The following is a 115,343-nucleotide window of genomic DNA, read 5'->3' on the forward strand; positions in this document are numbered from 1 at the left end:
GGGTCAGGCATGGCGTGCTCCCAAAAGTAATATAAAACGTTTGTGCCAATAATAAATGTTTTTGATACGCATGTATTGACTGATTTGTACTGAATACCCTATCGTTGGCAAAACATATGTTTCTTTTTTTTAAAAAAATAGAACATATGTTTCTTTTTTTGATGCTCAGTTCTTAGAGGTTTTAAAAATACGATGTCCTCCGCTGACCGTACATTGCCCTGCTACGAAACGCTGCTGGTCTCTCAGCATAACCGTGTGTTGGAAGTGCGCTTTAACCGACCGAAGCGGCTGAACGCGGTGATCGAAGCGCTCTACCGTGAGCTATTAGATGTGCTGCAGTACGCTGCCCAAACGCCCGATGTAAGAGCGGTAGTACTTACCGGTGAGGGGCGGGCATTCTGCGTAGGGGCGGACATGAAGGCCCACGGCGGTGCAGCACGCACGCTTTTCCAGCGCCGTGCGTATTTAGAGCTAGGCAACGACGTGTGCGAGGCAATCATTAAGCTTAACAAGCCCGTGGTCGCTGCAGTGAATGGTTATGCCTTAGGCGCCGGGGCAGAAATGGCGGTGTCCTGCGATTTTATCGTGATGGCAGATGATGCCCAGCTTGGCTTCCCTGAAACCAGTATTGGCACCTGTGTAGGGGGCGGGGTCTCTAAACTTTTACCTCAACTGGTAGGGCTAACCCAGGCTCGGCGGCTGCTCTACTTGGGCGAAAAGATTGCCGGGGTTGAGGCTGCCGCCATTGGCCTGGCGCTAGCCAGCCACGCCCAGGAAAATTTGCGCGAAAAAGCGTTGGCGTTAGCGGAAAAGCTTGCCAACCAGGCACCGATTTCCATGGCCATGTTAAAGCCTTTGGTCAACCGTGGTGGCCACACCAGCCTAGAGAGCCAGCTACAGCAGGAATTAGACGCGGTGTTTACCTGTTCTACCACCGAGGATTGGCAAGAGGGTGTCGATGCGTTTGCTGAGCGGCGCGCACCGAATTTCCAAGGCAAATAGTTCGTCCTCTTACTCTTTTTAGACAAGTGACACCATGAACACCATTGAAGGCAATCTCCCGCTACGCAGCCCGTTACACGCTATTTTGGCACCCACCGGCATTGCCGTCGTCGGCGCCTCTGCTGACCCTACCAAGCGTGGTTATAAAGCCATGGTGGGGCTGGTAAAAGGTGGCTATCGCGGCACTATTTACCCCGTTAACCCTAAAGCTGACACGATTTTAGGCGTGAAAGCATGGCCCTCTATCAGTGAGGTGCCAGGCACTCCTGAGCTGGCGCTGCTGTGTACCCCTGCCGCGACGGTGCCGGCGCTAATCGCCGAGTGTGGCCGCCGAGGCGTAAAAGGGGCGGTCATTCTCGCCAGCGGCTTTGGTGAAACTGGCGAGGCGGGCGCGGCGCTGGAAGCAGAAATGATGGAGGCAGCCCGCGCCCACGGTGTGCGGATTATCGGACCCAACACCTCAGGCATGTTTAACCTTCACCACCACATTAATTTGCTGGCGCTGGATAACGTCACCCCTGGCGATATCGGGATTGTGTCCCAATCGGGCAATATGCTGCTTTCGCTCGCGCTTGAAGCGCAGCACAACGGCCAGGTGGGGTTTAGCACCTATATTGGCCCTGGCAATCAAAGCGATATAGGGTTTAACGATTACCTGCGCTACCTGGGGGAAGATGAGCATACCCGGGTGGCCACGCTTTACGTGGAAGGCTTTCGTGATGGCCGCAAGTTTTTAGATGTTGCCCGGGATGTGACCGCCATGAAACCCGTGGTGGTGTACAAGTCTGGCGCCACCGAACAAGGCCAGAAAGCGGCCAGTTCGCACACTGGGGCACTCGCGGGCAGCTACCAGATGACCGTTGATCTACTGCGCCAAGCGGGTGTTAGCGTTGTGCAGTACTCGGATGAAATTTTGCCCGTAGCGGAAGGCTTAGGGCGGCTGCAAAAAGCCCCCGGTAAGCGCGTTGCGGTGATTTCTGATGGCGGCGGCCAAGCCACCATTGCTGCCGATCGCCTGGCAGAGGCTGGATTACAGCTAGCAGAGCTCTCCGACAATACTCGTACTGCGTTACGGGGCGTGCTACTGCCCCAGGCATCTACCGTCAACCCCGTCGATGTTGCTGGCTCTTCTGATGCCAATCCGTCACTGCTGGCGCGCTGTATTGAAATCGTTATGGCGGATGAGGGCGTTGATAGCGTGTTTTTGGTGGGTATGTTTGGTGGTTATAGCATGCGTTTTGCGGAGTCCTTACTCGGGGATGAAATGCGCGGCGCCGAAGCCATGGTAGAACTCGCCAACGCCAATGAAAAACCGCTTGTCATTTACAGCCTCTATGCGCCGATTAAGCCACCCGCGCTTCGGCGTCTGCATGAAGCAGGCTTGCCAGTGTATGCCTCCATTGAACATGCAGTGCGTGTGCTTTCTGCCTTAGGTGAGCGCGGCGAGTATCTTGCTGGCCGAGCGGTTCATGTCGCAGCCGATCCCGTACAGCCTTCAGTAGCCGGGCAAACTATGTTTAAAACAGCCCGAGCCGAAGGGCGGGACTTGCTAGAGTTTGAAGCTAAGGCACTGCTGGCCGAGCACGGTATGGCAGTGCCTGATGAGCCGCTAGCAAAAAGCATTGACGAGCTTAACGACATTGCCCGCCACTTTGGCGATAAACCGCTTGCTATGAAGGTGGTGTCGAAAGATATCCTTCATAAATCGGATGCGGGTGGGGTAAAGCTAAACCTTGTGGGTGAGGCAGCGCTTCGCGAGGCTTACCAGGCGATTCTTGAAAGTGCCTACGCCTACGACCCTAGTGCCGATATTGAAGGGGTATTGGTAACCCCTATGGCCGAGAAGGGCGTGGAGGTGATTGTTGGCATGCTTCGAGACCCGATCTTTGGCCCGGTCATGATGTTTGGTCTGGGCGGTATTTTTGTCGAAGTGCTTGAAGATGTAGCGTTTCGTGCGTTGCCACTTAGCCGCGCTGATGCAGAATCTATGGTTAACCAGATTAAAGCGCAAAAAGTATTGGCTGGGGTGCGCGGTGCCGCAGGTGTCGACAAGCAGGCCTTAGTCTCGCTGCTGGTACAAATTTCCCGTTTGGTGGAGGCCTACCCTAGTATCCACGAGCTAGACTTGAACCCGATAATTGCCTACCCGGAAAGTCATGAGACCGGCTATGCGATTGTTGATGCCCGAATTATTGTGGAGCGTGACCAATGAGCCAAGCGGTACCTGAACTAGTTGATGCTACGTTAACGCTGGAAAATCGTGTAGCAACGCTTACCTTAAATCGCCATGACGTGCGTAATGCGCTAACGGGCACCCAGCTTGTGGATGATATTGTAGCGACCGCGGAGTGGGTAAACCATTGCCAAGAGGTTTCCGTACTGGTGGTGACTGGCGCGGGCTCTGCCTTCTGCGCAGGTGGTAACGTTAAAGATATGGCAGAGCGGGGCGGCGACTTTGCAGGTGACGTTGCCGAAGTTGCCGAGCGCTATCGACGGGGCATACAGCGCATGCCGCTGGCGCTTGATCGGGTGGAAGTGCCGATTATTGCCGCGGTTAACGGAGCTGCTATTGGCGCAGGGTTTGATTTGGCCAATATGGCCGATATTCGTGTTGCTTCAAACCGCGCTAAATTTGGTGAAACCTTCCTTAACCTGGGGATCATCCCGGGCGACGGCGGTGCATGGTTTATGCAGCGCCAGATAGGTTACCAACGCGCCTTTGAGCTGACGCTTTCTGGGCGAATAATTACCGCAGAGGAGGCGCTTGCCTACGGCGTGGTGCTAGAGGTAGTTGAACCAGACAACTTGATGGCGACCGCTATGGCGCATGCCAACCGAATAGCCGCCCAGCCTCCTAAGGCCACTCGTTTAACCAAGCGGCTGATGAAAATGGCGCCCACGATGGAGCTAAAAGGCTTTTTAGATGTCTGCGCAGTTTTCCAGGGTATGTGTCACAACGAGCCGGAGCATCTTGAGGCTGTTGAGCGGCTGCTGGCCAGTATGAAAAAATAAAGAAGGTTCACGTATATGCCTATCAAAGCCTGGCCACGCCAGGCTTTTTGTTATTTGTTTGGCGGATGTCACTGTTTTCAGGAGCTTTACGGTCGTATAGTCATTGCACCTGACTCAAGGGCTTACGCGTCGCCCACTGTGTGGCGTGCTAAATGGATGTCCGCAACATAGGGAGGTGGCATACATATGACATTGGAAAGTTTGGGGCTAGCGCCTAGTACCTTGGTATTTGTTGTTCTGGGCATAACGTTGGCTGCCTTTATGTGGGGGCGCTTTCGCTATGATTTAGTCGCGTTGGCGGCCCTGCTTGGCTCGGTCATGCTTGGACTAGGTTTTGTACGAAAAGTTGGCTCGCAAGCAACGGTCGATGCACGCCACGCATACCATCGCCTTAAAGCTACTTGCCAGCTTTTCATAGCGTGTGGCGATCCGGCGACATTCTTTAAGCCAGCTAAAGCAGCGTTCTATCACATTCCGTTGCCGATATTTCGGTTTATCGAACCGTCTAGGTAGCCCAGGCCGGGTTCTTCGGTGCATATTGCGCTGAGCAATCACGGGTTTCATGCCGTGCCTGTCGCAATAATGACGCAGCTCATCGCTGTCGTATCCTTTGTCAGCCACCACATAGCGACTACGTTTGCGAGGACGCCCGACGCCACCTGGTAGATGAATGCTCTCTAATGTCGCAACGAAGTGACGAGAATCTGCCTCTTGACCAGGAGACAGTGTGAACGCCAGTGGCCAGCCATGACGATCACAAACCAAATGAATTTTGGTTGTTAAACCGCCGCGGCTACGGCCGAGCGCGTGGTCTAGCGGTTCTGTTGAACCCCCTTTTTACCGCCTCCAGCGGCAGCGCGTGTGGCTCGCACGGAAGTGGCATCGATCATCCACGTGTCTAGATCCATAAGCCCATCTTCACGTAACTTAAGCTGCAAGCGAGAAAGTACCGCTTCAAAGGTGCCGTCATCACGCCACTTGCGGAACCGGTCATAAACCGTCGACCAAGGACCATATCGCTCGGGTAAATCACGCCATTTAGCACCAGAGCACAGTACCCAGAAGACACCATTGAGCATTTTCCGGTCATCCCGCCTGGGTCTGCCCATGGTTTGAGGAGGAGCCACGATATCTTCGATCTGTGCCCAGCCGTCATCAGAAATCTCGTAACGTCCGACCATTGTTTTCCCCTATGCTGCTTTTGCATAGGTAAAGTTAGCAGATAAGGCTTTTCGTACAAAACCTAGTACCCGCCGAAGCTGCCTTTATGGGCTTTGGTCACCCAGCCGTTATCACGGTAGCCGCTGTGTTGGTGCTTAGCCGTGGTTTTGAGCGCTCAGGCGTGGTGGATATTATTGCCAACCAAGTATTAAAAGTCGGCGAACGGTTGCTACTGCAGCTGCTTGTGCTAGTTGGCACCGTTGTGGTGCTTTCTGGCGTGATGAATAACGTGGGCGCCTTAGCACTGCTATTGCCGGTAGCTATGCGTCTTGCCCGTGAACACAATACCTCCCCTTCACTGCTATTAATGCCCCTGGCGTTTGGCTCGCTTCTGGGTGGGTTAACTACGCTGATTGGAACGCCGCCGAATATTATCATCGCCACGTATCGCGGCAGTGTGACCGGTGAGAGCTTTGGTATGTTTAGCTTTTCTCCGGTGGGGATTGCGGTTGCGTTAGTGGGCCTGGTTTTTATTGTGGTGGTGGGCTGGCGCTTAACCCCGAAACGCAGTGGCCAAGCCTCAACGGAAGAAATGTTTGATACCGCTAATTATTTGGTGGAATTAAACGTAACGGAAGCCTCCAAAGCCAATGGACTGACTCTGCAGCAGTTGCGTGATGAGTTAGAAGAGACGATCCCGGTGCTCGCGGTCGTTCGGGACGACGACCGTAGGGCGGGCTATAATTTTCACGGGGTGCTTAAAGAGGGCGATATTCTCCTGCTTGAAGCAGGCCCCGATGAACTGAAGCTGCTTGAAGACAAGGTAGGTTTAAGCGCCATTGCGGAACCCGAAGACGCCGACGATGGTCATGAGAACGCTGAGAGTGCAGACGATAGCCCTCAAGATAAAGACGCTGACCAACGTCAGCCGGTGAATACTGAAGGCCTGCAGCTAATTGAAGCAGTGGTGCGCAACGATTCGATAATGGTGAACCGAAGCGTGCGCCAGCTGCGCTTAAATCAGCAGTTTGGCCTGCATTTAGTGGCCGTAGCGCGGGATGGTGGGCGTTTGAAACAGCGCCTGCGGGATATTCGCTTTCAAACTGGCGATGTATTGCTGCTTCAGGGTAGTGAAAATGAAATGTCTGAAAGCCTCTCCACCTTAGGTTGTCTCCCTTTGGCTAACCGCGAGCTGCACTTAGGTCAGCCGCGCAAATTGGCGATGTCGATAGGTATCTTCGCATTAGCCATTATGGCCATGATGTTTGATTTGCTGCCTGCAGCGGTTGCGATGAGTACGGCGGCATTAATCTCGCTACTCATCGGTGTACTGCCGCTGCGAGAGGGTTACCAGGCCATTGATGGCCCGGTGATTGTGCTGCTAGCGGCAATGCTGCCCGTGGGTGAGGCACTGGAGACCAGCGGTGGGGCTGAAATTATTGCCGATGCACTGCTTAGGTTTGGCGTCGAATGGCCCATTATTGTCTCATTGGTGGGTCTGTTTATTATCTCCATGCTGCTTTCCAATGTGGTCAACAACGCTGCCGCCGCGCTATTAATGGCACCCATAGCGGCAAGCTTAGCGAGCGGCTTTGATGTCTCCATGGATCCTTTTTTGATGGTTGTCGCAGTGAGTGCTTCCTGTGCGTTTTTGACCCCGATTGGCCACCAGTCGAACACCCTCGTGCTTGGCCCCGGCGGGTATCGATTTGGTGACTACTGGAAATTGGGGTTGCCTCTTTCTTTAGTGGTGCTGGCGGTTGCGATACCTATGATCCTTTGGGTGTGGCCGCTTTGATGTAGCTTCTATGGGGCAGTTATAAGTGACGAAAATTTTGCTAATCTACTATGCGCAAAGATAAACAAATAATTAACAGGCCGGGCCTATGAACCAACAGTTTCGCCAGGATGCCATTGTCGAGCTCGTTCGACAGCACGGCTATATGAGCATAGAACAGCTCACCGACCACTTTTCAGTCACCCCGCAGACCATTCGCCGAGATTTGAATACTCTTGCCGACGAAGGCCGAGTGCGGCGGGTACATGGTGGAGTGGGAATTGAGTCAAGCACTGTCAATACGGCCTATAGCACGCGTAAAACCTTGCACCTGGAAGAGAAAGAGCGCATTGCCCTCTGTTTAGCAGAACATATCCCTAACCACTCCTCGCTGTTTATCAATATCGGCACCAGCAATGAAATGATTGCCCAAGCGTTGCTGGAGCACCAGGGCTTAGAAATTATCACCAACAACCTCAACGTGGCGGCGATTCTTCAGCATAAAGAAGACTTCACGGTGATTATTGCCGGTGGTCAGGTGCGCTCACGGGATGGCGGTATTATTGGCGAGGCAACCATCGACTTTATTAACCAGTTTAAGGTGGATTACGGCATTATCGGGATCAGTGGTATTGATGAAGATGGTTCACTGCTGGAGTTTGACTACCAGGAAGTACGCGTTGCCCAGGCTATTATTGCTAATTCGCGGCGCATTTACTTAGCGGCTGACTACTCGAAGTTCCGTCGTAACCCTGTTGTTCGCCAGGGTAATATTTCTCAGTTAGATGCTCTGTTTACCGACCGGGCCCCTCCTGAAACGATTATGCAACTGCTTAAACAACATGGCGTAGCGCTGCATATTGCATAGCACTGATATTGAATAGTGCGAAATATTGCATCGTTGCTATGCAAACCTTCTGGTTGTGTGGAAAGTTCGCACTTGACCTTTTTGGAGGCTAGGGTAGCCTTGAATGATAATAAAGCGAAAGTAAAAACATAAATGCGAAAGAAACCTACAACAAAGCGAATGTTATATGACCTCTTTTATTCTCGCCATCGACCAAGGTACGACCAGCTCCCGCGCTATTCTGTTTGATCGGCAGGGGCAAATTGCCGCTGTCGCCCAGCAGGAGTTCCCTCAACATTTTCCTGAAGATGGCTGGATCGAACATGACCCGGAAGACATCTGGGAGACCGTTCTCGCCACTTGTAAAGAGGTGCTAGTCAAGGCAAATATTACCGCTTCGCAAGTTGACGGCGTTGGTATTACCAACCAGCGTGAAACGACGATTGTTTGGGATCGTAAAACAGGAAAGCCCCTCTACAACGCTATTGTATGGCAAGATCGGCGTACTTCTGAGCTGTGTCAGGCGCTTCGCGACCAAGGCCACACTGAGGAAGTTCAGGCTAAGACGGGCTTGTTAATTGACCCCTATTTCTCAGCCACTAAGCTTGCTTGGATTCTGGATAATGTAGAGGGCGCTCGTGAGCGGGCTGAGCGTGGTGAATTGGCGTTTGGTACGGTAGACAGCTTTCTTATATGGCGGTTAACCGGTGGTAAACACGTGACCGATGCGACTAACGCTTCGCGGACAGCGCTGTTTAACATCCATACCCAGCAGTGGGATGAGTCGCTTTTAAAGCTGTATAACGTTCCCGCCAATATGCTGCCGGAAGTGAAGGACTCAAGCGACGATTTTGGCAACCTGGAGGCCTCTTGGTTAGGCAAAGCGCTGCCTATTGCTGGCGTTGCCGGTGATCAGCAAGCCGCCTTGGTTGGCCAAGCCTGTTTTCAACCGGGGATGGGGAAGAGCACCTACGGTACCGGCTGTTTCATGATTGTTAATACGGGGGCTACTGCCTCGTTATCGCAGAATAGGCTGCTGACAACCATAGGGTATCGGATAAACGGCAAGCCGACTTACGCCATGGAGGGCAGCATTTTTGTCGCAGGCGCTACGGTACAGTGGCTGCGTGACGGCTTAAATCTTTTTGCAGACGCCTCGGAAACAGAAGCCCTGGCGCGGGAAACCCGAAGTGGCCACAGTGTATACCTAGTGCCTGCTTTTACGGGGCTAGGCGCTCCCCACTGGGACCCAAAAGCCCGAGGGGCAATATTTGGACTTACCCGAGACACTGGCATCGCTGAGATTGTCGCCGCCGGTCTCCAGGCTGTCTGCTATCAAACCCGCGACCTACAGCACTGCATGAATGACGACATGGAAGCGGCACCGAAAAACCTTCGTGTCGACGGTGGCATGGTCAAAAATAGCTGGGTGATGCAGTTTTTAGCTGACATGCTCAATGTCCAAGTAGACAGGCCCACTATCCTTGAAACCACTGCGCTAGGCGCTGCTTATTTGGCTGGACTGCGCTTAGGGTGGTATGACTCTTTAGAAGAGATAGAGCAGCTGTGGCGTTGCGAAAAAAGTTTTACACCTATGATGGATGAGACGACGCGCGAGCACCTTTATCAAGGGTGGCAGGATGCGGTATCGCGTGTGCGATCATTCTAGGGCGCACATCACCAGTGCTTTGATAACGCCGCTTTTGCAATAGCGGCGTTTTTATTGTCACCGTTTTGCGCGTTATCACCCTTGGTCGTATGGTGAAATTAGCTGCTCGGTGTAAAATGCACTCGTTTTTAAATTGTCGACAAACTTTGTTTTAAGCAATTAATATTTTAATAGGTAATTAAAGGCGAATTTCTCCGCTTATCAAAATAGCCTGTTTGTTTTAAAACAGTCGTTTAGCAACGTTCTTGAAAGTATCAATCAACAAACCTCCTTTCATCGCCATGATGTAGTCAAGCTACAACCGCTCCTGCTGCCAATGACGCATTGTGAGTATCGCTTGCGTGAACCATAGTGAAGTCATGGATCAGGGAGGGGTATCGTTATCCCGGTATGACTCAACTGATCCCTTGCTACAACCGAGGCACTATGTTGTACCCAGGTGCCAAAGGCGAAGGTCTTGCAAAGCTTGTGACCGTATCGCAGTTACCGAACTGAGCACTTATCCGGCTCAGCATGCGTAGCAACGTCACCAATCGTCGTTAATTAAGATGGCTGCTTTGTTTTCTTCAGTAAACGAGTTTTACGACCTACAAGCAGCGGCTGACCATACCATGAGGGATTGACCATGAACTGCACCGAATTGAGCCAACAAGCCGACCGTATCGCTAGTACATTCAGCAAGCAGGACTTAGCTAAGCTAGTTCTCGCGCTGAAGGGCAATCGCGAGTCGCTCCAACACGCTGTTGAAGTTATCGATACCATCGATAGCCGTCTAGGTTACACCTTAGAAGAAGCGTGGGATGAAGTGTTAGCGGGCGACTCTCAACTGCTCGTAGAAAACGAGGAGTAGTGCTGCCATTAGCTTGCATCACTATTATCTCGCAATGATTATTGCCCCCTCACACGTGAGGGGGCATTTTTTTAGAAAACCAAGAAAAGCGAAGAGAAACAAGCGAGCGCTAATTGTTTAGCCACTTGATTTAATCTATAAAAGCGTTGGTTAGTAATAAAGACTGCCCATGGGGCATTAAAATAATTTCGCGCCTGGGGTTTTCAATAATTCTTTCCTTTGTTCTTTATTTATTGCCTGCAGTCTTATTTTGAACCGTTTTTACTCAAAGTTATTGACCTTCGATAGTTGTCTGAGGCGGTTGAGATGTATCTCTATTCTGTTCAAAATACGTGTTAAAACGCTCCTCTGCCTCTTCGCCAAACAGTACTTTGCAAGCTTCTTTCAGCCCTTTTGATTGGCGTAGTTGCTCGTGTTGAACGACCAAAGAGACTTTTGCTCTCCGACGTAAGAAGTCTTCGAGCTGGGTAATCATTTCGTGATCCCTTGCATGCGCTAGCTCACAGCGTATGTACTCCGTACCTTCGATAAGAATATCGGCTTCAGAGGGGTCTTGACGGATTTCCTCAAGCATTCCCATGGCCTTTTCAGCATAGCGTCGCCACAAGCGAGAAGAGAGTGGCTCAGAGGAGCTGTCAGCGGTCATGGCATCAAGATTCATGCGTGCCGCTTGATCCATAAACTGTTGCTTGACGGGGAGGGGGGGCTCACCATACCACTGAAAGTTCGGGTCGCTGAGCGTAACGCCTAGCCTCGCTACGTCGTCGGCAATCTCATCGCCGACGTTGAGGCAGTCGGTAAGCTTGCCGCCAAAAATACTGATATGCGCGCTCTCGGTGTTGGTATCGATAACATGCTTACGAGAGAGTTGTAAAAAATCACGATCACTACCCTGGTCAGCTTTAATGGCCAGCGGACGCACGCCGCACCGGGTAGAAATAATATCATCGGCCGTAAGAGGGTTTTTGAGGGTTAAGCGCGTATTGATGTTTTCAAGCACAAAAGCAATGTCGTCTGCGGTTACATCGACTTCTGGATGCTCCATGTGAGTGTCAGTGGTGCCAATACACGTTCGATTACCCATGGGGATGACAAAAAATAACCGCCCATCACTGGCAAAAAATGCCAAAACTCGCTTGATACGGGTTAGTTGCGGAACAATTAAGTGGATACCTTTGGAGTACATGTGCTGGTGGGTTGTTTTTTGACCGGTTAATGCATTGTGCTGGTCTACCCACGGGCCAGCAGCGTTAATAAGCACTTTGGCGCGGATGGTAAAGGTGCTGCCATCCATTACATTACGCGCCTTAGTCAGCCACCAATCACCTTCGCGTTCGGCTCCCAGTGACTCCACATAGTTCGCGGCTGTAGCACCATAATCAAGAGCATGACGAACAAAGTTAAAAACAAAGCGGGCATCATTGTCGTGGAGGTATGCGTCTGAGTACTCGAACCCGCCAATTGAGCCTTCAACATTAATGATGGGCTCTTCCTGTTTGATTTTATTTGGCGACAGTAAGCGCGGTATTTTTGTAAACCCATTGCCCATTAGCCAGTAAAGCCACGTGCCCGCCCACAAATAGCGTGGGGAGTGACGAAAACCTTTAGTAATGGTGGTAAGAAAACGTATCTCCTGCACGGTCGAAGGGTAGCTTTTAATCAGATGGTTTCTGCTCTTACATAGCTTGCGTACCAGTGCAAAGTCTTTGCTTTCCATGTATTTAATCCCCCCCCACACTAAGTTGGAGGAGTGCATGCTGGTACTGCCTGCAAAATCACCACGATCAATAAGGGCAACTTTAGCGCCTTTGCCTGCTAGGGCAGCAGCAGTGGCAGCGCCGTTGATGCCACCGCCAATAATGAGCGCGTCGAATTCTTCAGTGTGCAATTTCTCAATATTGCGATTACGCAGTTTCATAGCGGTTCCAGTTAACAAAGAAAAAGCCCTGGGTTTACGGTCTCAATATGTGAGTAGGCAAAACGCCTGCTTGCCACTGATGAAACGCTGGAATAGGCGGGCCGTAGCCCGCCTGGGAAGGATTAACGTGTACCTGCTTCCATCCACGCTTCCATCATTTCATCATAAGGAACGGTGGTGCCTTGAGGCATCTCATTGTCGAGCTTAGGTTTCGGAGAACCCTCCTGGTCAAGCCAGTATTGAGGGTCGCGTTCTTCATTTAGTACCGGCGCGTAGCTGTCGAAGACGTTGGCACGGGCAAGACGGTGCATGGTGTTATCCATATCAGCCGCGAGCTTATCCAAGCCTTCCTGGGGCGTAACCTCACCACTCATGACCGGTGCCAGATTTTGCCACCACAGCGGCGCCATGCGTGGGTAGTCCGGTACGTTGGTGCCGGTTGGCGTCCAGTTGGATTCGTTCGGGCTGCGGTAGAATTCCACCAAACCACCCAGCTTGGGAGCCATTTCGGTCATCTGCTCGGAGAAGATGTCAGACTCGCGAATCGGCGTTAGGCCAGCCATCAGTTTCTCAAGCGACGTTGTTTTCGCTACGGTGAACTGGGCAAACAGCCATGCTGCGCTGCGGCGGTCTTCGGGGGTTGAGTCAAAGAAGGTCCAAGACCCTACGTCCTGGTAGCCCACTTTCATGCCTTCTTCCCAGTAGGGGCCGGTGGGGGAAGGGGCCATGCGCCACAGCGGGTTGCCTTCATCGTCGGTGACGGCAACCGATGGGTCGGTCATATCCGCAGTGAAGGCTGTGTACCAAAAGATCTGCTGAGCGATATGACCCTGTGCCGGTACCGGGCCAGCTTCACCAAAGGTCATGCCTTGTGCTTCTGGTGGCGCAAAGTCACGTAGCCAATCCACGGCTTTTTGCATTGCGAAAACCGACGCTGGTGAGTTCGTGGCACCACCACGGCTTACGCTGGCGCCGACCGGCTGGCTCTCTTCGTTAACTCGGATGCCCCAATCATCGACGGGGTTACCGAAAGGCACGCCGGGACTTCCCATACCTGCCATGGAGAGCCACGAATCATGGAATCGCCAGCCCAGCGAGGGGTCGCGGCGGCCATAGTCCATGTGCCCATAAACTCGGGTTCCATCAATCTCGCCTACATGCACGGTAAAGAACTCGGCGATATCTTCATACGCGGTCCAGTTGGTGGGTACGCCTAAGTCGTAGCCGTAAATCTCCCGAAACTGCTCTTGCAGGTCTTCACGCTGGAACCAGTCATAGCGGAACCAGTAGAGGTTGGCGAACTGCTGAGCAGGCAGCTGATAGATACTGCCATCGGGGCCTGTGGTGTATTGCAGGCCGATGAAGTCATCTAGGTCTAGCGTGGGAAGCGTAAGGTCAGCCCACTCATTCTGCATTGCTTCAGACAAGTTGATGGTGGTGCCATAGCGAATATGGGTGCCGATAGAATCAGAGTCGTTAATATAGCCATCGTAGATACTGTTACCGGACTGCATCTGGTTCTGCATCGTATCGACCAAGTCACCTTCGCCGATGATGTTATGGGTGAGGTTAATACCGGTCAGCTCGCTAAAAGCTTCCGCCAATACTTCACTTTCATAGACGTGGGTGGTTAAGCCTTCGGCTACCGTTTGAATGTTCATACCCCGAAAGGGTTCGGCCGCTTGAGCAAACCAGAGAAGCTCTTCAATTTGCTCTTCACGACTTAGCGTGGAGTTTTGAAAATGCTCGTCTACCAGACGCTCAGCAATTGCCCGTGCGTCATGGTTGTCGGCTAACAGCGTCCCCGATGCAAGCATAAAGCCAGCGGCGAGGGTGGTGAGTTGGAAAGGTATGTTACGCATGTGGACCTCGTTTTGTTGTGTTCTTCCTTGGTGTTGAGACCATCCTTGATACTTCCGTAACGCTGGAGGCGCTTTGTTGCATTAGCCCCAGCGCATTAACACCAGCAGCCATACCGCTGATAGTGCTAGTGCAATCCAGATAGAGAGCGTTGTAAAACCGATAACTCCTAGGTGAATAAAGGCAGCCGATAGCAAGCCAATAAATAGCCGGTCACCACGGGTAGTGCTAATGGGTAAAAAACCTTTTCGCTCAATCGTGGGCGATAAAATTTCCCATAGCGTCATACCGGCTAGCATGGCGGCAATTGATGAAAAGAACAGAGCTGTTGGAGTTGTCCATACCATCCACGTCATAGCAACGCCTCCTTAGGTACGGCCGAGGGCAAAGCCCTTAGCAATATGGTTACGAACGAAATAGACCACCAAAATACCCGGCACAATGGTGAGCACTCCAGCGGCTGCCAGCGTTCCCCAATCAATGCCTGATGCGGTTGAGGTGCGGGTCATAATCATGCCAATTGGCTGAGCGCTAGTAGCGGTCAATGTTCTCGCCAGCAGTAGCTCTACCCAAGAGAACATAAACAGGAAGAACAGTGTGACGCCGATGCCAGAGCGGATCATGGGTATAAAAATTTTGATAAAGAAGCGCGGAAAGCTGTAACCGTCTATATAGGCCGTTTCGTCAATCTCTTTCGGCACGCTGCTCATAAAGCCCTCTAAAATCCAAATAGCCAGCGGGATATTAAACAGGCAGTGGGCTAGCGCTACGGCAATGTGGGTATCAAACAGGCCCACCGAATAGTAGAGCTGGAAGTAGGGCAGCAGAAACACCGCAGGTGGCGCCATCAGGTTAGTGAGTAGCCAGAAAAATAGATGCTTGTCGCCGATAAAACGGTAACGACTAAACGCATAAGCCGCCGGGAGTGCGACACAAATAGTGATCAGCATATTCATGGCAACGTACAGCATCGAATTGACGTAGCCCATGTACCAGCTTGAGTTAGTGAAAATGCCAATATAGTTATCAAACGTCAGGTTTTGGGGCCACAGTGTCATGGAACCCAAAATTTCGCTATTCGTCTGGAGCGACATATTGATTAGCCAATAAATTGGCAGAATCATCAGGAAAAGATACAGGCCTAACAGCACCCGCGAACGCCACCGGCTGCGTGCATTCCGACGACGGCGCTGAGCGGGGGTCGTCTTGCTGAAAATGGTGTTGTACTTTTCACCTTGCTGAGAATTTTCGAGATGGTACATATCATGCTCCCCCGTGCGGGTTCTTATCTTTTTGCATGTGCATGATGGTGGTGTAGAACACCCAGCTCACCAGCAAAATGACCAAGAAATAGATAATGGAGAATGCCGCAGAAGGGCCTAAGTCTTGTTGGCCGATGGCCATTGTGGCCAGCGATTGGCTTAAGAAAGTGGTTGAACTACCCGGGCCACCGCCGGTAAGTACGAAGGGCTCGGCGTAAATCATGAACGAGTGCATAAAACGTAACAGCACCGCAATGACCAGCACGTTGGTAAGCTTGGGGAGCTGGATATAACGGAATACCGCCCATTTTGAAGCGCGATCGATGCGCGCGGCTTGGTAGTAAGCTTCAGGGATTGAGCGCAGGCCGCTATAGCAAAGCATGGCGACGAGCGGCGTCCAGTGCCAAACATCCATCAAGATAATCGTGGCCCAAGCATCACCTGCATTGCGGGTAATGTTGTAATTGATGCCAATCTCCCTCAGGCCCCATCCCATTAGGCCAATGTCGCCCCTTGTGAAAATTTGCCAAATGCTGCCTACAACGTTCCAGGGTATTAGCAGCGGCAGGGTGATTAAGATCAGTACTGCTGATGCTTGCCAGCCGCGCTTGGGCATAATGAGGGCAATGCCGATACCCAAGGGAACCTGAATAGCCAAAATGGTCAGCGAAAAAAGGATTTGACGAAGAAAGGCCGCACGAAGCGCTGAGTCGTTTAAAATGCTTTCAAACCACTCCGTGCCGGTAAAGAAGCGTGCATTGGGGCCTAGTACGTCTTGCACCGAGTAATTAACGACCGTCATTAGCGGAATAAGGGCGGAGAATGCTACGAGAACCAGCATGGGAAGAACCAAAAGCCATGCACGGTTATTTTGCACTTTGTTATTCATGGCCGATCTCCACTAGATATTCGTCGATATAGAGAGCGATGTGTTGATCAGAAAACACGGCATAGGCAGCATCACCTATTATTGGGGCGTGCCCTTCAGGTAGACGTGCCTTGAAGAGTTGATCGTTCAGGGTGAAGCTCAACAGCGAATAGGTGCCTAAATCTTGTAGATTGACGACCTCGATAGGTACGCTGCCAGTCTCTGGGGAGTTGCTGACCGTAATAAACTCCGGGCGAATGCCGAGCTTGATATTGCTGGAGCTAGCGGTCGCGACGCTACGGTGTATGGCTTCGCTCACAGGTAACGCCCGCTCGCCAAACATCACTTTGCCCTCTTGGTGGGCGACGCTCATGAAATTCATACCCGGGCTACCAATAAAGTAGCCTACAAAGGTATGTGCCGGTTTTTCAAAGAGTTCCCGGGGCGTCCCGAACTGCACCACCTGGCCATCGTACATGACCGCAATTTTGTCGGCGAAGGTGGACGCCTCCAGCTGGTCGTGGGTGACATAGATCATGGTGATATTGAAGCGCTCGTGAATCTCTTTGAGCTTGCGGCGTAGCTTCCATTTGAGCTGCGGGTCGATCACCGTCAGCGGTTCGTCAAACAGGATGGCCGAGACGTCGTCGCGCACCAGCCCGCGGCCCATGGAGACTTTTTGCTTCTCATCGGCAGTGAGGTTTTTGGCTTTCCGCGAGAGCAGTGGCGTGAGGTCTAGGATATCGGCCACTTCGCGTACTTTGGGATCGAGCCGATATTCAGGGATATTCATGTTGCGAAGCGGAAACGCCAGGTTGTCATACACCGTCATGGTGTCGTAGATAACAGGGAACTGAAATACCTGAGCAATATTGCGCTCTTCGGGAGGAAGTTCGTTAACCCGCTGCCCATCGAATAGCACATCACCTTCTGAAGGCTCTAACAGCCCAGAGATAATATTTAGTAGCGTTGACTTGCCGCAGCCAGAGGGGCCAAGCAATGCATAAGCACCGCCTTGATGCCAGACGTGATCCATTTGGCGGATCGCATAATCGTCACTTCCCGTCGGGGTTTTACTGTAACTATGGGCAAGTCCCTTAAGCGTAATTTCAGCCATTGACAGTGCCTCCTTGGCCTGCGGGCACGTGCACTGTGCTGCCCTGTTTATCGAAGGCGTAAAGCTGACGACTGGAGAAGTAAACCTTGATAGGTGTGTTGACGTGAAATTCGTGAATGCCAGTTAGATGAAGCACGAGCGGAAAACGCTCATGGCTGACATGTAAAAAGGTTTCAGATCCACTTATTTCAGCGACGTCAACATTCACCGGCAGCTCTATATCGCTAGGCGATGTGGGTGACAGGGTGATATGCGAGGCGCGTATCCCAAAATCATAGGTGCCATTCGATAGGCTTTGTAAGCCATCGTCACAGGGAAAGCTTAAAGAGGGGTCAAAGGAGATAGCCGCAGTGCTTAGGGTTCCAGGTACAATATTAATAGGCGGTTCTGAGAACATTTCAGCGCTATAACGGCTGTTAGGCTGGCGATAAACCTGGTCGGTAGGGCCGTACTGGAGAAGCTTACCTTCATGAAGCACTGCGGTATTGCCCCCCAATGCTAGCGCTTCGTTAGGCTCTGTGGTGGCATAAACCGCAATACAGTTGCGCTCTTTAAACAGTTCACGCAGCTCGTCGCGAAGCTCTTCTCTAAGCTTATAGTCAAGGTTGACAAGCGGTTCATCGAATAAGATGAGGTCAGCTTCTTTTACCAGGGCGCGGCCCATTGCAGTACGTTGCTGCTGCCCGCCGGATAGCTCCTGTGGGTACCTATCCAGCAGGTGCGCTATGCGAAGCATTTCAGCAATCTTACCGACGCGATGCTCAATCTCTTTTTTAGGGGTGTGGGCAAGCTTCAGGGGAGAGGCTATGTTGTCGCGCACGGTCAGGCTGGGGTAGTTGATGAACTGCTGGTAAACCATAGAGACGTTGCGCTTTCGTACGGAAACGCCAGTAACGTCCTTGCCAGCCATGAAGATTTTTCCTTGGGAGGGCTGTTCCAAACCTGCCATTAGGCGCATTAGCGTGGTTTTGCCCGCCAGAGTTCGCCCGAGTAGCACGTTAAACGACCCCGGCTCTAACTCAAGTTCCATCCTGCTGATATGGGTAACCCCGCCAACGACGTGGTCAATATGCTGCAAATATAAGGACATGCCGATCTCGCTAGCGTCATTGTTATTGGAAAAATGCTACTGAAAATCGTTATTGCTTGATGAGCGTGATGGTGGCTATGGTGTTGGAATCTGCACTAGATTGCTCAGTTTCCGCACAGGGATTTTCAATAACGAAAGGCTAGCTGATCATTTTCGAACTTGCAACGCATTTTATACCCGTATTTGGGCCTTTGAACTTATGTCTAAGGCCATGCTAACGTTAGAAAAGAAGAGGGAGCGGTTGCTGCGAGAGTTTGGCGAAGGAGATGAGCGAGAAGTTTTCGCTTTAGAAAGCGTCAAGAAAAGCAGGGCACAAAAAAACCGGCCCCAATGGAGGGCCGGTTAGAGGGCAGGCGAATGGATTATTTAACGCTCATTTCCTCGCCTGTAGCCTTGGCTGCCGGCGTTGCGTTGTGGTCAATCAGGGTTGATTTATCCGTAGCAAACGCATCGTAGGCGAAGTCGTCTACCGTTAACATTTCAAGTACTTCTGCTTCAAAGGTGCGCATAAACTGGGCATCTTCTTCGCTGATTAGCCCTTTCTCTAGGCCCGCTTCCACTCGCGCTTCTGGGTGAAGTGCCGTCTGCGGCAGCTCGCCTTTGGCGTACGCTTTGTTAACAGTGCGGTAGATTTTCTCTGCGCGCTCGTACTCAGCCAGTAGGGCATTGTAACGGGCAAGCGGATTGCGCTCTGTACCGTCATCCTGATCCCATGTATTGGCAAGTAGCTTGGTGCGCAGGGCGCTATGGCTTGAGACGCGCTGGGCTATGTCCCGTGCAAGGTCGTCACTAGGTTTATCCCAACGACGGCCAGTGGGCATTGTGACAGCGTTAAGCACTTTACCTAGCGCTCGATTGGGCAAGTTGTCAAAAATTTCAACAAAGGCCTGCTCGGCGCGGTGTAGCAAGAAGCGGCAGCTGTAATGCAGAAGGGCTTCTTCGCCTTCTACTTTATCGCCTGCTTGCCACTGCTTAAGCACCATGGATGCCAGGTAAAGGTTAGAGAGCACGTCACCTAGGCGAGCAGAGAGCATTTCGCGCTTTTTAAGCTCAGAGCCGAGGCTAGCCATGGCCGCGTCGGCACATAGGCCAAAACCAGCAGATAGGCGTGCAATATCCTGGGCATAAATAGCCGCAGGGCCATCAAAAGGCACACTGGATTTGCCTAGGCCAAGCCCTAAGGTAAAGGCGCGCGCCGCATTACCAAAGATTAGACCCGCATGGCCAAAGAAGGCTTTATCAAACGCCTTGATATCGTTGGCATCTTTCGCCGCTAGCTCGTCAAGGACGTAAGGGTGGCAGCGAATGGCGCCCTGACCAAAGATCATCAGGTTGCGGGTCATAATGTTGGCGCCTTCAACGGTAATCGCTACCGGGTTAGCGCTGTAGCCAATGCCCAGGTAGTTGCGCGGGCCAAGGGTTACCGCTTTGCCACCATGGACATCCATCGCATCGCTTAGCAGCACGCGTTGGAATTCAGTCAGCTGGCTTTTCAAAATCGCTGACGGCACGGCAGGCTTCTCGCCATGGTCAATCAGGTTAGCGGTTTGGTAAACCGTCGCCGCAGAGATATAAGCCAAGGATGCCATACGTGCTAAGGGCTCCTGAACGCCTTCCATCTCTGCCACCGGAACGTTGAACTGACGGCGAACGCGGGTGAAACCACCGCTCCAGCCAAGTGCATAGCGGGCAGTACCGGTAGCGCCGGAGGGCAGGGTAATGCAGCGGCCAATGGAGAGGCACTCAACCAGCATCCGCCAGCCTTGGCCAATCATGTCTGGGCCGCCGATAATGGTGTCCAGCGGCACAAAGACGTCGTTACCCTTGATCGGGCCGTTCATAAACGGACTGCCGATAGGATGGTGACGACGACCAATGTCCATGCCGTCGGTATCACGAGGAATCAGCGCTAGGGTAATGCCACGGTCTTCTTCGTCGCCCAGCAGCTTTTCCGGGTCGAAAAGGCGGAAAGCAAGTCCAACGACAGTGGCGATAGGCGCCAGGGTAATCCAGCGTTTTTCAAAGTTGAGGCGAACGCCGACGACTTCTTCGCCGTTAACCATCTGTTTGCAGACCACACCGGTATCCGGTAGCGAGGTAGCATCAGAACCAGCACGCGGGCCTGTTAAACCAAAGCAAGGGATTTCGCGGCCATCGGCCAGGCGAGGCAGGTAGTGGTCTTTCTGTTCTTGAGTGCCGTACTTCAGCAGCAACTCACCTGGGCCGAGCGAGTTGGGCACGCCCACGGTGACCATTAGGGTCTCGTTGGCGGAAAGCTTCTGTAGCACCGTGGACTGCGCTTTAGCAGAAAAGCCTAAGCCGCCGTACTCTTTCGGAATAATCATTCCGAAGAAGCCCTCTTTCTTCAGGAAATCCCAAAGTTCTTGGGGCAGGTCGGCGCGCTCTTTCGCGATATCCCAGGCGTTACACATGCCAGCGGCTTTTGCACACTGATTGTCGATAAACGCTTGCTCGTCTTCACGCAGGCCCTCATCTTTAAAGTCAAGCAGCTTGTTCCACTGGGGTTTGCCCGAGAAGAGCTCACCGTCCCAGGAGACACTGCCCGCTTCCAGCGCGGTGCGTTCGGTAGCGGACACTTTGGGCGCTACCTTTTTAAAGACGGCAAAAAGGCGTGGCGTTAGCCATTTGCTGCGCAGGGCAGGTAGGCCTGCAGCCGCAACTACGGCTGCGCCGATCAGCAATAACACACCGATAATGGGGGCGCCGAATAACACGCCGACAAGCCCGAGAACACCGAGGACCGCGAGCGCAGGGGTAGCACCCGCCTCCCGACGCATTACAATGAGCAAGCCGACAATGGCGAGCACAATAAGCAGTAGGGTTAGCATATAACCTCTCCGTGGGTTGTTAATTCGTGTTTTGTTAGCGGGTAGTGCATTTAAACGAATGTTTGAATTTTGGCAGACTCTCGCTATTCAGTGCAAGCCTTTCGCTTGCTATAGGCTGTCTTTCGCTAGTTGATTGAACTATTCCTGTGACGGTTTTTGGCGCCTACCAATCCTTCTTCCCAATCGCGGGGCTTCACCCTGCGTGTAATCACTACTGTAGCGTATTGGTGAGGGGGATGTTCTCTGCGCTGAGTACAAGGCATAAAAAAACGCCACAGGGTTACGCTGTGGCGTTTGAGTCATAATTGCAAAGTGAAGTTCAGTGGTGTTTTGCGGGCGCTCCGTTAGCAACATAGTAATCTACGTTAGCGCGAGGCAGGGGGGCGCGACCTCGAATGCGGTCGGCAATTTTTTCTGCCAGCATAATCGTCGGCGCGTTTAGATTGCCGGTAGGGATTACCGGGAAAAGCGATGCATCGACCACCCGCAATCCCTCAAGACCATGTACGCGGCCTTGGCTATCTGTGACGGCCATCGCGTCCTCGCCCATTCGGCAGCTACCGCAGGGGTGATAAGCGGTTTCGGCATGCTGTTTCACGAAAGCATCAAGCTGTTCATCCGACTGCACGTCAGGCCCGGGGGCGATTTCACGGCCACGGTACTTATCAAAGGCTGGCTGAGCGATGATTTCACGTGTGATGCGAATGGCATCCCGGAACTCTTGCCAATCTTTCTCTTTGGCCATGTAATTAAACAGAATGCTAGGCGCGGCATGTGGATCTTTCGAGGTAAGGCGAATCCGCCCGCGGCTTTCGGAGCGCATAGAACCCACGTGGGCCTGAAAGCCGTGAGCCTGCACCGCACTTTTGCCGTTGTAACTAATCGCGATGGGCAGAAAGTGGTACTGCAGGTTCGGCCACTCTTCTTCATCGCGGCTACGGATAAAGCCACAGGATTCGAACTGATTGCTGGCGCCAATGCCGGTGCCTTTAAATAGCCACTCAGCGCCGATTTTTGGCTGGTTATACCATTTCAGCGCCGGGTAGAGTGAGATCGGTTCTTCGCATTCGTACTGAATGTACATCTCCAGGTGGTCTTGGAGATTTTCGCCAACCCCGGGTAGTTCATGAACGACCGAAATGCCTAACTCTTCAAGCCACCCTGGGTTACCCACGCCTGAGCGTTGGAGAATCTGTGGTGAGGCAATCGCGCCGCCGCACAGCAGTACTTCTCGGAGGGCTCGGGCGTGGTGTACCTGGCCTTTTTGCTCATAGCGAACACCCACAGCGCGCTTCCCCTCGAACTCAATAACATCGGTCACCGCGTGGGTTTCTATGGTTAAGTTGCTGCGCTGCTTGGCGGTATCCAAGTAACCTCGGGCGGTAGACGCGCGTCGGCCTTTAGGTGTGACGAAGCGGTCCATTGGGCCAAAGCCCTCTTGCTGGTAGCCGTTAACATCTTCAGTTTCTGGGTAGCCTGCCTGCTTACAGGCTTCGATAAAGGTGCGGTAAAGCGGGTTGTTATTCGCTTTTGGTGTAGTGATGCTAACCGGGCCGTCGCCGCCGTGGTAGTCATTCGGGCCGATGTCGCGGGTTTCGCACTTTTTAAAGTAGGGCAGACAGCTAAGGTAGTCCCACTCTTCAAGGCCGGGTTGTTTGGCCCAGTTATCGTAGTCCAGTGCGTTGCCGCGGATGTAGCACATACCGTTGATGAGCGAGGACCCGCCTAGGCCCTTACCGCGCCCACACTCCATCCGGCGGCCATCCATATACGGTTCGGGATCGGTTTCAAACGCCCAATTGTAGCGTTTGCCCTGTAGTGGATAGGCCAGGGCCGCCGGCATTTGGGTACGAAAATCGAAACGATAATCAGGGCCACCAGCTTCGAGCAACAAAACACTAACGTCGCTATCTTCGGTCAGACGGGTAGCGAGTACGTTGCCCGCCGAGCCTGCCCCAATAATGATGTAATCAAATTCACGTGGTTGAGACATGAGCACTCCTTAAAACACCGACTCAAACGGGCCCATCTCGATCTGCACGGACTTGGTTTGCGTATAGTGATTAAGCGTCTCGACGCCGTTTTCACGCCCAATGCCAGACTCCTTATAGCCGCCTACCGGCATCTCGGAGGGGGACTCGCCCCAGGTGTTAATCCAGCAAATACCGGCTTCTAGCTGGTGAATGACGCGGTGAGCGCGGTTTAGACTTTCGCTAAAAACGCCTGCGGCCAAACCGTACTTGGTGTCGTTGGCGCGGCGGATCACTTCGTCTTCGTCATCAAACGCAAGCACGGACATCACCGGGCCAAAGATCTCTTCTTTGACGACGCGCATCTCATCGGTGCAGTCAGTGAAGATAGTGGGGGCTGCCCAAGCGCCTTTCGCCCATTCGCCGCTGTTCCATGTTTCGCCACCGGCCAGTACTCGCGCACCTTGTGCTTTGCCGAGCGCTATGTAGGAGAGTACTTTTTCCTGATGCTCAAAACTGACTAGTGGGCCGAAGTTGACGGTGGGGTCCATTGGGTCGCCTGCCTTAATGCGCTTGACGCGCTCTACCAGCTTGGCTTCAAAGGCATCTTTTATACTGTGCTCAACGAATACCCGCGTGCCGTTGGTGCAGATTTGGCCGCTGGAGTAAAAGTTGGCCATCATGGCGGCATCGGCGGCGCGATCAAGATCGGCGTCGGCAAATACGATCAGCGGTGATTTGCCGCCCAGTTCCATAGTGACATCTTTTAGCGTGGAGCCGCCGGCAGCCGCCATCACCTTTTTGCCGGTGGCCACTTCGCCGGTAAATGATACTTTTGCGATGCCAGGGTGCTCTGTGAGCATAGCGCCCACGCGGCCGTCGCCCTGAACCACGTTAAACACGCCGTTGGGCAAGCCAGCTTCGGTGAAAATCTCGGCCAGTTTCATCACCGTTAGCGGGGTAACTTCGCTAGGCTTAAACACTACTGCGTTACCGGCGGCCAGTGCAGGAGCGGCTTTCCAACAGGCGATTTGGATGGGGTAGTTCCAAGCGCCAATCGCACCAATCACGCCTAGCGGTTCACGACGGGTATATACGAATGAGCTGTCGCGCAGGGGGATTTGGCTGCCTTCAATGGCGGGTGCCAAGCCAGCGTAGTATTCAAGCGCGTCTGCGCCGGTCACGATATCCACGCTTGCCGTTTCACTGATCGGCTTGCCGGTATTGTGGGTTTCCAGCTCAGCTAACGCATCGTTGCGTTCACGCAGTAGCGCCACGGCACGCAGCAGGATGCGTGAGCGCTGCATGCCGCTCATGGCAGCCCACTCGCGCTGGCCTTTTTGAGCGGCAGAAACGGCGGCATCAACATCCGCTTGACTTGCTTGTCCGATGGTAGCGAGCAAGCTGCCATCAAAAGGATTGGTAACGGTAAATGTTTCGCCGGAGGTGGCGTCTACCGGGCGACCATCAATATAAAGGGGCTGTACGTCTTTAGTGGCCATGCTGGTCTCCTTAGCGAATATTAGTAGCGGTAGCTTCTTCTAAGCATCCGTGGTGTGTGAGCAACTGATTGAGATAGGTGTGCGCAAGGTGGCGCGCTTCTGCAGCGTCAAGACCATCTGGAGTAAGCGCGCCACGAAGCCACAAACCATCAATCATGGCGGCTAATCCTCTTGCCGCATTTCGGGCGTCAGGGCGGGGCATAACGCGCTGAAACTGATGGCATAAGTTCGCGTAGAGACGGCGGTCGTTGACGTATTGAAGGCGCTGAAGCATGGGCTTGTGCATGCTGCTTGCCCAAAAGGCGAGCCAGGTTTTAGCGGCTGGGCCGGTAACCTGGGTGCGGTCGAAGTTACCCTCGATGATGGCGCCAATGTGGGCGCGAGGGGAGTCATCTTCCAACGCATGACGACGAGCTGCGACAGCATCGCTGAGATCCGTCAAAATTTGCCGCATGGTGGCTTCGAGTAGACCATCCTTGCCGCCAAAGTAATGGCTAATAATGCCCGCAGAGACTCCTGCGTGACGGGCGATACGCATCACCGTTGCCTCAGCAAGGCCAACCTCATCAATGGCCGCCATTGTGGCTTTAATTAACTGCTGGCGGCGTATTGGTTCCATTCCCACCTTAGGCACAGCTATCTCCTAATGACGTTGAATGCCCGTTACTCCCAGCCTTGAAAAGCAGGGGTAGGCATGATTATCTAGTTATGATGACATTTTTTTATTGAACGTTCAATCAATAAAAATGAGTGTTAAACAGAGGCTGCGTACTAAAAGCAGTTTGCTAAATGCAGTGTGATGACAAACTAGAAAGGGGATTGATAATGATAAAACCGAACTACTCACGTGGTCTTGCCGCCCTTCTAATTACCGCAGGGTTACCCGCGGTAGCCTCTGCTAACGAGTGCAGCAGTGTCCGCTTTGCAGAAGTTGGTTGGACAGATATAACCGCGACCACCGCAATGGCAAGTGAAGTATTGGACGCGTTGGGCTACGAACCTCGCGTGGATACTGTCTCTGTACCCATTGCTTATGCGGGCATGCGAAATAATGATTTTGACGTCTTTCTAGGTAACTGGATGCCCTCTATGGCGTCTATTAGTGATCCTTACATTGAAAGCGGCGAAGTAGAGCGCCTAGTGGCAAATCTTGAAGGGGCAAAATATACCCTGGCGGTTCCCCAGTATGTTTACGATGCTGGCGTAACCTCGGTTAAGGATTTAGCGGAGCACGCCGACCAGTTTGAACACCGCTTGCACGGCATTGAGGCTGGCAATGATGGGAATGAACTGATTGAGCAAATGATCGACGACGATGCTTATGGTTTGGGTAACTGGCAAGTGGTCGACTCAAGCGAAGCGGGGATGCTGGCAGAGCTTCGTTCACGTGTGCCTAATGAAGAGTGGATGGTGTTTTTGGGGTGGGCGCCACATCCCATGAATACAAACTTTGACATAGCGTACCTAACCGACGCCGATGACTATTTCGGCCCTGACTTGGGGGGCGCAACGGTATACACCAATACCCGCGCAGGTTTTGTTGAAGAGTGCCCGAATGTAGGTGCGTTGCTACGCAATATGACGTTTACGTTGGAAATGGAAAACCAGCTGATGAGCGCGATTATGGACGATGGGGTAGAGCCGCGAGCTGCAGCACGTGCCTATCTCAATGAAAATACCGAGGTGCTTGATACGTGGTTAGAAGGCGTAACAACCCGCGACGGCGATGAAGCACTGCCCGCCGTTAAGGCCGCACTATAAGCACGCATGTGACCAAAGCAAAAGGCAGGCCGTTTTGGCTTGCCTTTTGTCTCTAATATAGGCATACTCTGCACCCGCTGATGTCGGAATGGCTACGTAGCTCAGCTGGTTAGAGCACATCACTCATAATGATGGGGTCCCCTGTTCAAATCAGGGCGTAGCCACCAATCAGCACTAATGCGTATTCTGATTTATGCATTGCAATGGTGGCCCCTTAGGTCCTCCCGCAACGCTAAACTGCAAACCCCGCCAGGCCCGGAAGGGAGCAACGGTAGCGGTGGCTGCGTGTGCCGGGATGTGGCTTTTGGGGCCGCCTCCATTTCTGTCGTTTCTCCTTCAAAATGGCACAAAATGTCCTGCTGCTGTCATATTTTGCCTTTTCTGTTGGCATAACCTACTTTTGTAGTAATAAAACAAAAATAGGTGTACTGCCATGTATACCCGTACCTTGCGTCCTTCCCCTATCAAGCACATCTATAAATTTGCCAGTCACAAGAATGGCAATGTCCAGACTGTTGAGTCCTCCCTCGAATTTAATGCCTGCTTTCATTTTGAATATGCCAACGAGGTAAGGTCCTTCATTGCTCAGCCAGAAGGCTTTTATTATCAATTTGAAGACAGGACTTGCTCTTACACACCCGACTTTGAGCTTTTCTGCCACTCAGGCAAGAAGGTGTTTGTTGAAATAAAGCCACCTCCAGAAGCTTTGAAACATGATTTCATCCAGCGTTTTACCGCTAAAAAAAAGGCGGTTGAAATGCTTGGCAAAGAGCTAATTCTAGTCACTGATCGTCAAATTAGTTCAATGCCAAAACTAAAAAATCTGAAGTTAATTAACCGATATGCAGGGCTTTACACTGAAGTGGTATCTCGTAAAAAAATTTACGAATGGATAAGAAAATTTCAGGGTTTAACTATTGCCGATATTTCTGAACTGAGTGGTGCTGACTCATCTGAAATCTTAGTTGATGTTATGTGGTTAGTCGCTTCGGGAAAGGTTTTCATAAATATTGAAGAAATTTTTGGATATGAATCCTTTTTTGGGTTGGAGCGAGCCATGAGTATTGATTTTTTTAATGATGAATTTCCGGACTTCCAAAATTGGAAAGCTTCCGCATTTGTAGATGCGCAATATATGACTGCTTCTGAGCATCTTTCTTATATTTCATTTGACTCGTTGAGCAACAAGTTGCAAGAGGAAGCTTATTACAAATATAAAGTTATTATGCTAGTTGGAGAGCGACTTCAAGGTGGTTGGACTAAAAAGAATATTGAGCCAATCATCAATTCCCTATTTGAGAAAGGTTATATTGAAAAAAAGCCATCCTATCGGAGTGTAGCACGGTGGCATAAGAGTTATGATCAAGACATTGGGCTGAAATCATTAGTGTCTGCGAAAGGGTTAATGAAAAGCCCTGGCAATTCAAAAAAAGATGATGCGGATTTTTATAAAAGAGCTGTGGAAGAAAAATTTCTCAAAAGAGAGAGGCCACATGTGTCTACCGCTTATTACCATTATTTTAACAATATACTATTATATAATAGGGCGCACCCTGATAATATTATTGAGCCTATAACAAAATCTGCATTTTACAAACGTGTAAAGAAAATGTCTCCCTACGAAGTAGAAGTTGGGCGTTTTGGTAAAGCAGAAGCCGATAAAAATTATCGTATTGTGAATAAGTTTTCCTCGCCAGAGCGCGTGATGGAACGCGTTGAGATTGATCATACACCCTTAGACTTAATTTTATTAGATGATACATTGCTCATACCTATCGGAAGGCCATATTTAACAATCTTAATAGACTGCCTTAGTAGGTGTATAATTGGTTTTTATCTTAGCTTTCAGGAGCCAAGTTATAACTCAGTAAGAAGCGGCATAATGAATGCTTGTTTAAATAAAGAGGGTGTTATTGAGAAATATCAGATGATCAAAAAAGATTGGCCTTGTCAAGGTAAAATTGAAACGCTAGTTGTGGATAATGGAGCTGAGTTCTGGTCAAGTAATTTAGAGTATTTCTGTGCTTCAGTTGGTATAAATATTGAGTTTAATCCTGTAGGTAAGCCTTGGAAAAAACCTTTAGTTGAAAGGCTATTTGCAATTTATAACTCTAAATTTGTAAAAGAAATACCGGGCACTACTTTTTCTAATGCACAAGAGCTATCTGGTTATAAACCTGAAAAAGATGCAGTTCTCCCTTTCTCATATTTCATTGAGCTAATGCATGTTTGGGTCGTAGATATTTATAATCAGTCTCCCAATAGCAGAATGACAAGAATTCCTGCTTTGTCTTGGGAAATGGGTTGTAAAAAATATCCTCCTCCTCTGTATAGTGGTTTTGAAGAAAAAATTTTTAAAATTGAAGCTTTTCCTACTGAGTCGCGCATCCTGAGAAAAGGAGGAATAAGCATTGATGGGATTGATTATACTAATGAAGAGTTAGTGGAGTATCGCAAGGTTACACCACCGCCACCTGGTAGCAAAGTAGTGAAGGTTGTTATTAAGAGAGATCCAGAGGATGTCTCTTACATATATGTTTATTTGGTAGAAAGAAAAGAGTATATCAAGGTTACAGCTGTTGATCCAGATTGCTTATATGATGGGCTGAGTATTTTTCAGCTAAAAGTAAGGCGTAAATTACGACGTAATTTCATAAACTCAAAAACTGATTATTTAGGTGTTGCTGAAGCCGAAAAATTGATTGACGATAGAGTGAGCGAGATTGCAGAGGAAGTGTCCGCTTCAAAGAAAAAAATTAAAGGAACTAAAAAGGCGGCAGCTTATTTTGGAATATCAAGTGAGAACCCCAGCTCTATCATGGATGGCTTTGCTAGTAAGGAAATAGTTAATATTGAGGAAGAAAGTAAGTCACACAGTGGTGTGAATCCAAATGACGAAGAATGGAAAAGAATTTCTGATGATTTAGAGCCGTACTCATGAGTATGTTAATTAGTAATGAAAAATTAGAGCAGCAAATTTATTTCAAGAATTGCTATGTTAAGCATTCGTCTGTTGCTAGAGCCATAAGTTCTTTAGAAATGCTTAAGGCTAATCATGCTCTAGGGGGTGAGCAACAGTGTATGTTAATAATAGGAGACCCTGGTTCAGGAAAGAGTAGATTGGTTCAAGAGTTCCAGTCTCAATATCCAGAGTATGTTGAAAATGATACGGTAATTAAGCCTGTACTTGCTTCAAGAATTCCAAGCAAACCAGATGTTGAAAGCATGTTGATACAGCTCATGATGGATTTAGGACAATTCGGGGCTGATACAAGGAGAGAGAGGCGGCGTGAAGCGGGTCTCGCTGAAGCGTTAGTCAAGATGTTAAAAAAGTGTAAAACTGAAATGATAATAATTAATGAATTTCAGGAACTGATAGAATTCAAATCCGTTGAAGAGCGGCAAAGAATAGCTAATATATTGAAGTTGGTAAATGAAAAGGCAAATATTCCTATAGTTCTGGTTGGTATGCCTTGGGCTGCTGAAATATCAAATGAACCCCAGTGGGCCTCACGCTTGGTGTGCACAATAGAGTTGCCTTATTTTAAATTTTTAAATTTAGAGGATAGAGTTGAGTTTACTCGTTTTATTAAAGGATTAGCGTCTAAAATGGGCTTTGAAAAACCTCCTGGTCTTCATAGTAATGAAATTTTGTTTCCTCTGTTTTCTGTTACACGAGGCGAGACAAGGCAAATTAAAAGAATTTTAGAAGCCGCGTTATGTGTGGCATTGTCAAAAAATGAGAACACAGTTTGTAAATATCATTTTGTAGATGCATGCGATAAAATTTTTGTAGGTATGAATAACCCTTTTAAGCTTGAGTTAGAAGATGTTCCGATTAGCGAAGTTTCTAAATACTCTTCATATAATCGTTATTCAACCGTGGAATCTGAAATGTTTGTGAGTACTCAATTCACGCGAAAAATTCCAACGAAAGAGCTTTTTTCAAAGACATAAGCAGCTTATTAAGACGCCATTCTCTAGTTACAGAATTGATGGGAGCTTTTTAAAGTATCATTGCTTTCTTGCTAAGAATCTCTTAGCATATTTTTGTGTCATCTTGCGCTAGCCTAGCGGCTTTCCAAGTAGCGATGGTGTTTTCATGGACAGTCCGCTTCCAGATCGCTTGAGAGCCGCCAGGCAAGCAGCGGGTATGACACAAAGGCAGTTGGGTGAATACCTCGGCATGGAGCCGAATCTGGCGAGTGCGCGTATGACGCAGTATGAAAAGGGGCAGCATGCGCCCAATTTCCAGTTGCTGAAGAGGCTTTCAGAGGCACTAGAGGTGCCCATCCCCTATTTTTTCTGCGAAGACGATACCGTGGCAGAATTGATCCTTGAGTTAGATAAACTCGACCCTGCAGAACGCCAACGCTTGTTGGAACAGCTTAAAAAGGGCAGTGCGCCTAGCGAAAGCTGATCTCGTTACTGATCAGCCGCCTGCAACTTCAACGTAATTGACCTTGATGAGCGCCTTTTGACTTCTTTCAGCTACAACTCTGATCTGATCGGCGGTGGACTGATGGTGCGCGAAAGCCGTGCCGTTGCCGATTTGCTGCTCTCTGATGCTGATGAAGGGCAGTGGCACCAGGCAATCATCGTTGATAACTACCTCCAGAAGAACCGTCCTGCCACTGCTAAACGTGCGGGGCAAGCTATTCGTAAACGCTTAGAAAAGCTGGAGCCACCTTTTTGGCAAGCACTGCGCGATGGCGACGACCAGCTCGCCACACAGGTGTCTTTTTGTGCAGCTATGGCGCGTAACCTGCTGCTCGTAGAATTTCTTGAAAGTGTCGTCACTGATGCATTCTTAACTCAGTCGGAGGCGCTTCAGGCCTACCAGTGGGATGAGTTTTTAGCTGAGCGTGCCCACCGCGATGAAGCAATAGCAGGATGGGCCGAAAGCTCCAAGCGTAAAATGGGGCAGGTGGTGTACCGTATGTTGGCAGAAGTCGGCGTATTGGCGTCCAGTCGCTCGCGCAAGTTACAGCCCTTGCTGTTACGGCCAGAAGTTAAAAGCTTGCTTGAAACCTACCAGCACGAACGGTTGCAGGCATGTTGCCGTCGGCTGCGTTAAATGTGCATGTTGCCTTCTTAACCTCGTTCTTTTCTTAAAAACCGTGCTTACGTCAAAACCCGACTAAGTAGACCTTGCAACGCAGGTGGCTAGCGGCATAGTCTTACCCAACCAGCCTTTTGCATTAGAAAAAGCTTTGCATCAAGCATGCTAGACACAGGGACGCATCCGCATGTCACAGAGTGATCAGTACCCACCCCCCAGCGGTTTTAACCACCACGAGGATGATCAGCTACGGGCGCGTTTGAACCAAGTTGCTGAGAAAATCACGCGTCCCGATTTTTTAGCGGGCCAGGGGTTGGGTAATGAACTGGGCTTCTGGATTTTCGATTACGCCCCAGAGCATGAACTACAGGTGCGTGCCTACCTGAACTTCCTCCCCTCATTAATGGCACGCCAGCACCCTGATATCAAAATGGCGCAGGTCAATCTGCTGGAAGTGCTAAAGGATTACCTGACCGAGCGCGGCTTCCTTGATAAAGCCATTGCCATGCAAAAAAGCAAAGGCGATGCGGCACTGCTTAAAGCGCTACGTGGGCCGCTGCACATGGACAAGTTCGCCCCATACCTTATCCGACACTCCTTGTCGCATGACCCTGATATTGTGCTGCTTACCGGTGTGGGTAGCCTATGGCCCATGGTGCGTGCGCACAGCTTGTTAAATGCCCTACACGGGCCGCTTGGCCATAAGCCTTTGGTACTCTTCTACCCAGGCCGATACGACGGGCAAACGATGTCGCTGTTTAAGCAGATCAAAAGCAACAACTACTACCGTGCGTTTGCGCTTGTGCCCTAGCGCAGCGGTCGGCGGCATTCGGTGTATTGTGTTCGCTCGGTGAGCAGTGGTCTTTGATATTGCGGTACCTCTCAGCCTGAAACACCCAGGGTTCAAACATTTACAGGACAGATATGCACATTCAAGAGCTCTTCCTCAAACCGCTCAGCCGGTCAATCAACGGCGTGGTCAAGGCCGACCAGCGTGACCAGGAAACCATCTACCAAGAGCTGGATGAGTATGTCGTCACCAACGAGTTAGAAAAGCACTTTCGCGCTTTTTTTGAATCCTACACCACCCCCTTGGATGACCCTTCCATCGCCAACCGCGTGGGCGTTTGGGTCAGCGGCTTTTTTGGGTCGGGTAAATCCCACTTTTTGAAAACGCTCTCTTACCTACTCGCCAACACGGAAGCGTTTGACGCCAACGGCCAAGCCAAGCGAGCCGCCGACTTTTTTGATGAGCAAAAGCTGGTCGATAGCTCTATCCGGGCTGATATCGACAAGGCCGTTCGTGAACCGGCCCATGTGGTGCTATTCAACATCGACAGCAAGGCCAGCTCGAACGACGATGGCAACCCCATCCTCAACGTCTTCTTGCGCGTGTTTAACGAACATCAGGGCTTTAGCTCCGATTACCCGCACATTGCCCACATGGAACGCCACCTGGAAAAGCGCGGCGTGTATGAGCGTTTCAAGCAAGCCTTCAACGACGCCAGCGGCGTGGTGTGGGAAGAGGAGCGCGACGGCTATCAGTTCTACCAGGATGATATCGAGCAAGCGATTGGCGCAGCGCTCGATCTCTCTCCTGAAGCGGCGCATAAATGGTTTGAGGAGTCTGAAACCAACTTTAGCGTCTCGGTAGAAAACTTCTGCCACTGGGTAAAAGAGTTTTTGGAGTCGCAGTCAGCGACCCAGCGCATGGTGTTCATGGTCGATGAAGTCGGCCAGTTTATTGGCAGCGACACGCGCTTAATGCTGACCCTGCAAACGCTCACCGAAAACCTCGGCACGATCTGCGGTGGTCGCGCCTGGATCGTGGTCACCTCCCAAGCCGATATGGACGCCGTACTAGGGGAGATGACCGCGTCAAAAGCCAACGATTTCTCCAAGATCGCCGGGCGCTTTAAAACCCGCTTATCGCTCTCAAGCTCCAACTCCGATGAAGTGATCCGCAAGCGCCTATTGGTGAAAACCGACCCAGCACGCGCCGAGCTGGAAGGCGTGTTTGAGGCCAAAGGCTCGATTCTGCGTAACCAGCTGACCTTTGACCGCTCTGGCCCCACGCTGAAAAATATCGAAGGCGTCGAGAGCTTTATCGCCAATTACCCCTTTGTGCCATACCACTTTCAGCTGGTGCAAAAAGTCTTTGAAGAGATCCGCAAGGTAGGGGCGACCGGCGCGCACCTGGCCTACGGCGAGCGCTCGATGCTCGATGCGTTCCACATGGCTGCCAAAGCCGTGCAGGAGAAAACGATTGGCGCACTGGTACCGATGCACTGCTTCTACACAGCGGTAGAGGGCTTTCTCGATACAGCGGTAAAACGCACCATTGATCAGGCCAGCGAAAACCCCGTGTTAGAGGCGTTTGATGTCGAAACCCTACGCACGCTGTTTATGATCCGCTATGTGGATTTGGTCAAAGGCACGGTCGATAACCTAGTCACACTCTCGCTGACCCAAATTGACGATGACCGTATTGCCATTCGGGAGCAGCTGGAAGCCACCCTGGCACGGCTGGAAAAAGAGAGCCTGATTACTCGCAACGGCGATGAGTACCAGTTCCTCACCAATGAAGAGCGCGACATCACCCGCAAGATCAAAGCCACCGAAGTCACCAGCAGCGACGAGAACAAAGAGCTTTCCAGCCTGATTTTCAAAGATCTGCTGCGTGACCGCACCAAGTACCGCTACTCGGTCAACAAAACCGACTACAGCATAGGCCGCTACCTGGATGGCCACACCCTGGATAGCCGCTACCAGAGCCAGCTAAGGGTAGAGGTAGTCTCACCGCTCGACGTGGAGTACGTTCAGCTAAGCGAAGCGGGCTGCATTCACAAAAGCGGCGATAACGGCGGGCAGGTGCTGATTAAGCTGCCCGACGACAAGCGCTTTACCGACGAACTGCGCACCCTGCTAAAAACCGATAAGTTTATCCGCCTGAACCTATCGGCTAACGACCACAGCGTGGAGCGCATTCTGGCCGACCGTGGCCGTGAAAACCAGGAGCGCAAAAAGCGCCTGCGTGTGCGTTTAGAAGAGATGCTGCTGGATGCGGACGTTTACGCGCTTGGCCAGAAGCTCGATCTCAGCCGAGGCCAGCTCAACACCCGTTTAGACGACGCTTGCCGCTACCTGCTAGAAAACACCTACAACAAGCTAAGCCAGCTCACAGTGCTCAGCCCCGAGCCCATGCGCGAGCTGCAGGCCGTATTAACCGCCGATGACCTGGGCACCCAGAACCTCAACCTAGACGGCGAGGAGGGCAATGCCCAAGCGGTGAAAGAGGTAGAGCAGTATATTTCGCTGCACGGCGGCGAGCCGGTGCCATTGAACCCGCTGATTGAGCGCTTTAGCAACCGACCTTTCGGCTGGCCAGAAGGTGAAACGCTGCTGATTCTAGGCCGCCTGCATGCTGCCGGGCGCTTAACCTTCCATACCGCTGGCCCCGCGCTGAGCGGTAAAGAAGCCTTTGAGCTACTCAACAACGCCCGCCGCCGCAGTGAAGTGCGCCTCCAGAAAAAGCGCCAAACCGAAGATGCGGTGCTTAACAAAGCCCGTAACCTCACCAAAGAGCTATTCGGCCAGCTAGGCCCCACCAGCGAAAAAGAGCTGTTTAGCTATTACGTAGACCGCTTATCCCACTGGCGGCGTGAGCTAGAGGCGTATAAAAGCAAAACCGACGTGGGCAACTTTCCTGGCCGCAACGCCATTGAAAACTCCCTGCGGGAAGTGGAGCGCCTGCTGCGCCTAGACGACAGCTTTGATTTCTTTAAAACCATTGCCAGCCAGCAAGACACCCTGCTCGATGTAGAAGAGGACTACCGCGATCTCAGCGACTTCTTCACCAAGCAGCTGACTACTTGGCAACAGCTTGAGCAAGCGCTTAACCGGTTTGCGGTGAACCGCCTAGAGCTTGAGAAAAACACCCAGGCCCAGCAAGCGCTGGCCGAGTGTGAGCGCATTTACCGCGCCGACGCCCCCTACGCCATGCTCAATAAAGTGGATGGCCTGGTACGCACGCTGGATGAGATCAACAGCGGCCTAGTAGAAGAAAAACGCCAGCACGCCATTGCCCGTATCGATACGCGCATCGCCAAGGTGAGCGCTGAAATAGCCAAAAGCGGCATCGGCACCGCTGAACTCAGCAACCGCTTGCTGCACCCGCTGCAGCAGCTAAAAGCCTCCGTGAATCAATCGGTCAGCATCGCGCAGATCTACCAGCTGCAAACCGAAACCGCCGTCGAGGAAGAAGAAGCCAGCCTGGAGGCACTGCACAATGCCCAGACTGAAGCCGCCAAGCGGCAGCCGCCTACGCCTGCGGGAGACGCCACAACACCGGTACCTGAGAACCCCAAACCAGCCACACAGACGGCACCACGGGATACAACCTACGGCCCGCACACCGCAACAGCCCCGGCAGCGGTGAATGCCCCCAAACCTGTGGCAAGAGTGCGTGTAAGTGACGTACTTAGCCGCGTCCATAGTGGGGTGTACCTGGAAAGCCAAGCGGAAGTCGATGCGTTTATGGACGAGCTGAGAAAAGAGCTGGAAGGGTCACTTTTAGCGGGCAAACGGGTACAGGTGCGGTAGCGCCTGGATAGGTTGGTTGGCAAAAACAGCAGCGTTGCTAAAAGGAGTGCCGCATGACACATAGCCTTTCTACCCGCGCCGACTATCAGGCCTGGCTGGGCAGCATTAAGCAGCGTGTGCAGTCTGCTCGTATGCGGGCAGCACTAGCGGCGAATGGCGAACTGATCGCACTCTACTACGAACTGGGCGCTCAGATTGTCGAACGAGAAACCCAGGCACAGTGGGGCAGTGGTTTTATTAACGCTTTCAGCAACGACCTACGCCACGCGTTTCCAGAGGTTGGTGGGTTTTCTCCCAAAAACCTGCGCTACTGTCGAGCTTTCTTCCGGTTTTACTGTGACCCTGCAATTTGGCAACAGGCTGTTGCCAAATTGGCCGACACGCCCTGGGCCGGTATAGATGCCGATCGTGCTGGCTTACTGGCCCAAACGCCCTGGGGGCATAATATCCAGATTTTCAGCAAATGCGCTGACCTAAGCGAAGCCCATGGGCGTCAGTGAATACAACCTGGTTGAGACCTTGCCAGACAACCTCAAAGGCTCGCTGCCCACCGTAGAAGAAATTGAACAAGATTTACGGCAGCGACAAGAGGGAATGGATGAATGATTTTTTGCCAGCCAGAGCGCATCACACACTGCTGTCCCGTGTTCTAGGACGCGGGACAAAGAAGCGGAAAGAAACATGAAAAGTCAACGAGGCACCTATGTCCACCGCGACCATTGAACAGCGCCTAAGCGAGCCAGAAGGTAAGCAGCTTGAGTTCAAGCGCGACCTGTCATCGCCCAAGCCCCTGATGAAAACCTTGGTCGCTTTTGCCAACACTGCAGGTGGCCAACTGATTATTGGTGTTGACGACGACGGCACGGTGCTAGGCGTGGATGATCCGCTGGATATGGAAGAGCGCCTTACCAGCATGATCGCGGATGCCATTCACCCTCGGCTACTGCCCAATATTGAACTGGTTAGCGTGGGTGAACATACCCTGGTGTGTATTGAGGTGTTTTTGAGTAGTGCTCGCCCCCACTTTTTCAAAGCGCTTGGCGAAGAAAACGGCGTGCTGGTGCGGCTCGGTTCTAGTAATCGGCAGGCGGGGTTGGCGCTCATCCATGAGATGCAGCGTCAAGCGAGCGGCACTACGTTTGACGTTCAGGCCATGCCCGAGCTGAGCCGTGACGACCTTGACCAAAACGCCATACAGCAAGCCTTTCGCAGCGAACAACCGCTTGATGACAACAAGTTACGAACATTACGGCTACTTGTCTCGTATCAAGGTCGTCTAGTACCCAGCGTGGGCGGAATTTTACTGTTTGGCCGCGAGCGCCAATGGCACTTTGAAGATGCCTGGATTCAGTGCGGGCGTTTTCGCGGTAACGATAAGGTCGAGATTTTCGACCAGACAGATATTCACGCGCCGCTACCCCAAGCGGTAGATGACATCGAGCTGTTTCTTAAAAAACATGCCTTTAAGCAGGCAGAGTTTGGTTCCATGCGCCGCCGCGATGTGTGGAGCATTCCACTGACCATCTTGCGTGAAGCGATTATTAACGCCTTGGTACACAGCGACTACTCCCAACGCGGCAGCCCCATACGCATTGCGTTTTATGACGACCGGATCGAGATTGAAAGCCCAGGACTACTGATGCCCGGCATGACCATTGAAGACATGAAACGCGGCGTCTCCATGATTCGCAACCCAGTGATTGCCCGTGTGTTTCGTGAGCTTGGGCTGATAGAGCAGTGGGGCAGCGGCGTGAAGCGTATTTTCTCGGAAGCCCAAGTCCAAGGGCTGCCTGAACCGCATATTGAAGAAATTGCCAATCGCGTGCGTTTGAGTATTCGGCTGGCAACGCCGGTTTCTATCCAGCAGTCAGCTTCAGTGACCCAGGCTGAGTCAGTGCAGTCAGAGTCACGGCTAGAGTCACGGCTAGAGTCACGGCTAGAGTCAGCGCTGGCAGCCAGAGTGCTGTTGATACTGCAGCAGGAGCCGCTGGGGAAAGCTGCCATGGCGCGTGAGCTGGGTCACAAGGGCGTTTCCGGTGAGCTCAATAAACAAGTAGGCAATTTACGCCAGCAGCAGCTGATCGAAATGACGCTGCCCGAAAAGCCCAATAGCCGCCTTCAACAATACCGCTTAACCCCTCAAGGCCAGCGCTTTTTGCAAGACACTTTTAAGGATTCACCATGAACACCGCCAACATCAAAAAATACGCACCCAAAGCCCGCGCCCGCTTTATCGACACCATGACGCGCCAGGCGGCCCGTGTGGGCATTAGCCCGGATGAAAATAGCCCAGATGGCAATGGCGGTGCGGTGATTGCCCCCTTGGAGCAAAAGGGCGACGTGTTGGTGATGACCGCCCAGGATGGCCAAACGCACACCGTGCCCGCCCACTTGAAAGGCGCACGGGAAGCGCTGGCCGCGTGGGTGCAGCGCGATGGCTTTACCCAAGCGATAGAGCAGGCCGCCTATAGCTGGTTCAACCGCCTGTGCGCCATTCGCTATATGGAGATTCACGGCTACCTGGACCACGGCCGCCGTGTGCTGAGTGGGGCAGGGGGCGAAGCCGGGCAGTTCCAGATTCTGGAGGAATGCTTAGAGGTAGACCTACCAGGGCTGGACACCGCCCGTGTGCGGGAACTCAAACTTGATGGCACCCAGGATGAAACCCTCTACCGCGAGCTGCTGCTGGCCCAGTGCCACGCCCTGCATGAGGCCATGCCGTTCCTGTTCGAACCGCTGGACGACGCCAGCGAACTGCTGCTGCCCAACAACCTGACCAAAACCGACTCGCTCATCCGCGAGCTGGTCGAAGCCATTCCTGAAGCCGACTGGCAGGATGTCGAAGTGATTGGTTGGCTCTACCAGTTCTACATCAGCGAGAAAAAAGACCAAGTGATCGGCAAGGTGGTGAAAAGCGAAGACATCCCCGCCGCCACTCAGCTGTTCACCCCCAACTGGATTGTGCAATACCTGGTGCAGAATTCGGTAGGCCGCCAGTGGCTGCAAACCTACCCTGCATCAACGCTCAAGGCCGAGATGCCGTACTACATCGAGCCCGCCGATCAGGAACCTGAGGTGCAGGCTCAGTTGGACGCCATCACCCCGGCCAGCCTCGACCCTGAAAGCATCAAGGTGCTCGACCCCGCCTGTGGCTCCGGCCACATTCTGGTGGAAGCCTACAACGTGTTGAAGGCGATCTACGAAGAGCGCGGCTACCGTACCCGCGACATCCCCCAGCTGATTCTGGAAAACAACCTGTTCGGCCTGGATATCGACGACCGCGCCGCCCAGCTGGCGGGCTTTGCGCTGTTGATGAAAGCCCGCGAAGACGACCGCCGCATTTTAACCCGCTTGGTTGATAACAAGGTGCGCCTGAACGTGTTGGCCATGCAAAGCAGCCAACACCTGGATGCCAATACCCTATGGCGCGATCTCAACCTCACCGGCGACTGGCACCAGGGCCAATCTCAAAGCCTTTTTGAAAGCGAACAGCAGAACCTTTCCAGCAACGACCGCACTTACAAGCTGATGGCCGACTTGATTGAGCGCTTTCAAGAAGCCAAAACCTTCGGCTCGCTGATTGAAGTACCCAATGAATGGGAAGCACCGCTGAAAGATCTGCTGGAGGAACTGAGCGAACTCACCAATAGCGGCGATATGATGCAGAAAGCCGCCGCCCAGCGGTTGTTACCCATTGTGCAGCAGGCTTGGGTGTTGGCGCAGCGCTATGATGCGGTGGTGGCGAACCCGCCCTATATGGGCAGTAAAGGCATGAACAAGGCGCTGAAGGATTACGCCAAAAAAGCCTACCCAAGCAGTAAGTCAGATTTGTTCGCGATTTTTATGGAGCACGCCTTTAGCCTACTAGCACCGCAGGGTTACAACGCCCAGATCAATATGCAGGCGTGGATGTTCCTTTCCAGCTACGAAAAACTGCGTGAATGGCTGCTGGATAACACCACCATTATCACTATGGCGCACCTGGGTGGCAGAGCCTTTGACAGCATTAGCGGCGAAGTCGTCTCGGCCACCGCCTTTGTGATGGAGAAAATCGCCAAGCCGGATTATCAGGGTGCCTACCTGCGGCTGGTGGACGGGAAATTTGAAGCCGAGAAAAAGGGCGCACTCCTCGAAGCCATTCAGAATCGCGACTGCGGCTGGTGCTATGACGCCAAGCCGGATGATTTCAAGAAGATTCCGGGGAGTCCGGTGGCTTATTGGCTTAGTGGAAAAATTGCTAATGTTTTTGATGAACAAAGCATTGGTCTTCAAAAGAATATTAATGCAGCAGTTGGGTTGTTTACATGTAATAACGCGATTTTTATGAGATATTGGTATGAAGTCTCTTTGTCTGGCATTGATTTAAATGCTACTAAGGAAAGCGATTTTTTAGAAAGAAAATGGGTTCCTTATAATAAAGGTGGTTCATTTAGAAGATGGTTTGGAAATATTGAACATATTGTTAATTATTACGACCATGGTAAGCTGATTCGAGAATATCGAAAGGAGTCAGGTCAGTCATACTCATTGCCTGGCGCAATCAACTATTTTAAAGAGGCTGTTACCTGGACTGATCTGACCAGTGGTTATCTTTCCATGCGATACATGCCTAGTGGCTGTATTTACGATGTCTCCGGGCACGCGGCAACATTTTCATCAAATTCTGAACTATATAAAATATTAGGGTACTGCAATACAAAGTTTGTCGAGAAAAGCAGTAAGGTTATTAATACATCATTTCATTTTCAAATCGGTGACTTTAAAAGGCTTCCTCATCCATCAAAGCTAAGTATTTTGAAAAATGAAATCGTCAAAAGATTAATCACAATTTCTAAAGCGGATTGGGAAGCATATGAGAATTCATGGAGCTTTACCTTCCTGCCTCTCCTTAGACAAGGAGGCTGTCAATTGGCCTCAATTGAGACTGCTTACGGAACTTTACGTGCTGAATGGCACGAAACAACTTTAGAGATGCAAAAGCTTGAGGAAGAAAACAATCACGATTTTATCGAATCATATGAATTGCAAGACGAGCTAACGTCAGAAGTCCCTCCAGAAGAAATTTCTCTTTCTTGCAACCCGCACTATCGGTATGGCGGGAATCGCAGCGAGGAAGAGCTGGAAACTTTGCTCCAGTGCGATACCTTGAAAGAGCTGCTCAGTTATGCCATCGGCTGCATGATGGGCCGCTACTCGCTGGATAAGCCCGGACTAATCCTTGCCAGCCAGGGCGAAACCGTCTGCGATTACCTTGCCCAGATCCCCGAGCCCAGCTTCGCCCCGGATGGTAACGCCATCATTCCGCTCACTGATCAGGAGTGGTTTCCCGACGATGCCACCAACCGTTTCCGCGACTTCGTGCGCACTGTATGGGGCGACGACTCTTTACCAAATGGCCGCAGCGCTCTGCAAGAAAACCTCGAATTCGTCGCCGAAAGCCTCTGCCTGCACGCCATCAAGCCGAAGAAAGGCGAAGCTGCGCTGGAAACCATCCGCCGCTACCTCAGCACACAATTCTTCAAAGACCACCTGCGCACCTACAAGAAACGCCCCATCTACTGGCTGTTTTCCTCCGGCAAGCAGAAAGCCTTCGAGTGCCTAGTCTACCTGCACCGCTACAACGAAAGCACCCTCGCCGAGATGCGCACCGACTACGTCATCCCGCTCACCACCAAGCTCGCCAGCTACGTGGAAAAGCTAGAACAAGACAAAGACGCCAGCACCTCCGCCGCCGAGACGAAACGCATCGAAAAAGAATTAAGCAAGCTCTACAAACAGCAAGCAGAACTCAACACCTTCGACGAGAAGCTGCGTCACTATGCCGACCAACGTATCTCGCTGGATCTGGATGATGGTGTGAAGGTGAATTATGGGAAGTTCGGGGATTTGTTGGCGGAAGTGAAGGTGGTGGTTGGTAAAGATGCATAGCTCATCTTCTTTTATCTAGAACCTTATAACTTGATTATTCAGGCATTGAAGACCATGAGAGAAGAGGTTTTACAGTGACAGCGTATCAAAAATATCTAGAGTCACTACATAGTTGCCGAACGATGGCGAGCAGCGAATACAAGGCATCTCAAGAATTTCTCAGTCGTTGTGACACGGCAATAAATGATTTGAGCATAGACCTTAAGCGAGTTGTTGATTATGCAAGCGGTTCTTTAGCCACAACTAGCGAGCTTAGAGTTGGCCTTCAGAGTATCAAGGATGACCTGGATAAGGAATACGAAGCATTAGAAGAAAAGCGCAATTACAGCCTGAAAAACCAGAAAAAAAGGTTGGGTTTTTTTAATGTCATGTTGTTTGGGAAAACCATGTCAGGCAAGAGCACTATACGAGAAGCAATCACTCATGGTGATGGAAGTACGATAGGTAAGGGTGCGCAGAGAACAACACGTGATGTAAAAGAATACGAATGGAATAATTTACGCATTATTGACACCCCAGGTTTTGGGGCCTATGACGGAAAAGAAGATACTGAGATAGCAAGGGAGATATTGGAGCTATCGGATGTTGTATTGTTTTTGCTAAATAGTGACAGTATCCAAGATACTACTTTCACTGAGCTTGAGCATGTTTATAATTTAAACAAGCCTCTCATATTTGTTATGAATATGAAGAAGGATTTAGAGAGTGAAGGCAATCGGCGTAGAGCGCTTAAAAATCCAGCTAAATATATCTATAAAGAAGACGTTATAAATGGTCATGTTGAAAGATTAAAAGATTTGGCTAGTCGAGCTGGAATGAATCCAAATAATATAAGTGTAGTTGCCATTCATGCTCAATCAGCCTTCCTCGCTAATAAGATGCAGGGAGAAGAGTCTAGGCAACTGCATGAACTAAGTAACATCGATTTGCTGTTAAAGAAACTCCAGAAAGAAGTGGAAGTTAGCGGCCCTGTAAGACGCGTGCAAACTTTTCTAGATTCTACTCTTCATCATATTGATACACAGAGAATTATTCTGCTCAGTCAGCGTGATAGACTTGATAAATTGCTTGAGCAGTACGAATCAAGTTTAGGTAGGGTGTCTCAATGGCAGTCTAAGGTAGAGCGTGACTTACCCAAACGCTTGGCTCAGGAAGTTGACTCTGCTTTCAAGCCCCTTGTTAATTCAATTGCTGATTTTGTGGATGATCATATCGAAAGCAAAAATGCAAATACGCAATGGGAGATGCATTGTAAGAGGTTCGATATACCTAATAAAGTTGAGCAGGCAACTAAAGATGTCGTGGAGGAAGTTGTAGTCGAGATTAATGAATTTAAAAAAGAAATGAAGGAGAGTTTAGATGTTACTCTATCGTTTGAGATTTCACATAAGGGCGGAAGTTTTAACGAAGCTGATTATAGAAGAATAAATGGGTGGGGTGCTGCTATAACCTCAGTTGTAAGTTCTGTTGCTTTTTTTAACTCTTGGAATCCAGTGGGTTGGGCTGCTTTAGGCATTGTTGTTGTGTTTAGTATTTTTTCATTTTTTTCTGATGGTCGTGACAAAAAACTTAAGGAAGCAAAGTCAAAGCAGAGAAAGAGCCTTCTTGAAGAGGTTGAGAAAAGTAAGTCTAAAACAAAAAAAAGTCTCATGATGTGGTTTGAAAAAGAAATAAAAAAAGAGTTAGTTAGTCCAGCTAAAAACAATTTACTTGTGTTATGTGGCTCTATAAAAGAGATCTCTAAAAATCTTGAAGAAAAAGAGGAGAAAATAAATAATGTGGCTCAAGAGATAAATATAAGACTATTGCATAAGGTTGCATTTATCATAACTGGCGAGCACTTTAAAATTCCCAGAGTGAAAAAAATAGTCAGAGTCCCTGGCTATGCGTGCTATTTCATCGTTGATGGTTATTTTAGGGACTCATCGCTTTTGCGGTCATTGGGCTTGACAATGAGAGAAAATGTACGAGTAGTATATGATAAAGATATAAAAAGTAAGATTTTACACTTATACCGCGGTCTTGTTGAAGAAGTTAGTGTTTTCGATGAGAAATCTGTTGAAATCCGTGTAAAGAAAGATAACGTGGGCAAGGTTATTGGAAAAGACCATAGAAGAATAAAAATGGTTGCTGCCCTTTGTTCATGCCAAATTAATATTATTAGCGATTAACCTGGAGTAAGAAAATGACGGATATTTTTTATAGCATATTCACAAATAAAGTTGATGAACTTGGCGGTCGTGTAGTCAAATTGTTAGGAAGTGTCGATGGTAACGGGGATCTATCGACCTTAGATAAGGGTTCCTCGCGTCTTAGCATAGTATTTGCGGGGCAGTATAGCGCAGGAAAGTCTTCTTTAATAAAGATGCTAACGAGCAATGACAGTGTAAAAATTGGCGCAGGTGTAACAACCGACTCTGTTGCAGAGTACAGATACAACTCTCTATCAATCTGGGATACACCAGGTATTTTAGCAGGGCAATGTGAAGACCACGATGTAAAAGCACTTGATGCAATTGATAGAGCAGATCTCATTGCTTATGTAATCACCAATGAGCTTTTTGATGATGTCGTGGGCGCTTCTTTCCGGAACCTTTGTTTCGAAAAAGGTCGAGCTAATGAGTTGATGATAATCATTAACAAATTTGAAAGCGATGCGGCCAACAAAGCAACAAAGATTTCTGGAATAACGAAGGTTTTAGAACCAAAAATACCAGAAGATTTTCCTATTGTTTTTACGGATGCAGAGTCCTACTTTGATGCTTTAGATGAAGAGGATGAAGAAGAACGCAAAGAGCTAATAGCGATCTCAAATCGTGATGGATTTATTAAAGAAATTGATAGCTTTGTTGCTAGAAAAGGAATTTATTCAAGACTTACCACGCCACTTCAAACATATCAAAATAAATTGCAAGATAGAGTTGACAGCTTGACTATTGACAACCCTTTGAGTAGAGGTGTTGTTAGTGTTTTGAGTCAATATAAGCGAATTTTCAACAACAATAAGCGTGATTATCAAAAGAAAGTACGGGCAATCCTTGACGATTTTGATGTTCGCGTTATAGAAAATGGCAATCAACTTGCTGACTCCATTGGTAATGACTCTGACGAATTTCAAAAAACTCAAGATCAAGCAATATATGAGTGTGAAAAACTTACAGATTCTGCAATGGAAAGCATTAAAGAAGTTTCTATTGAAATCGTTGAAGACTTGGAAAAAGAGCTAGCAGATCTTACTACAACACCAGCTGCCATCAAAGTTATGGAGGCTCTAAGAGAAGCTAAAGAGTTTGACCTAAGGTCAGGCGAAAGTGATTTAAGTGGTTTTTCAAGTAATGACCCATTAGTGCTAAGCAATGCGCTTACAAAAGGCCTTTTAACTTCAGCAGAAAAAGGGTTCTCTGTTGTTTCTAAGAGTGCAATAAGTGCATCTGGTAAGTCTGGTTTAGGGGGAGTCTCGGGTAGCCAACTTCACGACATAGTAAAAGGCGTTGGGAAGCTGTTCAACTATAAGTTTGGTCCATGGGAAGCCGTGAAAATTGCCGATAAGATCGGCAAAGGAGCAAAGTTTCTTGGCCCAGCAATGGCAGTCGTAGGTGTTGGTATGCAAATCCTTGATGATTATCAGAAAGCTGAGCATGAGAAAAAAATCTTGCAAATTAGGCGTGATATTCGGAAAGGGTTTCGTGAGTATGCAAAAAGTACAAAAGATGTGTTTGATGAACAGGTTTTAACCTTTATTGCCTCTGCTTTTTTAGAACCGATCAGTGAAATCGATAAATCTTTAGGCGAAATTAGAAGTCAGGCCGAAAATAGTACGGAGCTATCTGAAGAAATCACATCACTGTTAAATGAGGTCAAAGCCCTCAGGTATGAAATCCAGGACGCCTATGAATCATGAAGAGCTGCCTCATGGAGTTTTTCATACCTGCTTCCGTGATGTCGGCGGTAAGTAACTTTACTGTGTTCAATCGGCAAGGAGACTAGATGCAGCGCGACCAACTCCAGTAGGGGCTTCAGTACGCCTTCTTCACTGACATGCATCGGATTGTATTCTGGTACGACGCCCCGGGCCATTTGCCGATGCACTGCCCGAACTGTCACTCAACAGTGTGCAGATACTCAATATGGCGCGGTAGTCGACCCTGGGCGTAAAAACGCGCCTGGAGCTGGATGAGCTAGAGGCGCCGATGCTGCTCTACTTCCCTCGCGCTGAACTCGCGTTCGAGGAGGACTGGCTGTTGGATACCTTTCGCCGCTACAACGAAAGCACCCTGGCGGAGATGCGCACCGACTACTTCATTCCGCTCACTACCAAGCTCGCCAGCTACGTGGAAAAGCTAGAGCAAGACAAAGAGGCCAGCACTTCCGCCGCCGAAGCGAAAGCGATTGAGAAAGAGCTAAGCAAGCTTTATAAACAACAAGCTGAAATCAACACCTTCGACGATAAGCTCCACCACTACGCCGACCAACGCATCTCGCTGGATCTGGATGACGGCGTGAAGGTGAATTACGGGAAGTTTGGGGGTTTGTTGGCGGAAGTGAAGACCGTGACGGGCGAAAAGGCAGGCTAATAATACCTTTGCCGAAAATTAAGGAATTGCAAGGATGGCATTGAAGGCATATCGCGGGAGACAATTTGATCACACACATGAAAACAAGGCATTCGACCGACTGTACGATGCTCTTAGCATGCATTGTCTGTCCACCAATCAAGATTGGCGCTTGTTAGCCAATTTTTACGTTGGTGGCCGGGAACTAGATGCGCTGGTCATAAAGCCCAACGCGCTGATCATTATTGATTTCAAGGCGTTCAGTGGAACCCTGGCGTTTTCTGAAAGCGGGCCATGGGTGATGACTAATGAGTCCGGCCATAGCGTGGAAGTTAAAGGCGGTGCCAGCGTTAACCCACTACGCCAGCTTACGATCAATAAACATGCCCTGATCGACTTTCTTAGTCGCAACATGGCTGATCTCAATACCGCTTGTAACTGGCGGCATACTGCAGCATTGGTCGTTTTTGAGGGAGCGGTAGAGTTTGATGCAGGCCACCTACCCGGTGGCATCAAACCTTGGTTTCATATCACTGATGAACGTCAGCTTGTGAGAGATCTGGACGCCATCGTTAGCAAGGAAATTTCGCTTCCTCCGACAGGTATCGAGCGAATGATCAAGCAGCTGGGTATTGAGCACTATGAACCAGCTGGCGTACCCGACGTGAGACTATTGGGTGAAAGGCTGGAAAATACGAGCACAAACGCTGCTTTCACACATAAACAAAGCGTGCTCCTACAGCAGTTACGTCACTGGTTACAGAATGCGACCGGTTTATTCCGTTTAGCTGGCATGGCTTCAACGGGGAAGCGCTTTCTATTTCCCCACGTAGTAGAGGAAATTGGCGCTGCTGGATACGAAGTGCTGCTTCTTACTCCCAGTGCGCGGTTATCCGGTACTTATCATCATCCGCAGGCACAACCCACATCCATATATACTTGGCTATATAGCCGTGAACCAGATAATTTTGAGATCATAAATGACCGCAAAATCGGTGTTCACAAAATAAAACAAGGCTTATTGTCGCCACGCCAGATTCCTGTTCTTGTTGATGCACACCTGCTGAGTGACGAAGAATTCAGCACAACCGACAGGCGTTATGGTTCTGGTCATTTGATTCAGGATTTTCTGTCAGTAATAGAGTCGTATAAAGCCCCATTTGTGGTCATCGGCGACCCATACCAGACTCCGCGTGGCTCGCAGCAACGTAGCCTGATGAGTGATAGCTTGTTGGAATATCGGCAGTTGTCTGTAGTGGGGGAGCTATTGTCTGAACAGGTTGTGCCTGATCCGCAAGATGCGTTGAGTCAGTTTCAATCCCACTTAGTCAGCCGCGTGATCAACACCCGGTTCAACTCTCTGCCCCGTGTTGTCGGAAAGCGATTGCAGATCCAGCATGAGGGCAACAAGGCTAACTGGGAGCCAGATGTCAGTAATGTGTGCGCGGAATCCATACTGCTTTGTGCTACTCATGAACAAAGCCGTAAAATCAACGCTGCTGTTAAAACCAGAATTTTGGGCCACACAAGTCCATTACGACTGGGTATCAGGGATCGGGTCGATTTCTACAACCGTACACCGATCATTGCTGCTGATTCTGAAACTTGGGCGAGCTCTGAACTGCGCTGGATAAGTGCTGGTGAAATAGCGCTTATTGATGGTGTCGATGAGGGTATTGAAACACATAGTGTGCAGTTACGCGGAAGAAGCAAGCCTACCGACCTGCGCTTCCAGCTTGCTCACTGTCGTTTACCCGGTGTCGGTGAGGTAACGTTCCGTTATCTGATAGATTTCTACGAAGCAGAGCGTCCTGAGCTGACCACAGACCAAGTGCTTGCATTACAGGTACTGGCCCGTCAGCTTGCCAAACCATTGCTAGCTGAACAGAAGGCAAGGCTGCCAGATAAGAAAGATCCGGCCTACGCGGAAGCCCGTGCAAGCTATGACCGTTACGAATACAAGGTTCTCCAAGCCCAGGGTTACGCGACTGCTGCTCTGATTCGCCCTGCGCATGTCATGACGCTGCATAGAGCTCAGGGGCGACATTGGCCCTGTGTGTGGGTGAACGCATCCCGCAGCTCTTCGGGTGGGAAACCTAACAATGCTGACTATTTTCGTTGGCTATACACTGCCTCTACCATCGCTGAAGAACAGCTGGTCGTTCGACAGATGCCTGCGCTCACACCCTTGATTTACGCCACTGTTAGCCGAGCCCATGATCTCCGAGTAGGGCCGTTTGCCGTCAATGCAGGACTGTTCTACGACTCTGCTCGGCAGCCGAAAGAGCAAGAAGCATTTATTGTTCCACCCCCAGGATTTAGCGATATCGAGTTATTGCCACTGCTGCTGGCTTTGCGCGAGCGCCTGGAGAAATCAGCATGGCGCATTGGAGAGTGGAACGAGTATCCATTTCAGGTGGTAGTTAAATTCATTGAGCGCGATCAGCAAGCTAATGTCGCCGTACGCCTTCACTACGACAAGAAGAAAACTATCACCACAAAGGTCTTCATCTGTGGTAATCCAGAAGATCAAACAATCATTGATAAGCTGATTGTTGAGCCATTTAAAGCCCAAAGTCCTGCTCTGCAAGACGCCTTTGATGCAGTTTTAGAAAAACTGACGCTTCATGGTTTCAGCCTTGCTCATGCCAGCGAAAGTGCTTATCTCCTTCAACTGGTATTTGTAGGAGGCGAAGACGCTGTAGATGTACATATCAATGCAGATAAACGAGGTATGGTTAGCTCCATACGAATTAGCCGAGCAACTTCAGAAAAAGCGATCACTCGCTTTACCAATGCTATGGAGGCCCTAGCATGAGTATCTTTGACGATATCAGGGAGCTCAAATCAAACAATAATTTAGAGGGAGCCTGGCAGGCTGGCTATCAGGTGTTACAGCAAGATAAGAACAATGAATTTTTGAAAACATCGCTATTCTGGGTGATCTATGCGGCACTAAAATTGAAAGCAGAGCCTATCAAATCACGTGAAAACAATACTCCACGACCATCTGAACAACAGGCGATCGATCTGTGGGCGTCACGCATATCTGACTTGGAGCTTACCCTGCCGAGCGATAACATTGATTTCAGGTTATGGAATCTTTTCAACAAGATCGGAAAGTTTTGTGAACCTATTTGCTCCTTTATATTGATGTCTGGGAGTAAGCTATTTAATGCTGACGACCATAAGCCCTTTGTTACCGACAAAGGCGAATCACCCAGCACCGTTCAGAAGCTGGCTAGAATGGTTGCTGCATGCTACCTGCTTAACAGTGAAGGAAGCACATTGTCAGCGCCTCGGATCGTAGCGTTTCTCAAATATGCTGAAGAGGTCGCGGACGATTCGCCTGCAGGAAAGGTCTGGCTAGCGTACGACAAGGCCAAAGTCTATTTGCAGGCCGATGAACTGCAAAGGGCGAGAGACGCATATCTGACAGTTCTTCAACGTAAGCGCAATGAGTCATGGGCCTGGTTTGGCCTAGCGAAGACTTATGAAGATGAGCCTTATGTTGCAATCAAACTTCTGGCAAATGGATTATCTTCTGCCCATGACCCGAAATTCAGTATCCAGGGCCTGGTTCAGATCGCCGAGCGATTCCATGAGATCGGAGAGAACGAGAACGCATCTAAGGCACTGAGTAAGCTGTTGGAGATATACAGCCAGAATGGATGGACGCCCCGGGATAATATCTTGGAGTTGACCTCATCCCCCTGGTTCGATGCCTCAGTTGATTACAGTGACTTTGATGCAATTACTCGTAGCTTATCGACAGGCGCTGAGCAATACACTATTGCCAAGCCACAGCGTTATGCCGGCATTCTGCGAAATGTCCATGCCTCTTTAAAAGGCGCGAATATTTACGTATCCCGTGATATGACACTTTCTGCGAGAAAAGGCGTTTTTCCCAAGCGTAATTTTCCCGAGCCAGGCACGCCCCTTGAGGTGCTCTGCGATTTATCCTCAGATAAACCCGAGGTAGTGTCAGTGAACATTGGCGACCATTTTGAATCCCCTGATATTCGTTTATTTGACGGCACACTAAGCGTTACCGATAGAGGGTTTGGCTTTGTGAATGGCGATATATTTGTTCATGCATCTCTGGCATCTACACAAACAGATAACTGCCAAGCGAAGGGCGTTGCAGTAGCCGCTTTTGATAAAGCGAAAAATAAGTATGGCTGGAGAGCTATCAGTCTCCACTCTAAAGATGGCTAGCGTCAAGATCCGGAAAAAAATCACACGCATCTAAGATCAAGTCGTTTTGAAAGCTTTATGCGCGCTAGGTGACATGGATAAAGCTATCCGGCAACAATACAAGCGCAACAAGGATCAGGCATGGCCAAATACGAAGTAAAACAGACCGCAGTAAGCCAAGTTTTGGCGGATGTGCGCAGCGACAAGATTGCCATCCCGGAGCTGCAACGGCCATTCGTGTGGAAAACATCCCAGGTACGCGACCTGATGGATTCTTTATATAACGGCTATCCGGTGGGCTACCTGATCACTTGGCAGTCAGTAGGCGCCAAGCTGAAAGGCGGCGACGTGGCGGCTCATCAACAGATTTTGATTGACGGCCAGCAGCGGGTAACAGCACTGCGTGCAGCGGTGGCGGGGCAGCCGGTGGTGGGCAAGCGCTACCAGAAAAAGCGCATTGCCATCGCGTTCAACCCGTTGAACGAGGAGTTTGCTACACGCACCCCGGCAATCAGTAATAGCAGCCAGTGGATTCACGATATTAGCGAGTTTTTCTCGGGCACTAGCCAGCTGACCTTTCTACGTCACTATTTTGACAAGAACCCCGGTGTCGATGAGGGGCAGGTCGAGGCTGCGGTAGCGAAGCTCGCAGGTATTGAACACGCCCAGGTCGGTGTGATCTCTCTTAACGATGATTTGGATGTGGAAACGGTCGCTGAGATATTTGTGCGTATCAACGCCAAGGGCGTTCCACTTTCCAGCGCCGACTTCGTCATGAGCAAGATCGCCACCTATGGCGATGAAGGGCGCAACCTGCGTAAGCTGATTGATTATTTTTGCCATCTCACTGTGTCCGGTCACGCCTTCGACGACATCCGCGCTAACGATGAAGAATTTGCCGCCTCGCCACACTTGGACAAGATCCAGTGGCTCAAGCGCCAGTCAGATGAGTTGTTTCAACCAGAATACACCGATGTGATCCGCATTGCAGGGCTGGTGGGCTTCAGCCGTGGCAAGGCCGGAGCGATTGTCAGCGAGCTTTCCGGTCTCGATCCAGAAACTCGCAAGATTGACGAAAGCCGCATCCCCGCTGCTTATGCGCGGTTTTCCGACGCGCTGGATCAATTGGTGCGCAAGACTCACCTTGAACGCTTTGTGATGATGATTAAGTCGGCGGGCTTTATCGACGCTAGCATGATTGGCTCGAAGAACGCACTGAACTTCGCCTACGCGCTGTATTTGCGGCTGCGCAACGACGACCAGCTGAGCGAGGGCGAGCGGGCGCGTATCGTCAAACGTTGGTTCGTGATGACACTACTCACCGGCCGTGCGGTGGGTAGTTTCGAATCAACCTGGGAAACCGACCTGCGCCGGATTAGCGAACACGGCGCTGATGGCTACCTGCGCATTCTGGAAGAATCAGAGCTTGGCGATGGCTTCTGGAAAGTGGCCTTGTTGCAGGAACTGGTATCACCTAGCAAGCGTAGTCCAGCGTTCCAAATTTACTTAGCAGCGCTAGTTAGCAAGGGTGTCCGCGGGTTTTTGTCGAAGTCGATAAATGTTGCTCAGATGATCGAAGGGCATGGTGATATGCATCATATTGTTCCTAAGAATTATTTGATTAAGAATGGCTTCCCAAAACAGGGTGACTACAACCAAGTAGCCAACTTTGCGCTGACGGAAACACCCATCAATATCGCTATTAAAGACTATCCCCCGCAAACCTATATGGCCAAGGTGAAGGCACAATGTGACACCGGTGAGCTAACGTTAGGTGAAATCACTCATCAGGCAGACCTTCAAGCTAACCTGAGAGAGAACGCTATCCCGGACTTTCTGGACACCGTCACTGCTTACAACTACCGAGATTTTCTCGCGGCGCGTCGCAAGCTAATGGCGCAGATGATCCGTCATTACTATGAGGCGTTGTGAACTCCTAGCGCACAATATATTGCGCCGAGCTAATTATTCTCTTTAGTGCAATATTGGGTTACTTATGCGTCAACAATGATTCACTAATCTCCAGTAATAACATGACAACCGTTGAACCAACCATGCTCGAAAAACCCAACCTATTTTCGTTTGCCACAACAGAGCTATCGCAGGATGCCTTCATCGCATGGTTATTGGCATGGGCAGATACCCAGTATGCGTCAGCAGACCCCCAGCTCCATGCGTGTGCGAGAGAGCTGATCGCTGCTTTTTTCGCAAAGCATAGCAAACCGTTGCCGCAGTTTACCGAGGTTAGTGTAACGCGCCAGAGTAAGCATATTGATGTGTTGTGCGTGCTTGATGGTAACTACGCCATCGTCATTGAGGATAAAACGCATACGGAGGCGCACTCCAACCAGCTGGCTAAGTACCTTACCGATATTCAGGGCAGGGGTTACCAGCCTGAGAATATCTTGGCGTTATACTTCAAAACGGGTGATCAGAGCTGCTACAAAGCGATTTATCGCAATGGGTTTCAGCCGTTCTCGCGACGTGATGTGTTAGCTGTGCTTGAAGCAGGATCTGGGACAAGTAACGCTATTTTTCATGATTATTTAGCGTGGCTTCAGCATTGGGACACACGGGTAGAAGCTTATCGGGCACGGCCATTCGGGGAATGGGATGGGTACGCCTGGATAGGATTCTACAAAGCACTCAAGGAGCAGCTTGGCGAAGGTAACTGGGGCTATGTGCCCAACCAGTCAGGTGGTTTTTTAGGATTTTGGTGCGGCTTTGAGGATATTTTGCATATTCAGCTCGTTGATAACCAAGAGCTGCGCTTTCGTATTGACGTACCAGAGGCCCTAAAAAGAGCGGCGCTGCGGCGTCATTGGCATCATAAGATCGTGACGCACTCTGAAACATTTGGCCTTAGAACCAAGAAGCCCCCTCGATTTGGCCACGGGCACTCAATGGTTGTCGCCACTCTCGATAGCGAAGACTACCGTCAGGCAGATCACAACGGCCAGTTAGATATGCAAGCCACTGTGGATGTTGTTCGCCGTGCTATCGCACTGGTGAAAAGCGTAACGAGCGAGCCTTCGGAGTAAGGTTGTCTGTCTTGGCTTGCGGTTGTGCGGCACTGAGTTAAGTGTGAATGTTTATGGGAGTTAGCGTATGAATCACACGCTTACCGCATTGTTACATGAAGCGGGGCTTAGCCCCCTGGGTGCGCTTCAGCCGCTCAGCGGTGGTGATAGTGCCGCGACGTATCGGCTACAGACCCGTGAGGGGGATGTGGTGGTAAAGAACGACCACCCCGCTCGGCTAGCCGGTGAGGCCGACGGCTTAAAGGCGCTCGCTAATGCTAATAGCGGCTTGGTGTTGCCGACGGTGATTGCCCAGCAGGGTGAATGGCTGGTGATGGAGGCATTGGAAACAGTACCGCACCGCCATAGCGATGAGGCGGCACTGGGTGAGGGACTACGTAAGCTGCATGAGATGACAGGGGACGAGCACGGCTGGCCCCGCGATAACGCCTGTGGGAAAACACCCCAGCCTAATGCGCCCATGCAGGATGGCCGCGCTTTTCAGCGAGAGCGGCGTTTACTCCCCCTCATCAACGCGTGTTATTCCAACAGGCTGTTAGATAGCGGTTTACGACACCGCCTTGAATCGTTGGCCCATGGGTTAGAACGCTGGCTGCCGGATGTGTCGCCGAGTTTGGTACATGGTGATTTGTGGTCAGGCAATGTGCTGTTCACGCCCCAAGGCCCCGCGATCATTGACCCCGCCGTTTATCGACACTTCCCAGAGGTGGATCTGGCGATGTTGACGCTGTTCGGCTCGCCCAGTTCGGCTTTCTTTGAGGCGTACTGGAACGGCAGCGCCCCCGATGATTGGCCCAGGCGAGAGGCGCTTTTTCAGCTGTATCCGCTACTGAACCATCTGCTTTTGTTTGGAGAAAGCTACCGAACCCCGGTTGAACGTGCGGTATCCCGGCTGGAAGCGTACTGAGCAAGGTGTTGCCACTGGCTCGGCGCTTTTCCTACGACGCGTGATAGAATCCAGCCATTCTCTTATGTTTTATTAATGATTGATCACCCGCACAGGTGCGAAGCGCCCAATAGCTCGTCGATTTGTGCGGTACAGGCACGGAGGCTAGATGCAGCTCGACCAACTCCAGCAGGGCTTACAACACGCCTTCTTCACCGACCGCCATCGGATTGTGTTCTGGTACGACGCCCCTGGCCATTTTGCGGATTCGCTCAGCGAGCTTGCGTTAGAAGGCGTTCAAGTGATCAACATGGCGGGGGAGTCCACCCTAGGCGTGAAGCTACGCCTGGAGCTGGAAGAGCCTGAGACGCCGACGTTGCTCTACTTTCCCACTGCCGAGCCAGCCCCAGAAGAGGACTGGCTGCTGGATATCAAGCTGTACTCTGGCCGCTTCTACGCCGACCGTGTCTCGATGATTTTCAACGAGCTGGGCCTAACCCGCCATGTACTGCGCGAGCACTTGGCGCAGCGGCAGGCGTTCTTAGCCAGTCGTAAGCGAATCGAAGCGTTGAAGCGCTTGGTTACGCTCTCACTTAGTGAAGATGAGCTGGATCTAGCGATGCTGGCCGTAGTGGTGGGGGCCACGTCCCTCGACGTCGCCACGCTGCTGTTCCATCTGGCTGAAGAAGCGGTGGCTAACGAGTTGGGTTTAGAGGCTACCCCAGCGGCGTTGGTCGAAGCGGAAAAGTACGCCCTGGTGCCTGCGCTGGTGCGCGCCCTGCAGGCCGAGGTGGGTTACCCCGCCAGTCAAGCAGAGCTTAGCGGTGACGCGCCGCTGAACTTCGGCCAGCTGATGCTGCGTTTATTGATTACCGGCTACTGCGAAAGCATTTCTGATATTCCCGACTGGGCGCGTCAGGTCGCCATTCCCTCGGTCAATGCCCGCGCGACGTCACGGGCGCTACTCACCCGCTGGCGGGATAGCTCGCGGTTTTACCCTGCGTTCGATGTGATTTCCGGGTGGGTAGCGGATGCCCAGCGTATTGATGACAAGCTGCAGGATGTGCCGCTTGAGCAGCTCAGCCATGTAGCGACGTTTGAGGTGGTGGAGAAGCAGATCATTGTCGATCTCTGCCAGGCGATTCCCACGGCGGACGCCCCCGATCTGAAGCTATTCGACAGCATCATTGTGGTGCGCTTGGATGGCTACTGGGCATCGCGGCATAAAAACGATGCCCGCCGCGAGCGCTATCGGCAGTTGTACGCCGCGCTTACCGCCGCTATTGCGCTGTTTAGCCTGCGTCACCAGCATGCCAAAGGCTTTCATTACGAGAGCGTTGAGGCGCTTTATCACGCGTACCAAACCGATCTCTACCGTTTTGATACCGCCTATCGCCATTACGCGGTGGCGTCGGATGCCACCGGCGTGGAGCTGCTAAAAAACCTGGACGCCGCCGTAGAGCGCTGTTACGACGAGTGGTTCCTGGGCCAGCTCACCCGTAACTGGAGCGAGCGCGTAGAAGCCGAACAGCGGCTCACCCACTGGAAGCTGCCGAACATTCCCAGCCAGCAACACTTCTACCGCGACTGGGTGCAGCCCCAGCTAGGTGCTAGCCGCCAAAAGCGTGTGGTGGTGGTGATTAGCGATGCCTTCCGCTATGAAGCGGCGGAAGAGCTGCGTGAGCGCATTAATGCCAAGCGCTACAGCGAAGCGACGTTAAAAAGCCAGTTGGGTGTGGTGCCCAGCTACACCACCCTGGGGATGGCCTCGCTGTTACCGCACCGGGAACTCAGCTATCAGCCGGGCAGCGATACGGTGTTGGTGAACGGCCAATCTACCCAAGGCACGGCGAACCGCAGCAAGCTACTCAAAGCCGCGCTAGGCGGGGAGGCGTTAGCCGTCACCGCCGACGAGGTAAAAGGCTGGAGCCGTGAAGAGGGGCGCGAAAAGATCAAAGGCGTGCAGCTGATGTACGTGTACCACAACGTGGTAGATGCCCGTGGAGATGCCGCCAACACCGAAAGCGAGACGTTCGCATCGGTGGAAGATGCCATTGATGAACTGGATCAGCTGACCCGTAAAATTCTCATGCACCTGAACACCAGCACGGTGCTGGTCACCGCCGACCATGGTTTCCTGTTCCAGCGTAGCGCCTTGGATGCTACCGACCGCACGGCGCTGTCAGAAAAGCCAACATCGGCCTTCAAAAGCAAAAAGCGCTATGTGCTGGGTGAATCGCTGCCCGATAACCCCAGTGTGTGGCACGGCCATACCCGCGATACCGCAGGCACCACCTGTGACACCCAGTTCTGGATACCCAAAGGCGCGCACCGTTTTCATTTTGTGGGCGGGGCGCGTTTTGTACATGGGGGCATTATGCCCCAGGAAATTGTGGTGCCGGTGCTTACTGTTCAGCAGCTTCGGGGCGAGAAGGTGGAAAAGCGCACCAGTCGCAAGGTGGAAGTCATTTCACCCAAGGCATCGCTGAAGATGGTCAATAACATTCAGCGTTTTGAGCTGCTGCAAACCGAAGCGGTCAGCGAGCGCCTCCGCCCAGTCACGCTGTCGGTGGCGATTTACGCGGGCAGCGAGGTGGTTTCCAGTGAAGAGGTCGTGACCTTCGATAGCGCAAGCGACAATATGACCGAGCGCATGAAGTCGGTGCGCCTCTCGCTATCAGGCACGTCATTCGACCGCAAGAATGACTACTTCCTGGTGTTGCGGGATAAAGACCTAGGCACCGAACGGGAGCGCTACCGGGTAGTAATTGATCTCGCGTTTACAGACGATTTTTTCTAGGCCAGTCATCAGCGGGAACGCTTTTATGTTTGTGCATTGTGCTTTTAACGTCGTTCAGGAGTGACCGCCCACATGGATTTTGATTCAACTTCCGCCACGCAAGTGACTGACGCCCTCCAGGATGCCGATCTGGATACGCTGCTCAACACGCACTTTGCGGGCCGCGTGGTGCGTAAGGATCTCACTCAACGCGTGAAAGAGGGCGCAAACGTGCCTGTTTACGTGCTGGAGTACCTGTTGGGTATGTACTGCGCCTCAGACGATGCGGAGGTGATCGCTACGGGATTGGAAAACGTTAAAGCGATTCTGACGGATAACTACGTTCGCCCGGATGAAGCGGAGAAAGTGAAATCCATCGTGCGCGAGCGCGGCAGCTTCAAGGTGATTGATCGTGTCACGGTGCGCCTGAACGAGAAAAAAGACCGCTATGAAGCGGCGTTCAGTAACTTAGGCATCAAAGATGCCGAGATCTCCGCAGGCATTGTTAAAGAGCACGAGAAACTGCTGGTAGGCGGTATTTGGGTGATTGCCACGCTCAGCTATTTTCATGAAGAGGGTCAGTCATCGTCACCGTTTGGCGTCAGCCTGCTCAAGCCAATTCAGATGCCCCACATGAATATGGACGAGCTGTTTGAAGGGCGGCGTGGCTTTACCAATACCCAGTGGCGAGAGGTGCTGATTCGCTCGATTGGCATGGAGCCTGCCGAGCTAGATGAGAGCGTACAGTGGCACCTGCTGGCCCGGATGATTCCGTTTGTTGAGAACAACTACAACGTCTGCGAGCTAGGGCCACGGGGCACAGGCAAAAGTCATATCTATAAAGAGTGCTCACCCAACAGCATTTTGGTCTCTGGCGGGCAAACCACGGTGGCCAACCTGTTCTACAACATGAGCTCGCGTCGCATTGGCCTGGTAGGCATGTGGGATTTGGTGGCCTTCGATGAAGTGGCCGGTATCTCGTTCAAGGATAAGGATGGGGTGCAGATCATGAAGGATTACATGGCCTCTGGTTCTTTTGCCCGTGGGCGCGAACAGATGGAAGCCTCAGCCTCGATGGTGTTTGTGGGCAACATCAACCAAAGCGTGGAGTCGCTGGTAAAAACCAGCCACCTATTGACACCATTCCCCGATGCCATGATTGATGCCGCCTTCTTTGATCGCTTCCATGCCTATATTCCCGGCTGGGAAATCCCCAAGATGCGGCCCTCGTTTTTTACTCAGCGCTATGGGTTTATTGTTGATTACCTCGCTGAATTCTTCCGTGAGATGCGCAAACGCAACTTCGCCGATGCTATTGATCGCTACTTCTCGTTGGGTGACAACCTCAACCAACGTGACGTGATTGCGGTGCGTAAAACCGTGTCGGGCCTGCTGAAACTGATGTTCCCCCATGGGGAATACATGAAAGACGATGTACGCGATTGCCTGGAATACGCCATGCAGGTACGCCGCCGCGTGAAGGAGCAGCTGAAAAAGATTGGTGGCATGGAGTTTTACGATGTTCATTTCAGCTACATCGACAAAGAGACCTTGGAAGAGCACTTTGTGTCTGTGAAAGAGCAGGGCGGTGGCGGCCTGATTCCAGAAGGCCAGGGCAAGCCAGGCGTGGTGCATACCATTGGCCTCAGCGATAAAGGCATGCCGGGGGTTTACCGCATCGAAATGCAGGTCACGGCGGGCAGCGGCAAGCTGGCCATGTCAGGGCTCTGGAACTCCACCGCCGCCAAAGAGCAGGTCAAAATGGCCTTTGATTACTTCAAGGCCAACGCCAGCCGCATTAGCGGTGCCCGTAAGGTGCTAGAGCACGACTTTCACCTCCATGTGGTCGATCTGCAAAATAGCGGCGTTTTGCGTGACCTTTCGCTCGCCAGCTTGGTCGCGTTCTCTTCAGGCCTGGTAGGTAAACCTACTCAGAGCCAAATGGTCGTGCTGGGTGATATGAGCCTGGGAGGCAGCCTAAAGCCCGTCGCAAGCCTAGCGGAATGCCTGCAGGTTGCTTTTGATGCCGGTGGCAAGCGCGTCACCCTGCCCATGAGCAGCGCCATAGATATTCCCACCATCCCCGGAGAGCTGTTCACCAAGTTCCAAACTAGCTTCTATGCCGAACCGATTGATGCAGTGGTCAAAGCGCTTGGGGTGGGTTAAGGTTAATGAGTCTATTGCGATGATGCATTCATGCTCTCGCACGCATTACAGGAGGCACTTAGATGGAAAAATCTAATGAGCTCAGTGATGTAAAAGCAAACGGCGACCCTCTGCAGCGGCTTAAGGGCTCGGTTGGCAAATATGAGAAGCCATTTGAGCCTGTAGGCATTGAGGACTGGGAGGCTATGCAGATGGAAGAGCCTATTCCAGCCACCCGCACAGGTGATGAGCATCCGCCGAGATAGACACGCATTGCACATGCCATGTTAGTGAGCACATGGTCGGTAGGCGAGGAGCATAGCCATGAAAGTGACTGAAAAAGTAGAAGTCGAAGCCGTCACCGATGTGGTGTGCGATGTATGCCTAACCACGACACGGGTAGCAGACGACAACCTTGAGTACGCCACCCTCAAAGCCCATTGGGGCTATGGCGCTCAACATGACGGCGAGCGTTATGAAGTTCACCTGTGCGAAAGCTGTTTTTTCAGCACGTTGGCTTACTTCAAACAAGAACGCCGTGTGCAAAATTTGTTCAGCGAAGATAGCGACAGAGAGCAGGCCTTCAATACAGATGACCGCCTGGGGCTAGTGGCGACGGATGACTATTTTGGTGATCATAAATCTTGATAAGTGGTTTTGCTTCGCCTTTGGACTGAGTACAGAGGGCTGCTTAAGGCAGATTTCGACCCTGAGCGGACGTTCCCGAAACTATATATTTGCGGAGCCCTAAGCTCACAATGCGCGTTTTTCAGGTGCCGGCTGTAATATGAGTGCTCATATTTCTGGAGTATAATACTGTAAGTTTAGGTAAAAATGGTTTATGAAAAGGTGTTCTATGTTTATACGCAATTTTGAGAGAATGGTGATAATATTAACACGCATTCGCATGAATAAAATTGTTAGGCGCACATGAAATTTAGCGATCTTCTCGGCCAAGGGTACGACGAAAGAACCGAAATCATATATGCCAATCCAATTCGTGTTTATCTTCCGGAAACTCCGCTCAAGGTAATTGAGCAGGTCTACTGTCACCACGGCAGAAAAGACGAGTTTCAGAGACAGTACGGAGAGCTTAATCTATCTGCCATAGCTTGGACCTCTATCACGTTGCCTGCCTCAGAAATAATTAAGGCTACTATCTACGAAGGTTTTATGCGTTGGTTCCGAAATGTTGAGTCCCGTACCTTGGAGTTTGCAGAGCGTGGCTGGCAGTGCATCGATAAGCGGAAAGACGTAATTTCGCATTGGTCAAGGTATCAAACATGGTCGCGTCCACCTGTGTTCATCCAAGGGCTTACGCCGGGAGTTATCGGGGGACTGCACCTGATGGAAGGCCATACTAGAGTTGGCCTGCTAAGGGGCTTGGTAAAAGACGGAGTGCTTAGTCCGTTATCAAGGCATAAAGTCTTTGTTGGGCGTGTAGATGCGCCTAACAAAAAATTGCATCAGACAAGCCGCTGAATGCGGCGTTATACGTTTCTGGAGATACAATGAGAGTTCTGGCTATCATTTCAAATGTTTTCTTGCTTATAGTGGTAGTACTACTCATCGTGGATAGTGGATGGCCATATGAATTAATTTATCAGTTAATGTTGCTTGTATTCTTTGCGGCCCCAATAATCAGTATTTTTGCTCTTGTTCAGTCAAATCTTGCTAAATCAGAAAGTTGGCTGGGCCTATTTATGCAACGGAAAAAGTTAGAAGAAAAAGAAAAGTTACGAAATTTACAAAAATAGATAAATAAAACTGTATAACAATCGTAAGCAGTTCAGCCCTGCAGGCTCTGACGTCGCTTATCTCCGTTGCTGTTGTAAGCATTACCAGAGAGCAAAACATCAATCAACGTCCCTCAAAGACCGCTTCTGGCCGAGTAACGACGGCCCGAAATAGGCCGTCGTTCAGCCTCATCAAACTTCAGTCTGTTCTGCCATTTCTAACGCGTCATCTACCTCTATCCCTAGATACCTGACAGTGCTTTCCAGCTTCGTGTGACCCAGGAGCAGTTGCACTGCCCTTAGGTTTTTCGTGCGACGGTATATCAACGACGCTTTAGTGCGGCGCATCGTGTGCGTGCCATACACTGACGCATCTAAACCTATTTCGGTGACCCATGCTTTCACGATACGGGCATATTGGCGTGTTGAAAGATGCTTTGCGCTATTGATGCGGCTGGGAAACAAGAAGTCTTCGTTTCTAAGTTGAGCAAGCTGTATCCAGTCCATGATAGCAATACGCGTTTGCTCGGTTATTTCGAACTGGACAGGTCGATGCGTTTTTTGCTGCATCACGATGGCTCGTGGGGATATGCACGCACCATGGGCTATATCCCGGACTCGTAAATTGACAAGGTCGCAGCCCCGTAATTTGCTATCAATGGCTAAATTGAAGAGGGCAAGGTCTCTCGTCTTTTTGGCAAGCTGTAGGCGCACACGTATAGCCCAAATATCTCGAAGGCGCAGAGGCGACTTCTGACCAACTAACTTGCCTTTATTCCAAGGTGTAGGTGTACAGGAGATTTCAGTCACAACGTTCATGGCATGTTCCTCCATCAGGTGGAGGTCAAAGAATGGCTCAATTCATGCTCGTCATGTGCTAAGGATAATTTACAATCGGTGCTCGACCCAAAGCGGTTATTCCAGGAAACGCAGCAGACGCGCGATTTTTGGAGATACAACCTAATGGAAATTGATGATTTTGAATATTATAGACTTTTACAGGCTGCATTTGCCGGATAAACGTGCCGGAACGTTTTTTCAATCATAAGATGGGAAGTCTAATACACTGTTAGGCGTTTAAAATGGATAGATGCGAGAAACGAATAGAGGCGGCGTTCCTTGTCCAGTGCTCGTCACAGGCTGCGTACGATTGGTTATTTTCCCGCAGGTACACTGGTGATCAGGGGCCGCCTAGGCTTTTCGAAGCCCCTGAGATTCTGGAGTACTTGTTGGTTCGCCGTAAGGATCCATTCATTGACTTGGCTATTGCACGCTTCGGCCACTCCCTACCAATGATTCGAAGGGTGTTCAGGCGAGGTAACGTGGGAACACGGTGTGCTGCTCTAGCGAATCTACATGTTGGGCCACGTACTCGTATGAATCGAATTAATGAGGGTTGGCTCCAGGAAGACGAGCTTAGGAAGCTTATTCGGAGTGGCTCAGAAGCAGAACTTGAAGCGTTGATTAAAAACAGATTTCTAAACGATGATGCGCTCGAATGTCTGCTTGAACGAAAAGAGGAATTTGCGGATATATCCGAAGAGCAATATATTAAGATGCTCATTTGGTTAGGGAAAAATCCTCGTATGTCGGCTGAATACGACCACAGGATTCTTGACGGCTGGGCGGAGTCTAGTCATGCAAGAGTATTCTCGTTGGCTTGGGAGCTTGCGCGACATTTAGCTACAACAAAGACAAATGCCCGGGTGCTGTATGAACTTCTGAAGAACACCGCGTTACCCGTTGGCTATGACAATCCTGAAGAAGTCTTGGAGCGATGGAGAATTGAGCAGGAACCCAAGAACGGACGCAGGTCACTGGCATATTCATACTTCCTTAGAACGCGTCTTGCTGATGTTCTAAAGGCCGATGATAAACTTCTTTCCTCCAACGACCCATCGGAAAGAGAGTCGTTCTACCGAAGATTCTACCCTTGGCAGTACAAGGACTGGCCCACGTTTATAGAGCGAGATGGCGGGCTTGCTTTCGATGCGATGGCTGAAAATAACGAATTGTGGCGTAACGCGGAGAGTCGGGAAGTATTACGCGATTTAGCTTGGAAAGTTCCCGATCCTCATTCATCTATGAGGGCTCCGAATACCTACAATGCTGTCGAAGAGCGTAAACTTAGGGAACATCCAGAATGGTTTGCAGATGAGGATTCGGAGTACAGCAATGCTCCGGATGCGATAGTCCGGCGTGTTGAGAAAAAAATGGATAAGCTTGTAGATGCTGTCGAACCATTTTTGGGCAAGGATAATTATATCAATACCGTGGCGCAAGATATTGTAGAAAAAGTGGAGCGCTTGTCGAAACGCATAGAGGATGCAGACACTGATAGTCAAAATGAAATTAGGCATGAACTCCATAGCTTGCGAGATGAACTGCATGAAACTAGAGCAATAACTCAACCGGCACCATGTAGGTATACACGTGCGCCTGTTTGGCCATGGATCATTATCATTGGCCTTTTAATATTACTATTGCTGAAGTGAAATATGCCTAACACCTATGAGCCTTCTCTCTGTCAATAGGCCGTAGGAGTTTTATTAGCCGCGCAAGCAGCCAATATCAAGCCCCTGAGCCAGTGATCCTACTTCATCTGTCATCATTGGCTGTAAGTGGCTTACAGCAAACACCTATTGAGGCACACTTATTGCGGTGGTTCACCAAAGGCTTCTGGCATGTAGGTCAATTCCACAGTAGTGGCGATGAGTGCTAGTGTAAAAGTTCATTGAGTCTTCTCCTGTTAGGTTTGGCCACCTTTTCAGCTTAACCAAACGGGCTGAGCTGGGGGAGAAGGATAAATGAGTATCAATCCCATCAACAATGGCAGCAAAAAGCGCCGCTCCTTCGTTACCTGCTTTTTGCTTCTGGTTTTGGGCGGCGTTAAATCAGTGTTACCTAAAATACCGCTTTTGGCCGGACAACGACGGCTAAGGATAGGCCGTCGTTTATCCATATCAAACCTCTGTCTGTTCTGCCATTTCCAACGCATCATCTACCTCTATCCCTAGATATCTAACGGTGCTTTCCAGCTTCGTGTGACCCAAGAGCAGCTGCACTGCCCTTAAGTTTTTAGTGCGACGGTATATCAGCGACGCTTTGGTGCGGCGCATCGTATGCGTGCCATAGATTGAAGCATCTAAACCTATTTCGGTGACCCAGGCTTTCACGATACGGGCATATTGGCGCGTGGACAGATGCTTTGCGCTATTGATTCGGCTGGGAAACAAGAAGTCCTCGCTCCTGAGCTGAGCAAGCTGTATCCAGTCGATAATAGCGATCCGAGTTTGCTCGGTAATTTCGAACTGGACAGGTCGATGCGTTTTTTGCTGCATCACGATGGCTCGTGGGGATATGCACGCACCATGAGCAATATCTCGTACACGTAAATTGACGAGGTCGCAGCCTCGTAATTTGCTATCGATGGCTAGGTTGAAGAGGGCAAGGTCTCTCGTCTTTTTGGCCAGCTGCAGGCGCACACGTATAGCCCAGATATCACGAAGGCGCAGAGGCGCCTTCTGCCCAACCAACTTGCCTTTATTCCAAGGTGTAAATGAGATTTCAGTCGGAACGTTCATGGCATGATCCTCCATCAGGTGGAGGTCAAAGAATGGCTCAATTAACGCTCGTCATGTGCTAAGGTTAATTTACAGTCAGGGTTCGACCCAAAGCGGCCCTCTCGGCAACTGGTTCAGTTGTGTTATGCAGCCTATTCATATCCATTTGCATTTAATTTCAATGGAATAGAACATAAATGATAGGCGGCATAACCTAAATGAACGCTCCCCCGTGTTCATTTAGGTTATGTAGAGGGTGTATAAACACCGATACGTGGGTACCTGATAATCTCAGAGGGTAATTATGGCAAAGGTAGGAATAGTTCTCGTCACGGCCCTTTTTATCGCAGGCTGCGCTTCGCAGATCATGGAATCTTACGTTGGAAAAGACATTCGTGAAGCTGCCCTAGATTACGGCCCACCTTCAAATGCCATCGATATGGGTGATAACGAAAGAGCTTTTCAGTGGGTAATGAATTCAAGTTTCACAACCCCCGTTACTACCACCACTACAGGGAGCGTAACATCGTATGGTCCGGGCTCTTGGATTAATACAAACACCACAGTAACAGGCGGGGAGACAGTCAATTCATCCTGCATCTACACGCTAATGGCTCGCTGGAATGAGCGCTCAGAAAGCTGGATTGTAACTGGTTTCAGAAAGCCTCGGTTTACCTGCGAATGACCACTTAACAAGGCAATCAAATTCGTTCTGGCCTTTGGCTTCTACCGAGTGCCTTTATCAGAGCGCAGCTTATTGTTGCCGTATGTGCTACTAGAAACCGCAAAAGCAAAGATGAAAGAAAGCCACGCACAGTGGCTAGGCGCGCTAGGAGGCAAAGCAAGGTGTAAAGAAGAAACACAAAAAAATCTGCCAAATAACATGCAGTCTCAATGGTGTGTAGCGACTTGTGCGCATTGCACGCACGACCTAGCTTCACGATGCATGAATAAACAATTCGCCTAGATCTCACCCTTTCGTTGAAAGCAGTGACAAATTTCAATTTCTTAATATGCCGAATGAAAGCTACGTTGAGGTGAATAGGGAGCTGTAATCGACCCAAAGCGGCCCTTCCGGCGAAAGCTGCATGCTGATTCAGCCGTGTTATGCAGCCGGCACGATAATCTATGTTATGCTGCCTATTTATAATTAATTTATTTTAATTTCAATGGGGTAGATCGTGAATGATGGGCTGTATAACCTGAATGAACTCGGCGGTGCGTTCATTCAGGTTATGTAGAGGGATGTATAATAACTGTTGCGTGTCGGTAACGAGGTAATTTTATGGCCCTTTTGGCCGAAGAAATTGTTGAGGAATGGCTGAATAGGCAGGGTTACTTCACTATCCGTGGAATCCGTCTTGGCGTCAACGAGATTGATTTGGTCGCCGTAAAGTTCAGATCAGGGGAAAGCCCAGTTTGTCGCCATGTTGAGGTACAGGCGTCAATGAGACCGGTAAGCTACATCTCCAAGGTGCCCAAAGCTGCACGAAAAACAGGCCGAGCTGCGAATAGCGCAGCACGTTCACAGGAAGAACTTGTTGAAGGTGTTGCCGAATGGGTGGAGGGAAAGTTCCATGCCACCAAGAAGCGCTCACTTATGGCAACTCTGTGGAGCGGGGAGTGGTCGTCGGAGCTGGTTATAAATAACGTCAAATCTGAGCAGGAAGTAGCGCTTATCGCAGAGCATGGAGTAATTATACACCGGCTTCCTAAGATTGTTCGGGAGCTTCAAGTCAATGATTTCCCAATCAAAAGTGCTGCTGGAACAGATTTTATAGACCTCTTGCAAATGGGGGCCAACACAAAACAAGATGCTCTACCGTACGCTCCTTCGTCACGCCGGTAAGCTCTGCGTTATAAGTCATTGAGGTTCTGAGTGAGTAATGAAATTCGGGCGATAATTCAGAAGGCTGAAGAAACGCTCCAAACTGCTAGGTTTGGCTACGAGGATCTCACGTCGAGAAATCGCTACCGGAGGTATTCGGGCATCCGAAACTTGGTCGTTTTTGGCCGTTCAGTGACTTTCGTAATTCAGAACCTTAAAACGCCTGTTGGTTCTGATCGGTTTGATGCTTGGTATCAACCGATACAGGAAAAAATGAAGTCTGATGTTCTGATGAAGTATTTCGTCACGCTGAGAAACGAAATACTCAAACAGGGAAAACTGCCGGTCAGCACATCTGCCTCAGTCAACTTCTCATCTTCTGACATGGTAAAGTTGGGAACACCTCCCCCAGGAGCCAGTGGATTTTTCATTGGAGATCAAACTGGCGGTAGTGGGTGGGAAATCGAATTGCCGGATGGGACAAAGGAAAAGTATTACGATGAACTCCCCGAAAGCATGGCTAAGGTTCAGCAGCACTTCAGCGAATTGCCGGTTCCAGATGATGACGATTTGAAGAAAAAGTCTATCGAGGAGCTTTGCGAATACTATCTTAAAGAACTTGAAGGGGTCCTAGACGAGGCTCGGAAAGTCTTCTTGGGTGAGGATACTCAAAGGGCCGGAGGGAAGAGGCTTCCTCCTTATTTGAGAGTAGTGAAATGACTTATAACCAGTGCAGGCACGGCGACGCCCACTACATTGCGCCTTCGGCTCCATTCCGTGGGCGCGCATGCTGCAAGCGTTAGCCTTTATGGAGAGTTATGAGTAAGCCTTTAATTTACCTAGATCAAAATATCATCGGCTTGCAGTTGCAGGGCATTATCAACCTGAGTAAGCGAGATGATGTAACTTGGGTTTACTCAAAAGAGCACTTTGCAGAGATTCTACGCTCTAATAAATCTGAGAAATATTTAGGTGTTCTCGATGCTATAGATGCAAAATTATTAGACCTTGTTCTTGACGATAACTGGAAAATTACTGGTGAAGCTAGGTTAATTGAGAACGGAACCCCATATGAACATTATGATAGCTACATTGAAGCAACCGGTGATGTAGATTTCGATGACTCCATTTTCGACCCATTCCAGGTATGGGTTAACGGTGGTGGAGACGAAGGTCCATTAAAGGACCTCTCTGAAAAATTCGCACAGCAAATCTTAAGGCTCACTTCTGACTTGCCTTTTGATACTACAGAAATGACTGACCAAGTTAAGCAGATAAAGCCCGAATTTGATTCCATGATCGATGAGATGATATCAAATGGAAATGATATCCATAAGACTAGGGCGGCTTTCGGAGATCAGAAAGGCTCCATCGGTAGTATATCAGGCGAGAAACAGATTGAGAAAATTTGGGAAATAATATCCCCAACGATGCACGGGGCAGATATTAGTTGTGATCAATTTTTTGGCTTTGATCCCATCGATAAACAAGGTTGCGGCATTTGGCCAATTTATCTCGGAATAATTGGATGCAATTCGGTGCTTGATATATTAGGTTTTCAAGCAGAGAAAAAATGCAGAAAACTAAACAAAATTCATAACGTAAGAAGTGATGCTGGTCATATAGCGATGGGCGCATATTGCTCAGCAATCATGTCTGAGGATAAGCGTTTAGTTAAAAGAGCAAAAGCCATCTATGAATATAAGGAAATAGGAACTTCTCCTATTCTGGTCATACGAGAGGCTAACAAACCAATCCAGCCGACCGCTGACGCGTCGGCTGATTGAAGCGTTCGTCAGCTTTGAGAGCGTGGTGTCAACGATGAGTGAAATTCCTGGATTTAGGGACGTGGGGCCACATGAGCCATTGTCCGTCGAGGCCACTTGGGACGAGTTCGTATCGATCTCAGGCGGGAAACGAATCTCGGATGATCTCCCGAAATCTCCCGATTTTGATAACGCCGATTATCTGTTCGAGCAAGATGCTGTAGTACTTGAGTTGAAGGAAATCGAGACCGAGTTCCTACGTTCTAAATCTGCCAAGCGCGGGTTCGAGGATCTCTTAACGCGGCTTACTGCAGAAGATCCTTCATGGCGGCCGCTTTTGTTAGGAGGTGATGGACAATATCCAGCGTGGTTTCATCAAGGGTTCGTTCGCCTTGCAAGGCCCGCCATTCTACGGGTACTCAAAAAGGCCAATAGGCAAATTCGGGAAACGAAAGAGAAGTTTCGGATCAACAGTCCCAACGGAGTGCTCATATTCGTCAATGATGGGTTCACTGGTTTGGCGCCAGGCCTCGTTCACGCTCTCGCCTGTGACGCATTGGTGCACTCCTATTCCTCAATTGATTGTTTCCTTTATGTCACCGTCAATCGCTATGTTGAGGTCACGCAGTCGAATGAGCCAAAGATAATTTGGAATCCGTCCTACAGTGATCGGGCGCCTAATGAACTCGTAACCTTTATCGACACCCTTGGGCGGCGCTGGTTCGATTTCTTAGAGAACAAAATCGGGCCGTACACGTCCCGCTATGAAGGCGGCGATCGGTCGATACTTCATGGCTCCAAGGCTATCGTCATCCCGGGTGAGGAAGACAGGTGAGCGGTCCTGCGCCGCCGAACAACAAACTGTACCTGACGTCTCCGCCTCCGCTGTGCTATGGCGGAGCCGCAGGTGAGCTTGAGCGTTAAATTCTATAAACCCACAGATCAGAAAGAGTTGGATATCCGTATGAGCAAGGAGATACTGGAGGAGCAGCGAAGATTTTTCGAGTTTGTTAAGAGCTATGAACATATCAATGAAGAGGGCCGTCTTGACTTAGAAGCTTTCTGTGTAAACCTCTCAACGTGTTTCAATTGCGATGGGGTTCTCGATCAATCGCCTCAGCCCAGAGAAATCTTTGATTTGCTCATTGACATACTGGAAACCAAAGCTACCGGGAAGGAGATGTCCTTATGGTTGCAGAGGCAAAACCTGATCGATTGGTCCCCCGAAGTTGCTCAGGTATATCCGGATGGCTATAGAACCTATATTCATGTAGCTGGCTTAATTCACGCAGCATACACGTGGATATATCACATTGGGCACTCCTTGATGGGGATCTCTGAGCCCGAATCGCCAAAAAAATATTTTGAATGGATCCCACGTGAATGGGTTTTCGTTCATGCGTTTATAAATGGATTTCACATCAAGTTTTCTGAGTTTCAAAAAGAAATCGATAGGAGCTCAGTCGGTGAAAGAGGGTATTCATTATTCGAGTCACTACACAAGTCGATATCTAACGACCTTTCCTTTGAAGAAGCGTCTCAGGAGATAAAGGAAAGAGACGTAGCGCATCGCGAAACGATAAAAAGAATCGAGATAGCTATTGATTCAGGCTTTAATCTTGAGGCGATTACCTTGCAAGAGTGCTTGATTAGTAATTGCCTTTTCAATTACTTGGAAAGTCTTGGTATTAAGGCTAAAGGTTTTTCATTTCAAAAGCTCTTAAAAAAGAGTAAGGACTGCTTCAACGATAGTTCGGACCTGTTTAATGAGGTTGATTCTTGGAGAATTAAAAGGAATAACGCAATACATGGGTTCGTTGAGTCAACCTTAGGGTCATTTTCTGAATCTCAAGAAAAATTTGACCTCTTTGCCAGAGGGACCGCCTTGGAAGGTGATGCTCTCTCCAAAAGAGTTTGTGAGTGGTATCTTGAAGAGTCTGTAAACTTCATACCAGCCGAGTTTCCTAAAAGTGGAAGAAATCTCAATTAAGGTGATATTTAACAAGTTACGGAAGGCGGACGCGTAAGATGTGCCCCTTCGTTTTGGCGTTATATCAGGCAAAGCTGAAAGGCCGCTCCTGGCCGATAGTTGACGTTGAAAAGCTGTTTGTTGGTGCCAAAATCTAAAATTTGCTTGTTTTGAAAGAAGTAAGCACGTGTAGCGACCTATGAGCAGGTTAGAGAGAGTTTCGGCACACAGTTTGTATATTTCCTAGTAGTGTTCAAAAGCTGTAGGAACGAACAAGGAACGCTAGCGAGCTAAGCGGTAGATCAGAGAAATGTTTTCGCTGAGATGTGTAGTGAATTGTCCATGAGTAACGTCCATCAATGAGAGCGCCGTTATCGCTACCCCAGCTATGGGAAAGCACCAAATACGTATCTTGGCCACAAAGCCACAGTAACCCCATTGTGCGTGTGCCGCGCCCATCGGGGAAACCCGAAACCAAGTCGATTTCCCGCTTAGCCAATGAGTACGACACCTTTGAGCGGTGCATTGCTTATCGAGACCAGCGGGGCAGAGAGGTTTGGGGCGCACGTCGTTGGAAAGAGCTGTTGTTAGTAGATGCACGCTCCGTCGCGCGTCATCGTGAAGAGCCGGCAGGCCCGATCACGGGCGTTTACCACTACGAACGCCCCACTGGAACAACACTCTGGGTTGCCGCCTGGTATGAGCTGATGCCCGACGGCTCACGCAAAAAACGCAGTGCGCAGTTCAGTTACGGTACGTCACGCACTCGCTATGCGACCTCAGAAGAGGCGATGCAGGCGGCGATTAAACGGCGGCAAGAGGAAGAAGCACGCTGGTACTGTGTAGTGGGTCAACGTGATCAACGGCGCGTGAATCAATGATGTAAAATCCCATCTTCAAGGAGTTCCAATGGCTTTTCGCTTCCAGCGCCGCATTTCCCTTGCGCCCGGCGTGCGATTGAATATCAGCAAGCGTGGCGTGGGGCTCTCTGTCGGCCCACGCGGTGCGAGTGTGAGCATGGGGCCACGAGGTGCGCATGCACATGCCGGACTTCCTGGGACAGGGCTGGCCTATCGAACGAAGATTTCCCGTTCTTCCCAGGCCTCACGACAAAGGCAGTTGGGAACATCCTCGACCCATGCAACGCTGGAAGAGCGCATCAGGCAAGGCGAGTCGCTGGGGCTACGGCTATCGGTTAATCAAGACGGCAACGTCCGCTACCTATTTGAAGATGGCTCCCCCCTCAACGACAAGGACGTGCGCTGGCTACGTCGCCATGCAAACGACGATATCCGTGCACAGCTCAAAACACTCTGCGATGAATTAAACGCGGATATTATTCGCCTAGGCCGGCTGCACCTCGATACACTTTCCCCTCAATCCCGTGGCTACGCACCACGCCATTTTGCTGAGCGTCCACCTAAACCGCCTAAGTCTGTGTCTCTTCCATGGTGGAAAGCGCTGTGGCCATCGGTACGCCGTCAACATGAGGCCGATAACGCACGTCATCAGGCCCAGTTTAATGATGACTACCGTGCCTGGGAGCATCGCAAAGCCGATTTTGAGGCTGCTGAGTTTGCTCGGCAGCAGCGCGAAGAGCAGGGCGTGTTCAGACAACGTGATGATATGACACTCACGCTTCAGGAACGCCTGGAGGAGATCGACTGGCCCCGGGAGACGGTGATTGACTTTGATCTAGGCAGCGACGACACCACGATAGCACTGGATATTGACCTGCCATCTGACGATGAGATGCCGGATCGAGAATGGACGATGCCTGCTAAGGCACTCAAGCTTACCCCAAAATCGCTCAGTGCCACACGACAACGGACGCTATACCGCGACCATGTGGATGGCATTACCTTTCGTGTTCTGGGGGCCGTATTTGTGCGGTTGCCGCACGTTCAAGAAGCGCGAGTGTCTGGGTATCGACAGGTCGTTGATCCCGCCACCGGCGGTACGCGGGATCAGTACCTTTACAGCATCAAGGTCACCCGAGAACAGTGGAACCGTATTCACTTCGATCAGTTGGAACAGGTCGACCCGGTGGCGGCAGTAGAAGCGTTTACGCTGCGTCGTGACATGACCAAAACAGGCATTTTTCGAGATATTGAGCCGTTTAAGCTCATCTAATTTCTAGCTTAGGCATAAGCCCAAGGCTTTTGTGTTGTTTGACCAGGTGTGCTCATTCGATGGTAGTGACAACGGTTAGGCGTGAGCGGCGCTGACATTACAGCCTTTGATCATTGAGAAGGCGCGATGAGCTTTATAGGCCAATATTTTTTAGAAAAATTTATGCTTTATGGTGGATAGCTGCTATACGTTTGATAAGGATATCTTAGCAGGTGGTTGCCATGAAATTGCTTGTCCGCCCAAGACCGTTCATTAACGAGTCACTTGAGAGCTACATGCTCCGTCTATCGCAAGAAAATTTCTTCGAATACTATCAGCAGCTTAGTCGAGCGATAAAAGACTGGCTGCAACTGCATGATCATGAAGCGGCAGGGGCGTTCCCAGAAGAGTTGAGCCGTTTGAATGTTTATCACGCGGCTCAGAGTAGTAGTCGACGCATCAGGGCGCTCAAGCTAGTGGAGTCGCTAACAGATAATGAAAAACTTCCGCTACTGCACTTGGCAGTCATGCATTCCAGCGAGAAATTTTGTTCACGCTACAGTAGCGTGTTTTATGCAGGTAGCCATGTACCCCGAGCGTTAGTTCGCCAAAAGGGGATACCTGTCTGCCCTGATTGCCTCACTGAAGCCAACTACATTCGGCAAGAATGGCACTGGATGCCCTACGAAGCTTGTATTAATCATGGCAAACAGATGTTACATGAGTGTCCAAAATGCGAAGAGAAATTAAATTACACCCATTCTGAATGTTTGCATACTTGCCGCTGCGGATTTGATCTTCGAAATGCTGACACGGAGCCAGCAGACGAATGGCAGCTTATCGCTAGCCGCCTCGTAGTAGGTGAGCCTTCGCCTTCAAACCACCCTCTACTCGACATCCGTTCAGTCAGTTTGCGCCTAGCATGTCTGTTGTGGTACCAGCTGTATGCATATAAAACGTTAGATGCTAGTAATCAGGTTCCCACTCTTACGATTGAGCGGGCTATCGAGTATTTCACGCATTGGCCTGAAGTGTTTACACAGGAACTAGAGCAGCAAGCGGCGCTTTCAGGCGAGAAATTAGTATGTGATTATAATAAAACCTCATTTCGTGATGTTTTTGGCAACATTGTCGGCATTTCGCGTCTGCTGTTGAAGGCTTATCCAGAAAGCGATTTCGTCTTGACGCCATTGGAGAATTTTTTAGCACGATTGGTTGATCAGAATCCGCAATCACGTGTGCCAAACGTCGCAGATCTGCTCATCAGTATGCCGGAAGCCGCGATTTTGCTTGGCACGTCGTATGAGCAAGCATACCGTCTATATGAAGAAGGGTATCTCAAATGCGCGGTCAAATTTAAATCACATGAAAAGCTAGTGAACGGTATAGGAGTATTTTACTTAAGAGAAATCATGGAGTTGCGTCAGTCACGAATACCGGTTGAGGCAAGCAGCTATAATAATTATTTACCAGCGTGGTAACGTCATGTCGTTAAGTACGTTGTTGGAATTGGATGAGCCAAACCGCTCAGAAGCAATTCGTAAAGCTTTCGCTCCCTACACGCAGCCGCTAGAGGTTTCTGAAGATGTTAACGCTGCTATTCTGGTGTTGCTTAACTTATCGCATAAGCGTCAAGACGCTCCCGATTTGTTGAATAAAAAAAGAGCAATTGAAACACTCAAAGATTGGCAGTATATCGAAAGTTGTGCTCAAGAAGTACAGTGGCTGCACTCACATAATCTAAAGCATCCTGATACACGTGTCGCACATCAGAGATTGTTAGTAAAAGCTGAGAAGCCCTCGGACAGTATTGTTTCTTCATATAATAGCGTGAGTCGTTTGGGCTGGTCACACAACTCAGCAGCTGTGAATAAAGCAAAGCTTTTTGGAGCTAATTTTATATTTAAGGGTGTAGTTTACTGTTTGGCCGCTATTTTTTTAGATAATAACAAGCAATGGCGGAAAGAATTCATGAATCTTGGTATGTCTGATGGTCAATGGACTTACCTTCAGTCGCTTTTTGATAATTATTTCACTAAAAATTTATCACCCTCTTATGTGGAAAGGCATTCGGTGCAAGTTACCTTTCTTTATCAAGGAAAGGATGTCAGTATTACACCTGTCACATCACATTCATTACTGGCCGACATTCAAATTGCTCGGCGTAATAAATGTGGAGATTTTGCAACAATAAAACATTGGCACTCTTCAAGTGTTGGAGATTTAGCATCCTCGCTTGGAGGTAATATCTCTGCTCTTAGTTATCCCCCTCGACTATTAGCCTGTAGCCAAAATAAAGAAAATGAAAATTCTTCTGGAGTCTTTTTTGTAGACTTCCATCACAGTTCTTTAAGAAGCAAATCGTTTATCCTGGCATGTACTGAAATTGTTGAAAGTAAAAGCTTGTTGACCGGAAAGAAGAGGCGAGATCATAGGCGTTCTGCTATTAAGTTGCTGAGGCAGTCTTTATCTGAATGGCTATCCCCAGTTAGCTATTGGCGAAATGTAGGAGGAGAAGCGCTTTCAGAACGGCAGAACAATTCAGCATGCCTTTTGATTTCTGCTCCTGACGAGGATTTACTTGAAATCCTACCTGAGATTAATAAAGAATTACACAGTATTTTGGTGAGGTATCCCCAAACGCAAAGCTTTGCTTATCATCCAGAGCTATTAATTCCTTTCAAGGCTCAGCTTAAGTCCTTATTGATTGGGATGAAAATAAAAGAAGACGAAGCTATGGCTGAAGAGCCATATTATTACCTTCACTTAAAAAACCTACATGTATTCGATGCACAGGCGTTATCTTGTCCCTATCTAGTGGGTTTGCCTTCACTGCTGGCAGTATGGGGAACCGTCTATAACTACCAGCTACGTTTACGAAGCATCCTTAAACGGAACATTGCCTTTGAAGGAGTTGCTTGGTTTTTGCGGCAGTATGAGTCCTCCTCGGGTGCCAAGATACCTGCCCCGTATCTGGCACCAACGAAGCCAGGTGAGGCTCCCAAGCGGCCAGGTCTTATTGATATGCGCTTTTGCGATTTACGCATGGATTTAGTTATTCGCTATCGACTAGAGGATGGGCACGATACCCCGCTTGGAAATGACGAATTGCCTATGCTGCAGTCTGCACTCCCCGGGAGGTTCGCTGGGGGGACTATGCAGCCTCCGCCACTTTATGAAGCCTTACAGTGGTGCCAACTACATGGAGATGCGAACAGTTTATTGGCAGCCATATCGCTTCTGCCGGACGAGGGTCGTTGGGTTGTCGACTCAGAAAAACAGGTGCAAAGCATCGACAGCTTGGTGGCATGGTTGTCCAAGCATCCCCATCATTTACCTGCTATGAGTGGCTATCAGTTGTTTGAAGAACCTTGCTATCGGTCTGGTTCACACAGGGAGCTCCATGCTTATGCTGAGCCTTTGGTAGGTCTAACAGAGACGTTGTCACCGGCAAGCGTCAGGCTCAATGGTAAAGCTGACTTTCTTAAAAACGCTTTTTGGAGGTTGAAAAGCCAGAACCTTACTATGCTGATGAAAAAAGCATAGGCAGGTCGGCATGATGAACTCTTTCAGGCATCTTAGCTATGAGCGCTCTCTCAATCCGGGTAAGGCGGTTTTTTATTACCGGACAGATTCGAGCGAATTTGAGCCGTTGCAAGCGGAAGTGACGCGGTTTCGTGGCCCCAAGGCAACGTTTAGCGATGGCTATATGGCATCCGGGACTGCGCGTGCTAAAGAAACGAGCGATTTGGGCTTTTCTAATCCTATAATGCTCGAAACGTGTTATGTACCACCGCTAGTCGATACGTTGTATTGTCGTTTTTCTTTACGCATCATTGCAAACAGCTTAGAGCCAAATATCTGTGATAATGCAGAAGCGACAAAAGCATTAAAAGAATTCTCTGATACTTATAGAAACTTGGGCGGATACCAAGAGCTAGCAACTCGATATGCTAAAAATATTCTTTCAGCTGAATGGCTTTGGAAAAATAAAGTTGCAAGAGGGATAGCTGTGGAGGTTTCTACGTCTAATTTAAAAAACTATTGTATTAAAGATGCACAGTATAAAGAGTGGGGATCCTCTTGGGAAGGAGATGAGCTTAAATCATTAGAAGGGCTTGCAGTTGAGTTTGAAGAGGCACTTTCTTGCCCACAAAAATTTCTTTTTGCTGATGTAGCTGCCAAAATAAAAACAGAATTTTGCCAAGAAATTTTCCCCAGTCAATTATTTGTTGAGAAAGATGATAGAGGCAACGGAAGTGCGTCTAGGCAGTTTATGAAAAGCACGATGAACGATGGTCGTCAAGCAGTTAGCTTTGGTGCTTATAAAGTCGGAGCAGCAATTCAAAAAATTGATGACTGGTGGCTAGATGAAGGGGCTGAATACCCTTTGAGAGTGAGTGAATACGGTGCAGATCGTAGTCGGGTTTTAGCTATGCGTGAACCAGTTACGAAGAAAGATTTTTACTCGCTGTTAAACGAAATTACAAATATCACGGAGGAAATGATTAAAACCAGGCAGGCCAGCCCTAATGCACACTACGTGATGTCAGTGCTAGTGAAGGGGGGGATGTTCCAAAAAGGAATAAAGAAGGGTGAAAAATGAGATACTTTTTTTGCATAAAATATCTAATGCCTTCAGGCAATCACGCATTTTTAGCAGGGAGGTGTATTGCTTGCTTACATGGGTTTATAAGCGGCCCTAAAATAACGAATTCCGGCATTGGTGTTTCGTTTCCATCATGGGCTACGGGCACAGTTGGTGATTCAATCGCTTTCGTGAGTAAAGATATTAATGCTTTGTCTTATTTATCATCAGCGCGCTGTTTTAAGAATATGGCGGACGAAGGGTTTATTGACGTTAGTGATATTAAAATGGTTCCAGAGAAATTAGAAGAAGTTAGGTTTATTAGAAATCAGCATATTGCTAAATCTTTTCCGGGAGAAATTAAGAGACGGCTCATCCGCAGCAAAAACCGGGCTGAAAAACGTGGCGAGACGTTCATGCCTAGCAGTGCCGTATCAGATCGCTTCGTTGATCAATGCCACGTAATTCCAATTGATAGCCGATCGTCAGGCCAGCGCTTCCCACTGTATGTGCAGCTTGAAGCACTTGGCGAAGAAAGCAAGTATAATAACTACAATAGTTACGGGCTTGCTACACAGTATACATACTCGGGTTCGGTGCCAAACCTTAAGCAGATTACCTAAATATTTTCAGAATATATATTATTATACTTATCAATTACTTGCCTGAATTACGCTAAAAAGTGTGTTTTTATCATTTTGTACTTATCTCGTTGATGTCTATATTTAAACTGCTAGCTAGGTCTAGTGAACCGCCGAATAGGCAGCTGAAAAAAGCACGTAGAGGAAGCAAGGGCAGAGGTGCCCGTGAACCGCCGAATAGGCAGCTGAAAAATGATTGAACGGTGCGCATATGCATCTGAGTGCGTGAACCGCCGAATAGGCAGCTGATATTAGGACTGGAAGCCAGCAACGGTAATGATACACACCGCCGCAAGGCAGCAATGGTTCTAAACCCTCCAAGATTTCTTGGAGGGTTTTTTTTATAGGGTCGGATAGTACCCAGTGCACATGAGGACGAGCGTATTGCCTGACATGCCATTGATTTAATGAACTCTTATAAATCAAGCGCTGCATTTCGTTAGCAGTCAAATATTGGTCAGTCGTTGCGGGCGCACTTTCGTACACCTAAACTACAAATATATAGTTTAGGTGTATACTTATGAATCAGATGACAGCTCGGCAGCGACTGGATGATTGGGATAAAATCGGGAGAAATATATTTACACTGAGTGACTTAGCAAAGATCTTTCATGAAGATAAACCAAAAACCCTTCAGGAAGGAATCAACCGATTGCGTAAGCACGGGATACTCGAAGGCGTTACCCGAGGTATCTATTGCTATGCTCATTCGCGCACTCCCGACACCTATCGGCTGGAGAAAATCGCTCGTGCTATGCGCCGTGGCGAGTACAGCTACGTGTCACTGGAGTCCGCCCTTTCAGAGTATGGGGCCATCTCACAAATCCCGGTCGATCGTCTAACAATTATGACAACGGGACGCAAAGGAACGCACCGCACCCCTTATGGAACTATTGAGTTCACTCATACGAGTAGACGCATCATTGAGCTGCTGCCGCGCATGCTTGATATTGGGCGGCCGCTCAAGATGGCGACCCTTGATGCTGCCTGGGCAGATCTCAAACGTGTGGGGCGAAATACGTATTTAGTAGATGTAGAGGTGATTCATGGTCAGGGGTGAGCCTGAGGATTTTGCCAAGCTAGTTGATAATGAGCATGAACCTTACATTTGAATCGGTACGAGGCCAAACCGAGCCATTTGCAGCGTCGGTTGGCGAAAAAGCAGAAAGGCTTACCTTATCGGGAAAAGGGGGCCTATGTTTATTGCGTAAACATTGACCCCCAAAAACACATCCCTATGCCAAATTTGAAGAGAATATGAACATGGCGTGGGGCCTGATCAGCCATATAACCAGTGACCCTTTTGAGACATTCAAAGCCTGAATTCAACGAAAGGCATTGGGTATCCCATCTTAGCGGAATGCTCAGCAGTTTTGATCCTGTGCTGCGGCCAAGAGCTGTTTATCATGATGTTTTTTTATAACGTCATTTTGCTACCGAAGCAAACGATCGTTTTACTTTATGTCATTTAAAAGTGGAAAACTTATGTCATTTTGCGGTGGAATTCTTGGTGTAAGTGACTGTTTTTTCGTATTGGTTATGTCAAGTTGAAGTGGAAACGACAATTTCTTGTCGTTTTCAATACTAGTTGGCATAATTCTCAAATAACTGGCATGAGCTACCTTTTATATAATTAAACTACATAAAAGGGTGGAGCCATGTACCGCCGCAAGCTCCGTCACTCCCGCGTCAAAAATCTCTATGAGTTCGCTAGTGCCAAGAACGGCAATGTCCTAACCGTCGAATCGACTTTGGAATTCGATGCCTGCTTTCACTTTGAATATTCGAATGATATTCAGTCTTTTGAAGCCCAGCCTATAGGGTTTCACTACAACTACGAAGCCAAAACCCTCCCCTATACCCCAGATTTTCGTTTAATTAATGTGTCAGGCGTTGCTACTTTCGTCGAAATCAAGCCTGCTAGCTTTTTTTAAAACCTGAAATTATGCAACGTTTTGCCGCTAAAAGAGATGCTGCTAAAAGTCAAGGTTTCAACTTGATACTAGTGTCTGACCGCCAAATACATGTAAACCCACTTTTGTATAACCTAAAGTTACTGCATAGATATTCAGGCTTATCGCTAATCAATGATTTCCATCACTCTATTTTGAAGATAATAGAGAAATTTCGAAAAGTAAAAGTGGGTTATTTGTTAGAAAGAATATCAGCTGAAGAGGGCTCGATAATGCGTGCGATTATAAGCCTCCTTCAGTTACGCTTGGTTAAAGCAAATTTTACCATTGAAAAAATTGGCAGAAATACAACTATATGGTGCTGATGACTTCGTAAAGTGTCATGGTTGCAGTCACCTCGCCAAGATGAGCTCATTGTTCGCATAGAAACTAGCCGTCTATTGAGTGAAATAGATATTCGACTAATCGAGCTTTTTTGTTGAATATTGCGGTAGGCTTCGATAATGCTCAGTTGTTTGAGAAAACAGAGTTCCTTGCTTACCATGATCCTTTAACATGTTTACCTAATCGGCGATCTCTGCTTGAAACAATGGAGCGTTTGATTAAACGTGACACGGCTTTTTCAGTCTTAATAATAGATATTGATAATTTTCAGTCTATCAACGATGGCTTAGGTTATCGGATAGGTGATGCGTTACTTAAAAAGGTAGCCGCCTTGTTTCGACATCACTTTGACTCAGCGGTGCTACTGTCGAGAGCAGCAAAAATGGCTGAAGGCGACGGGCAATGCGTTGACCGTTGCTGTGAATGTGTCGGTTCGCCAGCTTTCTGGGTCGCACTTTCTTACCACGGTAGATAATGTGCTGCGAACAACAGGTATCAGTCCCCAGCATTTAGAGTTAGAAATCACAGAAAGCATGATGATAGAAGATGCCCAGCATATCCATCAGCTGATTGCACAGATCCGCACCCGAGGTATTAAAGTAGCGTTGGATGACTTTGGGACAGGCTACTCATCATTAAGCTCTTTGCAGCAGCTACCCATAGATAAATTGAAAATTGATCGCTCGTTTGTCTTCGGTGTGGATAGTAAAGAAGAAGATCGCTTGCTCGTCGAAATGATTATTAACCTAGGCAAACTGTTGGGCTATACCGTTATTGCGGAAGGTGTTGAAACAATTGAACAACAGCATGTTTTACAGTCTCTAGGGTGCGATATGGTGCAAGGCTATTACTACTCTCGGCCTTTAGGAGGCGATGCGTGGCAGGCGTATTTGCTTGCGCATTAGCACTATGGCCGTGTGAACCTGTTGTCGCAATGTGACAGTAGCTGCCACAGAGGCTTGCCACTTCGCGCTTGCGCGCTGCAACATCAGCAGAGGTGGCGCGGCGTTGGGCTAGCCGCTAGCGTTGCTTTTTTATGAGCGCTTGCATAATGGCAAGTGTTTCATCGCTGACATGGTGTTCCATGCCCTCTGCGTCAATGCGTGCCGTGCTGTCGGTGACGCCTAACGCGCGTAAAAAATGTAGCACAATATCATGCCGTGTCCGTGATGTTTTCGCCATCTGTTCGCCTGTTTCAGTAAGAAACAGAGAGCGATAGGGTTTGTTGGTCACTAGGCCCAGGTCATTCAAACGCCGAATCATCTTAGACACCGTGGCTTGGCTAACCGCCATGCGCGTAGCGATATCTGCTGCTCTTGCCTCTCCCCGATGCTTTATTAGGTCACCAATAAGTTCAACATAGTCCTCGATCAGTTCTGTCTCATGTGCATTGCGCACTGCTTCATATTGCCGGGCGTGCTGCTCCACTGGAGGGAGTGCATCGCCGCTAAGATCTGCGGAAGGGGGGTGTCGTTGTGTGTGATCACTCATTGAAAAATACTATTAAGGTTAATGGAAACGTTAATTGGTGATGGTAGCGTATTTTTGAGGATAATTGTTAGCCAAGGCTAAACTGTTTGCATAAAGCTTTTTTAATGCGCTACAGTAATTAACATCGAATACTATCACAATGGAGAAAGCCGATGAGCAAGTTACATGTAGGGGTGTTGCTTGGGGCATCATTAGCCTGGGGAACCGCGAATGCTGAGGTAGCTGATCTGTATGAGGCGCCCATCAATGTGGCTGTGACGTTCTCTGTACTAGGTGACCTCGTTAAGCAAGTGGCAGGGGATGACGCTCATGTCTCCGTGCTGACCCCGGTGAATGCTGAAGTTCATGAGTGGGAGTTAACGCCGGATAATTTTGCCGCGCTTGAAGAGGCGGACTTGGTTTTTTATAACGGTTATCAGCTTGAGCAGTGGATGCGACAAGTCGAAGCGACGGTTAGCGATAATGTGCCCATTATCGCCGTGGCAGAAGCTTCCGACTACCCAACGCAGTCAATCATCACTGGTGAAATGGAAGGTGACGTTGATCCCCATCTTTGGATGGATCCCCGTGCTGCTGCGGCTTATGTAAATGTTATCGCAAGCTCAATGGGAGAATTACTTCCCCACCAGGCTGAGGCCATTCTAGAGCGTGCACTCTCTTTAGAAGAGCAGCTACACGATTTGCATGTTGAGCTGCAAGAGACGCTTGAGGCTATTCCTGATGAGCATCGGCTGCTGCTGTCCAGCGAAGCGGCGTTTCTCTACTTTGCAGACGCCTACAACTTTGACCACGATGGCATTTGGGGCACTAACGCTGAAACCGAAGGGTCTCCCAGGCAGTTAATGCGCATAATTGATATTATAGAAGAGCGCCAGCCACCCGCTCTATTCTGGGAGAGCACCATTTCAGATCGTCACGTCACCAGCATTGCACGCGATACCGGGGTGCAAGTTGCTGGCCCCCTTTATGTCGACTCCCTGAGTGAGCCAACGGGTGAAGCTGCTGATTACTTCGCGATGCTACGCCATAATGCTGCGCTGCTACGCCACTATTTAGCTGCCGAGTAAATGTTTATGACGCCCCCGCTTGATCCTGCTGCAGCGGCGATTGATATTACGGCCCTGTATGCCGCCTACCATCGCCAGCCAGTGCTGGAAAACATTAACCTTTCGTTTCCAGCTGGGAAATGGACGGCGATTGTGGGGCCGAATGGGGCAGGAAAATCGACGCTGTTCCACGTGCTTACGGGCAGTATGAAACCGCTGCGTGGCCGCGTGGATGCATTTGGTGAGCCCATTGCCATTCAACGAAAGGCGGGGAATATCGCTTACATGGCCCAGCGAGAAGCGATTGAGTGGGATTTTCCTATTTCGGTATGGGAAACCGTGATGGGCGGCCGTTACGGGCATATGCGTCGCGATGCTCTTTGGCGGCGGCTGCTTCCTGCACGTTGGTATGCGCCTAGCCATCAGCAAGTAGTTCGCAAGGCATTAGAAGATGTTGATATGTTGGCATTGGCTGATCAGCCTATCGGAGCGCTTTCAGGTGGGCAAAAAAAGCGGGTGCTGTTAGCCCGCACCTTGGCTCAGCAGGCAAAAATCCTGCTACTAGATGAGCCGCTGGCAGGCGTAGATCCCCCTAGCGAGCAGCTTATTTTGAATGTTTTAAAGCGTGAGCGGGAAGCAGGCCGTACGGTTGTGATGGTGACCCATGATATGCCCGGTGCGCGCCGCTATGTCGATCATGTTGTGTTGATTAACCGGATTGTGCGCGGTGTGGGTTCACCCGAAGAGATGCTGAGTGATGCTAGATTAGCTGAGTTGGCGGTTAGTTCAATTGAGCAATCGAGTAACGATCAAGCGCTTCGTCCCACTGCTTGCTCAGCCGCGCAGGAATAAGGCATGATCGAGATATTACTAACCTTAGAGACCTTTAGCGATGCGTTGGTAAGTGGTCTAATTGCTGCACTGATGCTCTTGGTCAATCTACTTCCCGAGAGTATATCGAAAGCGTTTCAATACGCGTTCATGCAGCGGGCGCTGCTGACCTCTATTATGGTGGGTGCCATTTGCGGGATGCTCTCTTGCTATGTGGTGCTCAAACGCTGGTCGTTGCTAGGCGATGCAATTTCCCACGCCGTTTTACCTGGTGTTGCTATAGCGTACCTATTGGGGCTGCCTTTTTTTATTGGTGCCTTTGTCACAGGGGCTTTAACATCGCTAGGTATCGGTGCGATTGAGCGCCACACGCGAATAAAATCTGATGCGGCGATGGGCATTATGTTTACGGGTGCATTTGCCCTGGGCATTGTGCTGATTAGTAAGATCGCATCGAGCACCCACTTAATGCATATCCTGTTCGGGAATGTGCTCGGCGTGCAGCAGTCTGCGCTGTTATTAACACTAGCCGCCAGCGTAGTGGCGTTAATCGTTGTGTGGCTCGCCTTTAGGCCGTTAATGCTGTACGCATTTGACCCTACTCAAGCCCAGGCCCTTGGCTTTAATACCGGCATCATTCATTACGGTTTGATACTGTTGCTGACGTTGACCATTGTAGCGAGTCTGGAAACCGTTGGGATTATCCTTGTTGTTGCGATGCTGATTACGCCGGGTGCCACCGCCCATCTTCTAACAGACCGCTTTAAAACCATGCTGCTACTTTCGATGGGCGTAGGGGTGGGGTCGGCAGTGCTGGGCTTATACCTCTCGTTCGCGTTTGATGTAGCGTCTGGCGGCACTATCGTACTGGTGGCAACCAGCTGTTTCTTTATGGCGCTACTCTTTTCACCCAAGCACGGTGTGCTCATGCGGAAGTGGCGCCATCGCCAAGTGGATGTTTAGTACTTAGCCTGAGCTGCTTTACGCCTGGGCTTAAGGGTGAGTGGTTTGACTCGCTGATAACCAATCGAGTATCAGGTGGTGATAATCAACGATGCCAATGACGTGATGATTGGTATCTACCACTGGGGCTAGCGATAATCCAAACTGTTCAAATAAGCGCGCGCAGTAGCGTATGTTCATCTCTGGACGCACGCTAACCACAGGCTTTGTCATTATTTCATATAAATTGACACGCTCGGGTGGACGGCTTGGGGAAAGTACTTTTTTAGCGATGTCCGACGGTAAAACAATGCCGAGTTCGTCTTGTTCGTTGCGCCGATTGATAATAATCACCGAGGCTTGGCGCTGGCGTAGCAGTGCCAAACCCTCGGCAACGGTTACGAAGCCATCAACCGCAATAAATCGACTATGCATCGCATCGCGCGCAGTGCGCTCAGTTAGGGAGGGCATGGCTAGGGAAGACGTTTCAGTTGCCATTGTAAATTCCTTACGCGTTATAAAGGCTGAGTTAACGACTTTGACAGTGATTTGATTTGATGCTTAACGCCAACGGCATCTTCAACATCGATTTGAAACGCAATGCCGGTGCCCGGCGTTTCATCAAATTCGCCAACCCGTTGAATAGCTTCCAATATATGTCGACTGATATGCTCTTCGGCTAAAAAAAGCAGCACATCTCGCTGGGCAGTTATCTCCATACCAAAAATGCCCCGCGCTTTTTTCAGCCCTTCGCCTCGGGCATTGTTGATCACGGTAGCACCTGTAGCGCCAGCGTCACGGGCGGCCTGCAGAATATTGTCGCTTAATTCATCTTCAACCATCGCTACAATCAATTTAAAGCGCATTGCTGTCTCCTTTACTTTCTTGAGTGCTATTCCCTGGCGTATTTGCGGCAGGCCGTTTTCTGTTGTCTTGCCATTGGGCTATCTGGGCATAGCCCATTACCGTAATGATAGGGAATAAGCAGGCAAGAGCGATCATCCCAAAGCCGTCCATTAACGCGCTACGGCCCGGGATTGATGAGGCTAACCCCAGCCCAAGCGCCGCGATAATAGGCACAGTAATGGTCGATGTGGTAACACCGCCTGAGTCAAATGCAAGCGGTATAATAGAGCGTGGTGAGCGAAGTGTTTGCAGGATCACCAAGCAGTAAGCCACCAGCACGAACCATTGTAGCGGCCAGCCCATGACAATTCGCCAGGCACCCAAGGTAATACCAAACGCCATGCCTAGAGCCACAGCAATGCGTAACATTAATGGATTGATAGTTCCGCCTGATATTTCACCTGCTTTAATGGAAACAGCAATGAGCGATGGTTCTGCAATCGTTGTGCTGGCACCGATCGCAAACGCGAATAGATAGACCCAGTAGTAATCGCTCCAGTGGCGCTGGGCGCCCTCTGCAACAGCAGGTAGGAAGCTAGCCTCGGTTAACTGACTTGCCATTAACTCACCCATGGGGAAAAGCGCTTGTTCTAACCCCACCAAAAAAAGCGATAGCCCTACCCAGACCATTAGAAAGCCTGCTAGTACCTGGGGAAGGCGCTTAACGGGTTTACGAATAACAAGATACTGAAAGCCAAAGATAATGGCAGCTATCGGCAAAATATCGCGCAGTGTTTCCCAAAACGTAAGGAGTAAACTCATGAGGCGCCTTCCATAAAGCTCAAGCCAAAAATGCCAAATAGCAGTACAAAAATAATTGGCATCACCGAAGCAAAGGCGATAAGACCAAAGCCGTCAAGCATTGGGTTTCGCCCCTTAATTGAGGATGCCAAACCTACGCCTAGCGCGGTCACTAACGGTACGGTAATAGTAGACGTCGTAACGCCACCGGAGTCATAGGCGATACCTACTAGTTCGCTGGGTGCCACTAGCGTTAGCAGCATCACAATGACATAGCCCGCTATAATCATCAGGTGCAGTGGCCAGCCTTTAAAAATTCTTAACACCCCCACAACAACGGCTGTTCCCACGGAGGCCGCGACCACCATGCGAAGCGTAAAGGCAAAAGAGGTTTGCGCGCTGGGTGTATCAGCAATTAAGCCGCTTTGTGACACGACTTCCCCAGCCCGCGCGGCGACTGCAATAAGCGCAGGCTCTGCCACGGTTGAGCCAAAGCCCAAAGCAAAAGCAAACACCAATAGCCACGCTACGGAGCCTTTTTGCACAAATGCGCGTGCTAAATTTTCACCTAGTGGAAAGAGGCCAAGCTCAAGCCCTTTGATGAAAAGGGCTAGCCCTACGACAACAAAAACAAGCCCTAAAAAGAGATCAAGTAGCGCTAGCGTGTCGGGCAAGGGCTGCCGAATCACTATCAGCTGAAAAAAGCCCATGACTAATACGACAGGCGCCAGATCGCGTAGGCTATCTCTCAGTTGGTGTGAGAAAGAGAGTAAGAAATTCATCAGGGATCCATGAGGTTTTTGTCTTAAGTAGCGTTATTTAGGTAGTTTACTCAGAGCGTTATGTCGTTGTCTTGATCCTGCTCATGATTAAATCGTGTTGATTGGGTTATTGATAACTACAATCTAGTGGGGCAGCAATCGCACAGGGGGGTAACGCGCCGCTTGCCTGGCTCTTTTACGTGCGTCCTCGATACTACATTCCAATGCAGGGAGCCGGTTAATGTCCGCACATTCCAGCGATGTGATTGAAAATCGTACGTTTGACGAAATAAAAGTGGGTGACAGGGCGTTCTTGGAAAAGCGCTTGACCATGGATGATATCAAACTGTTTGCCATTATGTCGGGAGATATCAACCCGTCGCATGTGGACGATGACTACGCGAAAAGAAGCCGTTTTCAAGAAGTGGTCGCCCACGGGATGTGGGGCGGTGCGCTTATCTCCACCGTGCTGGGCACTGAGTTGCCTGGGCCAGGCACTATATATTTAGGCCAAACGCTGCGCTTTAGAGCGCCTGTTCGCTTGGGTGATGTGCTTCATGTGGCGGTTAGGGTAACAAACAAGCAGTCACGTAACCATCACGTAATATTTGCCTGTGAATGTCGAAATCAGCATGGCGACATTGTGATTGAGGGTGAAGCGGAGGTGCTTGCGCCTACTCAAAAAATCCGTCGCCCCCGGGCAGAGCTTCCGGCCATCCGACTTTCTGAACGTGGGCGGCTTCATGAAATACTTACCGCCGCCGATCACCCTGACCCATTGCGTATGGCCGTGGTTCATCCTGTGGATGAAAGCTCTATAAGAGGGGCGGTGGAGTCTGCCGCGCAGCGGTTAATCGTGCCTGTGCTGGTTGGCCCTAGAGCTAAAATTGAGGCAGCGGCAAACGCGGCCGAGGTTGATATTAGCGCGTTCGAGCTAATCGATACCCCTCATAGCCATGCCGCCGCAGCCAAAGCGGTGGCGTTGGCACAGGATGGCCAAGTAGATGCGCTAATGAAAGGGTCTCTGCCTACTAGCGAACTCCTTCACGAGGTAGTTAAGCGTGAAGGAGGACTGCGCACCGAGCGCTGCCTGAGCCATGTCATGGCATTTGATGTACCCACTTACCCGCGGCCCTTATTCATTACCGATGCTGCCATTACTATTTACCCTACCTTGGAACAAAAACGCGACATTATCCAAAATGCGGTAGAGCTCGCCCACACGCTGGGTAACGACAATCCCAAAGTGGCGATTCTTTCGGCGGTAGAAACCATTAACCCAAATATTATGTCGACACTCGATGCGGCGGCACTGTGCAAAATGGCGGATAGGGGCCAAATTACAGGCGCGACGCTGGATGGCCCCCTGGCGTTTGATAATGCCATATCGGAAGCGGCAGCCAAAACCAAAGGTATTCATTCTCCTGTGGCAGGGCGGGCAGATATTTTATTAGCGCCGGACTTAGAAGCCGCCAACATGCTAATGAAACAACTAAGCTATCTTGCTGATGCTACGGGGGCTGGGCTTGTGGTCGGCGCCAGGGTGCCGATTGTGTTGACGAGTCGTGCTGATGATGCGTTAACGCGTATGGCTTCCTGTGCATTAGCGCTACTGCTGGCCGACTATCAGCAACAGCAGAGTAACGTATCAAAGGGTGAGTAAGGTTTTATGCAAATAATGGTGATCAATAGTGGCTCCTCAAGCATCAAATTTGGGCTTTACCTAGCGCATAATGAAGCGCCGCTGACCCTTGATGCGCTAACGCTGAAGGTTGAAGGACATTTTTCTGGCATCGGTAGTCGTGGGCGTGAAGCCGTCCACTTAAACGATGCCCAGGGGAACGACCTATCGCTTAATGGTCTGGCGCCATCAACTAGCCACGGGGAAGCGCTGTCATCGTTAATGGCGTGGCTGGAAGCCGATAAAAACGGTTCAATAGCGGTGATTGGTCACCGGGTTGTGCACGGTGGGCGTGACTACCAAGCGCCTATTAAGGTGACAGCAGAGCACCTAGATGTGCTAGGTGGGCTAAATAGTTTGGCGCCGCTGCATCAGCCCCATGGGCTGGCGCCCATCATGCATTTAATGCAGCGCTATCCAGAGGTGGCCCAAATTGCTTGTTTCGACACGGCGTTTCATGCTGAGCAGCCTAACGTTGCGCGACATTTTGCCTTGCCGCGTGAGCTTACTCAAAAAGGGCTGATTCGGTACGGTTTCCACGGCCTCTCGTATGACTACATTAGCCGTGTGCTGGATAATTACCTACCTGAGGAGGCGAGTAAAAAGCGCGTAATTGTCGCTCATTTAGGCAATGGGGCTAGCCTATGTGCACTGCAGAATAAGCGCAGCGTGGCATCGACAATGGGATTTACTGCGCTAGAAGGGCTACCCATGGGCACACGCTCAGGCAGCGTCGACCCTGGCTTGGTGTTACATCTTATCCAGCAAGAGGGAATGACGCCTGAAGAAGTCGAAACAATGCTTTATAAGCGTTCAGGGCTGCTCGGTGTTTCGGGTATCAGTGGCGATGTCCGAGAGCTGCTGGAAAGCGATGCACCAGAGGCTGAAGAGGCACTATCGCTTTATGCTTACCGAATCGCCCGGGAAATAGGCAGTCTAGCCGCCGCCTTGGGTGGGCTGGATCAGCTTATTTTCACCGCTGGCGTTGGTGAAAACGCCGCCTATGTTCGCGAGCAGGTGGTGAGGCAGTGTGCTTGGCTGGGGATAGCATTGGATAGTGATGCAAATGACAGCAATGCACATTGCATTTCGCCAGCGGACAGCCCGGTAGGTGCTTGGGTAATTCCCACCGATGAGGCGCGGATGATGGCATGGTACTGCGCGCAGTTTATGCGTCAGTATTCAACACAGTCGACTGCCCAAGAGGAGTAGTGAGCCATCCAGCGTTTGCCAGCCCCACCAGGCAAGCGCAATCCCGCCCGCTGCAAACGAGGCCACTAAAAGCAGAGCAGCTAACGTTGCGGTGCTTTTCATGGGGTCACCTGTGTGTGAGTCGGACGGGCAAGGGGCTTTTCGCTAATAAACCAGTGTAAAGCAGCGGCGACCAGTGAGAGTATAATCGCAATTTGCCATACGGTATTGTAATGCCCCGTGAGGTCGTACATATAACCGCCCAACCAAACGCCCATAAATGAACCTAATTGGTGAAACAGGAACACAATACCACCCAGCATTGATAAATGGCGGACGCCAAACACTGAGGCCACAATCCCATTGGTGAGTGGAACGGTTGAGAGCCACAGTAGCCCCATCGCGATGCCGAATAGATAAGCACTGGTGGAACTTAAGGGCAGTACAATAAACGCCGCAATAATCGCGCCACGAACGAGATAAAGCCAGCTAAGAAGGCGCGGTTTAGACCATATACCGCCTAACCAGCCCGCCATGTATGTGCCGACTATATTAAACAGGCCTACCAGTGCGAGTACCGTCGTACCTATTTGTATCGAAAGGCCGTTATCAAAAAGATAGCCGGGAAGGTGAACCGCGATAAACACAACCTGAAAGCCACACACAAAAAAGCCTAGGCAGAGTAGCCAAAAGCCTTTCTGACCAGCGGCTTCGTTAAGCGCCCCGCGCAAGCTTAAATCACCTAAAGATTTAGGCGTGGGGCTATCCTTTAGCATTGCACCCAATGGAATCATAAAGGCTGCGATGGCGCCCATGGCTAATAGTGCCGCGGCCCAACCTAGCCACTCAATGAGCCCTAATGTTCCGGGCAGCATGGCAAATTGGCCAAATGACCCCGCCGCGCTCACGAGCCCCATGGCCATACTGCGTTTTTCGGGTGCTACCGCACGACCTACTGCCCCCAGAATAACTGAAAACGTTGTTCCCGAAAGGCCAAGGCCGATAAGCAAGCCCGCGCTTAACGTCATGCCCAGCGCACTGGTGGAAAGGCTCATAAAGCACAGGCCAAGCACGTAGAGAATACCGCCAACCACAATAATTCTTGCTGCACCAAAGCGATCAGCAAGCGCGCCCGTAAAAGGCTGGGAAAGCCCCCAGATGAGGTTCTGTACGGCTAGCGCAAAAGCAAACACTCCCCGACCCCAGCCAAAATCACTGCTCATGGGCTCAATAAAAAGCCCGAATCCATGGCGAAGCCCCATGGCGGTGGAGATAACGAAGCTTGCCAGCAGAATGAAAAGCAGTGTTTTTTGCTTTGAAGTCGCCATATTGGGTCTCGTTATTTTTGGCTTAGGTTCAATCGCCCATCGGTGAGCATATTTGAACGGCTGTTAGCTGACTTACCATCGCATGGGTTGCTAAGGTTTAGAAGCTACCAAATAGTGTGCCTAGGGTGATAACGCTCACCAGTGCCGCGATAGGTAGCACAATGGTTACCATGGCCAAGTTACCGTACGATTGGCGGTGCGTTAAGCCACAAATGGCCAGAAGGGTAATAACCGCGCCAGAGTGGGGGAGGGTGTCCATCCCCCCTGCAGAAAGCGTTGCTACTCGGTGCATTAGTTCTGGGCTGATACCCGCCTGTTCGGCCATGGCTAGGTACTCGCTGCCTAGGGTTTCTAGGGCAATAGAGAGCCCGCCCGAAGAGGAACCAGTGATGCCTGCCAGCACGCTCATAGCCAGGGCTTCGGAAACCAACGGGTTACCCGGAGAGACATTTAGCACTGCATCGCGAATGATCACAAAGCCTGCCAGGCTTGCAATGACCGCTCCGTAACCCACTTCAGAAGCGGTATTGAAGATAGGCAATAATGAGCCAAAACAGCCTTTATTAATTGTCTCTTTAAGATTTTCCCAGCGGCGCCAGTGACTAATAATCAGCCAGGCAGACGCGCTCAGCAAAGCGATCAAAATCGCCCAAAGTCCTGTTTGCCGGCTAGGCGTAACATCTTCGAACGTGTCGCTAATGTAGCTGAGATCCATCGCGGGAAAAACGCCGTAGGTGAACAGGGCGTTTAAGCCAATCACCATTACCAGCGGTATTAACGCCACCAACAACGGCATTGAAGCCATTTCGGCGGTGTCCTCGGCTGGGTTGGCCTCGCGCTCGGTATGCTTGCCGTAACCTTCGTTGTTTGCTGCTGCTTTTTTGACGCGCGACTGCAGGTAGTAAATCCCAAGGCTCAGCATAATAAGGCCAGCAATGATGCCTAAGCCGGGAGCCGCAAAGCTATTAGTCCCAAAATAGGGAATAGGAATCGCGTTTTGAATGGCTGGCGTACCTGGCAACGCCGTCATGGTGAACGTAAAGGAGCCAAGGGCGATAGAAGCAGGTATCAGCCGCTTAGGCACATTGGCTTGGCGAAACAGCTCGCGGCTAATGGGATAAATCGCAAATGCCACCACAAATAGTGATACGCCGCCATACGTAAGCACAGCGCAGGCAATGACCACGGTTAGTACTACATGATGAGTGCCTAAACGTTTAACGATGCCATTTGAGATTGATTGAGCGGCACCTGAGTCTGCCATCAATTGGCCAAAGAGTGCTCCGAGCAAAAATAGCGGAAAAAACTGAATAACGTAGTTGCCCAGTGCCTTCATGAACGTATCAGTGTAGATGGGCAGCAAAAAAGCGGCATCTCCCGATAGCAGTACCGCCAAGGAGGCCATAAGCGGTGCCAGGAGCAGAACTGATATGCCTCGGTAGGCGAGAAACATCAGTGATAATAGGGAAATAATAATTGCAAGCATGCCCATGCTGGCTCCTGATAGGTTTTCTAAAAAAATCTAAATTAGTGGCTATTGAATAATAGGCGGAAGGTGGAATATTAGGTGTCATGTTGCAAAGCAGCAATGGTGGTTAGACTAAAGTCCAATATTTTAGGCGAGGGCGTTATCTCTTTGCAGCGACTGTAAAGGACGTGTGTTTCCTTGTTCTCACTCTATGTTTAGCCTGCTTATCTAGCTGTGTTCTGGTAATATTTGCCACCTTTTGCGTTAACGACCTTCCAATAGCTCTGGGTATTTCCATGAATGCAGTAATTATTGCAGTGCTGGTGATGGTGACACTGTCGCTTTTACGCGTGTCTGTTGTATTTGCGCTGGTAGTTGGCGCGTTAGTTGGGGGAGTAATAGGTGGTTTGTCGCTTGATGAAACGCTTAGCGCCTTTAACGATGGCGTCGGTGGCGGTGCTCAAGTAGCGCTAGCCTATGCAACGCTGGGGGCATTTGCCGTGGCGATTTCTCGCTCGGGGTTACCCGACATGTTAGCTAACCAACTCATAACGATGTTGGGCAAAGAAGCTTCAGTGGTTCACCAGGCGCGGGTAAAAATGCTGCTGTTAGTAGCGGTGCTGCTGGTGGCTATTTCGTCGCAGAACGCGATTCCGGTGCATATTGCATTTATTCCGGTCCTCATTCCTCCGCTACTTACTGTAATGAACAGACTTCAGCTTGACCGTCGCGCTGTCGCCTGTGCGCTCACCTTTGGTTTAACGGCGCCCTATATGCTGCTACCCGTCGGTTTTGGCGCCATTTTTTTGAACGATATTTTGCTGGCTAATCTCAACAGCGCTGGTGAGCCGCTAGGTTTAGAAATCACCCGAGGCATGGTACCAATGGCGATGGCGATACCCGTGGGTGGTATGGCTCTGGGGCTGTTGGTGGCGCTGTTGTTTAGCTACCGTCACCAGCGCAACTACGCCAATAAAGCGCTGGTAGCCAGCACCCATCAGCAGGCACCGACACCGGCCAAACCCCATGCGCTGGGGCTGATTATGTCGGGTGTCGCTATTGTGGCGGCGCTGGGTTTACAGCTTTATACAGGCTCAATGATTGTTGGTGGGCTAGTGGGTATCGGCTTGCTCTCGTTAGGCGGTATTTTTAAGTGGCGTGAGGCGGATGACCTGTTCACTAGCGGTATGCGGATGATGGCGCTGATCGGTTTTATTATGATTTCAGCGGCTGGCTTTGCCGAAGTAATGAAAACCACCGGCGATATCGAGTCTCTGGTAGAGGGTGCTTTCGAGCTGTTTGGCGATAACCGTGGGCTAGCTGCCTTGGTGATGCTGCTGGTAGGCCTTTTTATCACGCTGGGTATTGGTTCTTCGTTTTCTACTATTCCGATTATTGCGGCTATTTTCGTGCCACTGGCTGTCCAGTTTGGTTTCTCGCCCATGGCGACCGTAGTGCTGGTGGGTACCGCTGCAGCATTGGGGGATGCCGGCTCGCCTGCCTCGGATTCCACCTTAGGGCCAACGTCGGGCTTAAACGTCGATGGCCAGCACGACCACATGTGGGACAGCGTGGTGCCGACTTTTTTGCACTATAATATTCCGCTGATCGCGTTTGGCTGGCTGGCCGCCATGTCGTTATAAATGAGAGTGATATTTACCGCGTTAGCTGCGGTGAATCGTGAAATACGTAGTGGAAAATAAATAGTGGAAAGGGCAGCGATGAGCTGCCTTTTTTTGTAGTGTGCCAGAAGCTATCGTTGCTACTGTTTGGGTAAGTGCGTTTCAAAAGCACTTAGCAGGCCGCGTAGCAGAGAAAGCTCTTTACGGCTGGGCTGGGCGCGAGCGAATAGCGCTTGCAGCTGCTCTTCTGTGCGGGCATGGGGCTGGGTAAGAAAGCCACTTTGTTGCATCAAGCGGCCAAGGTGCTCCTGAAAGTATATAAACTGCTCGCGACTTGGAGGGGTGGCCTCTAGTGGGCGTTGGTAGGCAAAGTCGCTACTGTCTCGCTTACGCCAAGCACGGTGTGCTTCATAGGCTAAAATTTGTACCGCTTGAGAAAGGTTTAAGATGCCGTACTCTGGGTTAGCCGGAATACTGACCTGGTGCGTGCAGCAACGGATCTCGTCGTTGGTAAGTCCTGAGCGTTCGCGTCCAAACACCAATGCAACCGGTGCATGCGCAGCGTTTTCAATCACGTGCTGGGCCATTTCATCAGGTTCATCGTAATGTGGTAGCGGTAAACTACGTAGCCTTGCGCTGGCGCCGACGATTTGAACGCAGTCGATCACCGCCTCCTCAAGCGAGCCGACACAACGGGCATTTTCCAGGACATCCGTGGCGCCTGCCGCAAGGCGCGTTGCTTCTTCATCGGGAAAAGCCCGTGGATTGACCAGAACTAGCTCGGTTAACCCCATGGTTTTCATCGCTCGGGCAGTGGCGCCAATATTTCCAGGATGAAAGGTTTGCACCAGCACGATGCGGATATTAGAAAGCACGGTAATAAAGACCTAGAAGCTGCCAAAGAAAGGCTCTGATGGTAGCACGCTTTGACGCTTGAGCAGAGGCGAGGAGGTGTTGGCCTTTCCGGCTTGTTAAAATAAAAGAACCCCGCACTTGGCGGGGTTCTTTACGACGTTGATCGTCAGAGCGATAGGCTCAGGGGTGCATGTCGGGTAGCAGCAGTGCATTACTGCACCGCCGCCCCCTAAGAACCGTACGTGCGAGTTTCCCCGCATACGGCTCAAGCCTTTATAAGCCTCTCAAGTGAAAGGCCGGCGACACTGTTCTCCTGTTGAGCGTGCCACTGACGATGACAGTTAGGATGCAGCAACACCAAGTTACTCAGCTCGTTACCCCCACCCTTATGCCGTTCCACCACATGGTGAATATTCCACCCGGTTTCCCAGGTGATAACACTACGGCACATCGGGCAGCGTTTGCCTTGCCGAGTCCAGAGCGTTTGCAGTTTCTTACGACCTTTCGTCGACGCTTTCCAAGAACGTTCCAACCTGTCCTCGAAATATTGCTCGTCTCTAGGGTCATAAGGGTTCGCTTCCGCCCTTATCTTAGTATGGCGCACAATCGGGATATCCTTACTGCTCAACAACCTTACAGGCTTGCCGGGTAATAAGGTACTTTGGAAAACCCAGTTCTCGCTTTTGACGGAATGAAAATACTTCTTTTTCACCCAGCGCTTTTGACGATTACCGTGACGCCGACAGCTCCAGCGCCACAAGAGTTTCCAAACACGGTAGTCCACATAGCCAAACGTTTCCTTAGCCACTACGTGACGATGATAATTCGCCCATCCCAGTAGTACGGGATTAAGCTGGCGAATCAAGATGTCCTGTCGCGACATGCAGTTGCGTCTGACGATGGCCTTGAGTTTTCTCAGGTGTCGCTGCAGGTTCTGACGGCTAGGCTTAATCAACAGCTTGCCGTTGTACTTCCGCAGATTCTGCCCAAGAAAATCAAATCCTTCTGTAATGTGCGTCACCACTGTCTTGCTGGCCGACAACGTTAACCCCCGCTCTGCCATAAAGGCAGAAACGATGGGCAACACATCATTTTCTAACAGCTCTTTTGAGATGCCCGTAATGATGAAATCATCGGCGTAACGCACATAATTAACTTTGGTCTTGTAGCTGGCTTTGGTGTTTTTCTTCCCAAAGTGGGATTCCAACACTTTTTCCAGCCCATCAAGCGCCAAGTTGGCTAATACCGGAGAGATGATCCCGCCCTGGGGCGTTCCTGCCTCTGTCGGATACAGTTGTTTGGACTCCATGAATCCCGATTTCAGCCACTTTTTGAGCACTTGCTTGTCCATCGGGACATTAGCCAGCAGCCAATCGTGACTGATATTGTCAAAGCACCCCTTGATATCTCCCTCCAGCACCCATTCAGCAGAGTGCTTACGACTCAAATTGACAAAGCATTGCTCTATCGCATCAGCCGTTGAGCGCCAGGGGCGAAATCCATAGCTATTACGATCAGCGACCGTTTCCGACACGGGTTCAAGCGCCAGCAAATACAGTGCTTGCATAGCTCGATCCCGCATCGTAGGTATCCCTAGGGGGCGGCGTGAGCCGTCCGTTTTGGGAATATAAACACGCCTTAATGGGGCAGGGCGATAACCCTTCCTTTTCAGCCTGCTTAACGCTAACCACTTCGCTTGTGGAGTGCTCCACAGTTCACCATCAACACCGGGCGTTTTCTTGCCCCGGTTTTCAGTAACACGTCTAACGGCCGATGCTCTGGCCGCAAACGAGTGGGTCAGTAGTCGTTGCAAGGCTTTCACCTTACGCCAACGTTTTTCCCGAGTCGCCTTCGCGATCCGCACCTGTAGCCCTCTCACCTGCCTATTGACGACAGACCAATCAATGGTATGCCAGCTTTCGGGCGGGTGGGAGAACGCAGGTACTTTCTTAAAGCTCGTACTCATCTTGCTGTCCTCCGAATGCCGATACGACGACCCTCGGAGAACAAATACATTAATCCCTTGCGGGAGTGTATTTGCTCCCGCAAGGGTAGGGTAGGAACGCTAATTTGCTGCGCCTACCTATATCGTAATATCAGCATGACAGAACGCTTTACAGCGCTATCACACGATTAAAGACCAGTTGGAAGTGGGCCCCGTTTCCGGTAGAGGAACCTTTAACCCCTTATCCACCCCGTTACAGGATGGTATTCGCTTTTTCCAACCTCCCAAGCCTGCACCTCCCACAGCGTTGATTGCTCTTCGCCTGCCCGAAGGGCGGAGATACAGGGTTTCCGAGTTCCGTGTCGATGACACGAGTCACTTAGGTTCTGCCAATACACCGAAGGCTGAGTGGCAACGTATCCCCAGATGTAAGAGGGATAGCCAGCCTTCTACCTTTTGGTCAGAGCGCATCAGTAGCTTGCGCTCCTTGCGGCTGACGGTGCTTGTAAGCAGTTCACATAAGTTAACCGTATGACCCAGTCTAGCCTCTCAACCGCTTGCTACTAGCGGCATCCTTGATCCACCTCACGGTGAGAACAAGCCCTAATTGGGGAGTACATTGTCAGGAAGCTTCGAACCCCGCCGTTACCAGCGACGCACTATCCCTAGACTACCGTTGGTTGCACAACGGGTTCCACTCGACCGCAATGAACAAGTTACTTTTGCTCAAGGCAGCGCGGAACAATCATCAGACACAGCTTCACACCGGCAGGCGCTTAGCTTTCTTTTAAACGTAGATATCCCCGTTGCATCGCAGCTTGAAATTTAAAGCTGCTTCAACGTGTATCCTTCATAGGAGGGGTACAGGCTTAAGCCAATACTCGCGACCGGATACTCCCTTAAGGAGCGCCGATACCCGAGCTGGTGTTCAGCCCGGATATCGGGTTTATAGAGGCTATTTTCTGCTGGAAAGTGAGGCACTTACTGTATTAAAGTAAGTGCTCTCACCGGGGACGTAACCCAGCCAGGCTAGCTACCTGCGCGACTCTCGTCGCATCACATCATGCCGCCCATACCACCCATTCCGCCCATGCCACCCATATCAGGCGCGGCATCTTTCTCTTCCGGGTCTTCAGCGATCATGCACTCGGTGGTGATCATAAGACCTGCAACAGAACCAGCGGACTGCAGCGCAGTACGGGTAACTTTTGCCGGATCTAGAACGCCCATTTCGAACAGGTCGCCAAACTCGCCAGTTTGTGCGTTGTAACCAAAGTTGCCGGTTTCGTCTTTCACACGGTTGATAACCACTGCGGGTTCTTCACCAGCGTTAGAAACGATTTGACGCAGCGGTGACTGCATAGCGCGTAGGGCCATGTTGATACCGTGGTTCTGGTCTTCGTTTTCGCCAGTCAGGCCTTGTACTTTGGCCATAACGCGAACCAGTGCAGTACCGCCGCCAGGTACAACACCTTCTTCAACGGCTGCACGCGTAGAGTGCAGCGCGTCTTCGACGCGGGCTTTCTTCTCTTTCATTTCTACTTCGGTGGCAGCTCCGACGCGGATAACAGCAACACCGCCTGCCAGTTTGGCAACGCGCTCTTGCAGCTTCTCTTTGTCGTAGTCAGAAGAGGTTTCTTCGATTTGCGCGCGGATCTGGTTAACGCGTGCTTCGATATCGCCTTCTGCACCAGCGCCATCAATGATGGTGGTGTTCTCTTTAGACATAGTCATACGCTTAGCGGTACCCAGATGATCCAGGTTCGCTTGCTCAAGCGTCAGGCCTACTTCTTCGGAGATAACCGTGCCGTTAGTCAGGATGGCGATATCCTGCAGCATGGATTTGCGACGGTCGCCAAAGCCCGGTGCTTTAGCAGCGGCCACTTTAACGATACCGCGCATGTTGTTCACAACCAGCGTTGCCAGGGCTTCGCCTTCAATATCTTCAGCGATGATAGCCAGCGGCTTGCCTTGTTTAGCAACCGCTTCTAGTACAGGCAGTAGCTCGCGGATGTTGGAGATCTTTTTATCCACTATCAGGATGTAAGGATCTTCCAGTTCAACCGTCATGGTATCCTGGTTGGTAACGAAGTAGGGCGAGAGGTAGCCGCGATCAAACTGCATGCCTTCAACGACTTCCAGCTCGTCTTCAAAGCCACGGCCTTCATCAACAGTGATGACGCCTTCTTTACCGACTTTTTCCATCGCTTCAGCGATGATTTCACCGATGCGCTTGTCACCGTTAGCAGAGATAGTGCCTACCTGGGCAATCGACTTGGTGTCGGTGCAAGGTACAGACATCGCCTTGATTTCTTTAACGGCAGCGGCAACGGCTTGATCAATACCGCGCTTAAGATCCATCGGGTTCATGCCCGCGGTTACGCCTTTCAGGCCTTCCGCAATAATGGCCTGAGCCAGAACGGTAGCGGTGGTGGTGCCGTCACCCGCAGCGTCAGAAGTCTGTGAAGCAACTTCTTTTACCATCTGTGCGCCCATGTTTTCGAACTTGTCTTTCAGCTCGATCTCTTTGGCAACAGAAACACCGTCTTTAGTAACGGTCGGAGAGCCAAACGACTTTTCCAGTACTACGTTACGGCCTTTTGGGCCCAGGGTGACTTTTACTGCATTTGCCAGTACGTCAACACCACGCGCCATGCGTTTGCGGGCATCATCTGAGAACTTAACTTGTTTAGCTGACATATTCGCTACTTCCTAAATTGAATATAAAATGTGAAAGTAAATAATCGAGGCGCTTAGCGGCAGCAATGCTTAGCCTTCGACGACCGCTAAAATATCGGCTTCGCTCATGATCAGAACTTCTTCGCCGTCGATCTTCTGCTTCTCAACGCCATAACCGTCTTTAAAAATAACGGTATCGCCAACTTTAACGTCTAGCGGGCGTACATCGCCGCTTTCAAGAATACGGCCGTTACCAACCGCCAGGATTTCGCCGCGCGTAGGTTTTTCCTGCGCGTTACCCGGTAGCACGATGCCGCCAGCGGTTTTCTGCTCTTCTTCTTTGCGGCGGATTACGACGCGATCGTGCAAAGGACGGATATTCATGCTCACGTTCTCCTGAGTATCGTCAAGCCTGTTGAGGCTATTAGCTTAAAATGAACTCTCGTGGACAAGTTGGCCGCGAGAAGTGAAGGCACGTTGCCTTCATGTTAATGGCGAGAGCATATGCTTTCGCCGAATTTGTCTGCTGCCTCAAAAGTGGGGGCTACCCAGAACCTTTCAAGGGGGCGACAAGAAAAAATTTGCGTATTAGCAATTTTCTTGCCTAATAAGCACTTAGTGCCGTCGAGAAGCGTCGTCCCGGCTAATGAAGTCGCCTTCAAGTGGTGCGTCCGGGCGCTCTGACTCTTGATCATGGCGTTGGCTTTGCCGCTGGTTAGAAGCGTTAGCTTGATACTGCTGTTTATGCACCGTTTTAAGCCCTAGCCAAGCAAGCCCTTTTAACATGAGTTGGCGAGCATTAGGCAATAGACAAGCGAGACCTAAGGCATCTGAAAGAAAACCGGGGGCCATCAGTAGTGCACCACCAAAAATTAGTGCCGCACCGGTGAGTAGCTCATTTGAAGGGATTTCACCTGCCTGCATTCGCTGACGTGCTCTGGCAAAGGTTGACACTCCCTCTTTACGAATAAGATGCAGTCCCACAAAACCGGTAACAATCACTAGCAGCAGCGTCGTCAGTAAGCCAATTTGACTACCAACGGAAAAAAGCAGCACAAAGTCGAGTAAGGTAAATAGCGATATAAAAAAGAGGATGGGCATAATGCGCTCCATAACAGGCGTAATCGCTGGATATGGTGGCAGAAATACACAAAACAAGCAGCTTTTAACAGCTTGGCTATGGGCAAGGGATTTTTAAGTACTCGATTTTTGGTGCAGCTTCTTCTATGCTGCAGTGCACAATTTTTTTATAGCAGTCACCCTAGAGGGCTGTTCTGAGTGAGGCATGTGTGTAGGTAGCTGTAAAAGTAGCTAGGACTAATTTTACAGCTAAGTTGTTACGCCAGTGCTTTAGAGTATCTTGTTGAAGGAGAGTGACATGCAGTTGACCGATAAAGTTATTGCTATTACTGGCGGTGCGCGCGGCTTGGGTTTTGCTACCGCTCAGCGGCTAGGCGCTCAGGGCGCGCGTTTGGCGCTACTCGATATGAGTGCTGAAGCGCTTGATGAGGCAGTCTCGTCGCTTTCGTCCCAGCATATTGATGCGCAGGCATTTGTGGTCAATGTTGCCGATGAAGCGTCGGTTCAAACGGCCTTCGCTGACATTGCGACTCGTATGGGTCCCGTGAGTGGTTGCGTTAATAATGCAGGTGTCACTGACGATGCACTGCTTATCAAAGCTAAAGATGGCAAGGTTGAGAAGCGGATGTCGTTGTCATCATGGCAAAAGGTGCTGGATGTTAATTTAACCGGGGTCTTCCTTTGTGGTCGTGAGGCAGCGACACAAATGGTAGAAGCAGGACATCAAGGCGTTATTGTCAATATTTCCAGTATTTCCCGGGCGGGTAACATGGGGCAAAGTAATTACGCCGCTGCGAAGGCAGGCATTCATGCGCTGACGGTAACTTGGGGTAAGGAGCTTGCCCGCTATGGCATTCGTGCGGGTACCGTGGCGCCCGGTTTTATTGCCACCGATATGACAGCCTCAATGCGTCCCGATATGCTGGAGAGAATTTCAGCCAGCGTGCCGCTAAAGCAGTTAGGTGAGCCAGATAATATTGCCCAGAGCGTTGCTTTTATTTTTGAGAATGATTACTTCACGGCGCGCATTATTGAGTGTGATGGCGGTCTGCGGATTTAATTGAATGGCAACCGTAATAAAACGCATTGGCAGGTCCTTGCCAATGCGTTTTGAGAAGAAGCAAAAGGAGCAAATAGCCTTAGAAATTGAAATAGTCGCGGTTAACTTCCCGCTGGAAGTACATCTCCAGACGCAGCGTCATTGCCCAGCGAGGGTCGTAGTTTACCTCACGCTGAAAGTGTAGCTCCGGGATGACATCGGCAAACAAGATGCCCTTATGCACGTCTCGGCGGTAACGGGTTTGGAGGTAATAATTGGTCATTCTAGGGTTGGACGCACTTTCACCAAGAGCGATAGCGGAGTAGCGCATGGCGCTGCGATTATTTAAGCGCTGATTGAGCTCTGCAATCTCACTGAACTCAAGGGTATCCTCCTCCTCGCGCCACTGGACAGTGGTGACAAAGCGTAAATGGCGGTTGTCGGAAAGTGGGCGGCCGATATCCCATCGCGTGCGCGCTGAGTAACCTTCATTGTTAAACCACGATAGACGGTTAGAGGATTCAAGCTGCCAGGAGCCCTCGCCTATACCCCACAATCTCTCGCTGGTAAAGCGTACATAGGGGTCAAGTGGAATCCGTAGGCGAACGCCCGCGCCAATTCGATTGCTCCAGTTCTCACGCTTGTCTCGTCTCTCTAGCCAGTCTAAGCCAAGCGTGGATGAGCGTCGGTCTCGCTGGTCATTATATAACCGTCCTGAGCCTTGATCAGCCAACGTGCCTTGTGACTCTTCTGGGTCGCTCTCAATGATTAAGCGCAACCGCTCTTCGGTAGTGGGTAAGTCGATTCGATAACGTATGCTGACATCACCGCTGGTGCCTTCACCCTCCATCCAATCAATTTCCTGACCAAGCCGAAGGTAGGATTCATTATTAACAGAGTTTGATTCATCGCCGCCAAAAAAGGAGTCAATATTGCGTGATGTGTTATCCACCCAATTTCCCACGCGCGCACGAAAAGGCTCTACCTGCTCTTCCGCCCACTCGGGTAAGTCGCTGTCAGCTTCGTCGCCATAGGCATTGGTTTCACCATGAGCATTTGTCGCTAATACAGTGAATAAGCCAAGCCAGCAGTAAGTTATTATTTTTTGCATCGAGCGGTCTCAATAGTAGCGTGAATTGGTGACTTGACTTAAAAGTGAAGCCTATTGTGCTTTATGGGTTTCAATCTCTTTTGCCCATTCCAGAACTCGCTTGCGTTGTCTGCGGCCATTGAGTCGGACTGTGTCCACGCTGGCTGGCGTAAGCTGGCGGTTTGGTTCTGTGTCTAGATCAAGGATGAAGCTGCGTAAAGCACCTACCGGCATGTCTTCAGAGCCATAAATAGCAATGACACGTATGTCGAGTTGGATATTGTGCCCATGCAGCACTTCATCATCGATTTTCCAGTGCTGTTTAACTTGGTTCACGATGTTTCCGAATGACTGAATATGCAGATAGTCGCCGGAGGCAAGCGGGCCTTGGTGGGTGCGATAGTTGACGTCTTGATCCTCGTCGCTCTGCTGCTGATACTCCACTACGTCGAGTGAGTATCGACCCTGTTGGGTGTGAAGCACAGCCACTACATGTTGAATATAGATAGCTTCATTGCTCATGTTACTGATTAAGCAAAGGGCTTCAGTACCAATTCCTTTACCCCGATTAATAATGATTCGAGGGCGCCGTTGGCGAGCATAGCCGTTATAGAGTAATTGGGCATAAAATAACCATACAAACAGCGTGCAAACACTTGCAACGGCGGATATTGCTTGGGCGTTGTCGTCAAGCCATTCCATTGGATGAGATCCTTCTCAATACATTGGTAAAAAGCATGACTATTAACTTAGCCTAAAAGTGAGACTCAGTCAGTAGCTTAGAAAAATTAAGAAGAGGCAAAAGTGAGAAGCAAAAAAAATTCGGTCAGCCGATGGCTACCGAATTGATTTAAAGCTTAAATTGGTGCGGATGGGGAGACTCGAACTCCCACACCTTACGGCACTAGAACCTAAATCTAGCGTGTCTACCAATTCCACCACATCCGCTGAATACGAGACGTATATTAACAGCTTCTTTGTTAATGTCAACACTTTGAGTATTGTGGTCTCTCACTAGTGACGTGGGTGGGGTATGCATCTGATGCGATGGCTACATAACAAGCTTAATAGGAGAGCGGTCAAATCAAGCCAATGGCTTCGCGTTGGGCTGCCAGGCTATTGTGCTTTTTGCCTAGCTCCTGGAGCTGCCGGCAGAGGTTGGTGCTGGGAGTGCTTTAACGACCTCCCGTGGAACAGTGCTGGGTGTCTGCAATGTAAAGAACCACTGAGCAGCACACCGTTACACAAGCTCCAGGCCGTATGCGGTCACTGTTTAACGAATCCGCCTGCTTTTAGGGCCACAACAGCCGAGTTGCTATATCAGGGGCCTGTCATAGAGTTGCTCCACGATTTTAAATTTAATGCCTCTCCCCGTGCAGGAAATCTACTAGTGGAGCTGATGCTAGCTAACACGCCAACTTCGTTAGGTAGTGTACTGCTGCCAGTGCCGATGTTTCCTGCTCGTGCTCGAGAGCGGGGTTTCAACCAAGCGCATTGGCTAGCCAGCCAACTGGGGCGTCGGTTGGCGCTGCCCGTTGCTAGCGCCTCAAGTATTAAACATTTGCCTTCACAGCGCTCATTAAATCGCCGCCAGCGAATGGCAAATATGGTGGGTGCCTTTAGCGTCGCAACATCACTCCCATCTCATGTGACGATTATTGATGATGTGATAACAACGGGGGCCACTGGGCACGCGTTGGCGATTGCTGCGCTGAAGGCTGGTGCTGAGCGAGTAGATATATGGAGCGCTGCCCGTACGCCATTGGATAAGAGTTGATAGAATGAGGCTTTCTTTCCAAGGAGCGGTCTATGTCGCATACATTTAACGCACTATCGCCAGACCTCGTGATGTCAGCCGCCGAGTCCATAGGAGTTTGGCCTGCTGGCGAGCCGTTTGCGCTTAATAGCTACGAAAATCGTGTGTTAATGTTTCGCGATGATGAGGGTGGTCGCTGGATAGTTAAGTTCTATCGTCCTGGTCGTTGGAGTAACGAAGCGATTCAAGAAGAGCACGATTTCTTGCAGGAGCTATATCAGGCTAATGTGCCAGTTGTTGCTCCATGGAGAGACAGCCAAGGCCGCTCACTGCATGAGTTTCAAGAGTTTCGGTTTGCCTTGTTCCCTCAATGCGCAGGTCAAGCGCCTGAATTAGATAATCCTTCGCATCTTTTTGCTTTGGGTGAAGCGCTTGGCAGCCTTCATAAAGTGGCGAGTAAAAAAGCGTTTCAATACCGTCGTGAGTTGCATTTTGAGCGCGATATTGTTGAAGCGGAAGCGCACGTATTAGCAAGCGAGTGGCTTAATAAACACCAGCGGCGTGCCTACCAGCAGGTAATCCAAAAAATTCTTCGTCAGCTAGGTGGAGGGACTGTTGAGGCCGCGCCGATGATACGCACTCATGGCGATTGTCATTTAGGGAATGTGCTGGGTAGGGACGGGGTGTTTACGCTAGTTGATCTTGACGACTGCATTATGGCGCCGGCTATCCAAGATATTTGGATGTTGTTACCGGTGAGTGACCCCAATAGCTGGCGCGCGCAATTAAGCGAACTTGTTGAGGGTTACGAAGAGACGCTGCCGTTTCCGCATAAACAAATGTCGCTGATTGAACCGTTAAGAGCTTATCGTTTGATTCGCCATACTGCATGGTTGGTCTCCCGCTGGGACGACCCTGCATTTCCCCGCGCATTTCCCTGGTTGGCAGAAAGCGGTTATTGGGATCAACACATTCGACAGCTTGAACAGCAGTGTTTGCAGCTAGAGAAGCCTATTTGGCTGGCCTAGGCACGTCATTTATAGGTGCGCTAGGTCAGCAGCTGTTAGGTTATTCTGCCGCTGTTGAATTGGCGTTGCTGCCTTCGCTGGGAGCTGGGCGGTCAGCAGGTATAGGGTTGGCGACGCCTTCGCCATTAGCCTGTCGGCGAGCAGCGTTAATCTCTGCTGATGGATTGTCTTGCGCAGAAATGCTGACGCTTTCATCAAGCGTTAAAATGAATGCATCACCTGGGTTAAGGGTGCACGCTGTGTCGTCGCACGCTAGCCCGTACTGGCCGTCTTCCGAGTAGGCGCTGGCTTTGAAGGTGCCTGAGTAAATAGCGCTTTCGGCATCATCGGTTTCAATACAGGTAGCATCTTGGGTAGTAATCCGGATGCGGTTACCGCTTAACTGTGCATTCGCTACCAGAATGCAGTACTCGGGTAGCTCATGAGTGGCGCTATTTACAGGCGCGGGGTGCAACAAAATATCTGCTTTACGAGCTTGGTCTTCGCTCAGGCGGAGGTTTTCAATGACTTCAACACCAATACTAGCGCCACTAGGCAGAGTCAGAGAGGCATCAGCTGCTTGAAGAGGCGCAGCTAATGCTGAACCAATTAGGGTAGTTAACCAAAAAGACGTTGATTTAAATGACATGTAGAGTGCTCTCAGATTTGACGCTGCGGTTAAAGCAAAAATAGTGATTAATCATAGCACAGCTCAAATAGACACGAACGGGGGAGCGCGGCACTCTGCCACAGTGGTGCTAGGTACGTTAAAATAAGCCAAGACGCGGCTTTTAGTTGTACAAAGGTTATTTTAAGGTATATTTTTGTATATGAGTGGCGTGAAAACGTATTACGCGGCTTGTAAGTATTTGTTTAAAAATATTTGTTTACGAGCATTAGGTTGCAACTAATAGTTTGTGCGCATCATGACTCACAAGCGCGACAACAGCGCTTAAAAGAGAGTACGCACAGTTTGTATGAGGCTTAACATGACTGACGACATCGCCCAAAACTACCGCCAGATTATTACTGCTATAGGAGAGAATCCAGAGCGTGAAGGGCTACGTGATACGCCCAAGCGGGCGGCAAAAGCCATGCAGTTTTTAACAGCAGGGTACCGGCAGTCGCTCGAAGAAATAGTGAATGGCGCAGTGTTTGAATCTCAGACCGATGAAATGGTACTGGTGAAAGATATCGAACTCTACTCGATGTGTGAGCATCACCTGCTGCCATTTATTGGTAAATGTCATATCGCTTACTTACCCAACGGCAAAGTGCTTGGGCTTTCTAAATTTGCTCGGATTGTTGATATGTTTGCAAGGCGTATGCAAATTCAGGAAAACCTTACCCGTGAAATTGCAGAAACCGTGCAGCAAGTTACTCATGCCAGAGGGGTTGCCGTGGTCATTGAGGCGCGCCACTTATGCATGATGATGCGAGGCGTTGAGAAGCAAAATTCAAGCATGACATCGTCGGTAATGCTGGGCGGCTTTCGTGCTAATCAGGCTACCCGCCAAGAGTTTTTAACGCTGATTAGTTGAGTGGGCTGTTATGCAGTGCTCACCCCAGGCTTCTGTGCCTTTTTTTGGAGCTAGCGTCTGCGTTGTTGCCAAACACTTGGTCAAATGTGCTTTTTCGTCTTAGCATGAAGGGGTTTATGAGCCTGCGAGGCCATCATTTGGTCAGGAGTCTGTCATGGAAGCGCTGAAAGAGACACAGCTGTATTGCCCTTTTGCCTATATCGACGGCAGCTGGGTGGCCGCAGACAGCGGTGAGCAGATCAACGTTATTAATCCGGCAACCGGCGAACCGGTTGGCGATATCCCGCGATTAGGCAAAGCTGAAACAGAACGCGCCATTGATGCGGCGGACACCGCATTGCCCGCCTGGCGAGCATTAACCGCTCAGGAGCGTGCTGACCTATTACTCAAGTGGCATGATTTAATGCTTGAGCACCAGCATGATTTGGCACTGCTAATGACCTATGAGCAGGGCAAACCTGTAAAAGAATCAGAAGGCGAGATTGCATACGCCGCGAGTTTTTTGCGCTGGTTTGCCGAAGAAGCGAGGCGTGTTTATGGTGAAACCATCCCTGCAGCTAAGGCTAATCAGCGGATCGTGGTCACCAAGCAGCCGGTAGGCGTAGTGGGTGCTATTACACCGTGGAACTTCCCGGCGGCGATGATAACGCGTAAGGCTGGAGCTGCTCTGGCCGCAGGTTGTACTATCGTGGTCAAGCCTGCCAGCCAAACACCATTTTCGGCTACCGCGCTGGCGCTGCTTGCTGAGCGAGCAGGTATACCACGTGGTGTTTTCAACGTTGTGCCGGGTAATGCGTCTGAAATAGCCAAAGCACTGACGCAGTCGCCTAAAGTGCGCAAAATTACCTTTACGGGTTCCACTGAGGTCGGGCGTAAGCTGATGGCTCAGGCAGCTGAGCATGTTCAAAAAATATCGCTAGAGCTGGGCGGTAACGCACCGTTTATTGTTTTTGAAGATGCTGATCTTGATGCTGCGGTTGAAGGTGCAATGTCGGCTAAGTTTCGCAACGCCGGCCAAACCTGTGTGTGTACGAACCGTTTTCTAGTTCAGTCCAGCGTGATTAACGCTTTCTGCGAAAAGCTTGCGGTGGCGATGAACAGTGAGCTTCGAGTAGGGGATGGCACTAAATCCGGTGTTAATATCGGTCCGTTGATTGACGAAAATGCGGTAAAAAAAGTCAGTGAACACGTACAGGATGCGGTTGATAAGGGCGCAGAGCTGTTGCTGGGCGGTCATCCACACCCGTTAGGTGGCAACTTTTTCACCCCCACACTGATAAGCTTTGCGACCGATACAATGAAAGTGGCTCATGAAGAAACCTTCGGTCCGCTAGCAGCCGTGTTTCCGTTTGATGACGAAGAGACCGCCATCGAAATGGCTAACGACACTGAGTATGGCTTAGCGTCCTACTTTTATTCGCGCGACCTAGCGCGGGTATGGCGCGTTGCTGAGGCGCTTGAGTATGGCATGGTGGGTATTAACACTGGGCTTATTTCCAATGCAGCAGCGCCGTTTGGTGGGGTAAAAGCCTCTGGCCTTGGCCGCGAAGGCGGGCACCAGGGCTTAGAAGAGTATTTGGAAACTAAATACCTCTGTATTGATCTAGGCTAACTGCTCTCGTCAGGTCATTTTAAGATGAAAATAAAAAACCCCCATTGGCGCCGTGCCAACGGGGGTTTTCGTTTTACAAGAAAGGATGGTACTTAGTGGCGGAAGTGGCGCATACCGGTAAATACCATCGCAATGCCCGCTTCGTTAGCGGCATCAATCACTTCCTGGTCACGCATTGAGCCACCGGGCTGAATAACGGCGGTAATGCCTGCTTCAGCGGCGGCGTCGATACCGTCGCGGAAGGGAAAGAATGCGTCAGAAGCCATGACTGAGCCAGGAACCGAGAGCCCTTCATCGGCTGCTTTAATACCGGCAATTTTAGCTGAGTAAACCCGGCTCATTTGGCCAGCGCCAACGCCAACAGTTTGTCCAGCTTTTGCATACACAATGGCGTTGGATTTAACGAATTTAGCCACTCGCCAAGCAAACGCTAGGTCACGTAGCTCCTGTTCAGAGGGCGCACGTTCGCTGACGACGGTTAACTCTTCACGGGTCACCATGCCCTGATCGCGTTCCTGCACCAGCAGGCCGCCATTAACGCGTTTAAAATCAAATGCCGGCTGCTGTTCACCGGGCCAGTGAGCGCTAACATCCAAAAGGCGCACATTCTGTTTTTCCGCCACAATGGCAGCTGCCTCATTGCTAACGCCGGGTGCAATAATCACTTCTACAAACTGACGGTCGATAATGGCTCGTGCGGTCGCAGCGTCTAGCGCCACATTGAAGGCGATGATGCCGCCAAACGCGCTGGTGGGGTCGGTAGCAAACGCCTTGTCGTAGGCTTCCAAGGTGCTTGCACCAATGGCTACGCCACAGGGGTTGGCATGTTTGACGATAACGCAGGCCGTTTCATCAAACGCTTTTACGCACTCAAAGGCGGCATCGGTATCAGCCACATTATTAAAAGAGAGCGGCTTGCCTTGCAGTGTTTTTGCAGTGGCAACGCTTGGTTCGCTTGCGGTCGGGTCAACGTAAAATGCCGCTTGCTGGTGGGGGTTTTCCCCGTAGCGCATATCCTGCTTTTTATGTAACTGCAGATTGAAAGTGCGAGCGAAGGAAGCGTCTTCGCTGCGTACTTTGCGGCCTAGATAGTCGGCGATGGCACCGTCATAACCTGCCGTATGTTCAAACGCCTTAACGGCAAGATCAAAGCGGGTTTCAGCGCTTACCTGGCCATTGTGGTGAGAAAGTTCACCTAGAACGCGTGCATAGTCATCCGCGTTCACCACAATCGTCGTGAAGGCATGGTTTTTTGCGCAGGCGCGCACCATTGTGGGTCCGCCAATATCGATGTTTTCGATAGCGTCTTCTAACGTGCAGTCAGGGTTGGCTACGGTGGCGGCAAAGGGGTATAGGTTAACCACGACCATATCGATTGGCGTAATATCGTTCTCTGCCATCACAGCGTCGTCTTGGCCGCGGCGAGCAAGAATGCCGCCGTGAATTTTGGGGTGTAGCGTCTTAACCCGGCCATCCATAATTTCGGGAAAGCCGGTGTGCTCAGACACTTCTTTTACCGGGATACTGTTTTCTTGCAGCAGGCGAAACGTGCCACCCGTAGAAAGTAGCTCTACACCGTTTTGGCTCAAGCCACGGGCAAATTCAACAATGCCGGTTTTGTCAGATACGCTTAGGAGTGCGCGGCGAACGGGAGTTACATTGTTACCAGCTTTAAGAGTGCTATCAGCCATGAGAGTGCTCGTGTGCAGGGTCGAAAGTTAAAAACTAATAACGCCCCGTATTAGGGGGCGTCACCTTCAATGAGTCCGTACTGTTTCAGCTTCTTGCGCAGCGTGCCGCGATTTAAGCCCAGTACATCGGCAGCGCGGGTCTGGTTGCCATCGGTATGTTCCATAACACAGGCAAGAAGTGGCGCCTCTACTTCGGCCATCACCATGGCATACAGGTCAGTTGCCTGACTGCCATCGAGATGCTCGAAGTAACGACGCATAGCGGTTTCAACCGCCTCTCTTAGCGGTTGAGGCGGCGTTGTGGTAGCAGGGTCCGCCAGCGTGCCGGAGAGCTGTGGAGAAAATTCGCTGGAAAGCAGGTCGCGTTCGGTCATGCAGCATGGCTTCCTTTGGCTAGCAGACGCTCTGCAGCGTCATGCGTCATGGCATTGTTAATCCACTCAAACTGCGAATCAGGCGAGCTAAGCGCATTAAATTGTTGTTTTAGCATGCGGCGTTGATGGTCAGAAAAGCGCTGATCATCATTGACGTACCAGCCAACATGCTTACGTGCGATGCGAACACCCATGGTCTCGCCGTAAAATGTGTGCAGGGCGCCCACGTGTTCGGCAAGCACTTGGCAGCGCTCGGTCAAGCTAGGGGAGGCGAGCCGCTCGCCGTGGGTCAAATAGTGATTAATTTCTTGAAATATCCACGGATTGCCCTGGGCGCCGCGACCTATCATGACCGCATCGGCTCCGGTATAGCAGAGCACGTCATGGGCTTTTTCTGGGCTGGTAATGTCGCCATTGGCGAATACGGGTATAGAAAGGCGCGACTTAATGTCCGCTATCGTGTCGTACTCTGCCCAACCAGTATAGCGCTGCTCCCGGTGGCGTCCATGTACCGCTAACGCTTGAATGCCTGCTGACTCTGCCAGTTGAGCGATGCGCAGGCCATTATTTGATTCAGCGCACCAGCCCGTGCGGATTTTAAGCGTCACTGGAATATCTACTGCAGCGACTACCGCTTCTAGTATCTCTGCCACCAGCGCTTCATCTCGCATCAGGGCAGAACCCGCTGCTTTGTTGCAGACCTTTTTTGCTGGGCAGCCCATGTTGATATCAATCACCTGCGCGCCTAGTTCAGCGTTGAGTCGCGCCGCATGGGCAAGCATGTCAGCATCGCCGCCGGCAATCTGCACCACACGCGGGGCTGGTTCGCCCTGGTGATCCATACGCAGCTGAGACTTACGGGTATGCCACAGCGATGGGTCGGCGGTGACCATCTCGCCCACTACCCAACCAGCACCAAGCCGCCGGCAAAGCTGTCGAAAGGGACGGTCGGTAACGCCTGCCATGGGCGCCAGTATTACCTGATTAGGCATCTGGTAAGGCCCAATCTTCGGGGGGTGAGTCGTCAGTAGAGTCATAGTGCTGCGTTGTGGGCCTGCATGAAATCGACGGGTAGGCGTTTCAAGGGGGCGTATGATACGCCTACTCGGCGATGGGGTGAAGGCCGAAAGCGCGATTAAGCCGGTCGCATCCCAGATAAGCGTACCCAGCCTTCACGAATAATCGGCTCTTCCATGATGAGTCCTTGAGCTTGGTAGGCTTCTAGCACGTCGTTGGCTTGGTTAGCTAAAATGCCGGATAGGGCAAGATGCCCGCCTGGGGCAACGTGGCCAGCAATCATTGGAGATAGCTCAACTAGAGGGCCTGCCAGTATGTTAGCAGTAACAACGGGATAGGGGCCGTCCGTTAACTGTTCGGGGTAGTAAAGCGCTAGTTGCTGATCATTGATGTGGTTGCGTTCGGCATTATCCCGGCTCGCTTGAAGTGCCTGGGGGTCGATGTCAGTGGCATCGGCATGGACGGCGCCTAATTTTAGCGCTGCAATCGCAAGTATTCCTGAGCCGCAGCCCACATCCAGTACCCTTTTATCGTGTAGCTGTCCGGCAACGGCTAGGCTGTCCAGCCATTCCAGGCAGAGTGCTGTGGTGGGGTGAGTGCCGGTGCCGAAGGCGAGTCCGGGATCTAGAATCAGGTTGACGGCGTCGGCTTCTGGCGGCTCATGCCAGCTAGGGACAATCCAGAGTCGCTCACCCATTTTCAATGGAGTGAAGTCATCCATCCACTCTCTTTCCCAGTCCCGGTCAGCAAGCAGCTCATATTCGATCATGGGGCAGGGGTCGCTGGGCAATTGCTCTGCCCATGCTGCCTCAATTCGCCCTAACATTTCGTGAATGCCTTCTAGATCGTCGTATAGGCCGGTTAATATTGTGTCCTGCCACAGCGGTGTTGTGCCTCTTTCAGGCTCGAAAACAGGGTTGTCATGGGCATCTTGTAGGCCGATGGCGGTGGCGCCTTCTGCTAGCAGTAGCTCTTCGAGCAGGTCCGCTTGCTCGGGGGCGACGTGAGCTTTGAGTTGAAGCCAGGGCATGGGGATCTCCGCTGCATGGAATAGCAATTCGTTGAGAAATGTTAGAACGTTATAAACAGCAACGGGGTGGCTTTAGCCACCCCGCTTAGCAGTACGTACCTAGTGCTACCGGCCTAGATGTTGCCAGTGTCTTGGGTTGTGTTAGCTGCTGAGCTTCTTCTCAAGGTAGTGGATGTTGACACCGCCTTGGCGGAAGTAGCTGTCACGGACGAGGTCTTTCTGCAGGTCGATGTTGGTTTTAATACCTTCGACCAATAGTTCGTCGAGTGCATTACGCATCCGCGTTAAGGCGATTTCGCGATCTTCTCCCCATGTGATCAGCTTGCCGATCAGTGAATCATAGTGAGGAGGTACGGTGTAGCCGGTGTAGATGTGCGAGTCCATTCGAACGCCAAGACCGCCGGGAGAGTGATACAGCGTTACTTTACCCGGTGAAGGCATAAAGGTGCGCGAGTCTTCAGCATTAATCCGACACTCAAAGGAGTGACCGGAAAGCTTCACATCTTCCTGGCGGATTGAAAGTGGCAAGCCAGAAGCAATACGCAGCTGCTCTTTGACGATATCCACGCCGGTCACCATCTCGGTCACCGGGTGCTCTACCTGAACGCGAGTGTTCATCTCAATGAAGAAATACTCGCCACCTTCGTATAAGAATTCAAAGGTGCCTGCGCCGCGGTAATTAATCTTGATACACGCTTGGCGGCACGCTTCAAGCACCTGGGCGCGGGCTTCAGGATCAAGTCCGGGCGCTGGGGCTTCTTCCAATACTTTTTGGTGACGACGCTGTAGCGAGCAGTCGCGGTCATAAAGATGAATCGCGTTACCCTGGCCATCAGCAAGCACTTGAACTTCAACATGGCGCGGCTTTTCAAGGAATTTTTCCATGTAGACCGTGCCGTCGCCAAAGGCGGCGTGTGCTTCTGTGCGGGTTACCGTAATGGCTGATAGCAAATGGCCTTCGGTATGCACTACGCGCATGCCGCGACCGCCGCCACCCGAAGCTGCTTTGATGATTACCGGATAGCCAATTCTACGTGCCGTGGCTAAATTGGTGGCGTCATCGTCGCCTAGGGGACCGTCTGAGCCGGGCACTGTGGGAACGCCGGCTTCTTTCATCGACTGAATAGCGCTAACTTTGTCACCCATGAGGCGGATCGTTTCAGCGCGCGGGCCAATAAAGGTAAAGCCAGAGCGTTCTACCTGTTCAGCAAAGTTGGCATTTTCCGAGAGAAAGCCATAGCCCGGGTGAATGGCGGTTGAATCGGTGACTTCTGCAGCGCTAATCAACGCCGGAATATTCAAATAAGATTGCGCTGAGGGAGCGGGGCCAATACACACTGCTTCATCAGCAAGCCGGACGTGCATTAATTCACGGTCAGCTTTTGAGTGTACCGCAACGGTTTTGATCCCTAGCTCTTTACAAGCCCGAAGAATACGTAGGGCAATCTCGCCGCGGTTCGCGATAAGTACCTTGTCCAGCATGGGAGAATCCACCCGTGTTGATATGAAAGATTAAGCGATGACGATCATAGGTTGATCGAATTCCACCGGTTCGCCGTCTTCCACAAGGATGGCCTCAATCACACCATCGCGGTCAGCTTCGATTTGGTTCATCATTTTCATCGCTTCAATGATACATACCGTATCACCTTGCTTCACAGTGTCGCCTACTTCTACAAAGGCTTTTGCACCCGGGGCCGGGCTACGGTAGAAGGTGCCCACCATGGGTGAATGAACAGCTTCACCGCGATAGCTGGATTCCTGGGGCTCAGCCGCTACTGGCGCAGCGCTGGCGGTGGGTGCCTGTTGGTAGGGGGATTGCTGGGCGTATTGGGGCATTGGCTGGGGCTGCCAAGTTGCCCCGTTCGGGTGGCGGCTGATGCGAACGGACTCTTCGCCTTCCTGAATTTCAATCTCGCTGATGTTGGACTCTTCGAGTAACTCAATCAATTTCTTAACTTTACGAATATCCATATAGTAGCCCCAATCGGTGTTAAAGGTTTCTACAGGATAGGCAAGCAAAAAGAGTTGCCCATACCGTGGCGCCTGAGAGAGCGCAGTAAACCAGAATTAAAAATGAAGAGAACGCTGCACGATGGTGAACGTTACCCGTTGCTCAGCCGTAAAAGATGCGTTTTTTAGCTAATATGGGTGCGGAGTTTGCCGAAAAAGTGCGAGCATGTCCAGTGGTGGTCTAGATATGCTCGTTCTTAGGAAATTAAACAACTGTTTGACGACAATCGCGACACAACGGCATAAAAGGGGCGGTTAAAGGGCTAGTTTTCGTACTCACCCCTGCTGCCAACGCTTAAACGACTCTAGGTGTTGTGCAAGTTGTTCAGCATTGACTTCACCTTGAATGCGCGCATCGCGAATTTCCTCTCCTTCAGCAAAAAATAGCAAGCTAGGTG

93 protein-coding genes, 2 tRNA genes, 1 other RNA gene and 3 pseudogenes (2 of these 99 cut by a window edge) are annotated in these 115,343 nt (G+C 50.4%); 61 read left to right on the forward strand and 38 right to left on the reverse strand.

Annotation, left to right across the window (positions count from 1 at the left end; genetic code table 11):
- Positions 1–11, reverse strand: partial view of a silent information regulator protein Sir2 gene (locus tag BB497_11385; GenBank protein ID AVI63255.1) — the start only. The gene continues 886 nt to the left of window position 1, outside the view; the window shows 11 of its 897 coding nt (coding positions 1–11); its start codon is at positions 9–11; its stop codon lies off the left edge, out of view.
- Between the two features lie 181 nt (positions 12–192).
- On the opposite strand from BB497_11385, the gene BB497_11390 reads away from it, so the two are divergent.
- The 4 genes from BB497_11390 to BB497_11405 all read left to right on the forward strand — a co-directional run bounded on the left by BB497_11390 (position 193) and on the right by BB497_11405 (position 4,527).
- Positions 193–1,002: a crotonase gene (locus BB497_11390; protein AVI63256.1), complete on the forward strand. Its 810-nt coding sequence runs from the start codon at positions 193–195 to the stop codon at positions 1,000–1,002.
- 34 nt (positions 1,003–1,036) lie between these two features.
- A complete protein-coding gene (locus BB497_11395) occupies positions 1,037–3,214 on the forward strand; it encodes an acetyl-CoA synthetase (GenBank protein AVI63257.1) in 2,178 nt (725 codons plus the stop codon).
- Positions 3,211–4,014, forward strand: coding sequence for an enoyl-CoA hydratase (locus BB497_11400; protein ID AVI63258.1), 804 nt, complete (start codon positions 3,211–3,213; stop codon positions 4,012–4,014). The genes BB497_11395 and BB497_11400 overlap by 4 nt, the downstream gene beginning before the upstream one ends.
- A gap of 186 nt (positions 4,015–4,200) precedes the next feature.
- Positions 4,201–4,527: a hypothetical protein gene (locus BB497_11405; protein ID AVI63259.1), complete on the forward strand. Its 327-nt coding sequence runs from the start codon at positions 4,201–4,203 to the stop codon at positions 4,525–4,527.
- Positions 4,528–4,826: 299 nt separating this feature from the next.
- Here the strand turns inward: BB497_11405 and BB497_11410 are convergent, their stop codons facing one another.
- Positions 4,827–5,195 (reverse strand): transposase, encoded by a 369-nt coding sequence (locus BB497_11410; GenBank protein ID AVI63260.1) that lies wholly within the window; start codon positions 5,193–5,195, stop codon positions 4,827–4,829.
- A gap of 62 nt (positions 5,196–5,257) precedes the next feature.
- On the opposite strand from BB497_11410, the pseudogene BB497_11415 reads away from it, so the two are divergent.
- From BB497_11415 to BB497_11430, 4 genes and pseudogenes are all read left to right on the forward strand, one after another.
- Positions 5,258–6,973 (forward strand): annotated as a pseudogene (locus BB497_11415) (potassium transporter TrkA).
- Between the two features lie 88 nt (positions 6,974–7,061).
- Entirely contained in the window at positions 7,062–7,820 is a 759-nt protein-coding gene (locus tag BB497_11420; protein AVI63261.1) for a DeoR family transcriptional regulator, read from the forward strand.
- A 166-nt stretch (positions 7,821–7,986) separates the two neighbouring features.
- Positions 7,987–9,468: a glycerol kinase gene (locus tag BB497_11425; GenBank protein AVI63262.1), complete on the forward strand. Its 1,482-nt coding sequence runs from the start codon at positions 7,987–7,989 to the stop codon at positions 9,466–9,468.
- Between the two features lie 625 nt (positions 9,469–10,093).
- A complete protein-coding gene (locus BB497_11430) occupies positions 10,094–10,318 on the forward strand; it encodes a hypothetical protein (GenBank protein AVI63263.1) in 225 nt (74 codons plus the stop codon).
- A gap of 271 nt (positions 10,319–10,589) precedes the next feature.
- Here BB497_11430 and BB497_11435 read toward each other — a convergent pair whose 3' ends face one another.
- From BB497_11435 to BB497_11485, 11 genes are all read right to left on the reverse strand, one after another.
- Complete coding sequence (locus tag BB497_11435; GenBank protein ID AVI63264.1) at positions 10,590–12,236, reverse strand: FAD-dependent oxidoreductase; 1,647 nt, start codon at positions 12,234–12,236, stop codon at positions 10,590–10,592.
- Positions 12,237–12,358: 122 nt separating this feature from the next.
- Complete coding sequence (locus BB497_11440; GenBank protein AVI63265.1) at positions 12,359–14,098, reverse strand: ABC transporter substrate-binding protein; 1,740 nt, start codon at positions 14,096–14,098, stop codon at positions 12,359–12,361.
- 81 nt (positions 14,099–14,179) lie between these two features.
- Positions 14,180–14,452 (reverse strand): hypothetical protein, encoded by a 273-nt coding sequence (locus tag BB497_11445; protein ID AVI63266.1) that lies wholly within the window; start codon positions 14,450–14,452, stop codon positions 14,180–14,182.
- Positions 14,453–14,464: 12 nt separating this feature from the next.
- The gene (locus BB497_11450; GenBank protein ID AVI63267.1) at positions 14,465–15,358 is read right to left on the reverse strand and encodes a sugar ABC transporter permease; all 894 of its coding nucleotides are present in this window, start codon (positions 15,356–15,358) and stop codon (positions 14,465–14,467) included.
- Between the two features lies 1 nt (position 15,359).
- Positions 15,360–16,247 (reverse strand): ABC transporter permease, encoded by an 888-nt coding sequence (locus tag BB497_11455; protein ID AVI63268.1) that lies wholly within the window; start codon positions 16,245–16,247, stop codon positions 15,360–15,362.
- Positions 16,240–17,343 carry an ABC transporter ATP-binding protein gene (locus BB497_11460; GenBank protein AVI63269.1) on the reverse strand — a complete coding sequence of 368 codons (1,104 nt, stop codon included), beginning with the start codon at positions 17,341–17,343 and terminating at the stop codon, positions 16,240–16,242. Before BB497_11460 ends, BB497_11455 begins: the two co-directional genes overlap by 8 nt.
- Complete coding sequence (locus tag BB497_11465; GenBank protein AVI63270.1) at positions 17,336–18,433, reverse strand: ABC transporter ATP-binding protein; 1,098 nt, start codon at positions 18,431–18,433, stop codon at positions 17,336–17,338. The genes BB497_11460 and BB497_11465 overlap by 8 nt, the downstream gene beginning before the upstream one ends.
- Before the next feature lie 362 nt (positions 18,434–18,795).
- A complete protein-coding gene (gene fadE / locus BB497_11470) occupies positions 18,796–21,282 on the reverse strand; it encodes an acyl-CoA dehydrogenase (protein AVI63271.1) in 2,487 nt (828 codons plus the stop codon).
- Between the two features lie 319 nt (positions 21,283–21,601).
- On the reverse strand, positions 21,602–23,275 hold the full coding sequence (locus BB497_11475) for a choline dehydrogenase (protein AVI63272.1): 1,674 nt from the start codon (positions 23,273–23,275) through the stop codon (positions 21,602–21,604).
- A gap of 9 nt (positions 23,276–23,284) precedes the next feature.
- Complete coding sequence (locus BB497_11480) at positions 23,285–24,754, reverse strand: betaine-aldehyde dehydrogenase (protein ID AVI63273.1); 1,470 nt, start codon at positions 24,752–24,754, stop codon at positions 23,285–23,287.
- Between the two features lie 10 nt (positions 24,755–24,764).
- The gene (locus BB497_11485) at positions 24,765–25,373 is read right to left on the reverse strand and encodes a transcriptional regulator BetI (protein ID AVI63274.1); all 609 of its coding nucleotides are present in this window, start codon (positions 25,371–25,373) and stop codon (positions 24,765–24,767) included.
- 206 nt (positions 25,374–25,579) lie between these two features.
- Between BB497_11485 and BB497_11490 the strand changes: the two genes are divergently transcribed.
- The 26 genes from BB497_11490 to BB497_11615 all read left to right on the forward strand — a co-directional run bounded on the left by BB497_11490 (position 25,580) and on the right by BB497_11615 (position 61,465).
- A complete protein-coding gene (locus BB497_11490; GenBank protein AVI63275.1) occupies positions 25,580–26,515 on the forward strand; it encodes a glycine/betaine ABC transporter substrate-binding protein in 936 nt (311 codons plus the stop codon).
- Between the two features lie 90 nt (positions 26,516–26,605).
- Positions 26,606–26,682 (forward strand) — tRNA-Met (locus BB497_11495).
- A 46-nt stretch (positions 26,683–26,728) separates the two neighbouring features.
- An RNA gene (ffs, locus tag BB497_11500) (signal recognition particle sRNA small type) lies at positions 26,729–26,825 on the forward strand.
- Between the two features lie 123 nt (positions 26,826–26,948).
- Positions 26,949–29,456, forward strand: coding sequence for a hypothetical protein (locus BB497_11505; protein AVI63276.1), 2,508 nt, complete (start codon positions 26,949–26,951; stop codon positions 29,454–29,456).
- The gene (locus BB497_11510) at positions 29,453–30,472 is read left to right on the forward strand and encodes a transposase (GenBank protein AVI63277.1); all 1,020 of its coding nucleotides are present in this window, start codon (positions 29,453–29,455) and stop codon (positions 30,470–30,472) included. The genes BB497_11505 and BB497_11510 overlap by 4 nt, the downstream gene beginning before the upstream one ends.
- 145 nt (positions 30,473–30,617) lie before the next feature.
- Positions 30,618–30,935: a transcriptional regulator gene (locus BB497_11515; GenBank protein ID AVI63278.1), complete on the forward strand. Its 318-nt coding sequence runs from the start codon at positions 30,618–30,620 to the stop codon at positions 30,933–30,935.
- A gap of 102 nt (positions 30,936–31,037) precedes the next feature.
- Positions 31,038–31,592 carry a hypothetical protein gene (locus BB497_11520; protein AVI64345.1) on the forward strand — a complete coding sequence of 185 codons (555 nt, stop codon included), beginning with the start codon at positions 31,038–31,040 and terminating at the stop codon, positions 31,590–31,592.
- A 244-nt stretch (positions 31,593–31,836) separates the two neighbouring features.
- On the forward strand, positions 31,837–32,388 hold the full coding sequence (locus BB497_11525) for a cytoplasmic protein (GenBank protein ID AVI64346.1): 552 nt from the start codon (positions 31,837–31,839) through the stop codon (positions 32,386–32,388).
- Positions 32,389–32,501: 113 nt separating this feature from the next.
- Entirely contained in the window at positions 32,502–36,179 is a 3,678-nt protein-coding gene (locus tag BB497_11530; GenBank protein AVI63279.1) for an ATPase, read from the forward strand.
- Between the two features lie 53 nt (positions 36,180–36,232).
- A complete protein-coding gene (locus BB497_11535) occupies positions 36,233–36,679 on the forward strand; it encodes a hypothetical protein (protein AVI63280.1) in 447 nt (148 codons plus the stop codon).
- A gap of 203 nt (positions 36,680–36,882) precedes the next feature.
- Positions 36,883–38,364 carry an AAA family ATPase gene (locus BB497_11540; protein AVI63281.1) on the forward strand — a complete coding sequence of 494 codons (1,482 nt, stop codon included), beginning with the start codon at positions 36,883–36,885 and terminating at the stop codon, positions 38,362–38,364.
- The gene (locus BB497_11545; protein AVI63282.1) at positions 38,361–42,107 is read left to right on the forward strand and encodes a type II restriction endonuclease; all 3,747 of its coding nucleotides are present in this window, start codon (positions 38,361–38,363) and stop codon (positions 42,105–42,107) included. The genes BB497_11540 and BB497_11545 overlap by 4 nt, the downstream gene beginning before the upstream one ends.
- Positions 42,108–42,229: 122 nt before the next feature.
- A complete protein-coding gene (locus BB497_11550) occupies positions 42,230–44,278 on the forward strand; it encodes a hypothetical protein (protein ID AVI63283.1) in 2,049 nt (682 codons plus the stop codon).
- A 14-nt stretch (positions 44,279–44,292) separates the two neighbouring features.
- Complete coding sequence (locus tag BB497_11555; protein AVI63284.1) at positions 44,293–46,008, forward strand: GTP-binding protein; 1,716 nt, start codon at positions 44,293–44,295, stop codon at positions 46,006–46,008.
- A 289-nt stretch (positions 46,009–46,297) separates the two neighbouring features.
- Positions 46,298–46,681, forward strand: a complete 384-nt coding sequence (locus tag BB497_11560; protein AVI63285.1) for a hypothetical protein — start codon at positions 46,298–46,300, stop codon at positions 46,679–46,681.
- Between the two features lie 34 nt (positions 46,682–46,715).
- Positions 46,716–49,478, forward strand: coding sequence for a hypothetical protein (locus BB497_11565; protein AVI63286.1), 2,763 nt, complete (start codon positions 46,716–46,718; stop codon positions 49,476–49,478).
- On the forward strand, positions 49,475–50,878 hold the full coding sequence (locus BB497_11570; GenBank protein ID AVI63287.1) for a hypothetical protein: 1,404 nt from the start codon (positions 49,475–49,477) through the stop codon (positions 50,876–50,878). Before BB497_11565 ends, BB497_11570 begins: the two co-directional genes overlap by 4 nt.
- A 120-nt stretch (positions 50,879–50,998) precedes the next feature.
- The gene (locus tag BB497_11575) at positions 50,999–52,789 is read left to right on the forward strand and encodes a hypothetical protein (GenBank protein AVI63288.1); all 1,791 of its coding nucleotides are present in this window, start codon (positions 50,999–51,001) and stop codon (positions 52,787–52,789) included.
- A 101-nt stretch (positions 52,790–52,890) separates the two neighbouring features.
- Entirely contained in the window at positions 52,891–53,898 is a 1,008-nt protein-coding gene (locus tag BB497_11580) for a hypothetical protein (GenBank protein ID AVI63289.1), read from the forward strand.
- 67 nt (positions 53,899–53,965) lie between these two features.
- The gene (locus BB497_11585; GenBank protein AVI63290.1) at positions 53,966–54,805 is read left to right on the forward strand and encodes an aminoglycoside phosphotransferase; all 840 of its coding nucleotides are present in this window, start codon (positions 53,966–53,968) and stop codon (positions 54,803–54,805) included.
- 148 nt (positions 54,806–54,953) lie between these two features.
- Positions 54,954–57,584, forward strand: a complete 2,631-nt coding sequence (locus BB497_11590; GenBank protein ID AVI63291.1) for a TIGR02687 family protein — start codon at positions 54,954–54,956, stop codon at positions 57,582–57,584.
- Positions 57,585–57,656: 72 nt separating this feature from the next.
- A complete protein-coding gene (locus tag BB497_11595; protein AVI63292.1) occupies positions 57,657–59,729 on the forward strand; it encodes a TIGR02688 family protein in 2,073 nt (690 codons plus the stop codon).
- A 62-nt stretch (positions 59,730–59,791) separates the two neighbouring features.
- Positions 59,792–59,974: a hypothetical protein gene (locus tag BB497_11600; GenBank protein AVI63293.1), complete on the forward strand. Its 183-nt coding sequence runs from the start codon at positions 59,792–59,794 to the stop codon at positions 59,972–59,974.
- Between the two features lie 58 nt (positions 59,975–60,032).
- Entirely contained in the window at positions 60,033–60,356 is a 324-nt protein-coding gene (locus BB497_11605; protein AVI63294.1) for a hypothetical protein, read from the forward strand.
- A 282-nt stretch (positions 60,357–60,638) separates the two neighbouring features.
- Entirely contained in the window at positions 60,639–61,190 is a 552-nt protein-coding gene (locus BB497_11610) for a hypothetical protein (protein AVI63295.1), read from the forward strand.
- A 29-nt stretch (positions 61,191–61,219) separates the two neighbouring features.
- Positions 61,220–61,465 (forward strand): hypothetical protein, encoded by a 246-nt coding sequence (locus BB497_11615; protein AVI63296.1) that lies wholly within the window; start codon positions 61,220–61,222, stop codon positions 61,463–61,465.
- Between the two features lie 171 nt (positions 61,466–61,636).
- Here the strand turns inward: BB497_11615 and BB497_11620 are convergent, their stop codons facing one another.
- Positions 61,637–62,263 (reverse strand): integrase, encoded by a 627-nt coding sequence (locus BB497_11620; protein AVI63297.1) that lies wholly within the window; start codon positions 62,261–62,263, stop codon positions 61,637–61,639.
- Between the two features lie 3 nt (positions 62,264–62,266).
- On the opposite strand from BB497_11620, the gene BB497_11625 reads away from it, so the two are divergent.
- Together BB497_11625 and BB497_11630 are read left to right on the forward strand one after the other, a co-directional pair.
- A complete protein-coding gene (locus BB497_11625) occupies positions 62,267–62,464 on the forward strand; it encodes a hypothetical protein (GenBank protein ID AVI63298.1) in 198 nt (65 codons plus the stop codon).
- 62 nt (positions 62,465–62,526) lie between these two features.
- A complete protein-coding gene (locus BB497_11630; protein ID AVI63299.1) occupies positions 62,527–63,939 on the forward strand; it encodes a hypothetical protein in 1,413 nt (470 codons plus the stop codon).
- 468 nt (positions 63,940–64,407) lie between these two features.
- Here the strand turns inward: BB497_11630 and BB497_11635 are convergent, their stop codons facing one another.
- A complete protein-coding gene (locus tag BB497_11635) occupies positions 64,408–65,028 on the reverse strand; it encodes an integrase (GenBank protein ID AVI63300.1) in 621 nt (206 codons plus the stop codon).
- 1,264 nt (positions 65,029–66,292) lie between these two features.
- On the opposite strand from BB497_11635, the gene BB497_11640 reads away from it, so the two are divergent.
- From BB497_11640 to BB497_11705, 14 genes and pseudogenes are all read left to right on the forward strand, one after another.
- Positions 66,293–66,856, forward strand: a complete 564-nt coding sequence (locus tag BB497_11640; GenBank protein AVI63301.1) for a hypothetical protein — start codon at positions 66,293–66,295, stop codon at positions 66,854–66,856.
- A gap of 30 nt (positions 66,857–66,886) precedes the next feature.
- Entirely contained in the window at positions 66,887–67,555 is a 669-nt protein-coding gene (locus BB497_11645) for a hypothetical protein (protein ID AVI63302.1), read from the forward strand.
- A gap of 98 nt (positions 67,556–67,653) precedes the next feature.
- The gene (locus tag BB497_11650; GenBank protein AVI63303.1) at positions 67,654–68,622 is read left to right on the forward strand and encodes a hypothetical protein; all 969 of its coding nucleotides are present in this window, start codon (positions 67,654–67,656) and stop codon (positions 68,620–68,622) included.
- A gap of 34 nt (positions 68,623–68,656) precedes the next feature.
- Positions 68,657–69,436, forward strand: a complete 780-nt coding sequence (locus tag BB497_11655) for a hypothetical protein (protein ID AVI63304.1) — start codon at positions 68,657–68,659, stop codon at positions 69,434–69,436.
- 72 nt (positions 69,437–69,508) lie between these two features.
- Positions 69,509–70,591: a hypothetical protein gene (locus BB497_11660; protein AVI63305.1), complete on the forward strand. Its 1,083-nt coding sequence runs from the start codon at positions 69,509–69,511 to the stop codon at positions 70,589–70,591.
- A 338-nt stretch (positions 70,592–70,929) separates the two neighbouring features.
- Positions 70,930–71,451, forward strand: coding sequence for a hypothetical protein (locus tag BB497_11665; protein ID AVI63306.1), 522 nt, complete (start codon positions 70,930–70,932; stop codon positions 71,449–71,451).
- A 28-nt stretch (positions 71,452–71,479) separates the two neighbouring features.
- Positions 71,480–72,703 (forward strand): hypothetical protein, encoded by a 1,224-nt coding sequence (locus BB497_11670; protein ID AVI63307.1) that lies wholly within the window; start codon positions 71,480–71,482, stop codon positions 72,701–72,703.
- Between the two features lie 221 nt (positions 72,704–72,924).
- The gene (locus BB497_11675) at positions 72,925–74,163 is read left to right on the forward strand and encodes a hypothetical protein (protein AVI63308.1); all 1,239 of its coding nucleotides are present in this window, start codon (positions 72,925–72,927) and stop codon (positions 74,161–74,163) included.
- A 4-nt stretch (positions 74,164–74,167) separates the two neighbouring features.
- On the forward strand, positions 74,168–76,228 hold the full coding sequence (locus BB497_11680) for a hypothetical protein (protein AVI63309.1): 2,061 nt from the start codon (positions 74,168–74,170) through the stop codon (positions 76,226–76,228).
- Between the two features lie 10 nt (positions 76,229–76,238).
- Positions 76,239–77,288, forward strand: a complete 1,050-nt coding sequence (locus BB497_11685; protein ID AVI63310.1) for a type I-F CRISPR-associated protein Csy3 — start codon at positions 76,239–76,241, stop codon at positions 77,286–77,288.
- A complete protein-coding gene (locus tag BB497_11690; GenBank protein ID AVI63311.1) occupies positions 77,285–77,893 on the forward strand; it encodes a type I-F CRISPR-associated endoribonuclease Cas6/Csy4 in 609 nt (202 codons plus the stop codon). Before BB497_11685 ends, BB497_11690 begins: the two co-directional genes overlap by 4 nt.
- A 538-nt stretch (positions 77,894–78,431) precedes the next feature.
- Positions 78,432–78,971, forward strand: coding sequence for a hypothetical protein (locus BB497_11695; GenBank protein AVI63312.1), 540 nt, complete (start codon positions 78,432–78,434; stop codon positions 78,969–78,971).
- Between the two features lie 598 nt (positions 78,972–79,569).
- A pseudogene (locus BB497_11700) lies at positions 79,570–80,189 on the forward strand (hypothetical protein).
- A 426-nt stretch (positions 80,190–80,615) separates the two neighbouring features.
- Complete coding sequence (locus BB497_11705; GenBank protein ID AVI63313.1) at positions 80,616–81,113, forward strand: diguanylate phosphodiesterase; 498 nt, start codon at positions 80,616–80,618, stop codon at positions 81,111–81,113.
- 115 nt (positions 81,114–81,228) lie between these two features.
- Here BB497_11705 and BB497_11710 read toward each other — a convergent pair whose 3' ends face one another.
- The gene (locus tag BB497_11710) at positions 81,229–81,699 is read right to left on the reverse strand and encodes a transcriptional regulator MntR (protein ID AVI63314.1); all 471 of its coding nucleotides are present in this window, start codon (positions 81,697–81,699) and stop codon (positions 81,229–81,231) included.
- 152 nt (positions 81,700–81,851) lie between these two features.
- Between BB497_11710 and BB497_11715 the strand changes: the two genes are divergently transcribed.
- Genes BB497_11715 through BB497_11725 form a run of 3 tightly spaced genes read left to right on the forward strand, consistent with a single transcriptional unit; the run spans position 81,852 to position 84,539 of the window.
- The gene (locus BB497_11715; protein ID AVI63315.1) at positions 81,852–82,766 is read left to right on the forward strand and encodes an ABC transporter substrate-binding protein; all 915 of its coding nucleotides are present in this window, start codon (positions 81,852–81,854) and stop codon (positions 82,764–82,766) included.
- Entirely contained in the window at positions 82,767–83,597 is an 831-nt protein-coding gene (locus tag BB497_11720; protein AVI63316.1) for an ABC transporter, read from the forward strand.
- A gap of 3 nt (positions 83,598–83,600) precedes the next feature.
- The gene (locus BB497_11725; GenBank protein ID AVI63317.1) at positions 83,601–84,539 is read left to right on the forward strand and encodes a hypothetical protein; all 939 of its coding nucleotides are present in this window, start codon (positions 83,601–83,603) and stop codon (positions 84,537–84,539) included.
- A 30-nt stretch (positions 84,540–84,569) separates the two neighbouring features.
- Here BB497_11725 and BB497_11730 read toward each other — a convergent pair whose 3' ends face one another.
- From BB497_11730 to BB497_11745, 4 genes are read right to left on the reverse strand one after another with little or no spacing between them, the layout of a single operon-like run.
- Complete coding sequence (locus tag BB497_11730) at positions 84,570–84,989, reverse strand: CBS domain-containing protein (GenBank protein AVI64347.1); 420 nt, start codon at positions 84,987–84,989, stop codon at positions 84,570–84,572.
- 44 nt (positions 84,990–85,033) lie between these two features.
- Positions 85,034–85,384, reverse strand: coding sequence for a transcriptional regulator (locus tag BB497_11735; GenBank protein ID AVI63318.1), 351 nt, complete (start codon positions 85,382–85,384; stop codon positions 85,034–85,036).
- Positions 85,374–86,186 (reverse strand): hypothetical protein, encoded by an 813-nt coding sequence (locus BB497_11740; protein AVI63319.1) that lies wholly within the window; start codon positions 86,184–86,186, stop codon positions 85,374–85,376. Before BB497_11740 ends, BB497_11735 begins: the two co-directional genes overlap by 11 nt.
- Positions 86,183–86,947: a hypothetical protein gene (locus tag BB497_11745; GenBank protein ID AVI63320.1), complete on the reverse strand. Its 765-nt coding sequence runs from the start codon at positions 86,945–86,947 to the stop codon at positions 86,183–86,185. The genes BB497_11740 and BB497_11745 overlap by 4 nt, the downstream gene beginning before the upstream one ends.
- A gap of 220 nt (positions 86,948–87,167) precedes the next feature.
- Here BB497_11745 and BB497_11750 point away from each other — a divergent pair, with 220 nt between their 5' ends.
- A complete protein-coding gene (locus tag BB497_11750) occupies positions 87,168–88,589 on the forward strand; it encodes an enoyl-CoA hydratase (protein ID AVI63321.1) in 1,422 nt (473 codons plus the stop codon).
- Positions 88,590–88,595: 6 nt separating this feature from the next.
- The gene (locus BB497_11755; GenBank protein AVI63322.1) at positions 88,596–89,819 is read left to right on the forward strand and encodes an acetate kinase; all 1,224 of its coding nucleotides are present in this window, start codon (positions 88,596–88,598) and stop codon (positions 89,817–89,819) included.
- A 98-nt stretch (positions 89,820–89,917) separates the two neighbouring features.
- Here BB497_11755 and BB497_11760 read toward each other — a convergent pair whose 3' ends face one another.
- Both BB497_11760 and BB497_11765 read right to left on the reverse strand, forming a co-directional pair.
- On the reverse strand, positions 89,918–91,126 hold the full coding sequence (locus BB497_11760) for an MFS transporter (protein AVI63323.1): 1,209 nt from the start codon (positions 91,124–91,126) through the stop codon (positions 89,918–89,920).
- 97 nt (positions 91,127–91,223) lie between these two features.
- On the reverse strand, positions 91,224–92,618 hold the full coding sequence (locus tag BB497_11765) for a citrate transporter (GenBank protein ID AVI63324.1): 1,395 nt from the start codon (positions 92,616–92,618) through the stop codon (positions 91,224–91,226).
- A 272-nt stretch (positions 92,619–92,890) separates the two neighbouring features.
- Here BB497_11765 and BB497_11770 point away from each other — a divergent pair, with 272 nt between their 5' ends.
- Positions 92,891–94,237: a sodium:proton antiporter gene (locus BB497_11770; GenBank protein ID AVI63325.1), complete on the forward strand. Its 1,347-nt coding sequence runs from the start codon at positions 92,891–92,893 to the stop codon at positions 94,235–94,237.
- Between the two features lie 119 nt (positions 94,238–94,356).
- On the opposite strand, the gene BB497_11775 is transcribed toward BB497_11770, so the two are convergent.
- The 5 genes from BB497_11775 to BB497_11795 all read right to left on the reverse strand — a co-directional run bounded on the left by BB497_11775 (position 94,357) and on the right by BB497_11795 (position 100,796).
- On the reverse strand, positions 94,357–95,091 hold the full coding sequence (locus BB497_11775) for an RNA methyltransferase (protein AVI63326.1): 735 nt from the start codon (positions 95,089–95,091) through the stop codon (positions 94,357–94,359).
- Between the two features lie 245 nt (positions 95,092–95,336).
- A complete protein-coding gene (locus tag BB497_11780) occupies positions 95,337–97,037 on the reverse strand; it encodes a group II intron reverse transcriptase/maturase (GenBank protein ID AVI63327.1) in 1,701 nt (566 codons plus the stop codon).
- 1,035 nt (positions 97,038–98,072) lie between these two features.
- Positions 98,073–99,716: a chaperonin GroL gene (locus BB497_11785; protein ID AVI63328.1), complete on the reverse strand. Its 1,644-nt coding sequence runs from the start codon at positions 99,714–99,716 to the stop codon at positions 98,073–98,075.
- Positions 99,717–99,785: 69 nt separating this feature from the next.
- A complete protein-coding gene (groES, locus tag BB497_11790) occupies positions 99,786–100,079 on the reverse strand; it encodes a co-chaperone GroES (protein AVI63329.1) in 294 nt (97 codons plus the stop codon).
- Positions 100,080–100,310: 231 nt separating this feature from the next.
- A complete protein-coding gene (locus BB497_11795) occupies positions 100,311–100,796 on the reverse strand; it encodes an exlusion protein FxsA (GenBank protein AVI63330.1) in 486 nt (161 codons plus the stop codon).
- A gap of 277 nt (positions 100,797–101,073) precedes the next feature.
- Here BB497_11795 and fabG point away from each other — a divergent pair, with 277 nt between their 5' ends.
- Complete coding sequence (fabG, locus tag BB497_11800) at positions 101,074–101,835, forward strand: 3-oxoacyl-ACP reductase (GenBank protein AVI63331.1); 762 nt, start codon at positions 101,074–101,076, stop codon at positions 101,833–101,835.
- Positions 101,836–101,914: 79 nt separating this feature from the next.
- Here the strand turns inward: fabG and BB497_11805 are convergent, their stop codons facing one another.
- The 3 genes from BB497_11805 to BB497_11815 form a co-directional block, all read right to left on the reverse strand.
- Positions 101,915–102,925 (reverse strand): hypothetical protein, encoded by a 1,011-nt coding sequence (locus BB497_11805; protein AVI63332.1) that lies wholly within the window; start codon positions 102,923–102,925, stop codon positions 101,915–101,917.
- 51 nt (positions 102,926–102,976) lie between these two features.
- The gene (locus tag BB497_11810) at positions 102,977–103,606 is read right to left on the reverse strand and encodes a hypothetical protein (protein ID AVI63333.1); all 630 of its coding nucleotides are present in this window, start codon (positions 103,604–103,606) and stop codon (positions 102,977–102,979) included.
- 161 nt (positions 103,607–103,767) lie between these two features.
- Positions 103,768–103,852: transfer RNA gene (locus tag BB497_11815), tRNA-Leu, on the reverse strand.
- 85 nt (positions 103,853–103,937) lie between these two features.
- Here BB497_11815 and BB497_11820 point away from each other — a divergent pair.
- Together BB497_11820 and BB497_11825 are read left to right on the forward strand one after the other, a co-directional pair.
- Positions 103,938–104,681: an amidophosphoribosyltransferase gene (locus BB497_11820; protein AVI63334.1), complete on the forward strand. Its 744-nt coding sequence runs from the start codon at positions 103,938–103,940 to the stop codon at positions 104,679–104,681.
- Positions 104,682–104,713: 32 nt separating this feature from the next.
- Positions 104,714–105,688 (forward strand): stress response serine/threonine protein kinase YihE, encoded by a 975-nt coding sequence (locus BB497_11825; GenBank protein ID AVI63335.1) that lies wholly within the window; start codon positions 104,714–104,716, stop codon positions 105,686–105,688.
- Between the two features lie 40 nt (positions 105,689–105,728).
- On the opposite strand, the gene BB497_11830 is transcribed toward BB497_11825, so the two are convergent.
- A complete protein-coding gene (locus tag BB497_11830; GenBank protein AVI63336.1) occupies positions 105,729–106,316 on the reverse strand; it encodes a hypothetical protein in 588 nt (195 codons plus the stop codon).
- A 340-nt stretch (positions 106,317–106,656) separates the two neighbouring features.
- Here BB497_11830 and BB497_11835 point away from each other — a divergent pair, with 340 nt between their 5' ends.
- Together BB497_11835 and gabD are read left to right on the forward strand one after the other, a co-directional pair.
- A complete protein-coding gene (locus tag BB497_11835) occupies positions 106,657–107,208 on the forward strand; it encodes a GTP cyclohydrolase I FolE (protein ID AVI63337.1) in 552 nt (183 codons plus the stop codon).
- A 154-nt stretch (positions 107,209–107,362) separates the two neighbouring features.
- A complete protein-coding gene (gene gabD, locus BB497_11840) occupies positions 107,363–108,820 on the forward strand; it encodes a succinate-semialdehyde dehydrogenase (NADP(+)) (GenBank protein AVI63338.1) in 1,458 nt (485 codons plus the stop codon).
- A 92-nt stretch (positions 108,821–108,912) separates the two neighbouring features.
- Here gabD and BB497_11845 read toward each other — a convergent pair whose 3' ends face one another.
- The 7 genes and pseudogenes from BB497_11845 to BB497_11875 form a co-directional block, all read right to left on the reverse strand.
- The gene (locus BB497_11845; GenBank protein AVI63339.1) at positions 108,913–110,511 is read right to left on the reverse strand and encodes a bifunctional phosphoribosylaminoimidazolecarboxamide formyltransferase/IMP cyclohydrolase; all 1,599 of its coding nucleotides are present in this window, start codon (positions 110,509–110,511) and stop codon (positions 108,913–108,915) included.
- A gap of 50 nt (positions 110,512–110,561) precedes the next feature.
- Positions 110,562–110,885: a Fis family transcriptional regulator gene (locus BB497_11850; GenBank protein AVI63340.1), complete on the reverse strand. Its 324-nt coding sequence runs from the start codon at positions 110,883–110,885 to the stop codon at positions 110,562–110,564.
- Between the two features lie 152 nt (positions 110,886–111,037).
- A pseudogene (locus BB497_11855) lies at positions 111,038–111,922 on the reverse strand (tRNA dihydrouridine synthase DusB).
- A gap of 98 nt (positions 111,923–112,020) precedes the next feature.
- Positions 112,021–112,932 (reverse strand): ribosomal protein L11 methyltransferase, encoded by a 912-nt coding sequence (locus BB497_11860; protein AVI63341.1) that lies wholly within the window; start codon positions 112,930–112,932, stop codon positions 112,021–112,023.
- A gap of 141 nt (positions 112,933–113,073) precedes the next feature.
- Entirely contained in the window at positions 113,074–114,414 is a 1,341-nt protein-coding gene (locus BB497_11865; protein ID AVI63342.1) for an acetyl-CoA carboxylase biotin carboxylase subunit, read from the reverse strand.
- Positions 114,415–114,444: 30 nt separating this feature from the next.
- Positions 114,445–114,906 carry an acetyl-CoA carboxylase, biotin carboxyl carrier protein gene (locus BB497_11870; GenBank protein AVI64348.1) on the reverse strand — a complete coding sequence of 154 codons (462 nt, stop codon included), beginning with the start codon at positions 114,904–114,906 and terminating at the stop codon, positions 114,445–114,447.
- 315 nt (positions 114,907–115,221) lie between these two features.
- On the reverse strand, positions 115,222–115,343 hold the 3' end of the coding sequence (locus tag BB497_11875; protein AVI63343.1) for a thiol:disulfide interchange protein. Its footprint extends 1,732 nt past the window's final position; only the last 122 of its 1,854 coding nucleotides appear in the window; its start codon lies off the right edge, out of view — the gene reads right to left on this strand; its stop codon occupies positions 115,222–115,224.

The sequence above is a fragment of the Halomonas sp. GFAJ-1 genome, from assembly GCA_002966495.1.
Taxonomy (GTDB): domain Bacteria; phylum Pseudomonadota; class Gammaproteobacteria; order Pseudomonadales; family Halomonadaceae; genus Vreelandella.

Excerpts from the sequence above, each read along its gene's own strand:
- BB497_11390 (AVI63256.1), top strand. The coding sequence starts at position 193 with ATGTCCTCCGCTGACCGTACATTGCCCTGCTACGAAACGCTGCTGGTC.
- BB497_11395 (AVI63257.1), top strand. The coding sequence starts at position 1,037 with ATGAACACCATTGAAGGCAATCTCCCGCTACGCAGCCCGTTACACGCT.
- BB497_11400 (AVI63258.1), top strand. The coding sequence starts at position 3,211 with ATGAGCCAAGCGGTACCTGAACTAGTTGATGCTACGTTAACGCTGGAA.
- BB497_11405 (AVI63259.1), top strand. The coding sequence starts at position 4,201 with ATGACATTGGAAAGTTTGGGGCTAGCGCCTAGTACCTTGGTATTTGTT.
- BB497_11410 (AVI63260.1), bottom strand. The coding sequence starts at position 5,195 with ATGGTCGGACGTTACGAGATTTCTGATGACGGCTGGGCACAGATCGAA.
- BB497_11420 (AVI63261.1), top strand. The coding sequence starts at position 7,062 with ATGAACCAACAGTTTCGCCAGGATGCCATTGTCGAGCTCGTTCGACAG.
- BB497_11425 (AVI63262.1), top strand. The coding sequence starts at position 7,987 with ATGACCTCTTTTATTCTCGCCATCGACCAAGGTACGACCAGCTCCCGC.
- BB497_11430 (AVI63263.1), top strand. The coding sequence starts at position 10,094 with ATGAACTGCACCGAATTGAGCCAACAAGCCGACCGTATCGCTAGTACA.
- BB497_11435 (AVI63264.1), bottom strand. The coding sequence starts at position 12,236 with ATGAAACTGCGTAATCGCAATATTGAGAAATTGCACACTGAAGAATTC.
- BB497_11440 (AVI63265.1), bottom strand. The coding sequence starts at position 14,098 with ATGCGTAACATACCTTTCCAACTCACCACCCTCGCCGCTGGCTTTATG.
- BB497_11445 (AVI63266.1), bottom strand. The coding sequence starts at position 14,452 with ATGACGTGGATGGTATGGACAACTCCAACAGCTCTGTTCTTTTCATCA.
- BB497_11450 (AVI63267.1), bottom strand. The coding sequence starts at position 15,358 with ATGTACCATCTCGAAAATTCTCAGCAAGGTGAAAAGTACAACACCATT.
- BB497_11455 (AVI63268.1), bottom strand. The coding sequence starts at position 16,247 with ATGAATAACAAAGTGCAAAATAACCGTGCATGGCTTTTGGTTCTTCCC.
- BB497_11460 (AVI63269.1), bottom strand. The coding sequence starts at position 17,343 with ATGGCTGAAATTACGCTTAAGGGACTTGCCCATAGTTACAGTAAAACC.
- BB497_11465 (AVI63270.1), bottom strand. The coding sequence starts at position 18,433 with ATGTCCTTATATTTGCAGCATATTGACCACGTCGTTGGCGGGGTTACC.
- fadE (AVI63271.1), bottom strand. The coding sequence starts at position 21,282 with ATGCTAACCCTACTGCTTATTGTGCTCGCCATTGTCGGCTTGCTCATT.
- BB497_11475 (AVI63272.1), bottom strand. The coding sequence starts at position 23,275 with ATGTCTCAACCACGTGAATTTGATTACATCATTATTGGGGCAGGCTCG.
- BB497_11480 (AVI63273.1), bottom strand. The coding sequence starts at position 24,754 with ATGGCCACTAAAGACGTACAGCCCCTTTATATTGATGGTCGCCCGGTA.
- BB497_11485 (AVI63274.1), bottom strand. The coding sequence starts at position 25,373 with ATGGAACCAATACGCCGCCAGCAGTTAATTAAAGCCACAATGGCGGCC.
- BB497_11490 (AVI63275.1), top strand. The coding sequence starts at position 25,580 with ATGATAAAACCGAACTACTCACGTGGTCTTGCCGCCCTTCTAATTACC.
- BB497_11505 (AVI63276.1), top strand. The coding sequence starts at position 26,949 with ATGTATACCCGTACCTTGCGTCCTTCCCCTATCAAGCACATCTATAAA.
- BB497_11510 (AVI63277.1), top strand. The coding sequence starts at position 29,453 with ATGAGTATGTTAATTAGTAATGAAAAATTAGAGCAGCAAATTTATTTC.
- BB497_11515 (AVI63278.1), top strand. The coding sequence starts at position 30,618 with ATGGACAGTCCGCTTCCAGATCGCTTGAGAGCCGCCAGGCAAGCAGCG.
- BB497_11520 (AVI64345.1), top strand. The coding sequence starts at position 31,038 with ATGGTGCGCGAAAGCCGTGCCGTTGCCGATTTGCTGCTCTCTGATGCT.
- BB497_11530 (AVI63279.1), top strand. The coding sequence starts at position 32,502 with ATGCACATTCAAGAGCTCTTCCTCAAACCGCTCAGCCGGTCAATCAAC.
- BB497_11535 (AVI63280.1), top strand. The coding sequence starts at position 36,233 with ATGACACATAGCCTTTCTACCCGCGCCGACTATCAGGCCTGGCTGGGC.
- BB497_11540 (AVI63281.1), top strand. The coding sequence starts at position 36,883 with ATGTCCACCGCGACCATTGAACAGCGCCTAAGCGAGCCAGAAGGTAAG.
- BB497_11545 (AVI63282.1), top strand. The coding sequence starts at position 38,361 with ATGAACACCGCCAACATCAAAAAATACGCACCCAAAGCCCGCGCCCGC.
- BB497_11550 (AVI63283.1), top strand. The coding sequence starts at position 42,230 with ATGGCGAGCAGCGAATACAAGGCATCTCAAGAATTTCTCAGTCGTTGT.
- BB497_11555 (AVI63284.1), top strand. The coding sequence starts at position 44,293 with ATGACGGATATTTTTTATAGCATATTCACAAATAAAGTTGATGAACTT.
- BB497_11560 (AVI63285.1), top strand. The coding sequence starts at position 46,298 with ATGCTGCTCTACTTCCCTCGCGCTGAACTCGCGTTCGAGGAGGACTGG.
- BB497_11565 (AVI63286.1), top strand. The coding sequence starts at position 46,716 with ATGGCATTGAAGGCATATCGCGGGAGACAATTTGATCACACACATGAA.
- BB497_11570 (AVI63287.1), top strand. The coding sequence starts at position 49,475 with ATGAGTATCTTTGACGATATCAGGGAGCTCAAATCAAACAATAATTTA.
- BB497_11575 (AVI63288.1), top strand. The coding sequence starts at position 50,999 with ATGGCCAAATACGAAGTAAAACAGACCGCAGTAAGCCAAGTTTTGGCG.
- BB497_11580 (AVI63289.1), top strand. The coding sequence starts at position 52,891 with ATGACAACCGTTGAACCAACCATGCTCGAAAAACCCAACCTATTTTCG.
- BB497_11585 (AVI63290.1), top strand. The coding sequence starts at position 53,966 with ATGAATCACACGCTTACCGCATTGTTACATGAAGCGGGGCTTAGCCCC.
- BB497_11590 (AVI63291.1), top strand. The coding sequence starts at position 54,954 with ATGCAGCTCGACCAACTCCAGCAGGGCTTACAACACGCCTTCTTCACC.
- BB497_11595 (AVI63292.1), top strand. The coding sequence starts at position 57,657 with ATGGATTTTGATTCAACTTCCGCCACGCAAGTGACTGACGCCCTCCAG.
- BB497_11600 (AVI63293.1), top strand. The coding sequence starts at position 59,792 with ATGGAAAAATCTAATGAGCTCAGTGATGTAAAAGCAAACGGCGACCCT.
- BB497_11605 (AVI63294.1), top strand. The coding sequence starts at position 60,033 with ATGAAAGTGACTGAAAAAGTAGAAGTCGAAGCCGTCACCGATGTGGTG.
- BB497_11610 (AVI63295.1), top strand. The coding sequence starts at position 60,639 with ATGAAATTTAGCGATCTTCTCGGCCAAGGGTACGACGAAAGAACCGAA.
- BB497_11615 (AVI63296.1), top strand. The coding sequence starts at position 61,220 with ATGAGAGTTCTGGCTATCATTTCAAATGTTTTCTTGCTTATAGTGGTA.
- BB497_11620 (AVI63297.1), bottom strand. The coding sequence starts at position 62,263 with ATGAACGTTGTGACTGAAATCTCCTGTACACCTACACCTTGGAATAAA.
- BB497_11625 (AVI63298.1), top strand. The coding sequence starts at position 62,267 with ATGTTCCTCCATCAGGTGGAGGTCAAAGAATGGCTCAATTCATGCTCG.
- BB497_11630 (AVI63299.1), top strand. The coding sequence starts at position 62,527 with ATGGATAGATGCGAGAAACGAATAGAGGCGGCGTTCCTTGTCCAGTGC.
- BB497_11635 (AVI63300.1), bottom strand. The coding sequence starts at position 65,028 with ATGAACGTTCCGACTGAAATCTCATTTACACCTTGGAATAAAGGCAAG.
- BB497_11640 (AVI63301.1), top strand. The coding sequence starts at position 66,293 with ATGGCCCTTTTGGCCGAAGAAATTGTTGAGGAATGGCTGAATAGGCAG.
- BB497_11650 (AVI63303.1), top strand. The coding sequence starts at position 67,654 with ATGAGTAAGCCTTTAATTTACCTAGATCAAAATATCATCGGCTTGCAG.
- BB497_11655 (AVI63304.1), top strand. The coding sequence starts at position 68,657 with ATGAGTGAAATTCCTGGATTTAGGGACGTGGGGCCACATGAGCCATTG.
- BB497_11665 (AVI63306.1), top strand. The coding sequence starts at position 70,930 with ATGAGAGCGCCGTTATCGCTACCCCAGCTATGGGAAAGCACCAAATAC.
- BB497_11670 (AVI63307.1), top strand. The coding sequence starts at position 71,480 with ATGGCTTTTCGCTTCCAGCGCCGCATTTCCCTTGCGCCCGGCGTGCGA.
- BB497_11675 (AVI63308.1), top strand. The coding sequence starts at position 72,925 with ATGAAATTGCTTGTCCGCCCAAGACCGTTCATTAACGAGTCACTTGAG.
- BB497_11680 (AVI63309.1), top strand. The coding sequence starts at position 74,168 with ATGTCGTTAAGTACGTTGTTGGAATTGGATGAGCCAAACCGCTCAGAA.
- BB497_11685 (AVI63310.1), top strand. The coding sequence starts at position 76,239 with ATGATGAACTCTTTCAGGCATCTTAGCTATGAGCGCTCTCTCAATCCG.
- BB497_11690 (AVI63311.1), top strand. The coding sequence starts at position 77,285 with ATGAGATACTTTTTTTGCATAAAATATCTAATGCCTTCAGGCAATCAC.
- BB497_11695 (AVI63312.1), top strand. The coding sequence starts at position 78,432 with ATGAATCAGATGACAGCTCGGCAGCGACTGGATGATTGGGATAAAATC.
- BB497_11710 (AVI63314.1), bottom strand. The coding sequence starts at position 81,699 with ATGAGTGATCACACACAACGACACCCCCCTTCCGCAGATCTTAGCGGC.
- BB497_11715 (AVI63315.1), top strand. The coding sequence starts at position 81,852 with ATGAGCAAGTTACATGTAGGGGTGTTGCTTGGGGCATCATTAGCCTGG.
- BB497_11720 (AVI63316.1), top strand. The coding sequence starts at position 82,767 with ATGTTTATGACGCCCCCGCTTGATCCTGCTGCAGCGGCGATTGATATT.
- BB497_11725 (AVI63317.1), top strand. The coding sequence starts at position 83,601 with ATGATCGAGATATTACTAACCTTAGAGACCTTTAGCGATGCGTTGGTA.
- BB497_11730 (AVI64347.1), bottom strand. The coding sequence starts at position 84,989 with ATGCCCTCCCTAACTGAGCGCACTGCGCGCGATGCGATGCATAGTCGA.
- BB497_11735 (AVI63318.1), bottom strand. The coding sequence starts at position 85,384 with ATGCGCTTTAAATTGATTGTAGCGATGGTTGAAGATGAATTAAGCGAC.
- BB497_11740 (AVI63319.1), bottom strand. The coding sequence starts at position 86,186 with ATGAGTTTACTCCTTACGTTTTGGGAAACACTGCGCGATATTTTGCCG.
- BB497_11745 (AVI63320.1), bottom strand. The coding sequence starts at position 86,947 with ATGAATTTCTTACTCTCTTTCTCACACCAACTGAGAGATAGCCTACGC.
- BB497_11750 (AVI63321.1), top strand. The coding sequence starts at position 87,168 with ATGTCCGCACATTCCAGCGATGTGATTGAAAATCGTACGTTTGACGAA.
- BB497_11755 (AVI63322.1), top strand. The coding sequence starts at position 88,596 with ATGCAAATAATGGTGATCAATAGTGGCTCCTCAAGCATCAAATTTGGG.
- BB497_11760 (AVI63323.1), bottom strand. The coding sequence starts at position 91,126 with ATGGCGACTTCAAAGCAAAAAACACTGCTTTTCATTCTGCTGGCAAGC.
- BB497_11765 (AVI63324.1), bottom strand. The coding sequence starts at position 92,618 with ATGGGCATGCTTGCAATTATTATTTCCCTATTATCACTGATGTTTCTC.
- BB497_11770 (AVI63325.1), top strand. The coding sequence starts at position 92,891 with ATGAATGCAGTAATTATTGCAGTGCTGGTGATGGTGACACTGTCGCTT.
- BB497_11780 (AVI63327.1), bottom strand. The coding sequence starts at position 97,037 with ATGAGTACGAGCTTTAAGAAAGTACCTGCGTTCTCCCACCCGCCCGAA.
- BB497_11785 (AVI63328.1), bottom strand. The coding sequence starts at position 99,716 with ATGTCAGCTAAACAAGTTAAGTTCTCAGATGATGCCCGCAAACGCATG.
- groES (AVI63329.1), bottom strand. The coding sequence starts at position 100,079 with ATGAATATCCGTCCTTTGCACGATCGCGTCGTAATCCGCCGCAAAGAA.
- BB497_11795 (AVI63330.1), bottom strand. The coding sequence starts at position 100,796 with ATGCCCATCCTCTTTTTTATATCGCTATTTACCTTACTCGACTTTGTG.
- fabG (AVI63331.1), top strand. The coding sequence starts at position 101,074 with ATGCAGTTGACCGATAAAGTTATTGCTATTACTGGCGGTGCGCGCGGC.
- BB497_11805 (AVI63332.1), bottom strand. The coding sequence starts at position 102,925 with ATGCAAAAAATAATAACTTACTGCTGGCTTGGCTTATTCACTGTATTA.
- BB497_11810 (AVI63333.1), bottom strand. The coding sequence starts at position 103,606 with ATGGAATGGCTTGACGACAACGCCCAAGCAATATCCGCCGTTGCAAGT.
- BB497_11820 (AVI63334.1), top strand. The coding sequence starts at position 103,938 with ATGCATCTGATGCGATGGCTACATAACAAGCTTAATAGGAGAGCGGTC.
- BB497_11825 (AVI63335.1), top strand. The coding sequence starts at position 104,714 with ATGTCGCATACATTTAACGCACTATCGCCAGACCTCGTGATGTCAGCC.
- BB497_11830 (AVI63336.1), bottom strand. The coding sequence starts at position 106,316 with ATGTCATTTAAATCAACGTCTTTTTGGTTAACTACCCTAATTGGTTCA.
- BB497_11835 (AVI63337.1), top strand. The coding sequence starts at position 106,657 with ATGACTGACGACATCGCCCAAAACTACCGCCAGATTATTACTGCTATA.
- gabD (AVI63338.1), top strand. The coding sequence starts at position 107,363 with ATGGAAGCGCTGAAAGAGACACAGCTGTATTGCCCTTTTGCCTATATC.
- BB497_11845 (AVI63339.1), bottom strand. The coding sequence starts at position 110,511 with ATGGCTGATAGCACTCTTAAAGCTGGTAACAATGTAACTCCCGTTCGC.
- BB497_11850 (AVI63340.1), bottom strand. The coding sequence starts at position 110,885 with ATGACCGAACGCGACCTGCTTTCCAGCGAATTTTCTCCACAGCTCTCC.
- BB497_11860 (AVI63341.1), bottom strand. The coding sequence starts at position 112,932 with ATGCCCTGGCTTCAACTCAAAGCTCACGTCGCCCCCGAGCAAGCGGAC.
- BB497_11865 (AVI63342.1), bottom strand. The coding sequence starts at position 114,414 with ATGCTGGACAAGGTACTTATCGCGAACCGCGGCGAGATTGCCCTACGT.
- BB497_11870 (AVI64348.1), bottom strand. The coding sequence starts at position 114,906 with ATGGATATTCGTAAAGTTAAGAAATTGATTGAGTTACTCGAAGAGTCC.